The 112,247-nt window shown below is 73.5% G+C and carries 102 protein-coding genes and 2 pseudogenes (2 of these 104 cut by a window edge); 61 read left to right on the forward strand and 43 right to left on the reverse strand.

Annotated features, from left to right (window positions below):
* Positions 1–598 carry the 5' portion of a membrane lipoprotein gene (locus tag ACZ7KF_RS00735; protein ID WP_471067794.1) on the reverse strand. The gene continues 2 nt to the left of window position 1, outside the view, so only the first 598 of its 600 coding nucleotides appear in the window; its start codon is at positions 596–598; the stop codon is cut by the window's left edge — 1 of its three bases falls inside, at position 1.
* Positions 599–657: 59 nt separating this feature from the next.
* On the opposite strand from ACZ7KF_RS00735, the gene ACZ7KF_RS00740 reads away from it, so the two are divergent.
* The 4 genes from ACZ7KF_RS00740 (at position 658) to ACZ7KF_RS00755 (ending at position 3,403) form a co-directional block, all read left to right on the forward strand.
* Positions 658–1,290, forward strand: a complete 633-nt coding sequence (locus ACZ7KF_RS00740; RefSeq protein ID WP_471067797.1) for a VOC family protein — start codon at positions 658–660, stop codon at positions 1,288–1,290.
* Between the two features lie 140 nt (positions 1,291–1,430).
* Entirely contained in the window at positions 1,431–2,285 is an 855-nt protein-coding gene (locus tag ACZ7KF_RS00745; protein WP_471067800.1) for a DUF817 domain-containing protein, read from the forward strand.
* 192 nt (positions 2,286–2,477) lie between these two features.
* Complete coding sequence (locus tag ACZ7KF_RS00750) at positions 2,478–2,840, forward strand: DUF1304 domain-containing protein (RefSeq protein ID WP_471067802.1); 363 nt, start codon at positions 2,478–2,480, stop codon at positions 2,838–2,840.
* Positions 2,837–3,403 (forward strand): TetR/AcrR family transcriptional regulator, encoded by a 567-nt coding sequence (locus ACZ7KF_RS00755; RefSeq protein ID WP_471067805.1) that lies wholly within the window; start codon positions 2,837–2,839, stop codon positions 3,401–3,403. The genes ACZ7KF_RS00750 and ACZ7KF_RS00755 overlap by 4 nt, the downstream gene beginning before the upstream one ends.
* Before the next feature lie 94 nt (positions 3,404–3,497).
* On the opposite strand, the gene ACZ7KF_RS00760 is transcribed toward ACZ7KF_RS00755, so the two are convergent.
* Together ACZ7KF_RS00760 and ACZ7KF_RS00765 are read right to left on the reverse strand one after the other, a co-directional pair.
* Complete coding sequence (locus tag ACZ7KF_RS00760) at positions 3,498–4,382, reverse strand: VC0807 family protein (protein WP_471067807.1); 885 nt, start codon at positions 4,380–4,382, stop codon at positions 3,498–3,500.
* 228 nt (positions 4,383–4,610) lie between these two features.
* Positions 4,611–5,849 (reverse strand): YihY/virulence factor BrkB family protein, encoded by a 1,239-nt coding sequence (locus ACZ7KF_RS00765; RefSeq protein ID WP_471067810.1) that lies wholly within the window; start codon positions 5,847–5,849, stop codon positions 4,611–4,613.
* A gap of 130 nt (positions 5,850–5,979) precedes the next feature.
* Here ACZ7KF_RS00765 and ACZ7KF_RS00770 point away from each other — a divergent pair, with 130 nt between their 5' ends.
* The 25 genes from ACZ7KF_RS00770 (at position 5,980) to ACZ7KF_RS00890 (ending at position 34,140) form a co-directional block, all read left to right on the forward strand.
* Positions 5,980–7,617, forward strand: a complete 1,638-nt coding sequence (locus ACZ7KF_RS00770; protein WP_471067812.1) for an acyl-CoA dehydrogenase family protein — start codon at positions 5,980–5,982, stop codon at positions 7,615–7,617.
* A gap of 430 nt (positions 7,618–8,047) precedes the next feature.
* Positions 8,048–9,313, forward strand: coding sequence for a GAF domain-containing protein (locus tag ACZ7KF_RS00775; protein ID WP_471067815.1), 1,266 nt, complete (start codon positions 8,048–8,050; stop codon positions 9,311–9,313).
* Positions 9,314–9,511: 198 nt separating this feature from the next.
* Positions 9,512–10,843, forward strand: a complete 1,332-nt coding sequence (locus ACZ7KF_RS00780; RefSeq protein ID WP_471067818.1) for a hypothetical protein — start codon at positions 9,512–9,514, stop codon at positions 10,841–10,843.
* Between the two features lie 99 nt (positions 10,844–10,942).
* Positions 10,943–11,515 (forward strand): GNAT family N-acetyltransferase, encoded by a 573-nt coding sequence (locus tag ACZ7KF_RS00785; protein ID WP_471067820.1) that lies wholly within the window; start codon positions 10,943–10,945, stop codon positions 11,513–11,515.
* A gap of 127 nt (positions 11,516–11,642) precedes the next feature.
* Positions 11,643–11,726, forward strand: coding sequence for a putative leader peptide (locus ACZ7KF_RS00790; protein WP_309474722.1), 84 nt, complete (start codon positions 11,643–11,645; stop codon positions 11,724–11,726).
* A 178-nt stretch (positions 11,727–11,904) separates the two neighbouring features.
* On the forward strand, positions 11,905–13,602 hold the full coding sequence (locus tag ACZ7KF_RS00795; RefSeq protein ID WP_471067822.1) for a nitrite/sulfite reductase: 1,698 nt from the start codon (positions 11,905–11,907) through the stop codon (positions 13,600–13,602).
* Positions 13,599–13,781: a hypothetical protein gene (locus ACZ7KF_RS00800; protein ID WP_385840688.1), complete on the forward strand. Its 183-nt coding sequence runs from the start codon at positions 13,599–13,601 to the stop codon at positions 13,779–13,781. The genes ACZ7KF_RS00795 and ACZ7KF_RS00800 overlap by 4 nt, the downstream gene beginning before the upstream one ends.
* A complete protein-coding gene (locus ACZ7KF_RS00805) occupies positions 13,778–14,488 on the forward strand; it encodes a phosphoadenylyl-sulfate reductase (protein ID WP_471067826.1) in 711 nt (236 codons plus the stop codon). The genes ACZ7KF_RS00800 and ACZ7KF_RS00805 overlap by 4 nt, the downstream gene beginning before the upstream one ends.
* Before the next feature lie 26 nt (positions 14,489–14,514).
* Positions 14,515–15,051, forward strand: a complete 537-nt coding sequence (gene cysC / locus ACZ7KF_RS00810) for an adenylyl-sulfate kinase (RefSeq protein ID WP_471067829.1) — start codon at positions 14,515–14,517, stop codon at positions 15,049–15,051.
* Positions 15,048–15,992, forward strand: a complete 945-nt coding sequence (gene cysD / locus ACZ7KF_RS00815; RefSeq protein ID WP_471067833.1) for a sulfate adenylyltransferase subunit CysD — start codon at positions 15,048–15,050, stop codon at positions 15,990–15,992. The genes cysC and cysD overlap by 4 nt, the downstream gene beginning before the upstream one ends.
* 2 nt (positions 15,993–15,994) lie before the next feature.
* Positions 15,995–17,329: a sulfate adenylyltransferase subunit 1 gene (locus ACZ7KF_RS00820; RefSeq protein ID WP_471067836.1), complete on the forward strand. Its 1,335-nt coding sequence runs from the start codon at positions 15,995–15,997 to the stop codon at positions 17,327–17,329.
* 223 nt (positions 17,330–17,552) lie between these two features.
* Complete coding sequence (locus tag ACZ7KF_RS00825; RefSeq protein WP_471067838.1) at positions 17,553–18,656, forward strand: aliphatic sulfonate ABC transporter substrate-binding protein; 1,104 nt, start codon at positions 17,553–17,555, stop codon at positions 18,654–18,656.
* A gap of 11 nt (positions 18,657–18,667) precedes the next feature.
* Positions 18,668–19,471 (forward strand): ABC transporter ATP-binding protein, encoded by an 804-nt coding sequence (locus ACZ7KF_RS00830; RefSeq protein WP_471067841.1) that lies wholly within the window; start codon positions 18,668–18,670, stop codon positions 19,469–19,471.
* Positions 19,458–20,342 (forward strand): ABC transporter permease, encoded by an 885-nt coding sequence (locus ACZ7KF_RS00835; protein ID WP_471067844.1) that lies wholly within the window; start codon positions 19,458–19,460, stop codon positions 20,340–20,342. Before ACZ7KF_RS00830 ends, ACZ7KF_RS00835 begins: the two co-directional genes overlap by 14 nt.
* A 6-nt stretch (positions 20,343–20,348) precedes the next feature.
* Complete coding sequence (locus ACZ7KF_RS00840; protein WP_471067847.1) at positions 20,349–21,089, forward strand: sirohydrochlorin chelatase; 741 nt, start codon at positions 20,349–20,351, stop codon at positions 21,087–21,089.
* 181 nt (positions 21,090–21,270) lie between these two features.
* The gene (locus tag ACZ7KF_RS00845; protein ID WP_401420964.1) at positions 21,271–21,747 is read left to right on the forward strand and encodes a hypothetical protein; all 477 of its coding nucleotides are present in this window, start codon (positions 21,271–21,273) and stop codon (positions 21,745–21,747) included.
* Between the two features lie 70 nt (positions 21,748–21,817).
* Positions 21,818–22,903 carry a hypothetical protein gene (locus ACZ7KF_RS00850; RefSeq protein ID WP_471067850.1) on the forward strand — a complete coding sequence of 362 codons (1,086 nt, stop codon included), beginning with the start codon at positions 21,818–21,820 and terminating at the stop codon, positions 22,901–22,903.
* Between the two features lie 173 nt (positions 22,904–23,076).
* Complete coding sequence (locus ACZ7KF_RS00855) at positions 23,077–25,278, forward strand: hypothetical protein (RefSeq protein WP_471067852.1); 2,202 nt, start codon at positions 23,077–23,079, stop codon at positions 25,276–25,278.
* A gap of 3 nt (positions 25,279–25,281) precedes the next feature.
* On the forward strand, positions 25,282–26,520 hold the full coding sequence (locus tag ACZ7KF_RS00860; protein ID WP_471067854.1) for a TRAFAC clade GTPase domain-containing protein: 1,239 nt from the start codon (positions 25,282–25,284) through the stop codon (positions 26,518–26,520).
* Positions 26,517–29,297: a GTPase-associated protein 1-related protein gene (locus ACZ7KF_RS00865; RefSeq protein WP_471067856.1), complete on the forward strand. Its 2,781-nt coding sequence runs from the start codon at positions 26,517–26,519 to the stop codon at positions 29,295–29,297. The genes ACZ7KF_RS00860 and ACZ7KF_RS00865 overlap by 4 nt, the downstream gene beginning before the upstream one ends.
* A complete protein-coding gene (locus ACZ7KF_RS00870) occupies positions 29,294–30,970 on the forward strand; it encodes a TRAFAC clade GTPase domain-containing protein (RefSeq protein WP_471067859.1) in 1,677 nt (558 codons plus the stop codon). The genes ACZ7KF_RS00865 and ACZ7KF_RS00870 overlap by 4 nt, the downstream gene beginning before the upstream one ends.
* Positions 30,967–31,092 carry a hypothetical protein gene (locus tag ACZ7KF_RS00875; protein WP_471067861.1) on the forward strand — a complete coding sequence of 42 codons (126 nt, stop codon included), beginning with the start codon at positions 30,967–30,969 and terminating at the stop codon, positions 31,090–31,092. Before ACZ7KF_RS00870 ends, ACZ7KF_RS00875 begins: the two co-directional genes overlap by 4 nt.
* 55 nt (positions 31,093–31,147) lie before the next feature.
* Positions 31,148–31,816, forward strand: a complete 669-nt coding sequence (locus tag ACZ7KF_RS00880; protein WP_471069549.1) for a vWA domain-containing protein — start codon at positions 31,148–31,150, stop codon at positions 31,814–31,816.
* Positions 31,810–32,802 carry a protein phosphatase 2C domain-containing protein gene (locus ACZ7KF_RS00885; RefSeq protein WP_471067864.1) on the forward strand — a complete coding sequence of 331 codons (993 nt, stop codon included), beginning with the start codon at positions 31,810–31,812 and terminating at the stop codon, positions 32,800–32,802. Before ACZ7KF_RS00880 ends, ACZ7KF_RS00885 begins: the two co-directional genes overlap by 7 nt.
* Complete coding sequence (locus ACZ7KF_RS00890; RefSeq protein ID WP_471067867.1) at positions 32,803–34,140, forward strand: protein kinase domain-containing protein; 1,338 nt, start codon at positions 32,803–32,805, stop codon at positions 34,138–34,140.
* A gap of 75 nt (positions 34,141–34,215) precedes the next feature.
* On the opposite strand, the gene ACZ7KF_RS00895 is transcribed toward ACZ7KF_RS00890, so the two are convergent.
* The 4 genes from ACZ7KF_RS00895 to ACZ7KF_RS00910 all read right to left on the reverse strand — a co-directional run bounded on the left by ACZ7KF_RS00895 (position 34,216) and on the right by ACZ7KF_RS00910 (position 38,442).
* Positions 34,216–34,539: a hypothetical protein gene (locus tag ACZ7KF_RS00895; RefSeq protein WP_471067869.1), complete on the reverse strand. Its 324-nt coding sequence runs from the start codon at positions 34,537–34,539 to the stop codon at positions 34,216–34,218.
* A 48-nt stretch (positions 34,540–34,587) separates the two neighbouring features.
* Positions 34,588–36,084 carry a hypothetical protein gene (locus ACZ7KF_RS00900; protein ID WP_471067872.1) on the reverse strand — a complete coding sequence of 499 codons (1,497 nt, stop codon included), beginning with the start codon at positions 36,082–36,084 and terminating at the stop codon, positions 34,588–34,590.
* Positions 36,085–36,328: 244 nt separating this feature from the next.
* A complete protein-coding gene (locus ACZ7KF_RS00905; protein WP_471067874.1) occupies positions 36,329–37,309 on the reverse strand; it encodes a sigma-70 family RNA polymerase sigma factor in 981 nt (326 codons plus the stop codon).
* Between the two features lie 116 nt (positions 37,310–37,425).
* Positions 37,426–38,442, reverse strand: coding sequence for a ketopantoate reductase family protein (locus ACZ7KF_RS00910; RefSeq protein WP_471067876.1), 1,017 nt, complete (start codon positions 38,440–38,442; stop codon positions 37,426–37,428).
* A gap of 343 nt (positions 38,443–38,785) precedes the next feature.
* Between ACZ7KF_RS00910 and ACZ7KF_RS00915 the strand changes: the two are divergent.
* Positions 38,786–39,278: pseudogene (locus ACZ7KF_RS00915) on the forward strand (MMPL family transporter); the annotation flags it as partial.
* Between the two features lie 132 nt (positions 39,279–39,410).
* Positions 39,411–40,370 carry a hypothetical protein gene (locus tag ACZ7KF_RS00920; RefSeq protein ID WP_471067878.1) on the forward strand — a complete coding sequence of 320 codons (960 nt, stop codon included), beginning with the start codon at positions 39,411–39,413 and terminating at the stop codon, positions 40,368–40,370.
* A gap of 25 nt (positions 40,371–40,395) precedes the next feature.
* Here ACZ7KF_RS00920 and ACZ7KF_RS00925 read toward each other — a convergent pair.
* The 4 genes and pseudogenes from ACZ7KF_RS00925 to ACZ7KF_RS00940 form a co-directional block, all read right to left on the reverse strand.
* Positions 40,396–41,205, reverse strand: a pseudogene (locus tag ACZ7KF_RS00925) (macrolide family glycosyltransferase); the annotation flags it as partial.
* Positions 41,180–42,454 carry an ABC transporter substrate-binding protein gene (locus ACZ7KF_RS00930; RefSeq protein ID WP_471067880.1) on the reverse strand — a complete coding sequence of 425 codons (1,275 nt, stop codon included), beginning with the start codon at positions 42,452–42,454 and terminating at the stop codon, positions 41,180–41,182. The gene ACZ7KF_RS00930 and the pseudogene ACZ7KF_RS00925, both read right to left, overlap by 26 nt.
* A complete protein-coding gene (locus ACZ7KF_RS00935) occupies positions 42,454–43,287 on the reverse strand; it encodes a carbohydrate ABC transporter permease (protein WP_471067882.1) in 834 nt (277 codons plus the stop codon). The genes ACZ7KF_RS00930 and ACZ7KF_RS00935 overlap by 1 nt, the downstream gene beginning before the upstream one ends.
* A complete protein-coding gene (locus ACZ7KF_RS00940) occupies positions 43,284–44,216 on the reverse strand; it encodes a carbohydrate ABC transporter permease (protein ID WP_471067885.1) in 933 nt (310 codons plus the stop codon). Before ACZ7KF_RS00940 ends, ACZ7KF_RS00935 begins: the two co-directional genes overlap by 4 nt.
* A 180-nt stretch (positions 44,217–44,396) precedes the next feature.
* Here ACZ7KF_RS00940 and ACZ7KF_RS00945 point away from each other — a divergent pair, with 180 nt between their 5' ends.
* On the forward strand, positions 44,397–45,260 hold the full coding sequence (locus ACZ7KF_RS00945; protein ID WP_471067888.1) for a phosphotransferase enzyme family protein: 864 nt from the start codon (positions 44,397–44,399) through the stop codon (positions 45,258–45,260).
* Between the two features lie 52 nt (positions 45,261–45,312).
* On the opposite strand, the gene ACZ7KF_RS00950 is transcribed toward ACZ7KF_RS00945, so the two are convergent.
* The 4 genes from ACZ7KF_RS00950 to ACZ7KF_RS00965 all read right to left on the reverse strand — a co-directional run bounded on the left by ACZ7KF_RS00950 (position 45,313) and on the right by ACZ7KF_RS00965 (position 49,712).
* Positions 45,313–46,038, reverse strand: coding sequence for an exonuclease domain-containing protein (locus ACZ7KF_RS00950; RefSeq protein ID WP_471067891.1), 726 nt, complete (start codon positions 46,036–46,038; stop codon positions 45,313–45,315).
* A 102-nt stretch (positions 46,039–46,140) separates the two neighbouring features.
* Positions 46,141–47,379, reverse strand: a complete 1,239-nt coding sequence (locus tag ACZ7KF_RS00955) for an SAV2148 family HEPN domain-containing protein (RefSeq protein WP_471067893.1) — start codon at positions 47,377–47,379, stop codon at positions 46,141–46,143.
* 116 nt (positions 47,380–47,495) lie between these two features.
* On the reverse strand, positions 47,496–48,845 hold the full coding sequence (locus ACZ7KF_RS00960; protein ID WP_471067895.1) for a copper amine oxidase: 1,350 nt from the start codon (positions 48,843–48,845) through the stop codon (positions 47,496–47,498).
* A gap of 54 nt (positions 48,846–48,899) precedes the next feature.
* A complete protein-coding gene (locus ACZ7KF_RS00965; RefSeq protein WP_471067900.1) occupies positions 48,900–49,712 on the reverse strand; it encodes a Tat pathway signal sequence domain protein in 813 nt (270 codons plus the stop codon).
* A 197-nt stretch (positions 49,713–49,909) separates the two neighbouring features.
* Between ACZ7KF_RS00965 and glgX the strand changes: the two genes are divergently transcribed.
* Positions 49,910–52,021 carry a glycogen debranching protein GlgX gene (gene glgX, locus ACZ7KF_RS00970; RefSeq protein ID WP_471067904.1) on the forward strand — a complete coding sequence of 704 codons (2,112 nt, stop codon included), beginning with the start codon at positions 49,910–49,912 and terminating at the stop codon, positions 52,019–52,021.
* Positions 52,022–52,439: 418 nt separating this feature from the next.
* Positions 52,440–54,809, forward strand: a complete 2,370-nt coding sequence (treY, locus tag ACZ7KF_RS00975) for a malto-oligosyltrehalose synthase (protein ID WP_471067907.1) — start codon at positions 52,440–52,442, stop codon at positions 54,807–54,809.
* A 97-nt stretch (positions 54,810–54,906) separates the two neighbouring features.
* On the opposite strand, the gene ACZ7KF_RS00980 is transcribed toward treY, so the two are convergent.
* Positions 54,907–55,842 carry a LysR family transcriptional regulator gene (locus tag ACZ7KF_RS00980; RefSeq protein ID WP_471067910.1) on the reverse strand — a complete coding sequence of 312 codons (936 nt, stop codon included), beginning with the start codon at positions 55,840–55,842 and terminating at the stop codon, positions 54,907–54,909.
* A 100-nt stretch (positions 55,843–55,942) separates the two neighbouring features.
* Here ACZ7KF_RS00980 and lpdA point away from each other — a divergent pair, with 100 nt between their 5' ends.
* Positions 55,943–57,376: a dihydrolipoyl dehydrogenase gene (gene lpdA / locus ACZ7KF_RS00985; RefSeq protein ID WP_471067912.1), complete on the forward strand. Its 1,434-nt coding sequence runs from the start codon at positions 55,943–55,945 to the stop codon at positions 57,374–57,376.
* 136 nt (positions 57,377–57,512) lie between these two features.
* Positions 57,513–58,763 carry a M14 family zinc carboxypeptidase gene (locus ACZ7KF_RS00990; RefSeq protein ID WP_471067913.1) on the forward strand — a complete coding sequence of 417 codons (1,251 nt, stop codon included), beginning with the start codon at positions 57,513–57,515 and terminating at the stop codon, positions 58,761–58,763.
* A 164-nt stretch (positions 58,764–58,927) separates the two neighbouring features.
* Here ACZ7KF_RS00990 and ACZ7KF_RS00995 read toward each other — a convergent pair whose 3' ends face one another.
* Together ACZ7KF_RS00995 and ACZ7KF_RS01000 are read right to left on the reverse strand one after the other, a co-directional pair.
* The gene (locus ACZ7KF_RS00995; protein ID WP_471067914.1) at positions 58,928–59,341 is read right to left on the reverse strand and encodes an SSI family serine proteinase inhibitor; all 414 of its coding nucleotides are present in this window, start codon (positions 59,339–59,341) and stop codon (positions 58,928–58,930) included.
* 106 nt (positions 59,342–59,447) lie between these two features.
* On the reverse strand, positions 59,448–59,999 hold the full coding sequence (locus ACZ7KF_RS01000) for an FHA domain-containing protein (protein WP_471067915.1): 552 nt from the start codon (positions 59,997–59,999) through the stop codon (positions 59,448–59,450).
* Between the two features lie 177 nt (positions 60,000–60,176).
* On the opposite strand from ACZ7KF_RS01000, the gene treZ reads away from it, so the two are divergent.
* Positions 60,177–61,922 carry a malto-oligosyltrehalose trehalohydrolase gene (gene treZ, locus ACZ7KF_RS01005; protein ID WP_471067917.1) on the forward strand — a complete coding sequence of 582 codons (1,746 nt, stop codon included), beginning with the start codon at positions 60,177–60,179 and terminating at the stop codon, positions 61,920–61,922.
* Between the two features lie 116 nt (positions 61,923–62,038).
* On the opposite strand, the gene ACZ7KF_RS01010 is transcribed toward treZ, so the two are convergent.
* The 4 genes from ACZ7KF_RS01010 to ACZ7KF_RS01025 all read right to left on the reverse strand — a co-directional run bounded on the left by ACZ7KF_RS01010 (position 62,039) and on the right by ACZ7KF_RS01025 (position 65,955).
* Positions 62,039–62,974 (reverse strand): phosphotransferase family protein, encoded by a 936-nt coding sequence (locus ACZ7KF_RS01010; RefSeq protein WP_471067919.1) that lies wholly within the window; start codon positions 62,972–62,974, stop codon positions 62,039–62,041.
* Positions 62,975–63,027: 53 nt separating this feature from the next.
* Positions 63,028–64,155 carry a M24 family metallopeptidase gene (locus tag ACZ7KF_RS01015; RefSeq protein ID WP_471067922.1) on the reverse strand — a complete coding sequence of 376 codons (1,128 nt, stop codon included), beginning with the start codon at positions 64,153–64,155 and terminating at the stop codon, positions 63,028–63,030.
* A 219-nt stretch (positions 64,156–64,374) separates the two neighbouring features.
* The gene (locus tag ACZ7KF_RS01020) at positions 64,375–64,938 is read right to left on the reverse strand and encodes a PDZ domain-containing protein (protein ID WP_471067925.1); all 564 of its coding nucleotides are present in this window, start codon (positions 64,936–64,938) and stop codon (positions 64,375–64,377) included.
* A 138-nt stretch (positions 64,939–65,076) separates the two neighbouring features.
* Complete coding sequence (locus ACZ7KF_RS01025; protein ID WP_471067928.1) at positions 65,077–65,955, reverse strand: LysR family transcriptional regulator; 879 nt, start codon at positions 65,953–65,955, stop codon at positions 65,077–65,079.
* Positions 65,956–66,036: 81 nt separating this feature from the next.
* Here ACZ7KF_RS01025 and ACZ7KF_RS01030 point away from each other — a divergent pair, with 81 nt between their 5' ends.
* Positions 66,037–66,759: a CTP synthase C-terminal region-related (seleno)protein gene (locus ACZ7KF_RS01030; protein WP_471067931.1), complete on the forward strand. Its 723-nt coding sequence runs from the start codon at positions 66,037–66,039 to the stop codon at positions 66,757–66,759.
* 15 nt (positions 66,760–66,774) lie between these two features.
* Here ACZ7KF_RS01030 and phsA read toward each other — a convergent pair whose 3' ends face one another.
* Positions 66,775–68,649, reverse strand: coding sequence for an O-aminophenol oxidase PhsA (gene phsA / locus ACZ7KF_RS01035; RefSeq protein WP_471067934.1), 1,875 nt, complete (start codon positions 68,647–68,649; stop codon positions 66,775–66,777).
* A 134-nt stretch (positions 68,650–68,783) separates the two neighbouring features.
* Entirely contained in the window at positions 68,784–70,943 is a 2,160-nt protein-coding gene (cyc2, locus tag ACZ7KF_RS01040) for a germacradienol/geosmin synthase Cyc2 (RefSeq protein ID WP_471067936.1), read from the reverse strand.
* Between the two features lie 153 nt (positions 70,944–71,096).
* On the opposite strand from cyc2, the gene ACZ7KF_RS01045 reads away from it, so the two are divergent.
* Together ACZ7KF_RS01045 and ACZ7KF_RS01050 are read left to right on the forward strand one after the other, a co-directional pair.
* On the forward strand, positions 71,097–71,978 hold the full coding sequence (locus ACZ7KF_RS01045) for an alpha/beta fold hydrolase (RefSeq protein WP_471067939.1): 882 nt from the start codon (positions 71,097–71,099) through the stop codon (positions 71,976–71,978).
* Positions 71,975–73,279, forward strand: a complete 1,305-nt coding sequence (locus ACZ7KF_RS01050) for a cytochrome P450 (RefSeq protein WP_471067942.1) — start codon at positions 71,975–71,977, stop codon at positions 73,277–73,279. Before ACZ7KF_RS01045 ends, ACZ7KF_RS01050 begins: the two co-directional genes overlap by 4 nt.
* Here ACZ7KF_RS01050 and ACZ7KF_RS01055 read toward each other — a convergent pair.
* Both ACZ7KF_RS01055 and ACZ7KF_RS01060 read right to left on the reverse strand, forming a co-directional pair.
* The gene (locus ACZ7KF_RS01055) at positions 73,256–74,455 is read right to left on the reverse strand and encodes a damage-control phosphatase ARMT1 family protein (protein ID WP_471067944.1); all 1,200 of its coding nucleotides are present in this window, start codon (positions 74,453–74,455) and stop codon (positions 73,256–73,258) included. The genes ACZ7KF_RS01050 and ACZ7KF_RS01055 overlap by 24 nt on opposite strands.
* Before the next feature lie 22 nt (positions 74,456–74,477).
* Positions 74,478–75,125 carry a ScbR family autoregulator-binding transcription factor gene (locus ACZ7KF_RS01060; protein WP_471067947.1) on the reverse strand — a complete coding sequence of 216 codons (648 nt, stop codon included), beginning with the start codon at positions 75,123–75,125 and terminating at the stop codon, positions 74,478–74,480.
* 434 nt (positions 75,126–75,559) lie between these two features.
* Between ACZ7KF_RS01060 and ACZ7KF_RS01065 the strand changes: the two genes are divergently transcribed.
* Positions 75,560–76,486, forward strand: coding sequence for a lytic polysaccharide monooxygenase auxiliary activity family 9 protein (locus ACZ7KF_RS01065; RefSeq protein WP_471067950.1), 927 nt, complete (start codon positions 75,560–75,562; stop codon positions 76,484–76,486).
* An 18-nt stretch (positions 76,487–76,504) separates the two neighbouring features.
* Here ACZ7KF_RS01065 and ACZ7KF_RS01070 read toward each other — a convergent pair whose 3' ends face one another.
* Positions 76,505–77,164 carry a Tat pathway signal sequence domain protein gene (locus ACZ7KF_RS01070; protein ID WP_471067953.1) on the reverse strand — a complete coding sequence of 220 codons (660 nt, stop codon included), beginning with the start codon at positions 77,162–77,164 and terminating at the stop codon, positions 76,505–76,507.
* Positions 77,165–77,805: 641 nt separating this feature from the next.
* Here ACZ7KF_RS01070 and ACZ7KF_RS01075 point away from each other — a divergent pair.
* Positions 77,806–78,504: a DUF6230 family protein gene (locus tag ACZ7KF_RS01075; RefSeq protein WP_471069550.1), complete on the forward strand. Its 699-nt coding sequence runs from the start codon at positions 77,806–77,808 to the stop codon at positions 78,502–78,504.
* 5 nt (positions 78,505–78,509) lie between these two features.
* Positions 78,510–78,980 (forward strand): DUF6114 domain-containing protein, encoded by a 471-nt coding sequence (locus ACZ7KF_RS01080; RefSeq protein WP_471067956.1) that lies wholly within the window; start codon positions 78,510–78,512, stop codon positions 78,978–78,980.
* A 56-nt stretch (positions 78,981–79,036) separates the two neighbouring features.
* Here the strand turns inward: ACZ7KF_RS01080 and ACZ7KF_RS01085 are convergent, their stop codons facing one another.
* Positions 79,037–79,405: an ArsR/SmtB family transcription factor gene (locus tag ACZ7KF_RS01085; RefSeq protein ID WP_471067959.1), complete on the reverse strand. Its 369-nt coding sequence runs from the start codon at positions 79,403–79,405 to the stop codon at positions 79,037–79,039.
* Positions 79,406–79,576: 171 nt separating this feature from the next.
* Between ACZ7KF_RS01085 and ACZ7KF_RS01090 the strand changes: the two genes are divergently transcribed.
* Entirely contained in the window at positions 79,577–80,032 is a 456-nt protein-coding gene (locus tag ACZ7KF_RS01090; RefSeq protein ID WP_471067962.1) for a tellurite resistance TerB family protein, read from the forward strand.
* 336 nt (positions 80,033–80,368) lie between these two features.
* Here ACZ7KF_RS01090 and ACZ7KF_RS01095 read toward each other — a convergent pair whose 3' ends face one another.
* Together ACZ7KF_RS01095 and ACZ7KF_RS01100 are read right to left on the reverse strand one after the other, a co-directional pair.
* A complete protein-coding gene (locus ACZ7KF_RS01095) occupies positions 80,369–81,958 on the reverse strand; it encodes an aromatic amino acid lyase (protein ID WP_471067966.1) in 1,590 nt (529 codons plus the stop codon).
* 22 nt (positions 81,959–81,980) lie between these two features.
* Positions 81,981–82,943: an ABC transporter substrate-binding protein gene (locus tag ACZ7KF_RS01100; protein WP_471067969.1), complete on the reverse strand. Its 963-nt coding sequence runs from the start codon at positions 82,941–82,943 to the stop codon at positions 81,981–81,983.
* Positions 82,944–83,233: 290 nt separating this feature from the next.
* Here ACZ7KF_RS01100 and ACZ7KF_RS01105 point away from each other — a divergent pair, with 290 nt between their 5' ends.
* The 4 genes from ACZ7KF_RS01105 to ACZ7KF_RS01120 are packed head-to-tail and all read left to right on the forward strand — an operon-like array spanning position 83,234 to position 87,536.
* Entirely contained in the window at positions 83,234–86,029 is a 2,796-nt protein-coding gene (locus tag ACZ7KF_RS01105) for a sensor histidine kinase (protein ID WP_471067971.1), read from the forward strand.
* Entirely contained in the window at positions 86,026–86,502 is a 477-nt protein-coding gene (locus ACZ7KF_RS01110) for a roadblock/LC7 domain-containing protein (protein WP_471067973.1), read from the forward strand. The genes ACZ7KF_RS01105 and ACZ7KF_RS01110 overlap by 4 nt, the downstream gene beginning before the upstream one ends.
* Positions 86,503–86,530: 28 nt before the next feature.
* The gene (locus ACZ7KF_RS01115; protein WP_471069551.1) at positions 86,531–86,947 is read left to right on the forward strand and encodes a DUF742 domain-containing protein; all 417 of its coding nucleotides are present in this window, start codon (positions 86,531–86,533) and stop codon (positions 86,945–86,947) included.
* Positions 86,934–87,536: a GTP-binding protein gene (locus ACZ7KF_RS01120; protein WP_471067976.1), complete on the forward strand. Its 603-nt coding sequence runs from the start codon at positions 86,934–86,936 to the stop codon at positions 87,534–87,536. The genes ACZ7KF_RS01115 and ACZ7KF_RS01120 overlap by 14 nt, the downstream gene beginning before the upstream one ends.
* A 3-nt stretch (positions 87,537–87,539) precedes the next feature.
* On the opposite strand, the gene ACZ7KF_RS01125 is transcribed toward ACZ7KF_RS01120, so the two are convergent.
* The 8 genes from ACZ7KF_RS01125 to ACZ7KF_RS01160 all read right to left on the reverse strand — a co-directional run bounded on the left by ACZ7KF_RS01125 (position 87,540) and on the right by ACZ7KF_RS01160 (position 95,419).
* Positions 87,540–88,208 (reverse strand): ABC transporter permease, encoded by a 669-nt coding sequence (locus ACZ7KF_RS01125; protein WP_471067979.1) that lies wholly within the window; start codon positions 88,206–88,208, stop codon positions 87,540–87,542.
* Positions 88,205–88,858 (reverse strand): ABC transporter permease, encoded by a 654-nt coding sequence (locus tag ACZ7KF_RS01130; protein ID WP_471067982.1) that lies wholly within the window; start codon positions 88,856–88,858, stop codon positions 88,205–88,207. Before ACZ7KF_RS01130 ends, ACZ7KF_RS01125 begins: the two co-directional genes overlap by 4 nt.
* Positions 88,855–89,985, reverse strand: coding sequence for an ABC transporter ATP-binding protein (locus ACZ7KF_RS01135; protein ID WP_471067984.1), 1,131 nt, complete (start codon positions 89,983–89,985; stop codon positions 88,855–88,857). The genes ACZ7KF_RS01130 and ACZ7KF_RS01135 overlap by 4 nt, the downstream gene beginning before the upstream one ends.
* 182 nt (positions 89,986–90,167) lie before the next feature.
* Complete coding sequence (locus ACZ7KF_RS01140) at positions 90,168–91,493, reverse strand: PP2C family protein-serine/threonine phosphatase (protein ID WP_471067988.1); 1,326 nt, start codon at positions 91,491–91,493, stop codon at positions 90,168–90,170.
* Positions 91,494–91,909: 416 nt separating this feature from the next.
* Entirely contained in the window at positions 91,910–92,317 is a 408-nt protein-coding gene (gene msrB, locus ACZ7KF_RS01145; RefSeq protein WP_471067991.1) for a peptide-methionine (R)-S-oxide reductase MsrB, read from the reverse strand.
* A 16-nt stretch (positions 92,318–92,333) separates the two neighbouring features.
* Positions 92,334–93,725 (reverse strand): UDP-N-acetylmuramate--L-alanine ligase, encoded by a 1,392-nt coding sequence (murC, locus tag ACZ7KF_RS01150; protein WP_471067994.1) that lies wholly within the window; start codon positions 93,723–93,725, stop codon positions 92,334–92,336.
* A 254-nt stretch (positions 93,726–93,979) separates the two neighbouring features.
* The gene (locus tag ACZ7KF_RS01155; RefSeq protein ID WP_471067997.1) at positions 93,980–94,453 is read right to left on the reverse strand and encodes an indole-3-glycerol phosphate synthase; all 474 of its coding nucleotides are present in this window, start codon (positions 94,451–94,453) and stop codon (positions 93,980–93,982) included.
* A gap of 129 nt (positions 94,454–94,582) precedes the next feature.
* On the reverse strand, positions 94,583–95,419 hold the full coding sequence (locus tag ACZ7KF_RS01160; protein WP_471068000.1) for a pyrimidine reductase family protein: 837 nt from the start codon (positions 95,417–95,419) through the stop codon (positions 94,583–94,585).
* Positions 95,420–95,456: 37 nt separating this feature from the next.
* On the opposite strand from ACZ7KF_RS01160, the gene zapE reads away from it, so the two are divergent.
* The 8 genes from zapE to ACZ7KF_RS01200 all read left to right on the forward strand — a co-directional run bounded on the left by zapE (position 95,457) and on the right by ACZ7KF_RS01200 (position 102,415).
* Positions 95,457–96,560 carry a cell division protein ZapE gene (gene zapE, locus ACZ7KF_RS01165; protein ID WP_471068003.1) on the forward strand — a complete coding sequence of 368 codons (1,104 nt, stop codon included), beginning with the start codon at positions 95,457–95,459 and terminating at the stop codon, positions 96,558–96,560.
* A gap of 207 nt (positions 96,561–96,767) precedes the next feature.
* Positions 96,768–97,163 carry a hypothetical protein gene (locus tag ACZ7KF_RS01170; protein WP_471068006.1) on the forward strand — a complete coding sequence of 132 codons (396 nt, stop codon included), beginning with the start codon at positions 96,768–96,770 and terminating at the stop codon, positions 97,161–97,163.
* A gap of 81 nt (positions 97,164–97,244) precedes the next feature.
* Positions 97,245–97,823, forward strand: a complete 579-nt coding sequence (locus tag ACZ7KF_RS01175; protein ID WP_471068009.1) for a carbonic anhydrase — start codon at positions 97,245–97,247, stop codon at positions 97,821–97,823.
* Between the two features lie 8 nt (positions 97,824–97,831).
* Positions 97,832–99,310: a SulP family inorganic anion transporter gene (locus ACZ7KF_RS01180; protein ID WP_471068012.1), complete on the forward strand. Its 1,479-nt coding sequence runs from the start codon at positions 97,832–97,834 to the stop codon at positions 99,308–99,310.
* Positions 99,311–99,427: 117 nt separating this feature from the next.
* Positions 99,428–100,258 (forward strand): slipin family protein, encoded by an 831-nt coding sequence (locus tag ACZ7KF_RS01185; protein WP_471068015.1) that lies wholly within the window; start codon positions 99,428–99,430, stop codon positions 100,256–100,258.
* 91 nt (positions 100,259–100,349) lie between these two features.
* Positions 100,350–101,264, forward strand: a complete 915-nt coding sequence (locus ACZ7KF_RS01190; RefSeq protein WP_471068018.1) for a PPK2 family polyphosphate kinase — start codon at positions 100,350–100,352, stop codon at positions 101,262–101,264.
* 63 nt (positions 101,265–101,327) lie between these two features.
* Positions 101,328–102,173, forward strand: coding sequence for a polysaccharide deacetylase family protein (locus tag ACZ7KF_RS01195; RefSeq protein ID WP_471068020.1), 846 nt, complete (start codon positions 101,328–101,330; stop codon positions 102,171–102,173).
* 59 nt (positions 102,174–102,232) lie between these two features.
* Positions 102,233–102,415 carry a hypothetical protein gene (locus tag ACZ7KF_RS01200; protein WP_471068022.1) on the forward strand — a complete coding sequence of 61 codons (183 nt, stop codon included), beginning with the start codon at positions 102,233–102,235 and terminating at the stop codon, positions 102,413–102,415.
* Here ACZ7KF_RS01200 and ACZ7KF_RS01205 read toward each other — a convergent pair.
* From ACZ7KF_RS01205 to ACZ7KF_RS01215, 3 genes are read right to left on the reverse strand one after another with little or no spacing between them, the layout of a single operon-like run.
* Positions 102,407–103,078 carry an ABC transporter gene (locus ACZ7KF_RS01205; protein WP_471068025.1) on the reverse strand — a complete coding sequence of 224 codons (672 nt, stop codon included), beginning with the start codon at positions 103,076–103,078 and terminating at the stop codon, positions 102,407–102,409. The genes ACZ7KF_RS01200 and ACZ7KF_RS01205 overlap by 9 nt on opposite strands.
* The gene (locus ACZ7KF_RS01210) at positions 103,075–103,950 is read right to left on the reverse strand and encodes an ABC transporter ATP-binding protein (RefSeq protein ID WP_471068027.1); all 876 of its coding nucleotides are present in this window, start codon (positions 103,948–103,950) and stop codon (positions 103,075–103,077) included. Before ACZ7KF_RS01210 ends, ACZ7KF_RS01205 begins: the two co-directional genes overlap by 4 nt.
* Positions 103,951–104,009: 59 nt before the next feature.
* Positions 104,010–104,447 (reverse strand): DUF6086 family protein, encoded by a 438-nt coding sequence (locus tag ACZ7KF_RS01215; RefSeq protein WP_471068030.1) that lies wholly within the window; start codon positions 104,445–104,447, stop codon positions 104,010–104,012.
* A gap of 193 nt (positions 104,448–104,640) precedes the next feature.
* Here ACZ7KF_RS01215 and ACZ7KF_RS01220 point away from each other — a divergent pair, with 193 nt between their 5' ends.
* The 5 genes from ACZ7KF_RS01220 to ACZ7KF_RS01240 all read left to right on the forward strand — a co-directional run bounded on the left by ACZ7KF_RS01220 (position 104,641) and on the right by ACZ7KF_RS01240 (position 110,903).
* A complete protein-coding gene (locus tag ACZ7KF_RS01220; RefSeq protein WP_471068033.1) occupies positions 104,641–105,366 on the forward strand; it encodes an aminoacyl-tRNA hydrolase in 726 nt (241 codons plus the stop codon).
* Positions 105,367–105,653: 287 nt separating this feature from the next.
* Positions 105,654–107,048, forward strand: a complete 1,395-nt coding sequence (locus ACZ7KF_RS01225; RefSeq protein ID WP_471068035.1) for an MbnB/TglH/ChrH family RiPP precursor modification enzyme — start codon at positions 105,654–105,656, stop codon at positions 107,046–107,048.
* 391 nt (positions 107,049–107,439) lie between these two features.
* Positions 107,440–108,210, forward strand: coding sequence for a DUF4142 domain-containing protein (locus tag ACZ7KF_RS01230; RefSeq protein WP_471068038.1), 771 nt, complete (start codon positions 107,440–107,442; stop codon positions 108,208–108,210).
* A gap of 106 nt (positions 108,211–108,316) precedes the next feature.
* Positions 108,317–109,096 carry a TIGR04222 domain-containing membrane protein gene (locus ACZ7KF_RS01235; RefSeq protein WP_471068040.1) on the forward strand — a complete coding sequence of 260 codons (780 nt, stop codon included), beginning with the start codon at positions 108,317–108,319 and terminating at the stop codon, positions 109,094–109,096.
* 148 nt (positions 109,097–109,244) lie between these two features.
* On the forward strand, positions 109,245–110,903 hold the full coding sequence (locus ACZ7KF_RS01240) for an alpha/beta hydrolase (RefSeq protein WP_471068043.1): 1,659 nt from the start codon (positions 109,245–109,247) through the stop codon (positions 110,901–110,903).
* A gap of 43 nt (positions 110,904–110,946) precedes the next feature.
* Here ACZ7KF_RS01240 and hemQ read toward each other — a convergent pair whose 3' ends face one another.
* Together hemQ and hemG are read right to left on the reverse strand one after the other, a co-directional pair.
* Complete coding sequence (hemQ, locus tag ACZ7KF_RS01245; protein ID WP_471068045.1) at positions 110,947–111,678, reverse strand: hydrogen peroxide-dependent heme synthase; 732 nt, start codon at positions 111,676–111,678, stop codon at positions 110,947–110,949.
* Between the two features lie 5 nt (positions 111,679–111,683).
* On the reverse strand, positions 111,684–112,247 hold the final stretch of the coding sequence (gene hemG / locus ACZ7KF_RS01250; RefSeq protein WP_471068048.1) for a protoporphyrinogen oxidase. 891 nt of this gene lie beyond the right edge of the window; 564 of the gene's 1,455 nt are visible here — the last part of the coding sequence; its start codon lies off the right edge, out of view; it ends in the stop codon at positions 111,684–111,686.

A 112,247-nucleotide genomic window follows, 5' to 3' on the forward strand; every position in this document is an offset into this window, starting at 1 on the left:
AACCGCCCTCGCCCACGCTGTTGTCGGGCGCTCCGTCGCCGTACGACGGGAGGTCACCGCGCTCCACGGGGGCCGTCGCGGTGCGGGCCGGCGGCAGCAGTCCGGTGAGTTCCGCCGGGGCGGGCCGGTGGACGGCGTCCCCGGCCCTGCGGAGCACCCCGGGCGTCACCTTCTCGCCGTAGATCCGCACCACCTGCCCCTTCGCCGGAGCCACGCAGACATAGCCGGCGGGGCAGTCGTCGGGACTGCCCCGCTCGGCGTAGAGGTGGAGTACGGATCCGCTCTTCGCCCAGTACGAGACGGAGAACCCGTCGTCCCCGTTCACCCCGATGGACTGCTGCGCGAGCGTGTAGCCGGGCACGTCGGTGAGGTAGGCGAGTTCCGGAGCGATACCCAACGAGCGCAGCCGCGCGTCGAGTTCGCTCCGGTCCGTGGCCGTGGGCGCGGGCTTCCCGGTGACGGCGGCGTCCGCCGTCGCGGTGGCGGTGGCGGACGCCGGCTCTCGGGCATCGTCGGTATCCGCCTTCTCGGTGCCGCACGCCGTGAGCAGCGCGGGCAGGAGCAGGAGCGGCGGCAGGGCGCGTACGGTACGGATCATGCGCCCATGGTGCCGCAGAGGCGTTCCGCGGGGCGGTGCCGATCCCGTAACCTCTGGCGATGAACGCCATTCCGCCGCTGTTGGACCATCTCGTCCTCGTCACACCCGACTTGGACGCGACGGTCGCGGAGTTCGCGCGCCGGACCGGGGTCGTGCCGGTGCCGGGCGGGGTGCACCCCGGGCTGGGCACCCGCAATCACCTGGTGGGGCTGGGCGGCCGGAGCTATCTGGAGATCCTCGGACCCGATCCGCAGCAGCCCGGACCCGCCGGGCCGCGGCCGTTCGGCGCCGACCGGCCGGCCGGGCCCACCGTGTCGGCCTGGGCGATCAGCCCGCCCGACCTGGACGCGACGGTCGCGCGGGCGCGGGCGCGGGGCCATGACCCGGGACCGGTACGGCCGATGAGCCGCCGCACTCCGGACGGGACCGTGCTGCGGTGGCGGCTGACGGACGCCGGGCCGGGGTCCGCCTCGGAACTGGTGCCGTTCCTCATCGACTGGGGCGACTCCCGGCACCCGGCCGCCTCGGGTCTGCCCGTCGCCCCGCTGCTGGCGGTGTCGGCCTCGGCCCCCGACCCGGACGAGGTCCGCCGCCCGCTGGCAGCCCTGGGCACCTCGCTGGTGCTCACCACCGGACCGGCCGCGCTCTGCTTCACCGTGGACACCCCGAACGGCCCGGTCACCTTCGGCTGACCCCGCGGACGCGCGCCCGCAGCGCCGCACCCCCGGCGGCGCCCCGGCACGGACCGGCGCCAGGAAGCACGCCACACATTTGAACATGTTCAATTGCGCCTCTAGTATCGGGCCCCTCGCCGTCGCGCGGAGGAGGGGGCATGGGCACGGAGGAGAGGACCGGCACGAGCGGAGTCCGGCACGGACTCGGGCAACTGGTGCGGTTCGGGGTGGTCCAGGCCCGCGCCTGCGCCTTCGCCGTGGCGCTGCTGGCCGGGATCGGCGCCTCCCGGCTGCTGCCCCCGCTGCCCGTGGCACGCTACGACCTGGTCCTGGCCTACGGCGTGCTGCTCACGCTCGTCGCCCGCCGGATGGGCTGGGAGACCCGGCGGGACACCGCCGTGATCGCCGCGTGCCACGTGCTGGGCCTGCTGTTCGAGCTGGTCAAGGTGCGTCTGGGGTCGTGGAGCTACCCGGAGGACGCCCTCACCAAGGTCGCCGGGGTCCCGCTGTACGGAGGCTTCATGTACGCGGCGGTCGCCAGTTACGTCTGCCGGGCCCGCCGCCTGATGCGGCTGCGCTACACCCGCTACCGCGCCGCCGCCACGACCGTGGTGGCCGCCGCCGTCTACCTCAACTTCTTCACCCACCACTGGATACCCGACCTGCGCTGGCCACTCGCCCTGGCGATGACCGTCGCGACCGCCGGCACCTGGGTGGGCTTCAGTGTGGGCGCTCACCGCTACCGCATGCCCCTGGCCGTCGCCTTCGTGCTGATCGGCTTCTTCCTGTGGGTCGCCGAGAACGCCGCCACCTACGCGGGCGCCTGGAGCTACCCCCAACAGCTCGGCGGCTGGCAGCCGGTGCCGCTGACCAAGTTCGCCGCCTGGTCCCTGCTGATCAGCGTGACGTTCGTCCTCGCCGAGCACCTGGCGCGCGGCCCGGACCGCCACGCGCGGCGCCCGGAACCCGGGCGGCGCCCGCCGCCGGTGTCCGACCCCTTCAAGACCGGCTGACCGGGCCGCTCCAGGGCGATGCGCAGCGTACGCCGCCACCGTCAGTGGTCGGCTTCGGACGTGTTCCCCGGGGCGCGACGGAAGTCGGGGCGGCGCGGGGCCGGTCCGCACACTCGGCGGCTCCTCGATTTCTTGGACACCTGTCCATGTATTCTGGACACCTGTCCATAAAATTCGAGGAGTGGGACTGCGATGGAGACGACCGCGAAGGTTCTGGTCGGCCTGGTGGCCGCGTTGCACGCATACATCCTGGTGCTGGAGATGTTCCTGTGGGAGAAGAAGCCGGGCCGCGCGCTCTCCGGTTTCGATGCGGCCATGGCCCGTGCGACCGCGCCGCTGGCCGCGAACCAGGGCCTCTACAACGGCTTCCTGGCGGCGGGGCTGGTCTGGGGGCTGATCGCCGGGGATCCGACGGGGTTCCGGGCCCAGGTCTTCTTCCTCGCCTGCGTGCTCGTCGCCGGCCTGTACGGCGGCATCACCGCCAACCGGCGCATCCTCCTCGCCCAGGCGCTGCCCGGGGCGTTGGCACTGGCCGCGGTCCTGGCGGCGCGGTGACCACGCCTCCGGGGGATCCCCGTACGGCCAGGACCCGGGCCAAGCTGCGCGGGGCGCTGTGGGAGGAGTGCGCCCTGCGCCCGCTGGCCGAGGTCAGCGTCGCCGCGGTGGTGCGCCGGGCCGGGGTCGGCCGTGCCACGTTCTACGTCCACTACCCCGACCTGGAAGCGCTGGCCGTCGACGCCTGCGCCGATGTGGTCCGTGACGCCGTGGACGCCCTGCACGCCTGGCGCGGCACCCCCGACCCCGCCGCTCCGCCGCCCGCCCTGCTCGCCTTCTTCGACGGCCTGGCCCCGCACGCCGAGCTCTACCGGGAACTGCTGCGCCCGGGCGGGGGTGGCCCGCTCGGCCTGGTACTCCACCGGGACCTGCGCGCCCGCAGCCACGCCGAACGCACTCTGGCCGGCGCGCCGGAGCCCGAGCTGGTCGCCTCGGCCGTGGCCGCGACCTTCACCGGGGTGCTCGCCGACTGGCTGCACGGCCTCGTCCAGGCCACCCCCGCCGAGATCACGCACCGGGTCTGGCGCCTGCTCGTCACCCTGCACCGCACCCCGCTGCCCTGACGGGCCGCCCCCACGGCTGTCGTCCACGGTGCGTTCCCCCGGTCCTCGCGGCACCCGCGCCGTCCGCGGCGGAGTGCCTGGCCGGACCGGCCGATCAGCTCGGGTGCGAGGTCGGGGGCGTGGTCGGCGGCGTGAACGGGCGCGGGGTCGGCGGCGTGGTCGGGTCGGGCGAGCGCGCCGGGGTGGGTCTGTCGCCGGATGCCGTCGTCGGCGTGGGGGCGCCGAACAGCGGGAGGACGTGGCGTATCCGGAAGCGGCGGGCGTACGCCGCGGTGACCGCGGCGGCCAGGGCGAGAAGCACGAGGGAGAGGACCCGGGCGAGCAGCGGCACGGTGTCGGTCGGCAGGGTGGCGGCGGCGAGTGCGCTCAGTCCGCCGTCCAGCAGCTGTTCGGCACCCCAGACCAGGGTGAGCACCCGCAGTCCCCGGCGGAACGCGGCGCAGTCCCGCCAGATCCTGCTCCGCTCACGGGCCATGCCTCCCCGCTGCAGTCGCTGGCCGAGCTGGAAGGCCAGCGGTCTGCCGGTGCATGCCGTACCGAGGATCCACCCACCGACCACGAGGGACAGCGCGGCGTCCTTGAACAGCAGCAGGCGGGGGCCGCCGCCGATCAGGGACACCAGCCCGGCAGCGGCCGGCAGGACCGTGAAGAACAGGTCCACGCCGTCGATCCCGCGGTGCCGTACCACGCCCGCGAGCAGACGCAGGGCCGGTGGTGCGCCGCTCAGCAGCAGGGCCGGCCCCTGGCCGACGCCGAGTGCGCGGCCCGCGTAGTAGACGAGGAGCGGGAAGACGATGTCGACGGCGAGGGCGAGCAGCGGGCCGCGGACGGCACCGGTCGCACCGCCGCCCTCGGCCGCACGGGCGGGCCTGGTCGCACCGCCGCCGTCGGCCGCGCGGGCGGCCCCGGTCGCACCGCCGCTGCCGGGCGTGCTCTCCCTGGTACCGCGGTGTCGTGCGTGCTCCGTCCGGTCCGCCATGTCCGCCGCCTCCTCGCCCGGTGCCGGTTCGTGCCGCGCGACGCGACGACGGCGGCGCCCGGCGGTACTGCTGCCGACCGGACGGCACCGGCCTGCCCGACCACGCTAGGGGCGGGGCCGGGTCCGGCGGATCGGAGCACGGGTGGAGTGCCGGGTGGAGAGAGGGAGGACTGACGCGGGAGCGTTCTCCACCGACGGGTCCGGACCCAAGGGTGGAGACGGCGCCCCTCACTGATCCGGACGCGCCGTGTCTTCCCCGGTCCCGCCGGAGCCGCCCGTGGTCCCGCCGGACCCACCGGTACCGCCCATCCCATCGGCACCGTTCACCCCGCTCACGCCGTTGCCCTTGTGCGCGTGGTGAGGGTTCTTCGCGTGGGTGCGCAGGCGGGCCGTCACATCCTCCGGGGGCAGGAAGCGGGACCAGCGCTCGGGGAACTCCGAGGGCATGTCGAAGTCGTCGGGATCGGTCTCGCGGGCCGCCGCGGCACGGGCGACGTACTCGGCGACCTGCACCTCGCGCAGCCGCTCGTTGGCCTCGCGGGCCGCCGCCGTGGCCGCGGCCGGCCAGACCCGGTCGATGGCCGCGTTGACCGCCGCGCCGACGAGCACGGCGAAGGCGGACACCCCGATCCACAGCAGGACGGCGACGGCGGCGGCGAGGGAGCCGTAGATCGTGGCGCCCTCGATCGTGTGCGTGAGGTAGATGCGCAGCAGGAAACTGCCCATGACCCACATGGCGAGGGCGACCAGGGCGCCGGGGACGTCCTCGATCCACGGGGAACGCACCGGCACCGAGACGTGGTACAGCGTCGTCAGGAAGACGATGGACAGGACGATCACGACCGGCCAGTACAGGACCTGGACGACCGTCTCCGACCAGGGCACCACCCGGACCACCGCGTCCGGCCCGGCCACCATCAGCGGCAGCGCCACCGAGCCGATCAGCAGGGCCACGATGAACAGCAGGAACGCCATGATCCGGGTCTTGACGATGCCGCGGACGCCGTCCAGGCCGTACATGACGGTGATGGTGTCGATGAAGACGTTCACCGCGCGCGAGCCCGACCAGAGGGCGAACAGGAATCCGATGGAGATGACGTCGGGCCGGCCGCCCTGCATCACGTCGTGCAGGATCGGCTCGGCGATCTCCTTGACGCCCTTGTCGGACAGCACCGTACGGGAGGCCTCGAGGAGGTTGGTCTCCAGGCTGGAGATGGTGTCGGCACCGGTCCAGTCGTCGACGTAGCCGAGCAGTCCGATCAGGCTCAGCAGCAGCGGCGGCACGGACAGCAGCGTGAAGAACGCCGCCTCGGCCGCCAGGCCCAGGATGCGGTACTCCATGCAGGAGTTGACGGTGTCCTTGAGCAACAGCCAGGCGGTCCTGCGCTTGGAGACGTTCCGGTAGAGGGCTCTGGCCCGGTGGAGCCGGCCGGCCGGCCGCTCGGGGGGTTCACTTGCTGGCTGCACGACCCAAAGGTATCCGCAGCACGGGACCGCCCTCACCTTTCGGGGCCGACCAGCGGTTCGGCACATGTCCCGGCTCCGCTGTGCCACTCTGGAGGCCATCACCGCCCCCGTCCCGGGTAGGTTCGCAATCATGGCAGGCATCTCGACCCACACCGTGACGAACCAGCCGCCCCCGCTGGTCGGCTACGACGTCTTCACCGCCGACCGGGCCCTCACCGAGGCCGTGGACCGGCACACCGCACCCGACGTGCTGGACGAGGTCCGCACGGAGCTGTCCGCGCTGGGCCGGGCCGCCGGCTCCGCCCAGTTGCACGAGTGGGCGGATCAGGCGAACGAGCACCCGCCCCGGCTGCGCACCCACGACCGGTACGGCCACCGGATCGACGAGGTCGAGTTCCACCCCGCCTGGCACCGGCTGCTCGGCAAGGGCGTCTCGGCCGGGCTGACCGGCGCCTGGACGCGGCCCGCCGGTCAGGTGCGCCGGGCCGCCGGATTCCTGGTCTGGACGCAGGTCGAGGCGGGCACCTGCTGTCCGCTGTCGATGACGCACGCGGCCGTGCCCGCGCTGCGCGCCGACCCGGAGCTGGCCGCCGAGTGGGAGCCCCGGCTGACGTCCACGGTCTACGACCGCGAGCTGCGGCCCCCCGGGCAGAAGCCCGGCGCGCTGTTCGGAATGGGCATGACCGAGAAGCAGGGCGGCAGCGACGTCCGCGCCAACACGACCGAGGCGCGGCCCCTCGCCGAGGCCGGCACCTATGTGCTGACCGGGCACAAGTGGTTCTGCTCGGCACCCATGTCGGACGCGTTCCTGGTGCTCGCGCAGGCCCCCGACGGGCTCACCTGCTTCCTGGTCCCCCGGATCCTGCCCGACGGCAGCCGCAACGTCCTCCTCCTGCAGCGCCTCAAGGACAAGCTGGGCAACCGCGCGAACGCCTCCGCCGAGGTCGAGTTCGCCGGCACCTGGGCGCGCCGGGTCGGCGAGGAGGGGCAGGGGGTGCGCACGATCATCGGGATGGTCACCGCGACCCGGCTGGACTGCGCGCTGGGTTCGGCGGGCCTGATGCGGCAGGCGGTGGCCCAGGCCGTGCACCACTGCACCCACCGGGAGGCGTTCGGCGGGAAGCTGGTCGACAAACCGTTGATGCGCAACGTCCTCGCCGATCTCGCGCTGGAGTCGGAGGCGGCCACCGCGCTCGCGCTGCGGCTCGCCGCGGCCTGCGACGACGGCGGCGAGCAGGAGCGCGCCTTCCTGCGGCTCGCGGTGCCGGCCGCCAAGTACTGGATCACCAAGCGCTGTGCGCCCGTGGTCGTGGAGGCCGCCGAGTGTCTGGGCGGCAACGGGTACGTCGAGGAGTCCGGCATGCCCCGGCTGGTGCGGGAGTCGCCGCTGAACTCCGTCTGGGAGGGCGCCGGCAACGTCCAGGCGCTGGACGTGCTCCGGGCCCTGCAGCGGGAGCCGGGCGCGCTGGACGCCTGTCTCGTCGAGATCGGCCGGGCACACGGCGCCGACCACCGGCTGGACCGGGCGGTGAAGGACCTGTTCGCCGAACTCGCCGACCTGGACGGCATCGAGGGGCGGGCCCGGCGCCTTGCGGAGCGGCTCGCGCTGGTCCTGCAGGGTTCCCTGCTGGTGCGGCACGCGCCCCCGGAGGTCGCCGACGCCTTCTGCGCCTCGCGGCTGGGCGGCGACCACGGGGCGTCCTTCGGCACCCTGCCGAGGGGCCTGGACCTCGCCTCGGTCGTGGACCGGGCCCGGCCGGCGTTCTGATCCCGGCGGCCATGGCCGGCCTCGGGAGCCACGGGGAACGGCGCGACCGGCGACGAGGAGCCGGCGGACGTCGCGTACGCCCCGGGCCGCCCTCGCTCTCGCGCGTGCGCCCCGGCCGCCCTCGCTCTCGCGCGTGCGCGAGACCCGCGGTGGGGGTGGTGCTGCGCCGACACGGCACCACCCCCGCCATCTGGGCCCTTCGAGCCCGCGGACGCGCAGTGCGTCAGGGTCAAGTCTCAGCCACCCCCGATGGGTTCACCAGGGTTGCAGGGGGTTGCAACTTATGGGGGCACATGCGCGGAGTCTGTGCCTCCGCCAAGCCCGGAACGGCAGTATGAGGGGGACAGTCGGACCGGAAACCGCCGCCCGGACGGCTTGACAAGTGTGTTCGACGCCCTTTTCCGGGAGGACCGCCGTGGGGAACCCGCCGATGAACGTGGCGCGCCTGGCCGTCGTGGACGCGGCGCGGGCGGCGCGCGTGCTGAGCGAGGTGCGCGAGGCCACGCTCGCCGGGCACCGGGCGCGGATCGCGCCCCGTCCGGTGATCGAGCAGTCGTGGGGGCGGATGCTGCGCAGCGGCGTCGATCCCGAACGCGACTGCAGATCCCGTCCGTTGCCCTCCGACGAGGTGCGGCGCCGACGGGAGGAGTCGCCGCTGCGGCACGTCCTGCCGGTGCTGCGCGAGGGGCTGCTTTCGGTCGCGGACGTCGCCCAGCACATCATGGTCGTCGCGGACGCCGACGGGCGTGTGCTGTGGCGGGAGGGGGCGGCTCCGGTCCTGCGCAAGGCCGACGGGCTCGGTTTCGAACTCGGCGCGGACTGGCGCGAAGACGTCGTCGGCACCAACGGGGTGGGCACCCCGGCGGTCGTACGGCGTCCCGTGCAGGTGTTCGCCGGCGAGCACTTCGTACGGTCGCAGACCTCCTGGACGTGTTCGGGCGCCCCGATCACCGATCCGCGGGACGGCCGGCTGATCGGGGTGGTGGACGTCAGCGGCCCGCTGGAGACCATGCATCCGGCCACCCTCGCCTGGGTGGACTCGGTGGCCAAGCTGGCCGAGGCCCGTCTGCGGGAGGTGCACACCGCCTCGCTGGAGCGGCTGCGCGCGGTGGCGGCGCCGGTACTGGCCCGGCTGGGCGGGCGGACGCTGGCGGTGGACCGGAACGGCTGGACGGCCGCCGTGACCGGGATGCCGTACCTGCGGCGGGTGACGCTGCCCAAGTCGCTGGCACCGGGCCACCGCTGGCTGCCCTCGCTCGGCCCGTGCGCGGTGGAGCCGCTGGCCGGGGGCTGGCTGCTGCGGGTGGGGGACGAGCCGCTCGCCACCGCCGCCCGCCGGGTCCTGCTGGACCTCGCCCGGCCGGGCCGCTGCACGGTGACGGTCGCGGCCGCCGCGGGCTCCTGGACGCGGGAGCTGAGTCCGCGCCACGCCGAACTGCTGTTCCTGCTCGCCGAGCACCGCGCCGGACGCGGGGCGGCCGGGCTGGCCGAGGAGGTGTTCGGCGATCCTTCCAGGACCGTGACCGTGCGGGCCGAGATGTCCAGGATCCGGCGGTATCTCGGGGAACTCCTGCAGCATCGGCCGTATCGTTTCTGCGACGACACGGAAGTCGAGGTGATCCTTCCGGACGACCTCCGTGACCTGCTCCCGCAGTCGACGGCGCCGGCGGTGACCCGGAAACGGAATGCCCCGTAGGACAGCCGGGCCGCAACGCCCTGAGCAGGGACGACCGTCCGCCCACCCCCGGCTCCGCACGCACGCCCGCCACCCGTGTACGGGACTTGGCCCTGCCCGGCCCGTTCCTGCCGTAGCATCCCGTACGGGCCTCCCCACCTGTTCCTCGCGTGAACGTACGGACCGTGAGGCGCAGTTGGCCCGCCCTCTGGAGGAGAGATGAAGCATCGCGGCAGACACCGCCGACGCAGACGGGGCGCGGCCCTGCGCGCCGTCCTGGCCGGGACCGCGCTGGCGCTCACCGCCACCGCCACCCTGATCAGCGCGTCCCAGGCCGAGGTCACCGAGGGTCCCGGGGCGCTCAGGCCGCTGACCTCCACGGCGGACACCGGCCGGCTCCGTCTCCAGGAGCACCTGGTCCCCGCCCGCACGCTGGACCGGCTCGCCACCGCGATGGGTGGTCCGGTCGGTGTGGACGCCGTTCTCCAGAGCACCGACCGCGGCCTGCGGGAGGCCGCCGACTGCTCCGCCGGCGACCGCGCGTCCCTGCCCGTCGCCCCGGCCGCCGCCCGCGCCTACTGCTGGGACCCGGCCGACACCGCCACCGACTGGCGGCCCGCCTCCGTGACCACCTCCGGCGACGCCGACGACGACGGCGTCTGGGGCACCCACCGGGTGATCCTCGCCGGTGCGACCCACAGCACCACCACCGGCCGCCCCGCCGAGCGCGGCCTCGCCAAGGTCGCCTTCGTCGACGCCGACGACCCCGGGCACCTCGACTACCGCTGGGCGCTGCTGGTCGTACCGGTCGACGGCGGCCGGGACTACCGGGGTCTGACCTCGGGCGTCTCCGGCATGGTCTGGTACGAGAACAAGCTGTTCGTCACCACCACGGCCGGCAGCGCCGAGGCGCTCTACGTCTACGACCTCGACCGCATCCAGCGCACCTCGGTCGACGGACCCGGGATCGGCCGGGTGCCCGGCGGCTGGTCCGCCGACGGGTACGCCTATGTACTGCCCGCGATCGGCTCCTACCGTTTCACCGCCGGCCGCTGCGCACCCTCCGGGCCGCCCTGCCCCGGCGCGCTCGCCCTCGACCGCGGTACGGCGCCCGACAGTCTGGTCGCCGCGGAGTGGACCGCGCCCGGCGAGGACCGGCCCGCCCGGCTGTGGCGGTACGCGCTCAGCACCGATCCGGCGCGCGCCGGACTGCTCGCCACGGATGCCGCGGGGCGGGCGGACGCGGTGGAGGCGTACCGGACCCGGGCGGACGGGATCCGGGGCGTGCTGTCGTACCGGAAGGCCGGGGCGGACCGGCCGTCCTGGTATGTGGGACGGCTGCCCGATGCGCAGGACGGACACGGTGGGCTGTGGCGGCAGAACGCCGACGGTGCCCGGGCCGTCCGGTGCGGCGCCGACGCCTCGGACCGCTGCTGGGCGCAGGGAGCCGGCTCCCTTTCCTCCTGGCAGGAGACGGGTGAGGTCTGGTCCCTGTCGGACCGCATGCTGTTCGCGCTGCCCCTGGCGGACCTCGCCCGCTCCCTGGACTGACCCCGGCCGGCCGGCCCCGGGACGACGGGTCCGGCCTCCGCCCGCGCCCGCCCCGGACCCGATCGACAGACCGGGCGGCGGGATGATTCCCTGGCCCGCATGAGCAGCGTTCCTGTCACCACCTGGTCCCTGGAGCAGACCTCCCCGGCCGACCTCCTGCCCGCCGCCGCCCCCGAGGGCGACGTCCGGATCGTCCGCGCCGAGGTGCCCTCCCCCGAGTTCAGCCGGTTCCTGTACGCCTCGACCGGCGGCGACATCCGCTGGACCGACCGGCTGGGGTGGACGTACGCGCGGTGGCGGGAGCACCTGGAGCGGCCCGGCGTGGAGACCTGGGTGGCCTACGACCAGGGGACCCCGGCCGGCTATGTCGAGCTGGAGCCGCAGGACGAGGGCGTGGTCGAGATCGTCTACTTCGGGCTGATCCCCGCCTTCCGCGGCCGGCGCATCGGCGGCCACCTGCTGGCGTACGGCACGGCCCGCGCCTGGGACCTGGCCGAGCGGTGGCCGGGACGGACGCCGACGAAGCGGGTATGGCTGCACACGTGCAGCAAGGACGGCGAGTTCGCGATGGCCAACTACCAGCGGCGCGGCTTCCATCTGTTCGACACCAAGGTGGAGCTGGAGCCGGACGTGGCCACCCCCGGGCCCTGGCCCGGGGCATACCCCGCCTGACCTGCCGGGACAAGCCCTCCGGCAGAGCATGTGAGCGAGGACACCCTTGTTCCACATTTCGGGACAAGGATGTCCGCATGATGGACGAAGCTGGACTCTGTCCAGATCGCCGTGACACGCTTCCGTCATGTCTGGAACTGGAATTGCCTTGGTGAGTCGGCGGCACGTCGACCTCGGCCGCATGTCCAGCGCCATCTGTCCGGTGAGCTGACACCCCCAGCACCGCCGCCCTTCCCCGTACCTGATCACGCGTGCGCAATGACGCGCACTCATGCCCGCATGCGCACGTACGCGCAGGTCAGAGCCGCTCGTCGGCACCCGCCCACCGCCTCTCACCGACGGCGCTACGCGCCGGCCCCATCCGTCGCTGTCCCGAAGGACGTACAACCATGGCCGCCACCCCGCAGAACCCAGCCGCTTCCGCGCCCCGCCGCAAGGTGAGTCGTCACCGCGGTGAGGGTCAGTGGGCCGTCGGCCATTTCACGCCGCTCAACGGCAACGAGCAGTTCAAGAAGGACGACGACGGTCTCAATGTGCGGACACGCATTGAGACGGTCTACTCCCAGCGCGGTTTCGACTCGATCGACCCGAACGACCTGCGCGGCCGGATGCGCTGGTGGGGGCTGTACACCCAGCGCAAGCCCGGGATCGACGGCGGCAAGACCGCGATCCTGGAGCCGGAGGAGCTGGACGACAAGTACTTCATGCTGCGGGTCCGCATCGACGGCGGGGCGCTCACCACGCGGCAGCTGCGGGTGATCGGCGAGATCTCGCAGGAGTTCGCGCGCGGCACCGCGGACATCACGGACCGCCAGAACGTCCAGTACCACTGGATCCGGATCGAGGACGTGCCCGAGATCTGGGACCGGCTGGAGGGCGTGGGCCTGTCCACGGTCACCGCCTGCGGCGACACCCCGCGTGTGATGATCGGCTCCCCGGTGGCGGGCATCGCCGAGGACGAGATCATCGACGCCACGCCGGCGCTGGAGGAGATGAAGCGCCGCGTCCTGAACAACAAGGCGTACTCGAACCTCCCCCGGAAGTTCAAGACGGCCATCTCGGGCTCGCCGCTGCTGGACGTGGTGCACGAGATCAACGACGTCGCGTTCGTCGGCGTACGGCACCCCGAGCACGGCCCGGGCTTCGACGTGTGGGTCGGCGGCGGCCTGTCCACCAACCCCAAGCTGGGCGTGCGGCTCGGCGCCTGGGTGCCGATCGACGAGGTCCCGGACGTCTACGAGGGCGTCATCTCGATCTTCCGTGACTACGGCTACCGCCGGCTGCGCAACCGCGCCCGGCTGAAGTTCCTGGTCGCCGACTGGGGCGCGGAGAAGTTCCGGCAGGTGCTGGAGGACGAGTACCTCAAGCGCGAGCTGCTCGACGGGCCCGCCCCGGAGCAGCCGGTGCAGCAGTGGCGCGACCACATCGGTGTGCACCGGCAGAAGGACGGCCGTTTCTACGTCGGTTTCGCGCCGCGGGTCGGCCGGGTCGACGGTGCCACGCTGACGAAGGTGGCCGACCTCGCCGAGGCGCACGGCTCGGGCCGGGTCCGCACCACCGTCGAGCAGAAGATGATCATTCTGGACGTCGAGCAGGACCGGGTCGACTCGCTGGTGGAGGGCCTGGCGGCGCTCGACCTCACCGCCCGGCCGTCCTCCTTCCGGCGCGGCACCATGGCCTGCACCGGCATCGAGTTCTGCAAGCTCGCCATCGTGGAGACCAAGCAGCGCGGCTCGCAGCTGATCGACGAACTGGAGCGCCGCCTGCCGGACTTCGACGAGCCGATCACCATCAACCTCAACGGCTGCCCGAACGCCTGCGCCCGTATCCAGGTCGCGGACATCGGTCTCAAGGGGCAGCTGGTCCTCGACGACCGGGGCGAGCAGGTCGAGGGCTACCAGGTGCATCTCGGCGGCGCGCTCGGCCTGGAGCCGGGCTTCGGCCGCAAGGTGCGCGGCCTGAAGGTGACGTCGGACGAGCTGCCCGACTACATCGAGCGGGTGCTGAAGCGCTTCCAGGCGGAGCGCGCGGACGGCGAGCGGTTCGCCGCCTGGGCCGCCCGCGCTTCCGAGGAGGCACTGTCGTGAGCGAGCGGGCCGCACCTTTCTACTGCCCCTACTGCGGTGACGAGGACCTGCGTCCGGGTGAGCAGGGCCACGGCGCCTGGGAATGCGGCGCGTGCAACCGCGCATTCCAGCTCAAGTTCCTGGGGCTGCTGGCCCGGGGGCTGCAGCGAGCCGACAACGGAGGGGACGACCGGATATGACGACGGCTCAGGAAGAGCGTACGACCGACGAGCTGAAGGCGCTCGCCGAGCAGGCGGGCCGCGAGCTGGAGGACGCCTCCGCGCCGGAGATCCTGCAGTGGGCGGTGGACACCTTCGGCGCCAAGTTCTGCGTCACCTCCTCCATGGAGGACGCCGTCGTCGCCCATCTCGCCTCGCGCGTGCGGAAGGGTGTGGACGTCGTCTTCCTGGACACCGGTTACCACTTCCCGGAGACCATCGGCACCCGGGACGCCGTGGAGGCCGTGATGGACGTCCGCGTCCTCACCCTGACGCCCCGGCAGACGGTCGCCGAGCAGGACGCGGAGTACGGCCCGAAGCTGCACGACCGCGACCCCGACCTGTGCTGCAAGCTGCGCAAGGTGCAGCCGCTGGAGGAGGGCCTGAAGGGCTATCAGGCCTGGGCGACCGGCCTGCGCCGCGACGAGTCCCCGACCCGGGCGAACACCCCCGTCGTCGGCTGGGACGAGAAGCGGCGCAAGGTCAAGATCTCGCCGATCGCCCGCTGGACCCAGGACGACGTGGACGCGTACATCACCGAGCACGGCGTGCTCACCAACCCGCTGCTGATGGACGGCTACACCTCCGTCGGCTGCGCCCCGTGCACCCGCCGGGTCCTGGAGGGCGAGGACGCGCGGGCCGGCCGCTGGGCGGGCCGCGGCAAGACCGAGTGCGGGCTGCACGGATGACGAACGACCAGATTCAGGAGAACCACGTGACGACCGGAGCCACCGTCTGGCTCACGGGTCTGCCGAGCGCCGGCAAGACCACCATCGCGTACGAGCTGGCGGACCGGCTGCGTGCCGAGGGCCACCGTGCCGAGGTGCTCGACGGCGACGAGATCCGCGAGTTCATCTCGGCGGGCCTCGGCTTTTCCCGCGAGGACCGGCACACCAACGTGCAGCGCATCGGCTTCGTGGCCGAGCTGCTGGCCCGGAACGGCGTCAAGGCGCTGGTGCCGGTGATCGCGCCGTACGCCGACAGCCGGGACGCGGTACGCAAGCGGCACGAGGAGAACGGGACGTCGTACCTGGAGATCCATGTGGCGACTCCGGTCGAGGTGTGCAGCGTGCGCGATGTGAAGGGGCTGTACGCCAAGCAGGCCGCCGGTGAGCTGACCGGGCTGACCGGTGTGGACGACCCCTACGAGGAGCCCGAGACGCCCGACCTGCGGATCGAGTCGCAGCACCAGACCGTGCAGGAGTCCGCGGCGTCCGTGCACGCCCTGCTGAGCGAGAGGGGACTGGCATGACGACCGTCGCCAAGGCCACGACGGGCGGCGAGGGGACGGACACCCCCTACGCCCTGTCGCACCTGGACGCCCTGGAGTCCGAGGCGGTGCACATCTTCCGCGAGGTGGCGGGCGAGTTCGAGAACCCGGTGATCCTGTTCTCCGGCGGCAAGGACTCCATCGTCATGCTGCACCTCGCGCTGAAGGCGTTCGCGCCGGCCGCGGTGCCCTTCTCCCTCCTCCATGTGGACACGGGACACAACTTCCCCGAGGTCCTTGAGTACCGCGACCGTGTGGTCGCCGCACATGGGCTGCGCCTCCATGTGGCTTCGGTCCAGGACTACATCGACCGCGGTGTACTCAAGGAACGTCCCGACGGCACCCGTAACCCGCTCCAGACCCTTCCCCTGACGGAGAAGATCCAGAGCGAGAAGTTCGACGCGGTCTTCGGCGGCGGACGCCGCGACGAGGAGAAGGCCCGCGCCAAGGAGCGCGTCTTCTCGCTGCGCGACGAGTTCTCCCAGTGGGACCCGCGCCGTCAGCGCCCCGAACTGTGGAACCTGTACAACGGCCGGCACGCCCCCGGCGAGCACGTCCGCGTCTTCCCGCTGTCCAACTGGACCGAGCTGGACGTCTGGCAGTACATCGACCGCGAGGGCATCGACCTGCCGCAGATCTACTTCGCGCACGAGCGCGAGGTGTTCCGGCGGAGCGGGATGTGGCTGACGGCCGGCGAGTGGGGCGGCCCGAAGGACGGCGAGACCGTCGAGAAGCGGCTGGTGCGCTACCGCACGGTCGGTGACATGTCCTGCACCGGCGCCGTCGACTCGGACGCGACCACGCTGGACGCCGTGATCGCCGAGATCGCCGCCTCCCGGCTGACCGAGCGGGGCGCGACCCGTGCCGACGACAAGCTGTCCGAGGCCGCGATGGAAGACCGCAAGCGCGAGGGGTACTTCTAAGCATGAGCACGACCACGACCGAGGCACTCTCGGCCACCACCCTGCTGCGGTTCGCCACCGCCGGCTCGGTCGACGACGGCAAGTCCACGCTCGTCGGCCGGCTGCTGCACGACTCCAAGTCGGTCCTCACCGACCAGCTGGAGGCCGTCGAGCGCGCCTCCGCGAGCCGGGGCCAGGACGGCCCGGACCTCGCGCTGCTCACCGACGGCCTGCGCGCCGAGCGGGAGCAGGGCATCACCATCGACGTCGCCTACCGCTACTTCGCGACGCCGCGCCGCCGGTTCATCCTCGCCGACACCCCGGGCCATGTGCAGTACACCCGGAACATGGTCACCGGCGCCTCCACCGCCGAGCTGACCGTGATCCTGGTCGACGCCCGCAACGGCGTGGTCGAGCAGACCCGCCGGCACGCGGCCATCGCCGCCCTCCTGCGCGTCCCGCACGTCGTCCTCGCCGTCAACAAGATGGACCTCGTGGGGTACGAGGAGCGGGTCTTCGCCACGATCGCCGAGGAGTTCACGGCGTACGCCACCGAGCTGGGCGTCCCCGAGGTCACCGCGATCCCGATCTCGGCGCTGGCCGGCGACAACGTCGTGGAGCCGTCCGCCACCATGGACTGGTACGGCGGTCCCACCGTGCTGGAGCACCTGGAGACCGTGCCGGTCAGCCACGACCTGGCGCACTGCCACGCGCGGCTGCCGGTGCAGTACGTGATCCGGCCGCAGACCGCCGAGCACCCGGACTACCGGGGCTACGCCGGCCAGATCGCGGCGGGCACCTTCCGGGTGGGCGACCACGTCACCGTCCTGCCGTCCGGCCGCACGACGACGATCTCCGGCATCGACCTGCTCGGCACCCCGGTCGACGTCGCCTGGACGACGCAGTCGGTGACGGTGCTCCTCACGGACGACATCGACGTCTCGCGCGGCGACCTGATCGTGCCGACGAAGGACGCGCCGGCCACCACCCAGGACGTCGAGGCGACCGTCTGCCATGTCGCCGACGCCCCGCTCACCGTGGGCCACCGGGTGCTGCTCAAGCACGGCACGCGCACGGTCAAGGCGATCGTGAAGGACATCCCGTCCCGGCTCACGCTCGACGACCTGTCCCTGCACCCGCACCCCGGACAGCTCGTCGCCAACGACATCGGCCGGGTGAAGATCCGTACCGCCGAGCCGCTGCCGGTCGACTCCTACGCCGACTCGCGCCGCACGGGCTCCTTCATCCTGATCGACCCGGCCGACGGCACCACGCTCACCGCGGGCATGGTCGGCGAGTCGTTCGCGTCCCCCGAGCCGGTCAAGGACGACCCCGACGACGACGGTTGGGACTTCTGACCATGAACTCCACCGATTTCTACTCGACGTTCGCGAAGGAGGGCGGCCGCGTCGGCAGCGGCGCCCTCGGCAGCGGGCAGGGCGGAGTGGCGCGATGTGTGCGCTGACGTACGCGCACCGCTTGCGCGCCCGCACCCCCCACCGCCGTAGACGAAGATCTGCCGACCTCCCGGCCACGACCTGAAAGCCCGTGACCGCCGGGCCTCCGAGAGGAACACCTCCCGTGCCTGCAACAAAAGCCTTCCGTCGCACCTTCGCGGTGATAGCCGCGCTCCCCCTTCTCACCCTCGCCGCCTGCGGTTACGGGTCCGAGGCCAAGGACGACACCTCCGCCAAGGTCGCCGCCGGGGCCAAGAAGATCGACGGGCTCGGCTCCGTCAAGATCGGATACTTCGGCAACCTGACCCACGCCACCGCGCTGGTCGGCAACCAGAAGGGCTTCTTCCAGAAGGAGCTGGGCGCCACCAAGGCCGACTACCAGATCTTCAACGCCGGCCCGTCCGAGATCGAGGCCCTGAACTCGGGCTCCATCGACATCGGCTGGATCGGCCCCTCCCCCTCGATCAACGGCTACACCAAGTCCCAGGGCAAGAACCTGCGGATCATCGGAGGTTCGGCGTCCGGCGGGGTGAAGCTGGTCGTCGACCCGAAGAAGATCAAGTCGCTGAAGGACGTCAAGGGCAAGAAGATCGCCACCCCTCAGCTGGGCAACACGCAGGACGTGGCGTTCCTCAACTGGGTGGCCGAGCAGGGCTGGAAGGTCGACGCGGAGAGCGGCAAGGGTGACGTCTCCGTCATCCGCACGGACAACAAGGTGACCCCGGACGCCTTCAAGTCCGGCTCCATCGACGGCGCCTGGGTGCCGGAGCCGACCGCGTCCAAGCTGGTCGCCGAGGGCGGCAAGGTGCTGCTGGACGAGTCCTCCCTGTGGCCCGACAAGAAGTTCGTGATCACGAACATCATCGTGTCGCAGAAGTTCCTGAAGGAGCACCCGAAGGCCGTCGAGGCGGTTCTGAAGGCGTCGGTCGAGACCAACAAGTGGATCAACGCCAACCCGGACGAGGCGAAGGCCGCCGCGAACAAGCAGCTGGGCAGCGACTCGGGCAAGGAGCTGCCGGCCGAGGTCCTGGACCCGGCGTGGAAGTCCATCCAGATCACCGACGACCCGCTGGCCGCGACCCTCAACACCGAGGCGGAGCACGCCGTCAAGGCCGGTCTGCTGGAGAACCCCAAGCTCGACGGCATCTATGACCTCACCCTCCTGAACAAGGTCCTTGCGGCCGAGGGCAAGGCGACCGTCAGCGACGCCGGACTCGGCGCCAAGTAGATCCCCGGCCGATGAGTTCCCAGGAGGTGACGACCATGGCAACGACCCTGGCGAAGGCCGCCGAGACGGTCGAGCACGCGGCGCGCATCGAGCACGTCTCGAAGTCCTTCGCGACACCGGGCGGGCAGCAGCTCGTCCTGGACGACATCAGCCTCGATGTCGCACCGGGCGAGTTCGTCACCCTCCTGGGGGCCTCGGGCTGCGGAAAGTCGACGCTGCTGAACCTGGTGGCGGGGCTGGACCGGCCCTCCGCCGGCAGCATCGCGACCGAGGGGCGTCCGGCCCTGATGTTCCAGGAGCACGCCCTGTTCCCGTGGCTGACCGCGGGCAAGAACATCGAACTCGCCCTCAAACTCAGGGGCGTTCCGAAGAGCGACCGCCGCGAGCGGGCCGAGCAGCTGCTCGAACTGGTGCGGCTCCAGGGCTCGTACGGCAAGCGGGTGCACGAGCTGTCCGGCGGCATGCGGCAGCGGGTGGCCATGGCCCGGGCGCTCGCGCAGGACAGTCAGCTGCTGCTGATGGACGAGCCGTTCGCGGCGCTGGACGCGATCACCCGTGACCTGCTGCACGACGAGCTGACCCGGATCTGGGCGGAGACGGGCGTGTCCGTCCTGTTCGTCACGCACAACGTGCGCGAGGCGGTACGGCTCGCGCAGCGGGTGGTGCTGCTGTCCTCCCGCCCGGGCCGGGTGGCCCGCGAGTGGCGGGTGGACATTCCGCAGCCGCGGCGCATCGAGGACGCGCCGGTCGCCGAACTGTCCCTCGAGATCACCGAAGTACTGCGTGGGGAGATCCGGCGTCATGGCCAGCACTGAGACGAAGACCGTGGAGGACGCGGGGAGCGTCGAGGCGGGTCTGGACGCCCTGGAGGCATCCGCCGTCGGCCGTACGCCGTTCCGGCAGACCTTCGTCCACAAGATCCTGCCGCCGATCGTCGCCACCGCGGTGGTGCTGGTCGTGTGGCAGGCGCTGATCTCCTTCAAGATCGTCGACGACCCGACGAAGCTGCCGTCGCCCGCCGACGTCGGCAACGAGTTCAAGCGCGCCTGGCTCGAGGGCAAGCTGGTCGGTTACATCTGGACCAGCGTCTCGCGCGGTCTGCTGGGCTTCCTGTTCGCGCTGGCCATCGGCACCCCCCTGGGTCTGCTGGTGGCGCGGGTGAAGTTCGTGCGCGCCGCCATCGGCCCGGTGCTGTCGGGTCTGCAGTCGCTGCCGTCGGTGGCGTGGGTGCCGCCCGCGGTGCTCTGGCTGGGGCTCGACAACAAGATGATGTACGCGGTGATCCTGCTGGGAGCGGTGCCGTCCATCGCCAACGGGCTCGTCTCCGGCATCGACCAGGTGCCGCCGCTGTACCTGCGGGCGGGCCGCACCATGGGCGCGACCGGGGTGAGGGGCGCCCTGCACATCGTCCTGCCGGCCTCGCTGCCGGGCTACCTGGCCGGTCTGAAGCAGGGCTGGGCCTTCTCCTGGCGCTCGCTGATGGCCGCGGAGATCATCGCCTCCTCGCCGGATCTGGGCATCGGGCTGGGCGCCCTGCTGGAGAACGGCCGCAACGCCAGCTCCATGCCCATGATCTTCGAGGCCATCCTGCTCATCCTGTTCGTCGGCATCGCCATCGACCTGCTGATCTTCAGCCCGCTGGAGCGGCGGGTCCTGCGCAGCCGCGGTCTGCTGGTGAAGAGCTGACGCCTCATGCACAGCAAGCCGGTTCTCCTCGTCATCGCCCACGGCAGCCGCGACCCGCGGCACGCGGCGACCGTGCACGCCCTCGTGGAGCGGGTGCGGTCGCTGCGGCCGGGCCTGCGTGTGGAGACCGGCTTTCTGGACTTCAACGTCCCGTCCGTGCACGGGGTGCTGGAGTCGCTGGCGGCGGAGGGGGTACGGGACGTCATCGCCCTGCCGTTGCTGCTGACCCGGGCGTTCCACGCCAAGGCCGACATCCCGGCCGTGTTGCGGGAGGCGCCGGCCCGGCTGCGGATCCGTCAGGCGGATGTGCTCGGCCCGTCCCCGCTGCTGCTGTCGGCGCTGGAACGGCGGCTCCACGAGGCGGGGCTGACATCCGCCGACAAGCCCTCGACCGGGGTCGTGCTGGCCTCGGCGGGGTCCTCCGACCCGGAGGCGATCGCAGTGATCGCCGACATCGCGCGGGAGTGGTGGCACACCGGTTGGTGCGCCGTGCGGCCTGCGTTCGCCTCCGCATCTCTGCCGCGCACCGAGGACGCGGTGCGCGAGCTGCGGCGGCTGGGCTGCGAGCGGGTGGCCGTGGCGCCGTACGTCCTGGCCCCCGGCTTCCTGCCGGACCGCATCGCACGGGGCGCGGCCGGGGCGGACGTACGCGCCGAGGTGCTCGGTCCGGCCCCGGAGGTGGCTCGTCTCCTGCTGGAGCGGTTCGACGAAGCGGCGCTGCGGCATTCGCTCCGGCGCATCGCCTGACATTTCCCCGCGCGACGGTCCGGCCCCTGGTACGACGCCTTCGACTGTCGTGACTTATTCACGCGGACACCGCCTGCATAAATTCGGCGAAAAACGGAACCTCAGAGAACACTCAACTGAGTTGCCGCCCCACTCGTTCACGCGGAAGGATGATCGCACAAGCCGAAGAACGGGGAACACGGTGAACATCAGCAAGAAATGGCTGACCACTTTGGCGGCACCGGTCGCCGCCGGAATTCTTTTGACCGGCATGGCGGCCCCGCAGGCGTCCGCCGCCACGCACAAGGCGGACGCCACCTGTTCCGCCTCGCTCACTCCCACGGCGGACGCCAAGATCAAGGTGCGGACGTACTACACCAAGAAGACGAGCACGACCTGGCAGCACCTGAGCCGGTACTTCTACCCGAGCAGCCACGGCATCAAGAAGTCCCGCTCGGACACGGACGTGGCCAGCTGGCTGCTCGTCGGCTCCAGCCGGAAGGGCTGGGAACACGAGAAGCCCGGTTCGATCCGCTGGGACATGAACTCGTACAGCTACGACTACCCCAAGGGCCAGCGTCCCGTGACCAAGAAGGGCAAGACCCGCCTGGTCGTCCACGGCTGGTACGCGCTCGACACCTGGCCGACCGAGTGCAAGGCCCAGTCCTGGGTGTTCTAGTCCGCCGACCGTCGCGTGGGTGCGCAGCGGCGCTGCGCACCCACGCGGTGTCCCTGACACCGGGAAACGCATGAGCACCCAGAAACGCCTTCTCGTACTGGCTTCGGCATTGAGCGGACTTCTTCTCGCCACCGGATGCACTTCGGCGTCGCCGAGTGGGAAAGCAGAGCCGGCCGGAAACCATTCCATCGCGCTGGCCGACGGGGATTCCAGCGGTTACATCACCTACGACACGAAGCACGAGGTACTGGCCGGATACACGAGCGACGGTACCGAGAAATGGCGGGAGAGCCGCTATTTCCCCACCGACGTGCACTGCGCGGGTTCCTGTCCGAACGCCGTCATATCGGCGACCGCCGACATGAACGAACGGGAATCACGGACGCACACCGTCTGGAAAACCGGTGACGCATCCACGGTCCGCTCGTCTCCCAGCCGGTCCCTCGTCGTCCACTGGGCCAGGGACCGGGACACCTGGGTGGCGACGGACGAGTCCTCGATCACCTGGTCGGACTCCGGGAGACTCCACACCAAGAGGTTCGCCGAAGGCGTCGGCGACGCGCTGGGGCGGGTTTCCGGCGACGGAAGCACCCTGGTGGTCTCCGTCCAGCTCGGTTCCGCCAGGACATGGAGCGCCTACCGCTTCCGGCTCACGGGCGCGCGTCTGTCACCGGTCCTGGTCTCCGACACCCTGCCCGGAAGCATCGGGTGCCTGTCCGCACAGCGGGAATCCATGTGGACGCTCGGCGAGAAGGCCGTCGAGTACGACCTGGCGACCGGCAGGAAGCTCCGTGAGGTCCCGCAGTTCCTCAGCGACTGCGCCAGTTCCCGGAGCACGACCGTGCTGGGGACCTTCTCGGCGGGGACGGGCGAGGCGCGGCAGACGATCTCCCTCGCCTCGGCGGACCGGTCCGCGCCCCTGCGCAGGACCGTGGTGAACGGCGACGGCGAGATCGGTGTCTTCCGTGACTGCGGGGTGCTGCTGTCGGACGGCCGCCTGACGACACTCTCGGCGGACGGGAAGAGGCGACCGACGAAGATCGGCGCCCACAGCGTGCTGACCACACCCGACGGCCTCGTCTACAGCGTCGGCCCGTCGGGGAGGCCGGAGCGGCACCGCGTCACCGCCGGGCAGCGGGAGTGCCGCATCACCTGACGGACCGCTCCGGCGCGTCGCCCCGCCCGCCCGCTCCCGGGCGCCCGGCACCGGCCGGGGGGCCGTGCCGTCCCCGCGGGCCCCGGCCTGCTCGGTCTTCCGAAAACCCTTCCTGGGCACCTCGGGATCTGCTGGGATGGACCCCTGAGCACTATCGGGGGAGAACGGTTCACGTGGCCGGTCGGGAGTTCGGGTATCACCTGGGGCTGCCCAGGGCCCTGTCGGGTCTGCCGCTCAGCCCGCTCGTGCCCGGGTACGGCGCCCTCGCCGCCGCACAGCACGCGGCGGGCTTACGTCACCTCGGCGAGATGCTGGGAACGGGCGCCGGCGGGTTACGGGTGCTGGACGGGCTGTACGTGCCGGCGGGGCAGCGCGGCCGGCGCCGGGTGGACGCAGCGCTGCTGGAAGCGCTGGTCCGGTCCTCCGACACCGCCTTCGTCCCGCTCGCCGAGCGGCTGGCCGCGCTGCACCACACCGACCCGCAGGCGCTGCGCAGGATCGTCCTCTACCAGCTGATCAACCTGCTCCAGGAGCATCCCGAGCCTCAACGCGGCACAACGGTGCGCCAGTTGGGCGTTCACCAGGACGAGGTGGCGGGTCTGCTGGCGGCAGCCCGGCTGCGTCCCGCGCTCGACCGGCGGCAGCGCGACGCCGCCGAGTCGCTGGCCGACGCCCGGGCGCAGGGGCGGGTGCACCGGCTGCGCGCCCTGCTCGACCGGTTACCGCAGGACGGTGCCGACCCGGCACTGGCGGCCGTGCGGGCCGGGGCGGCCGAGCGGCTGCGCGCCGCCGAGGACGCCCTGCGGGCCGGTCGGCGGGCCGAGGAGCGGGGTGACCGGGAGGCGGCGAGCGCCGGGTACCTCTGGGCGCTGCACGCCGCCGCCGACGACCGGCGCGCACTGGGCGGACTGGTCCGCGTGCACGGCCGCCGCTCCACGCTCGGCGCCGAACTCCGCCCCGACCACGTCGAGCTGAGCTGGAAGGACAGCCGGGAGCCGCCCGGCGAGTGGCGGCTGCTGCGGCTGTACCGGGACCGGCGGGGCAGACCGGCCGTCCGCTGCGTCCTCGACTCCGTCACGGCCACCGCCACCGCGGGCACGGTACGGGACGGCGGGGCCGGACCCGGCACCACGGTCCGGTACGCGGCCCTGCCCCTGCGCCACGGGCGGGTGGACGGGCCGCCGCTGGTGTCCCGGCGGCTGCTCGTCGCCCCCGAGGTGGAACGCCCCGTGCTGACGGACGGCCCGGAGCGGATCGACTGCACCTGGCGGCGCCCGGCCGGCGCCGCCGACGTCACGGTCGAGCACATCGGCCCCGACGGCCGCACCGCGCACCTTGCCGCGCACACCGACGGGTTCACCGCCACCGGCCTGCCGGCCGGCAGCCACGCCTTCCGCATCGTGTGCCACTACCGCACGGCCGACGGCCGCACCGTCCCCTCCCCCGGCCTCCGCGCGACCGCCACCGTGCACCCCTGGCCGGAACCCGTGCACACCCTGACCGCCCGGCCCACGGGCGGGACCGTACGGTTCGACTGGACCGGCGCCGGTGACGCCGAGGTACGGCTGGTGGTCTGGCCCGACGGGGCTCCGGAGCCGGGCACCGAACTGCGCACCGACGAGCTGCCGCCCCCGCTCGACTGGCCCGGCCCGGCGGGCGCCCTGTGCCCGCCGCCGGGCGCCTACGCCCGGGTCGGCGCGGTCGCCGTGCGCGGCCCCCGGGCGCTCGCGGGGCCGGCGGTCGGCGTGGAGGCCGTACGGCCGGTGCCCGGACTGGCCGCCCACCGGCTCCCGGACGGGCAGGCACGGATCGTCCTGGACTGGCCGGAGGACGTCCCGCACCTGGTGGTCGGCTGGGCTCCGGTGGGGTCCGCCGGCGGCGGGGAACGCACGGTGACCGCGCACGCCTACCGGCGCGGCGGGCTCCAGCTGCCCGTCGGCCCCGGTGCCGTACGGGTGCGGGCCGCGTCGGCGCCCCGGGTGCCCGGCGCGGTGATCGTGGTGCCCGAGGCGGCCGAGGTCCTGGTACCGCCGGACGCGGCCGTCTCCTACCGGCTGGTGCGGGCCCCGCGGAAGATCCTCGGCCGGGGCCGGACACTGCTGCGCGTCACCCTGACCGCGCCCGGCGGCCTCACCCAGGTCCCGGAGTTCGTGTGCGTCGCCCGCGGCGGCACCCTCCGCCCGCGCAACGCCGCCGACGGGACGACCGTCCTGCGGATCCCCGGACCCGAACTGGCGCGGCACGGGAGCCTCGAACGGGAGCTGCCCACCGCCCCCTGCCCGGCCCCCTACACCCTGCGCGGCTTTCTGCTCGGGGAGCACGCGGCCTCGGTCCGACTCGAAGAACCCTCTCTCGCCAGCCTGGTGGTGCGCTGAGCCATGACGACCGTGATCTGCCCCTACTGCTTCACCCGCGCGTCGGCGGCCAGACTGCCGTACCGCTGTCTGATGACCCCGAGCGGGGTGCGCGGAGCGCCCTGCGGCCCCGCGTCCGACGACATATGGGCCGCGTTCGCGGGGCCCGCCGTGCCCCAGGCGGCCCGGATGCGCGGGCCGGTGTTCGCCCCGGCACGCAGGCTCGGCGGGCTCGGGAGCGGCGGCAGCAGCGTGCCCTGCCCCGAGTGCGGGGTGCCGACGCCGGTACGGGTGTGCGGGTCCTGCCACAGCGATCTGCCCAGCGACTACTGCGACCAGGACAGCCGGATCATCGCCCTGGTCGGCGCCAAGGCCTCCGGCAAGAGCACCTATGTGGCCGTGCTGCGCAACGAGTTGGACCACCGGGTGGGGCAGGCCTATCACGCCTCGCTGGCGGCGATGGGCCAGCACACGCAGGCCCGGGACCGGGAGATGGCCGAGGACCTGTACGAACGGCTGCGGCTGCCCGCCGCCACCCGGCCGGCCGCGCTCGGCTTCAACGACCCGCTGCTGTACCGGCTCAGCCTGCCCAGACGGGGCCTGCTGGGCGGTTCCGGCACCCGGCACACCACGCTCGTGTTCTTCGACGCGGCCGGCGAGGATCTCGCGGACGCCGAGGCCATGGACCGCTACACCCGCTACCTGAGCGCCGCCGACGGCATCATCCTGCTGGTGGACCCGCTGCAACTCGGTTCCGTGCGGGACCGGCTGCCGGTGCACGACGGTCCGCCGCTGCCCGTGGTGGAGACCTCGCCCCGGCAGATCGCCGCCGACCTCGCGGCCCAGCTGCGCGCCCACGGCAAGGGCAGGGCGGGCGGCCGGGTGACCACGCCGATCGCGGTGGCCGTCACCAAGACCGACATGCTCAGGCCGCTGCTCGACCCGCACTCCCCGCTGCTGCGCAACGCCCCGCACCCCGGCGGCGCCCACGACGCCGAGGACCGGCTCGCCGTCCACGAGGAACTCCGCACGCTGCTGACGGACTGGGACTCCGGTGCGCTGCTGCGCCAGCTGGAGCACGACTTCGCCGTGTTGTCGCTGTTCGGGCTGTCCGCGCTGGGCGCGCCGCCGCCCGCGAACGCGCCGGCGGACGTACCGAAGTCGGGGCCGCAGCCGGTGCGGGTGGAGGACCCGCTGCTGTGGCTGCTGTCCCTGCGCGGTCTGCTGCCCGTGCGCACGGCAGGAAAGGAGCGGGTCCGGTGAGCCTCGACCAGCTGCACTACACCTCGGCGCCGCCCGGCCCCGACGGGTCCGGTTTCCGCTTCACCGCGGTCAGTCCCGGTGTACCGGCCACCCTGCTGCGGGAGGCCGAACAGCTCATCGGCTACGAGCCGCCGCGCGACCTGCCGGACCGGCCCGACAGCGAACAGCTGAAGTCCTTCCCGAGGGCCTTCGCCTGCACCGAACTCTCGGACGGCGGACGGCTGCTGAGCCGTGCCGTCTACACCGGCGCCGACTACAGCGGGCGCTGGGGCAACTTCCACGCCCACGCCGTGCGGCTGCCGCCCGGGACCCGGCTGCCGGACGGGGCGCTGCCGATCACCGCGTGGGAATCGCCGCGCTGGGCGGAGGCGACGCCCCCGGACGGGCGGCCGGCGCCGATCGACCGGTTCGAGCCCTCCGAGCTGCTGCGCCGGGACGGGCTGGTGGCGTTCGCCCGGTCCCGTGCCGACCGGCTCGGCCCGTTCTTCGCCGACCTGCGCACGCTGGCCGAGGGCAGCGACGTCCGGCAGCTCGTGGTCGTGGAGCGGGACAGCGCGGACGTGGCCCAGTGGATCGCGCTGGCCTGCACGGTCCTGCCGCGCGAGCAGGCACACCGGCTCACCTTCACGACGTACACCCGGCGACCGCAGCAGGCCCGTCAGCAGATCGTCGGGGCGCTGCCGTCGTCGGACCCGGTGGGGCACGACCACCGGTTCCGGGTGCACGACTGCACCGGGCGGGCAGCCGGGGAGCCCGTGGCGGACGCCTGGGCCGACGTGTGCGCGCGGATCTGGGCGGCCGGGCGGCCGGAGCTGTTCCGGAACACCTTCGGTGACACCGCCGGTGCCGTCGGTCCCCTCGCCGCGACCGCGCTCGCCGAGGGCATCGCCCTGCGCCCGGCCGCCCGCGCGGCGGCGGCCCACTGGGCCGCGGAACACGCCGCCGGCCTGCCGGGGCCGGCCCTGACGGCGCTGGTCGGTGCCCTGGCGGGGGCGGGACAGGATCCGCAGGACCACGCCGGCCAGGACACCGAGGACACCGAACCGGTCGCGCTGGCCGCCCTGCTGGCCCGGCTGGACGGACAGGTGCCCACGGCCGTGTCGGCGCCGCTCGCCGCCCGCGTGCTGACCACGGCGGTACGCGGGCGGGGCCCGGTGCCCGCGCTGGGTGCGGGGTCGCTGACCCCCGAGGTGCGCCACGCGCTGGCCCGGGACCTCACACCGGCCCTGCGGCACGGCATCGCCGACCCGGCCGAACCCGCGACCGGCCGCCCCCTGACGCTGCTGCACATCGCCGACCTGCTCGACGTCGACTGCACGGACCTGCTGCCGGAGTTCGCGGGCCGGACCGCACGGGAACTGGTGAGCGGGACCGGGCCGGCGGGCGGGCGTGAGCCGGTGAGCGGGCCCGACGCTGCGGGCGAGCACGGCCGGACGGTCGGGCACGAGCCGCCGGGCGGGCGGGCCGCGCCGGACGGCACCCGGCCCACCGCGGGCGGCGAGCGAGCCTCGGCGGGCAGCGCACGGCCCACCGCGAGCGGCGAGCGAGCCTCGGCGGGCAGCGCACGGCCCACCGCGGGCGGCGACCGGGCCGCACCGGGCGGCGAGCGGCCCACGGCAGGGGAGCGCGCCGTGGCAGAGGGGTTCGCCGCGGCAGGGGAGCGAGGCGCGGTGGGCGGTGCGTGGCCGGGAGCCGCGCTGCTCGACGCTCTGCACGGTCACCCCGCCCTGCGCACCGCGCTGTTCGGGGCGCTGGACGCCCTCGCGGCGGCGCATCCGGCCGCGGTGGCCGGGCGACTCGCGGGGTCGGGGCTGCCGGTGGCCCTGGACCCGGGCTTCCCGCACCTGCGGATGTGCGTCCTCGGCGACGCGACCGGCCGGCCCGGCGCCGACCGGCGCGGCCGGCTGCGCGCGGTGCTGCACACCGCCGGGGTCTCGCCGCACACCGAGCCCGCCGTCCTGCACACGGCGATCCGGCTGGTGTGGCCCGACGAGCCGCCCACCGGGGAGGAGGCGAGCCTGCTCCTGAACGAGCTGGGCTCGGACGCGCACCGGCTGGCCGGCACCCGGGACCTGCTGGTGACGGCCGCGCTCGCCGCACCGGCCGAGGACGCCGCCGTACCGTCGCTCGCCGCCGATCTGCTGCGCTGCTTCACCACGGAGCTGGCCCCCGCGCACCGGGCCCCCCTCCTCCTGCTGGAGTTCACGGCGCTGCTCGGCACCGCGGGCGAGGGCGAGAACTGGGTGGAGCGCGTACGGACGCTGCGGGACGGCGCGGTGGAGCCCGTGCCCGAGCAGGTGACCCGGCGGGCCCACGAGGCCGTCGCGCGGCGGCTGCTGACCGTGCCGGTACCGGAGTGCGAGCTGTACGCACTGGCCCGCTCCGGCGACACGGCACTGCTGGCGGCCTACGAACGGGCGGCGCGCGGGACCGCGGTGGCCGAGCGGCTGCGGACCGCGCCGTCGTACGTGGCCGCCCGCTTCTGCGAGTGGACCGCCTACCAGGACACCCACCCCGGCTGGGAGGCCACGCGCACGGTGCTGCTCGCCAAGGTGCTGCGGCCGGTGGTGCGGGCGCTGCCCGCCGAGGACCAGGCCGCGGTCGAGGAGGCGCTCCGGCGCACGGGCCGGGGCAGGCTGGACGCGTACCACGCGTGGAACCGGCCGGGCGCCCTGGGCCGGCTGGCGGGCCGGCTGACCGGACGCGGGCGGCGCGAGGACCCGCGGACGACCCGGCCCGGGGACGTCGAGCCGCCCGCCGGCGGGAGTGCCCGGTGAACGGCCGGAGCGATGACTCGACGCTGCACATCGCGCTCCAGGTGCTGCTGACCCTGTTCGCCTGGGCGGCCCTGGTCGCCGTCGCGGTGTGCCTGTTCCGGACGCTGTGGGAGTTCCTCGGGCGGGGTGTGCGGGCGGTGTGGCGGGGGCTCGGGCCGTGGGAGGCGGGCCGGCTGGACCACCGGCTGCCCGGGGCCGGCGGTACGGAGCCCGCCCTGCCCGCCTACTGGTGGCGCCAGTCGTGGGCGGACGCGGCATCCGCCGGCCGGGACGGGATACGGACGCTCTGGCGGGCGTTCCGCGATCCCTGGCTGGACCGGACCGTGCGCAACCTGTTCCGCGGCCGGCGGCCCCGGGGACGCTGGGTGCGGGTGCCGCTCGGCCGGTTCCTGCTGGTCACGCTGGTCGCCCCCGGCACGGCCGCGGGCGCGCTGATCGGCGCGGTGCTCGCCACCCTGCTGCTCGGCTGGGCCCTGCTGGTCCTCGCGCTGCTGCTGGGCGTGGTGTGGATCGGCTGGGCGGTGAGCGTGCCCCTGCTGCGCGGGGTGGAGCGGGCGTGGGCACTGCTGCGCGGCCTGCGCGTCACCTGCCCCCACCCGGGCTGCTACGCACCGGTGCCGCTGGCCCTGCACCCCTGCCCCGGCTGCCCCGCCCGCCATGCCGAGCTGCGGCCTGGACGGTACGGCGCCCTGTGGCACCTGTGCGGCTGCGGGCGCCGGCTGCCCGCCACCCGGCTCACCGGGCGGGGCAGGCTGTCCGCGCTCTGCCCGAACTGCGAGCAGGTCCTGCCGGAGGCGGTGGCCACCACCCGGGTGGTGCACACCCCGCTGGTGGGCGGCACCTCCTCCGGGAAGACGATGCTGATGGCGGCCATGGTGGAGGGCCTGCACGCCTGGGCCCGGGAGGGCGAGCTGCGCGTCGCGTACGCCTCGAGCGCCGACCAGCGCTCCCACACCGGGGTCCACCGGCAGCTCGACCGGTCCGGCTGGGCGCACGCCACGACCGGCGGGCCGCCGCGTGCCCTCATGCTCACCGTCTCCCGGGGGCGACGGCGCCGGCTGCTGTACCTCTACGACCCGATGGGCGAGTCGGTGAGCGAAGCCGAACGCGTCCGGGCGCAGCGGTACCTGGCACACGCGGACGGGGTCGTCCTGGTCGCGGACGTGCTCGCCGATCCCACGGTGCGCGGCCGGCTCGGGCCGGCCGACGCCGAGCGGGCGGAGCGGGCGCGGCCCTCGGCGCAGGGTCCACGGACCACCTACGAGCGGCTCACCGGCGAGCTGGCCGCGCTGACCGGACGCCGGCGTCGGCTGCCGGTGGCGGCGGTCGTCACCAAGCGGGACGTGCTGGACCAGCTGACCACGCTGCCGCGGCCGGGCGCCCGGATCGGCGACTGGCTCGGCGACATCGGCCTGGGCGCGCTGGTGCGGGCCCTCGGGCACGACTTCCGCGCGGCCCGCTACTGGGCGGTCAGCGCCCACGCGGCCACCGGGACCGGGCCGTTGCAGAGCGAGCAGCTGCGGGCCGCCGAACCGGTGCTGTGGCTGCTCGCCGCCTCCGGGCTGCGCACCGGCCCGCTGACCGGACAGGCAGGGGGCGGAACGGGACGCGTGCCCTGGCCGCGGCGGCGGCGGCCGGACGACGGCGGGGAAGGGGGGTACAACCCGGCATGAACCGTGTGACTCCACCCGTCGGCCGGGCCCGGCGGGTGACGGCGGGCCTGTTCGTCTCCGCTCTGCTGCTGGCGCCGGCCGCCCTCGCGTTCGGGCTCTGGCTGCTGCTGAACCGGTCGTGACGATTCTTCTGGATGCGAAAGGAACTACGGCGTGAGTGACATTCCCGGCGGGCCGATGGCCAACCGGCCGGTCCACTTCATCTGGCTGCTCGACTGCTCGTACTCGATGCAGGGCGAGAAGATCGCGAAGCTCAACTACGCGATCAGGGAGGCCGTCCCGGAGATGCGGTCGGTGGCCCACGACAATCCCGCGGCCCAACTGCTGCTGCGTACGGTCACCTTCGCCACGACCGCCCAGTGGCACCACCAGACCCCGGTCCCGGTGGACGATTTCACCTGGCAGGACGTCCAGGTCGACGGCATGACCAACCTCGGTGAGGCGCTGCATCTGGTGGCGCGGGAGCTGCAGACCCCGCCGATGCCGCAGCGGGCGCTGAAGCCGGTGCTGGCACTGGTGTCGGACGGGGTGCCCACCGACGACTGGAAGGCGGGCCTGAAGGCCGTGGACGCCACCCCCTGGGGCCGTAAGGCGGTGCGGGTGGCCATCGCGATCGGCGCGGACGCGGACCGCGGGGTGCTCCAGGAGTTCCTCGGCAACCCGGAGCTGCAGCCGCTGGACGCCAACAGTCCCAAGCAGCTGGCGGCGGCGATCCGGTGGGCGTCGACGGCGGCCGTGAAGGCGGCCTCCCAGCCGGTCGCCGGCGAGGGTTCCGGACCGAACATGGCGAAACAGCAGTACGCGCCGCCGGTGCTGGACGACGACGATGACGACGACGTGTGGTGACGCTCGGGGTGCGACGGTGGGAGACGCTGGCCGACAGCGTCCAGGGCGTCGGCAAGCGCCTCAATCAGGACTGGTACGACTGCCGGGGCACCGGGTCCGGTGCGGACCCCCTGGTCCTGGCGGTGGCCGACGGGCACGGTTCGGCGGTGCACGCGCGCAGCGCGCTGGGCGCGCGGTTCGCCGTGGACCGTTTCCTGGAGCTGGCCACCACGTTCGGGCGGGCGGCGAACGACTGTCACGAGCCGGGGCGGCTGGTCCGGCTCATGACCTACGCCCGGGACGACTTCCCGCGGGCCCTGGTGCACGAGTGGCGGCGGGAGGCCCTCGGCCACTGGGACCGGAACCGGCCGGTGGTGGAGGAGGCCGCCCGGGAACCGCGGCCCGAGGAGAAGCTGGTGCTGTACGGCACCACGCTGATCGGTGCGGTGCTCACGCCGTGGCTGTTCGTGGCCTGGCAGCTCGGCGACGGGGATCTCGCGGTGGTCGAGCACGACGGGGCGCTGAGCCGGCCGCTGGCGCCCGTGGTGGAGGACCTGGGCGACGAGACCGAGTCGCTGTGCGGGCGGAAGGCGTGGCGGGCGATGCGGATGCACTGGGCGCCGCTGTTCGAGGAGACGCGGGCGCCGCGGCTGGTGGTGCTGTCCACGGACGGCCTGTCGAAGAGCTTCGCGTCGGCCGACGGCTATCGCGAGTTCGTCATGGGGCTGGCCGGCCGGCTCGCCGAGGAAGGCGGCGCGGGCGTCCGCAAGGTCCTGCCGGACTGGCTCGCCCAGGCGTCCCGCTACTCCGGCGACGACACGACCCTGGCGGCGGCGCTGCGGCCGGGGGAGGCGCCGGCCGCGGTGGACGCCTCGGCACCGGTGAGCGGCTCGGCGCCGGTGGCGGACGCCTCGGCGGCAGCCGGGGATCCCGGCGCGACGGACGCGCGGACGCCGCCGGGCCCGGCCGGCGGCGACGAGGACATGGAACGGAAGACGGAGACGTAGATGAGCGGCATGCTCGATGGCGGGGTGCGCCTCGCGGCGGAGAACGGTGACGACGTCGAGATCCTCGACTTCCTCGGCGCGGGCGGCCAGGGGGAGGTGTACCGGGTCCGGACGCCGGCCGGGGTGCGGGCCCTGAAGTGGTACTACCCCATCTGCGCGACCCCGGAGCAGGAGGCGATCGTACGGGAGCTGGTGGCCCGGGACTTCGCCGACGACCGGTTCCTGTGGCCGGAGACCTTCGTGCCGGAGCACCACGGCTCCTTCGGCTATCTGATGGGGCTGCGCCCGGACCGCTACAAGGGGCTTCCGGCGCTGTTCCGGCGGCAGTTGCGCACCAGCCCGCGGGCGCTGCTGACGGCCTGTCTGTACACGGTGGAGGCCTACCAGGCGCTGCACTCGCGGGGGATCGCCTACCGGGACATCTCCTGGGGCAACATCTTCTTCGACCCGGACAGCGGTGACGTCCTGGTCTGCGACAACGACAACGCGGTGGTGGAGGGCGACGCCAGCGGCATCTCGGGGACCATGGAGTTCATGGCGCCGGAGCTGGTGCGCGGGGAGCCGGGCGCGCGTCCGGGCACCCAGTCCGACCTGCATTCGCTCGCCGTCCTGTTGTTCATGCTGCTGATGAACCATCATCCCCTGAAGGGGAAAAAGGAGTTGGGCATCCACTGCCTGGACGAGGCGGCGGAGCGCAAGCTGTACGGCAAGAGCCCGCTGTTCGTGTTCGACCCGGCCGACGACGCCAACGCGCCCGACCCCATGGAGCACGCGACGGTGCTGGCCACCTGGGACGCGGCGGCGGAGAGGCTGCGGGAGCTGTTCCGGCGGTCGTTCACGATCGGGCTGCGCGATCCGGCGGCGCGGGTGCGGGAGTCGGAGTGGCGTGACGCCCTGCGGGCGGTGCTGGACGCGGTGGTCGAGTGCGCGTCGTGCGGGCGGCAGAACATGACCGAGCCGGGCGAGAAGCCGCCGCCGCGGGACTGCTGGGGGTGCGGGGCGGGGCTGGTGCTGCCGCCGCGGCTGACGGTGACCACTCCCCCGCCGCGCGCGGAGCACCACATCCGGCTGCGCCGCGCCGCCCGGGTCCAGGCCCACCATCTGCTGCCGGAGCCGGCGCGGCACGACTGCTCGGACGCGGCGCTCGTGGCGGAGCTGGTCGAACACCCCAAGAAACCGGGGCGGTTCGGTCTCGCCAACCGCTCGTCGCGGACCTGGACGGGTACCCGCTCGGACGGCACCGTCCAGCGGATCGAGCCCGGTCAGACGGTGCCGCTGCGCTCGGGGCTCGACCTGGACCTGGGTGACGGCGTACGGGCGGTGGTGCGGGCGCAGTAGCCCTGGGGGCCCCGCGGTGGGGCGGGGCCCCGGCAACTCCTCGGTCGGCCGTGGCCGCTCACCGGCCCGACGCGTCTAGAGTCCGAGCGCGTTCAGGAGGTGCTGGGTGAAGGTGAGGCTGGCGCTGCCGGCCGACGCTCCGATGGCGATCGTCTCCAACGCGGAGCGGATGCGGCCCCGGTTGGGCGGCAGGCCGTCCTCGGCGGACTGTGCCAGCTCGCCCTGGATGACCTCGCCGCTGCGGACGAGTCCCGGGTACTCGGCGTGCAGGGCCTCGGTGAGCCGGTCGGCGACCTGCATCAGGGTCGCCAGGTCCGGGGTGGTGTGGTTGATCTGGATCTGGCCGTGGTCGCCGATGTTGGCGGGGCCGTTGACGTTCTCGAAGTTGTAGGTGCTCATGTCCTGTCCTCGCTCGCGGGCCGGACGAGCCGTCCGATGGCTGGGTGGTTATGGCTTCGGTGCGGGCGGGCCGGACCCCGCGGGTCCGGGCGCGCCCTGGGCTCCCGGGCCGCCGTGGGGTCCGGGTCCCTGCTGTCCGCCCAGGAGGATCGTCCCGTGGGCGCCGAAGTTGCTGGGACCGCTGACGTTACCGATGTTGTAGGTCTGGGTGTTGATGACCTGTACGGCCTTGTCGAAGGAGCTGGTGTCGATGTTGTGGTCGCGCAGGAACCGTTCTGTCGCGGTCAGCACGCCCTGCTGGAGCCGGAACAGGAAGTCCTGCGCGTCCATGCGGTCGGTGTAGCCGGCCTCGTCCCACGCGCCGAGGTCCTCGCGCAGGCTGCCGGTGGCGCCGTAGTCGTGCAGGACGTGCTGCTTGGTGATCGCGCGGCGGGTCCTGACGAGCGCCCTTTCGTGGTCGTGTGCCCAGCGGCGGCGCCGGAGTATGCGGCCGAGGGCGCCGCGCAGTTCGGGGCCGGTGCGGCGGGTGGCGTACCGGACGAGGCTCCACCAGCGTTCGAGGGGGGCCACCGGCAGCCGGTCGACGCGGTAGAAGCGGCCGTCCAGCGGCGGTATCGCGTAGGCGGCCACCTCCCAGGTGAGGCTGGGGGGCTGGAGTATGGCCCGCAGGTACAGGGAGACGATGAGCCGGCCGCCTTCACCGATGCGCTCCAGGCACAGGTGGGTGCGCATGCCGGCGCCCGGTGTGTGCAGGCCGGCCTGCACCAGCCCGCTGGGTATGTGGGCGTGGGGCCGCCGGGTGCGGTCGGGGACCAGTTCGGGAATGAGGTGGGCGTTGCTGCCGAGGACGTAGAGCCGGTTCCTGGTCCGCAGGCCCTGCAGGCCGGAGATGCTCTCCATGTGGCGTGCCACGTAGGTGTGCAGGTCGATGACGTCGAACGGGCGCAGCGGGAGCTTTCCGCCGCCGGGCGCGTCGGCGGGCCGGCTGATGTCGATGGGCTGCCAGACGACCTCCTTGATCTTCTCGCCGCTGCCGACGAACGGCTTGGTGTAGGCGGCCTCGTCCGCGTAGGGCAGGACGTTGGCGCGTTTCAGCTCGTGCAGCGCGGTCTCGGCCGCGGACTCCACGGGGGGCGCCGTCTGTTCGGGTTTCGCCCCGGCGAGGAACACGTCCCGTGCCCTGTCGCGGCTGCGGGCCTCGTCGTGGTGGACCAGGACCCAGGCGAGCACGCAGGTGCCGAGAGGGCCGAAAATCGCCACCCATCCGAGTGACCGGTGTCCGTTGACCAGTCCCCAGAGCCCGACGAGGAGGGTGAGGGGCAGGGCCGCCTGGAGGCAGGCGAGCCGGCGGTCGAGGGCCGCGCGGCGCCGGGTGGCCACGCGCGCGTGGCGGGCGAGGGCGACGAAGTTGATGCCGAGGCTCAGTCCGAGCGCGTTCAGCCGGTCGCCGGTGAGCATCCGGTCGACGTACAGGGCGAAGTCGTCGTCGAGGTGCACGGAGGCGCTCAGACGCCGGGTCACTCCGTCCTTGCGGTACTGCGGCAACGACGGTAATCCTCTGCCCGCCACACTCATCCGTCCCCCTCATGTCCGCGCGGTTCACCCTAGGGACAACTCGGGGGGTTTGTCGCGCGGTTCGGTCGAGCCTGGCCGGCCGGGGCGGGCGTGTGGTATCGGCGGCCGCGGTCCGGCGTTCCCCTGTGACGTCGGACCGCGGCGGCGTCTCGTTCTGCGTCGGCCGCGGCTCCGGTGTCACAGGGGGGAACGCCAACTGCCCTTCGAGGGGCGGTTATCGGCCAATCTCGGGCTCGTGCGACGGCGGTACGTCGATCCCGGGGTCGTGCCACGGCGCTACGTCGGCCCCGGGGTCGTACGGCGGCGGTACGTCGATCTCGGTGGCGCGCAGGCGTTCCGGCTCCGCGATGATGTCGATCCGGGTGATCCGGGCGTCCGCGCCGAACGTGAAGGCGAGCAGCAGGCGCGGCTGTCCGGAGTTCGCCATGACCAGGCCGATCCGGCCGTCGAGCAGGGCGGTTCCGGTGGACCGGGCACGGGCCACGGCGGCCATGGCGCCCCGTGCGATGGACTCGGCCCCCCGCACGGTGACGGGTTCGGGCGTGGGCACGACCAGCGCGTCGGCGTGCAGCACCGCGTCCGGGTCGAGCAGCGCGATCAGTGCCGTGAAGTCGCCACCGCGGGTCGCGGCCAGGAAGGCGTCGACGGCCTGCCGACGGCGGCCGGCATCGGCGGCGGGCGCGGGCGGCCGGCCCTGGACGCGGCGGCGGGCACGGCTGGCCAGTTGCCGGGTGGCGGCCGGGGTCTTCTCGATCAGCGGGGCGATCTCGTCGAAGGGCACCGCGAACATGTCGTGCAGCACGAAGGCGACCCGCTCGGCGGGGCTCAGCGTGTCGAGGACGACCAGCAGGGCGACACCGACCTCGTCGGCGAGCAGCGCCTCCCGGGCGGGGTCGCCGGCCTCGGAGGCGGACGCGTGCCCCGTGTCGTGGGCGTCGAGGAACTCCTCGCGCCGGTTGCGGCGGGACCGCAGCAGGTTCAGGCAGACCCGGGTGACCACGGTGGTCAGCCAGCCGGTGAGGTTGGCGACGGCCTCGGTGTCGGCCTGCCGGGCGCGCAGCCATGCCTCCTGGAGCGCGTCGTCGGCCTCGGCGGCCGAGCCGAGCAGCCGGTACGCCACGGCCGCGAGGTGCGGCCGGTCCTTCTCGAACCGTGCGGCCAGCCGCTGCCCGGCGTCCCCCGTGAAGTCGTCCACCCTGTACCCCCGTCGTCACCTGTGCGTGCCCTGCCGGGCCTTACGAAACGCGAACCGCCGAACCGCCGAACCGGCCGGACCGCCGGACCGGCCGGACCGCCGGACCGGCCGGACGGTCAACCGGCCTGCCGTACGGCCTCGTCGGCCAGCCGGGCGAGTTCGGCCACCGGCAGCGACCCCGCGGCCCGGCCCTCGCGCGCGAACCGGTTCGCCAGGCGCTGGAGCAGTTCGTTGAGCGGGGTCGGTACGCCGTGCAGCCGGCCGAGCAGGACGATCTCGCCGTTGAGGTAGTCGGCCTCGATGGTGCCGGTGCCGCGGACGAGGGACTGCCAGGAGGAGCCGCCGCCGCGCGGGGTGCCGTCCAGGGGGGCCAGGGTGACCTTGTCGCCGCGCGCCGCCTGCTGTTCCGCCGCGCTGACGTGGGCGATCCCGGCGGCGTCGAGCACGGCCTCCCCCTCGGCCCGCACGCGCGCGTACAGGGCCTGGGCCTCGTCGCTCGCCACGGGCCCGCTGACCGCTTCGAGGGCGTTGCCGAGGTTCGCGAGGAGCTTGGCGTACTGCCAGCGGGCCACGTCGGGCACGACGGGTGCCTCGAAGCGCGCGTCGGCGAGGTCGGCGGCGATCCGGCGGGCGGTGTCGTCGGTGCCGTGCGGGACGCGGCCGAGGTGCAGGATGCCGGTGAGCGGGGTACCGGCGGCGGAGACGACGCCGGGCTGCACGAAGGTCGAGGGCAGCCAGACGCAGACGCCGTACACGCGCCGGAAGCGGCGCAGCGCCAGCCGGCCGCTCTCGACGCCGTTCTGGAGACAGACGAGCGGCAGCAGTCCGGCCGCCGTGCCGCCGCCGGCGACGGGCGCGTCGGCCCAGGTCTCCAGGGCGGCCACGGTGTCCTGGGTCTTCACCGCGAGGACGAGGACGTCGTCGGCGCGCAGCTCGCCGAGCGGGCCGGGCCCCTCGGCGGCGGTCAGCCGGTGCGTCAGCTCCCCCTCGGGGACCCGGAGTCGCAGTCCGTGCTCGCGGAGGGCGGCCAGGTGCCGGCCGCGGGCGATCAGGACGACCTCGCGCCCGGTCTGGGCGAGCCGGCCGCCGACCGCGCCGCCGACCGCGCCGGCCCCGATGATGATGTAGCGCATGCCCGAGAGCCTCGCACACGCGTCGGGACGCGCCCCGACCCGGTACCCGAAAGTGCTTGTCCGCAGCGGTGCTTGGGGCAGGCCGAGGGGTGCGGCCGTCGTGCCCCGTGGGGGCGGGCACGACGGCCGCGCCCGCGCCGGGGCGGGCTGCGCGAAACTCTGGCCGATGGGCGGGGGCCGGAGCAACCTCTACACGCACCTGTGACTTGTTCAACAAGGTTTCGTAATCACAAAGCGGATCTCTGTCGGTCGGATCGGACACTCCGGCCCCCCTCCCCGGATCCCGGCCCGTCTACGGCCTCCGTCCCCGAGTCGCGCCCCAGGGAACCGGCGACAGATGCAAGGGGTCGCCGGCCACCACGACTTCGACGACCAGCTGATGGGCTCGGTCCTCCCCCGTGTTCGCGTTCGTGGTCGTCTTCGCCTTCCTGCTGATGCTGCTGTCGTTCCGCTCGCTGACGATCGCGGTCACCTCGATCGTGCTCAACCTGCTGTCGGTGGCCGCCGCCTACGGCATCCTGGTCGCCGTCTTCCAGCACGGCTGGGGCGCCTCGCTGGTGGGGGCGGAGGGGGTCGGCGCGATCGTCACCTGGCTGCCGCTGTTCCTCTTCGTGATCCTGTTCGGGCTGTCGATGGACCACCACGTGTTCGTGGTGTCCCGGATCCGGGAGGCCCGGATGCGCGGCCGTACGACGAAGGAGGCGATCCGGCACGGCGTGGTCACCACGGCCGGGGTCGTCCCCAGTGCCGCGGTGATCATGGTCGCCGTGTTCGCGATCTTCGGCACGCTGTCCAGGCAGTCCATGAAGCAGAGGGGCGTGGGCGGCACCGCTGCCGGAGCGTGGCGAGCGGCTGACTGTCTGATTCCCCCCGTTGACGCGCGGCCCGTCGGTTGCGGGTGGGAACCGACGGGCCCCGCGCGCGCTCTCGTTCTCCGACGGGTACGCCGATGACGGGGGAGGAACCACATGGACAGACGGAGTCTGCTGAAGGGCGCGCTGGCCGTGCCCGCGGCCGGGCTGCCGACCGCGGTACCCGCGAAGGCGGCGGGCGCGGCGGCGCCCCCGGCGTTCGACGTGCTGATCGGGGACGTGAACTCCGGGAAGATCTTCCTCTTCGACCGCAACAAGCCGTTCACCGACGCGCACATCAAGTGGCAGCTGAATCCGGTGGGTTCGGGCCACCCGATGGAGCACCGCTTCCGTGACACGAGCGGCGACGGCCAGGTCCTGCTCGCCGTGACCGGCACCCCGGACAGCGGGACGGCGAGCGTCTACCAGCGCCGGGACAGGAAACTGCTGTGGTCCGCGAACGTCCCCAACTACCCGCACGCCATCGAGCGGGCCCGCGGCACCGGCGTGGTCGTGGTCGCCGGCCGCAGCAAGGGGCCGGGCGGCGGCAACGCCAAGGGCGGCAGCCTGCATGTCTTCCGGCCCACGAACAGCCACAGCGGTTCACTGGTCCGCGCGGGCTCGCCGGTCCCCTTCCATCAGGCGCACGGGCTGCTGTGGGACCCGCGGCTGGAGCGGATGTGGGCGGCGGGCGGCTCGGTGCTGACGGCGTACCGGATCGTGACGACGGCCGGCTCGGCCAAACTGGTGGAGGACACCGACCGCCGGCTCACCGGCTTCCACCACCCGCACGACCTGCAGCCGGACCACCAGCACCCCGGCCGCCTGCTGGTCACCGACACCAACGGCGTCTACGCGGTCGACACGTCGACGATGAAGCGGACGACCCTGCACACCCGCAAGCTGGTCAAGTCGTACGTGCGCCACGCCTCCGGCGAGCAGATGTGGACCGGCGCGGTGCCGGACGGCAACGCCTTCGGGACGAAGTACGTCCACTTCAACGTGAGCGGGGTGGCCCGGGCCCGGGAGGGGGCCGTCGTCTACAAGGCCCGGATCGACACCACGTCGTATCTCTGACGGTCCCCTGCCGGACCCACCTCGGGCGGCGGCCCGGCAGTTCGGCCTCGATGAGGTCGGCCGCCCGAGGGGTGCCGCCCTCGCGGGCCATCTCCGCCCGCACCTCCTTGAGCCGGCGCGCGACCTCCGGGTCGTCCACCAGGGCGAGGGCGGCCTCGCGGAGGCGGTCGGCGGTGGCCTCCTCGGCGGGCAGGTGCCGGGCGACACCGAACCCCTGGAGCATGTCGGCGTTGCCGAACTGGTCGACGGCCTGCGGTACGGCGATCATCGGTGTCGCGGTGGCCAGCCCCTCCTGGCTGCCGCCGGCACCGGCGTGCGTGACGAACAGATCGGCCTGGCGCAGGATCGCCAGCTGCGGGACCCGGTCGCGCACTTCGACGCCGGGCGGTACGTCGCCCAGCTCGGCGCGGGTCGCATGCCGGCCGATCTGGAGGACGAGGTGCCGGCCGGGCAGATCACCGAAGGCGCGCACGCACTCCCGGTAGAACCCGGGCTGTCGGGTGAAGGCCGAGCCGAGCGACACCAGCACGACCTTCTCCGCTCCGGCGGGCCGCTGCCGGCCGCCCTGGCCGGCGCGGTCGCCCTGGCAGGCGCCGACGAAGGTGTGGACGCGTTCGTCCACCCGGTCGGCGTGCGGCTGGAGCGCCTTGGGGATGAGCACCAGGGAGCGCGGAGGCCGGCCGGCGAAGGGGGCGGGGTGCTGGGTGATCCCGTTCTCCGCCAGCCACGCCGCGAACCGGGCGTAGCAGGCCTGTCCGCGCTCGGTCTTCCTCGGCTCGGCCCACATCGGCTCGGGAAGGATTCGTGGGTCAGCGCTGATAGCGGGCGAGCACCAGATTGCCGTCCCGCTCCAGGCGGCGACGGAGTTCGGCCAGGCCGATCGCGCCGCTGTAGTACTCCTGGTACGCCGGGGTGGCCACCTTGTCCTTCCATTCCGGGTAGCCGCGCACGGACTGCGCGGGGGCCGGGCGGAGCCGGGCCGCGAGAGCGGTGCCGGTGGCCCAGCCGTTCTCGGTGGTGTGCAGGGCCGGGTCGGTCAGGGCCTGGGTACCGGTGGGCAGCATCCAGTCGCCGAGGGCGAGGCGGACCATGTTCTTCGGCCGCAGCAGGAAGTCGATGAACGCGACCGCCTCCTTCTTGTGCGGGCAGTCGGCGGCGACGGACAGGGTCTGCGGGCTGACGCCCTGGATGAGCCCCTCGGCGCCCGCCGGCGCCGGCAGCACCTCCCAGTGGAAGCCCTCGGGGGCCTGCTGCACGATCTGCTGGCGGTAGGAGAAGCCCAGCGGAACCATCGCGTACCGGCCGCCGAAGAAGCCGGGCAGGGTGTCCGAGCCCCCGCTGCCGAGCGTCGAGGCGGGGGCGCTGTGGTCGACGGCGACCTGGTCGTGGACGGTGCGGGGCACGACCGCGTCGCCGTCGGTGAAACGCACGGTGACCCGGCCGTCCGCGCCGCGGTGGAAGAGCCGGCCGCCCGCCGAGAGGGACAGGTTGAGCGTGGCGGAGACGGGCTCCTTCAGCGGCCAGGCCACGCCGTACTTCCCGGGCCCGCTGAGCTTCTTGGCGACCTGCCGGAACTCCGCCCAGGTCCAGGGGTGCGCGGGCGTCGGTACGCGCACCTTCGCCGCGCGCAGCCGGTCGGCGTCGGCGATCAGCACCCGGGGCTCCTGGAGGAACGGCACGCCGTAGACCCCGCCCGCGAAGGTGGCCGTCTCCCAGCTGCTGCGCGGGATGTCGGACCTGAGCCGGGCCGGCAGCAGCCCGGTGAGATCGGCGAGGTACCCGCCGTAGGCGAAGTCGGCGAGGTCGTCGGAGGCGTCGTGGATGACGTCCGGGGCCTCACCGCCCTCGAAGGAGGTGAGCAACTGGTCGTGCACGCTGTCCCAGCTGCCCTGGACGTACTCGACCCTGACGTCCGGATGGGTGGCGTTCCACTCCTTCACCAGTTCCTTGTTGGCGGCGACGGACTCCTGCTGCCAGGCCAGGGACTGGAAGCGCAGGGTGACCGGGCCGCCGTCGCGGTGCCCGGGCGAGGAGCAGCCCGCGAGCAGCAGCAGTACCGCGAGCACCTTGGCGAGGGTACGCATCAGGTCTTCACCGCCCCGGCGAGCAGGCCGCCCGCGATCCGCCGCTGGACCAGCGCGAAGACGGCCACGGAGGGCAGAGTGGCGAGGAACGCGGCCGCGGCCAGCGGGCCGAGGTCGGCCACGCCCTCGGCGCCGATGAAGTGGGTGAGGACGACCGGCAGGGTCTGTCTCCCCGGGCTCTTGAGCAGCACCAGCGCGAAGAAGAACTCGTTCCAGGCGGTGACGAACGCGAACAGGGCCGTCGCCGCGATGCCGGGCGCGAGCAGCGGCGCCGTCACCGACACCAGCGTTCTGAGCCGGCCGGCGCCGTCGACGGCCGCCGCCTCCTCCAGTTCGGTGGGCACCGCCCGGACGTGGCCGACGAGCATCCACAGCGCGAACGGCAGCGCCCACACCACGTACACCAGCACCAGCCCGATCAGGGAGTCGATCAGCCGCAGGTGCTTGAGCACCAGGAACAGCGGGATGATCACCAGCACGAAGGGGAACGCCTGGCTGACCACCACCCAGCCCGTGGCGGCCCGCGCCGCCCGGGTGCGGTGCCGGGCCATGACGTAGGCCATCGGCGTGGCGATCAGTACGGCGACGACGGCGGTGCCGAGCGCCACCAGCAGGGAGTTGAGCGCCGCGTGCGCCAGCGGCTGTTCGGCGAAGGCCTGCCGGACGTTGTCCAGGGTGGGATGGCGCGGTATCCACCTCGGGTGCAGGCTGCCCAGTTCGCGCGGGGACTTGAGCGCGGTGGACAGCAGCCACAGGAACGGGAAGACGAGGAAGAGCAGATAGGCCAGCAGAGCGGCGTACCGGCCGGCGCGGGCCGCGCGGCGGGTCCTCATGCCTCGTCACCGCCTCGGAGCCGGCCGGCCAGGAACACCGCGAGCAGGATCGAGACCACCGCGACGAGTACGCAGCCCATCGCCGCCGCATAGCCGAACTGGCCGTACCGGAAGGCCTCCTCGTAGGCGAAGAGCATAGGCAGCCGCGTCTTCCCGCCGGGTCCGCCGTTCGTGAGCACGTAGACCAGGGCGAAGGAGTTGAGGTTCCAGATGAGGTTGAGCGCGGTGATGGCGAGGGCCACCGGCCGGAGCGCGGGCCAGGTGACCGCGCGGAAGCGGCGCCAGGCGCCGGCGCCGTCGACCGCCGCCGCCTCGTGGAGTTCGCGCGGGACGTTCTGGAGTCCGGCGAGGAGGGCGACGGTGGTCTGCGGCAGGCCCGCCCAGACGCCGACGACGATCACCGCGGGCAGCGCGGTGGCCAGGCCGCTCAGCCAGTCCCGGCCGCCGCCGAGGCCGAGGTCGCGCAGGGTCTCGTTGAGGACGCCCGCGTCCGGGTTGTAGACGAGCCGCCACATGATGCCGACGACGACCTCGGGCATCGCCCAGGGGATGATCGCGAGGGCGCGGGCGAGGCCGCGCAGGCGTAAGTCCGAGTCGAGCAGCAGGGCCAGGCCGAGTGCCAGCAGGAACTGGGGCACGGTCACGCCGATCGCCCAGACCAGTCCGATCCGGAACGACTCCCAGAAGAGGGTGTCGTGCAGCAGGTCCTGGAAGTTGAGGGTGCCGATCCACCGGGTGGCGGCCGTCCGGCCGGACTGGGCGTCGGTGAAGGACAGCAGGACGCCGTAGAGCAGCGGGCCGACGCTGAGCACGAGGATGGGGACGAGGGCGGGCAGGACCAGGAACCAGGCACCGCGATCGGCGATCCGGCGGCCGGGCGGCCGCCGCGCTCCCGTCGCCGGTGTCCGCGCTTCGGCCACTGATGTCACGAATCAGCCCCTTTGCCTGCTGCGGTTGGCGTGTTCATGGTCGTGAAGGCCCGGTGCCTCGTCAAGGGCCCGCGCGCGGTGGCCCGCCGGCGCCGATGCGAGACTGGCCGGACGCGGCCCGCACCCCGCAGCCGCGGTGGGCCCACGCACGGCACGGGAAGACGGCACGGAGGCACGAGGATGGACGAGGCACGCGCGCGGGACGTACTGGCCGCGGCGGGAGTACTGGCGGACCCGGCCGGCGACGCGCGGCTCCTGGCCCTCGGCGAGAACGCCGTGTTCGCGGCCGGCGACCTGGTGGTGAAGGTGGGCCGGGACGCCGAGCTGCTGCCGCGGGCCGAGCGCGAGCTGGCCGTCGCCGGCTGGCTGGCCCAGGCGGACGTGCCGGCGGTGCGGGCGGCCGAGCCGAAGCCGCTGCTGGTGGACGGCCACCCGGTGACCCTCTGGCACCGGCTGCCGGAGCCCGTGCGGCCCGCCGAACCGCGGGACCTGGCCGGACTGCTGCGCATCGTGCACGCCCTCCCCTCTCCTGTGTTCGCGCTGCCGCCCCGCGATCTGCTGGGCGGTGTGGAGCGCTGGCTCCGGCTGGCGGGCGACGCGATCGCCCCGGAGGACGCGGCCTACCTGCGTGCGCGCCGCGACGGCTTCGCGGCGGAGGCCGCCGCGCTGACCCCGCGTCTGACGCCGGGTCCGATCCACGGCGACGCGCTGCCCCGCAATGTGCACATCGGGCCGGACGGGCCGGTGCTGGTCGACCTGGAGACCTTCTCCGCCGATCTGCGTGAGCACGACCTCGTGGTCATGGCCCTCTCCCGGGACCGGTACGGGATGCCCGCCGAGGCGTACGACTCCTTCACCGAGGTCTACGGCTGGGACGTACGCGAGTGGGAGGGCTGCGCGGTGCTGCGGGGTGCCCGGGAGACGGCCAGCTGCGCATGGGTGGCCCAGCACGCGCCGAGCAATCCGAAGGCACGGGACGAGTTCCGCCGACGGGTGGCGTCGCTGCGGGACGGGGACCCGAACGTGCGGTGGTATCCGTTCTGAGAACGCCGGACGCCGGGCGCCCACCCGCCCGCGGCCGGCAACGGCCCGCAGCCTAGGCGGGCCGGCTCTCGGTCGGCTCCCGCAGGGGCCAGGTGCCGTCGATCACCGCGTCGGCCTCCCCCTTGCGCCGCAGGAACGCCTGGAAGTCCGCCGCCCACTCCGCGTACCACTCGATCTGCCGGCGGTGGAGCTCCGCGGCGCCGAGCGCGGCGATCTTCGGGTGGCGGTCGGCTATCGCGGGCGCGAGACGCGCCGCCGCCAGGGCGTCGGCCGTGGCGTCGTGGGCCGCGTCGAGGACTATGCCGTACTCGGCGCAGACCGCTTCCAGATTCCGTTTGCCGCGGCGGTACCGGTCGACCCAGCGGTCGATGGTGTACGGGTCGATGACCGGGGCGGGCCGGGCTCCGCCCAGCCGGTCGGTCAGGGACGGCAGGCCGTGGCGGCGCAGTTCGGCGGCGAGCAGGGTGAGGTCGAAGGCCGCGTTGTAGGCGACGACCGGGACGCCCGCCGCCCAGTAGGAGACCAGGGCGTCCGCGATGGCGTCGGCCACCCGGTCGGCCGGGCGGCCCTCGGCCGCCGCGCGTTCGTTGCTGATCCCGTGCACCGCGACGGCGTCGGCCGGGATCTCCACGCCCGGATCGGCCAGCCACTCCCGGCGCCCCATGGGCTCACCGGCCTTGACCTCGATCACGGCACCCGTGACGATGCGCGCCTCGCGCGGATCGGTCCCGGTGGTCTCCAGGTCGAAGCCGATCAGCAGCTCCCGGTGCCAGCCCATGGGCGGCCCCCCTTCTTGGTGGTGCTTTCCCCCAGTGGCCTCCACCCTCGCACTCGGCACTGACAATCCGAGGACGGCATTCCGCTTCCCGGCACGGACGCGTCAGGACACCGGGCGGGAATCCGCCCACGTAAGCTCGAATTCCTCGCGGTATGTCGGAAAGAGTCCGGATTCCCCCACATCATCCGACGTGACCAGTCGGCTGCCGTTGCGCAGCACCAGGACCGGCGACTCCATCCCGCGCGCCCCGCGCAGATAGGACTGCACCACGGCGATGCCGTCGGCGCCGTCGCCGTCGACCAGATAGGCGGTGAAGCGGGGCGTCTCGTCGTACACCTGGATCTGGAAGGCGCCGGGGTCGCGCAGCCGGGACCGCACCCGGCGCATGTGCAGGATGTTCATCTCGACCGAGCGGCTCAGCTCGCCCCGCTTCATCCCCAGCTCGCGTTCGCGGCGCTTGACCGAGCTGGAGGCCGGGTTGAGGAAGAGCAGCCGCACCCGGCAGCCGGACTCGGCGAGCCGGACCAGGCGCCGCCCGGAGAAGTTCTGCACCAGCAGGTTCAGGCCGATGCCGATGGCGTCGAGCCGGCGGGCACCGCCGAAGATGTCCTCGGCCGGGAACTGCCGCATCAGCCGCACCCGGTCGGAGTGGACGGCGACGACGTCGGCGTACCGGTCGCCGACCAGGTCCTCGACGGCGTCGATGGGCAGCCGCCGCGCGGAGGGCACGTCGCCGCCGGCGCCGAGCATCTCCAGCAGCCGGGCGGAGGCCCGCTCCGCCTGGCCGAGCACCGCCTCGGACAGGGCCCGGTTGCGGGAGACGACGTTGCGGGTCACCTCCAGCTCGTCCAGGGCGAGTTCCAGGTCCCGGCGCTCGTCGAAGTACGGCTCGAAGCACGGCCAGTGCTGCACCACCAGCTCGCGCAGCTGGGGCAGCGTGAGGAAGCTCAGCACGTTGTCGTCGGCCGGGTCGAGCAGATAGCCCTTGCGTCGGCTGACCTCACGGACGGCCACCGCCCGCTGCACCCACTCCTGTCCGGCCGGGCCGGCCGCGGCGACCACCCACTCGTCGCCGTGCACCGGCTCGTAGATGGGCCGCAGCACGGCGGCCACGACCGCGCGCAGCCGCTGTTCGACGAGGTTCAGCCAGATGTAGGCCCGGCCGGCCCGCTGTGCGCGGGTGCGCACCTCGCGCCAGGCGTCGGCGTCCCAGTCCAGCTCCGGCCCGATGGAACCCGCGTCCATCGGCCGGGCCAGGGACACCGCGCCGGGCGGGACGTCTGTGGAGTTCCCCTCGTGACCCTCGTCACCAGGAGGCAGCTCCAGCCCTCCCGAGCCCACCCGTGCACCGCCTTCCGCTCCCCCGGGCCTTTCCCGTCTCAACGATCAAGGAAGGGTACTCCGCAAGCGGTCGGCGGTGCAGCCGGATGGACAGGTCGGTTTCCCGGCCGCTCAGCTCAACTACGAGGTTCCCAGTGCCCGTTCTGCCATGCCAGGTCCTTGGGAGTGAGCGGATTCATAGCCGTGACGTCCCGCGGGGCGATGGCGAAGCCCTGCCAGTGCACGGGCATGGGCTGCTGGTCCTCGTCCCGGGCGATGTGGTGGAAGCCCACGTTCATCCAGACCACGGGGTGGGTGAGAGCCTGGCCGTTGACCCACTTGTCGACGGACTTCGGCGAACCGGTCGCACAGGCGGGATTGTTGCTGGCGAACAGCTCGCACTTGTTGTACTCGGTCACGTACACGTCGTGCTTGGTGAAGCTGCGGCCCGGGTACCTGGTGGTGGGCCCGGGGACCAGCTCGTACGAACGGGCGTGCCCGTCCTTGTTCTTGCCGGTCGCGCTGACCACCCGCCACCAGCGGTAGGTCTTGTAGTCACCCGCGAGTTCCCTGGTGACCTTGGTGCGGGTGGTCTTGGCGGTCGGGCCCTCCTGGTGCCCGGTGGGAGCGCTGACGGTCGAGTCGTACTGCTCGACCTTGGTCCCGGACGAGCCGTCGAGGCCGAAGTCGAGCCGCCAGAAGACGTTGTGGCTGTGGCTGGTGGAGTAGTCCTTGGCGCCCTTGCCGATGGGCCAGCCGCGGCCGTCCTGGGCGTTGTAGTCCTCCCAGGAGAGGCTGCCGGTCGCGCCCACGTTCATGTTGATCGTGCCGTCGTCCTGGAAGCGCCACTCGGTGATGTACTCGTACCAGCCGACCTGGTTGACCGTGTAGACCAGGAGGTCCTTGCCCTGCTGCTGGTAGGTCTTCTCCGTCTGCCGCAGGACGTCGTGCATGCGGTAGGCGTGACCGCGCGAACGGGTGGTCGTGCACAGGCCCTTGACGTTCGGGTGGCGCGGGTCCCCGTCCGGGACCTTGACGGTCCTGATGGTGCCGCCGGGGCACTCGCCGGGCGCCAGTTCCTGCAGCTCGGCGGCGAAGTCCTGGCCCGTCAGGTCGTAGTACTCGTGCTTGCCGTCGTCGTACGGGACGTGGATCTGGCCGAGTCTGGCGCTGTTGAGGACCTTGATCGGCCTGGCCTCGCCCTTGGGCTGGTAGGAGACGTTCTCCAGGACGAGTCCGGCCTTGCTGTCGTAGCGCCAGCACATCCGCCAGGTCGTGCCGGTGGAGAGCTTCTGCTCGATGGTGTAGGCCGCGCTGCAGCCGGGGGCCGCCGCGGGGGCGGTCTGCGGGCGGGCCGCGGCCGGGGCGGCGACCGTCGTCGCGCCGGCGGCCAGCGCGGCCAGGGACAGGCCGAGGGCCGCGGTCGTGCGGGCGGCGCGGCCGGCGGCGCGCGTCCGGGCGCCGCCGGGCAGGTGCTGGTCAGGCATGAAGGGGTGACTCCCTTGCCGGAGGTACGGGTGTGCGGGACGGACCGCGGCGCGTCAGCCGCGGTCGAGGGCTGCGGCCTTGCGGGTGCTCAGGTCGATCACCAGGTCCCTGGTGTCGATCCAGGGCCCGTTCAGGACCTTGGAGAACAGCCGCACGCACCGGTGCGTGCCGCACGTGTCGAGCACGGCGGGCTGGGCGCCCGGGGCGGCCTCGTAGATGCCGCCGCTCAGCTCCAGCTGGTCCGGCGAGGTGAGTTCCCTGCCGGTGGCGTCCTTGTAGTCCGCCTTGAGGCCCGCGCCCAGTGGGTCGGCGATCAGGATCCGGGCCGCCTCGGCGTTCTCGGCGCGGCTCGGCGGCGGCTGGACGCCGCGCCGGGTTCCGGTGTGCTCGACCTTGCCGGTCTCCAGGTTGACGGTCTTGGTGACGAGTGTGTCGTTCTTGTAGTCGTAGAAGGTCACGTCGGCCCGCCGCGGCGCGTCCGGGTCGTCGACCTCGCCGGCCTCGGGCTCCGCGAGGTCGACGCTCAGCCGCTGTGCTCCGCGGCCGCCGTCGACGTTCCGGCCCGTGGCCGACAGCCGGCCGGCCGCGGCGATCTTCTCGACCCGCCGCGTCTCGTCGCCGGTCAGCGGGTCACGGCCGGTGCCCCGTCGCCCCTCGGCGGGCGCCTGCTGGACGACGCCGGGCGGTGCGGCGTCCGGTTCCTGCCCGGCCTGCCGCCCGGCCCGGGTGCCGCCGGCGGCCCCTCCGGAGTCGTCCGCGCCCGCCGTGCCCGGCAGAGTGACCGCGACCATGGCGGCGGTCCCCGCCGCCGCGAGTGCCGCACCGGTCAGTACTTTGCCCAGATGGCGGTGGACTGTCTCACGCACATCTTCCCCCTGCTCCCCCTGGTCCCCGGGAGTACGTCCTGCCCCGCTGGTTCGGCGCACGGCGGGTACCAGAACCGCCGTGCGCACTGGTCGACGGGTAAGAGGCACGTGATTCAAGGGAGGTTGCGTCACTTTCGGACAAGACTCGGGGGCCAACGCGGCCCCAGGCGGACGGCACACCTGGGAGAGTCGTATCCATGCAGGTCTGGCCTGGAGAGGCGTATCCGCTCGGCGCCACCTATGACGGCGCCGGAACCAACTTCGCGGTCTTCACGGAGGCCGCGGACCGAGTAGAGCTGTGTCTGCTGCACGACGACGGCTCGGAGACGGCGGTGGAACTGCGCGAGAGCGACGCGTTCGTGCGGCACGCGTACCTGCCCGGGGTGATGCCCGGGCAGCGCTACGGATTCCGGGTGCACGGCCCGTACGATCCCGGCCGGGGGCAGCGCTGCAACTCGGCGAAGCTGCTGCTCGACCCGTACGCGAAGGCGGTCAGCGGGGCGGTCCGGTGGGGCGAGGAGGTGTACGGCTACCACTTCGGCGCGCCCGAGGAGCGCAACGACCTGGACTCGGCGCCGCACACCATGACCTCGGTGGTGATCAACCCCTACTTCGACTGGGGCGACGACCGTCCGCCCCGCACCGAGTACCACCACACGGTGATCTACGAGGCCCACGTCAAGGGCCTGACCATGCGCCACCCGGGGCTCCCGGAGGAACTGCGGGGCACCTACGCGGCGCTCGCGCACCCCGCGGTCATCGAACACCTGACCAAGCTCGGGGTGACGGCGCTCGAACTGATGCCCGTGCACCAGTTCGTGAACGACCACCGGCTGGCCGACATGGGCCTGAGCAACTACTGGGGCTACAACACCATCGGCTTCTTCGCCCCGCACAACGCGTACGCCTCCTGGGGCGACCGCGGCCAGCAGGTGCTGGAGTTCAAGTCGGCGGTCCGGGCGCTGCACGAGGCCGGGATCGAGGTGATCCTGGACGTGGTCTACAACCACACCGCCGAGGGCAACCACCTGGGTCCGACGCTGTCCTTCAAGGGCATCGACAACGCGTCGTACTACCGGCTGGCCGACGACCCCCGCTACTACATGGACACCACCGGCACCGGGAACTCGCTGCTCATGCGGTCCCCGCACGTGCTCCAGCTGATCATGGACTCGTTGCGGTACTGGGTCACCGAGATGCATGTCGACGGCTTCCGCTTCGACCTCGCGGCCACCCTGGCCCGGCAGTTCCACGAGGTGGACCGGCTGTCGTCGTTCTTCGACCTGGTGCAGCAGGACCCGGTGGTCTCCCAGGTGAAGCTGATCGCCGAGCCGTGGGACGTGGGCGAGGGCGGCTACCAGGTGGGGAACTTCCCGCCGCTGTGGACCGAGTGGAACGGCAAGTACCGCGACACGGTCCGGGACCTGTGGCGGGGCGAGCCGCGCGCGCTGGCCGAGTTCGCCTCCCGGCTGACCGGCTCCTCCGACCTCTACCAGGACGACGGCCGCCGGCCGCTGGCCTCGATCAACTTCGTCACCTGCCACGACGGTTTCACCCTGCACGACCTCGTCTCGTACAACGAGAAGCACAACGAGGCCAACGGCGAGGACAACCGGGACGGCGAGAGTCACAACCGGTCGTGGAACTGCGGGACGGAGGGCGACACCGACGATCCCGAGGTACTGCGGCTGCGCGCCCGGCAGATGCGGAACTTCGTCGCCACGCTGATGCTGTCCCAGGGCGTGCCGATGATCAGTCACGGTGACGAGTTCGCCCGCACCCAGGGCGGCAACAACAACGCCTACTGCCAGGACGGCGAGCTCTCGTGGATCCGGTGGCCGGAGCCCCCGGAGAGCGATCTGCTGGAGTTCACGCGCGCGATGGTGTGGCTGCGCCGCGACCATCCCGTCCTGCGCCGGCGCCGCTTCTTCCACGGCCGGCCGGTGGAGGGCACGCACGACGAGCTGTCCGACATCGCCTGGTTCACTCCGGAGGGCGGCGAGATGACGCAGCGGGACTGGAACTCGGCGCCGGCGTCCGCGCTGACGGTGTTCCTGAACGGCAACGCCATCTCCGAGCCCGGCCCGCGCGGGGAGCGCATCTCCGACGACTCCTTCCTGCTGATGTTCAACGCCTCGCCGGACCCCCTGGACTTCGTCGTGCCCGTCGACCACGGACGGCAGTGGCAGGTGGTCGTCGACACGGCCCGCCCGGAGGGGGTGCCGCCGGGGGCCGGCGCGAAGGTCGGCGCGGGCGACCGGCTCACCCTGCCGGACCGCAGCCTGACCGTGCTGCAGCGCCCGGCGTGACGCGGTGACGGCAGCCGCCGCCGGGACCCGCCCGTCCCGACGGCGGCTGCCCCCCCGGCCGCGGCGACCGGCGGTCGCGGTGCGTCAGGACGCTTCGGTGGGGTCCCGGTACGTCGTACGCACCCGGGCCCGGCCGGGGTGCACGCGTGCGGGGCCACCGCGCGGGCCGCCGGGTGCCGGGCGAAGCCCGTGCCGCAGACCGCCACCAGCACCGCCGCGCCGTCCGGGCCGTAGGCCGGGTGGGCGAACACCCCGGCCGGGCCGACGAGCGCCGGACCGAGGACGAACGACAGCTGGTCCCGCGTGCGGCGCCGCCCCCGTGTTCCCGTCGTCCCCATCGCTCGAATCCGGACACGCATGCGTGATCCGGGCAGAGGTGGATGACACGAAAGGCGGCGAGCGGGGTACGTAGGTTCCCATGACTTCTGCGCGACCCGGACCGGGGGTGCCCACGGCCACCTACCGGCTTCAGCTCCAGCCCGCGTTCCCGTTCGCCGCCGCCGAAGCGGCCGTCCCGTACCTGGCCTCGCTCGGCGTCTCGCACCTTCACCTGTCCCCCGTCCTGGAGGCCGTCCCGGGCTCCCCGCACGGCTACGACGTCGTGGACCCCACGCGCGTGCGCGCGGAACTGGGCGGCGAGGAGGGGCTGCGCGCGCTGGCGCGCACCGCCCGGGAACACGGCCTCGGCCTGGTGGTGGACATCGTGCCGAACCACATGGCGCTGGCCCCCCGGTACAACCCCGCGCTGTGGGAGGTGCTGCGGGAAGGGCCCGGGTCGCCGTACGCGCGCTGGTTCGACATCGACTGGGAGGCGCAGGGCGGCCGGGTGCTGCTGCCGGTGCTCGGCGGCCCGGTGGGTGCGGAGTCGGCGCACCTGGTGGCCGACGGCGACGTGCTGCGCTACCACGACCACGTCTTCCCGCTGCGCCCGGGCACCGGGCACCTGCCGCTGCCGGAGCTGCTGGACGCCCAGTGGTACCGCCCGGTGTGGTGGCGGCTGGCCCGCACCGAGCTGAACTACCGGCGGTTCTTCAGCATCTCGGAACTGATCGGGGTGCGGGTGGAGGATCCCGCGGTGTTCGACGCCACGCACGGCACGATCCTGCGGCTGCTGGCGGAGGGCGTGATCGACGGGTTGCGGGTCGATCATCCCGACGGGCTCGCGGACCCGGACGGCTACCTCGCGCGGCTGCACGAGGCGACCGGCGGCCGCTGGACGGTCGTGGAGAAGATCCTCGCCGACGGCGAGCGGCTGCCGGCCTCCTGGCCCGTCGCGGGCACCACGGGCTACGACGCCCTGCGGCACGTCGACGGCCTGTTCACGGACCGTACCGGGGCGTTCGAACTACTGGGGCGCTACCGGGCCTTCGCGGCGCCGCAGACGGACCGGGGCGGCAACTGGGAGGCCACGGTCCGGCGGGCCGCCTACAAGGTGCTCACGCACGAACTGGCGGCCGAGACCGAACGGCTCACCCGGGTGGCCGCCCGGCTGTGCGCCGCCTCGCCCGACCTGTCGCTGCGCGACCGGGCCCCCTGGGCGCTGCGTACGGCCGTGGAGGAGCTGCTGGTGCGGATGCGGGTCTACCGGCCGTACGCGTCCGGCGACGCCTCCGCCGTGATCACGGAGGAGGCCGCCGAGGAGGCCCGGCTGGCCTTCGTGGTGCCGGAGGAGGCCGAGGCCGTCGGCATCGTGCGCCGGCTGCTGGTCGAGCCGCCCGGCGACGCGTCGGCGCCGGACCACGCCGACCGGGTGGAGTTCCGCACCCGGTTCGCGCAGACCGCGTCGGCGCTGCGCGCCAAGTCGGTGGAGGACACGGCCTTCTACCGCTATGTGCCGCTGCTGTCGGCGACCGAGGTGGGCGGCGACCCGGGCGGTCCGGGCGTGTCGGTGGAGGACTTCCACGCCTACTGCGCGCGCGTGCAGCGCGACTGGCCGCTCACCGGCACGGTCGTCACCACGCACGACACCAAGCGCAGCGCCGACGTGCGGGCGGCGCTGGCCGTGCTGACCGAATGCCCGGACCGCTGGACGGAGTTGGTCGCCGAGCTGACCCGGGCCGAGGAGGGCGTGCCGGACGGGCAGCTGGCCTGGGCGGCCTGGCAGACGGTGTTCGGGCTGGGGCCGGCCGAGGAGGACCGGGTACGGCAGGCGCTGCTGAAGCATGTGCGCGAGGCCGGCATGTACACCAGTTGGACGGAGCAGGAGCCGCCGTACGAGGAGGCGGTGGCGGCCTTCGTCGCCGCGGGGCCGTGCGGGCCGCCCGGCGAGCGCGTGGCGGCCTTCCGGAAGGCTCTGGATCCGCACGTCCGGGCCAACGTCCTCGGCACGGCGCTGGTCCATCTGACGATGCCGGGCGTGCCGGACGTGTACCAGGGCACGGAGGGCGAGTACCGGGCGCTGGTGGACCCGGACAACCGGCGGCCGGTGGCGTTCCCGCCGGAGGCGCCCGGCGAGAAGGACGCGCTGACGGCGGCGGTGCTGCGGCTGCGGGCCCGGCGGCCGGACGTCTTCGGCGCGGGCGCGTCGTACGAGCCGCTGCACGCCGAGGGCCCGGCGGCCGAGCACTGTCTGGCGTTCACGCGCTCCGGTGCGGTGGTCACGGCGGTGACCCGGCTGTCGCTGCGGCTCGCGGAGGCGGGCGGCTGGGGGGAGACCCGGCTGCCGCTGCCGCCCGGCCGGTGGGCGGACGTGCTCGCCCCCGGACGGGAGTTCACCGGCCACGCGCGCGTGACGGACCTGCTGGACGGGTCGCCGGTGGCGCTGCTGGAACGGGTCCCGGAGGACTGACGGCGCGGGAGGGGCTCGGCGGGCCCCGGCGTGGCCGCGCACGGCACGGCTCCGCCCGGCCGGGCCCGGTACCGCCCGGCTCGGTCGGCCGGGCGGGTCAAGGGGCCGGGGCGGCGGGGGCCTCGCAGGTCTCGTGCGGCCCGGGGGTCCGCAGGGGAGGCCAGCCGGCGCGCAGGAGGTCCACGAAGGCCGCGGCGGCCCCGGTGGGCGGCACCCGCGCGTAGACGGCCAGGGTGCGCTTCCAGGCCGGGTCGGGGGTGAGGACCACACAGTCCTCGCCCACGGCACCGCGCACGATGTGGGCGGGCGCGGCGCACACACCCACGCCGGCGGCGGCCATGCGCACGGCCGTCGAGGTGTGCTCGGTCCACACTGCGGTCCGGGGCCGGAACCCGGCCTGTTCGCAGGCCCGGTCGAGGAAGCGCTCACCGTGCACGACGGGTTCCATGGCACAGCGGATCCACGCGCGGTCGGCGAGTTCCGGGAGCGTGATCGTCGTACGGCCCGCGAACCGGTCGTCGAAGGGCACGACGAGGACGATCTCCTCCTCGCCGACGGGGACGGCGGTGCCGGGCCGGCCGGTGGGCTCGGGCCCCACGGCGAGGTCGGCGGTGCCGCGCTGCACCGCCTCCTCCAGGGCCTCGGCGGTGGCGTACTCGTGCAGGCGCAGCAGGACCCTCGGGTGGGCCGCGCGCCAGCGGGCGAAGACGTCGGGCAGGGCGCCGACCGCGATCGAGTGCAGGGCCGCGACATGCAGTTCCCCGCCCTCCGCGCCGACGGTGGCGCGAGCCGCGCGGCGGGCCTGTGCGGCGCTGCGGACGGCGAGTTCGGCGTGCGGCAGGTACGCGCGGCCCATGGGGGTGAGGCGCACCCCCCGGGGCAGGCGCTCCAGCAGGGCGCCGCCGACCGACCTCTCCAGCGCCTTGACCTGGTGCGAGAGCGCGGGCTGGGTGACGTGCAGGACCTCCGCCGCGCGGGTGAACGACGCCTCCTGGACGACCGTCACGAAGTATTCCATCTGGCGCAGGCTCAACTCCGTGTCCTCTCCGGCGTCCGCCCATGAAGATCGTGCATGGATTCCACAACAACATTGCCTTGGACTCATGACAAGGGGTGGACGGAGGGTGGATGCCATGACCATCAACACATCCGACGTGATCGTCATCGGCGGCGGCACGGGCGGCTACAGCACCGCCCTGCGCGCCGCCGCCCTCGGGCTGGACGTCACCCTCGTCGAACGCGACAAGATCGGCGGAACCTGCCTCCACCGGGGCTGCATCCCGAGCAAGGCGATGCTGCACGCCGCCGAACTGGTCGACGGAATCGCCGAGGCCCGCGAACGCTGGGGCGTGAAGGCGACCGTGGACTGCGTCGACTGGGGTGCGCTGGTGGCCACGCGGGACGACATCGTGGCCCGCAACCACAAGGGGGTGGAGGCGCATCTCGGGCACGCGGGCGTGCGTGTCGTGCGGGGCAGCGCGCGGCTCACGGGGACGCGCACGGTGCGCGTGGAGGGTGTGCAGGACGGTTCCGCGCCAGGCGTACGGGATCTCACCGCGCGCCGTGCGATCGTCCTGGCGACCGGCTCCCGCCCGCGCACGCTCCCGGGGCTCGCGCCGGACGGCCGGCGCGTGGTGACGAGCGACGACGCGCTGTTCGCGCCGGGACTCCCGGCGTCCGTCCTGGTGCTGGGCGGCGGCGCGATCGGCGTGGAGTACGCCTCCTTCCACCGGTCCATGGGCGCCGAGGTGACTCTCGTGGAGGCCGCCGACCGGATCGTGCCGCTGGAGGACGCCGACGTGAGCCGGCACCTGACGCGGGGGCTGAGGAAGCGCGGGATCGAGGTGCAGCCCGGCACGCGGCTGCTGGACGCGGAACTGCTGGAGCACGGCGTGCACGCGCGCGTGCGGACCGCACGGGGAGAGACCCGGACGGTGGCGGCGGAGCGGCTGCTGGTGGCCGTCGGGCGGGTCCCGGTCACCGAGGGTCTGGGGCTGGACGCGGCCGGGCTGACGCCGGACGAGCGGGGGTTCGTCGTACCGGCGGACTGGAGCCGGCTGGAGACGGCCGTGCCGGGCATCCACGTCGTCGGCGACCTGCTGCCGCCGCCCTCGCTCGGCCTCGCCCACGCCTCGTTCGCGGAGGGCCTGCTCGTGGGCGAGACGCTGGCGGGCCTGGCGCCGGCGCCCGTCGACTACGCGGCCGTGCCCCGGGTGACGTACTCCTCGCCGCAGACGGCCTCGGTGGGGCTCGGTGAGGCGGAGGCACGCGCGCGCGGGCACGACGTCGACGTCGACACGATGCCGCTGACCGCGGTCGCCAAGGGCATGGTGCACGGTCGGGGCGGCATGGTGAAGGTGGTGACGGAGGCCGGTGGCGGGCAGGTGCTCGGCGTCCACCTGGTCGGGCCGCACGTGTCGGAGATGATCGCGGAGAGCCAGCTGATCGTCGGCTGGGACGCCGAGCCCTCGGACGTGGCCCGGCACGTGCACCCGCACCCCACGCTGTCGGAGGCGGTGGGCGAGGTGTTCCTGACGCTCGCGGGACGCGGCCTGCACCAGCAGTGAGCCCGTGACACGCAGGGGCCCGGGTACCGGCGGGCCCCTGCGTCCGGGCGCCCCCGGAGCCTCCCCGCCGACCGCTTGACAGTTCCCCCGTGCCGTGCGGGACTGGGAGGGCGAAGCCGGGCGGACAAGTCGGGGGGTGAGTCCTCTGCCGGAGCTGCGCTATCCCAGCGTTCCCGAACTGATCGCCTCCGCACGGGCGTTGGCAGCTCAGGAACCAGGGCTGTGCGCACTGCGCCAGGTGGGCGTCTCGCGCGGGGGAAGACCTCTGCACCTGCTGTCGGTGGGACACGCGCGCCGGGCGGTGCTGGTCGTCGCCGGCGCCCACGCCAATGAGCCGACGGGCGGTTCCACCCTGCGGGTGCTGGCCGAAAGAGTGGCGGCGGAGCGGGAGTTGCGGACGGGCACCTCCTGGCACTTCCTGCTGTGCGCGGACCCGGACGGCGCGAGCCTGCACGTCACCCCGGCGCCGCGCAGCCTGCTCGACTACCACCTCGGCTTCTACCGGCCGACGGGTGCGGAGCAGCCGGAGTGGTCGCCGTCGGTGCTCCCGCCGGACCGGCTGCCGCCCGAGACCCGGGCGCTGACCGGAGTGATCGACGAAGTGCGCCCTTACCTCCAGGTGACCCTGCACGGCACCGATCTGGGCGGCAGCTGGGTGCAGCTGACCAAGGACGTGCCGGGGCTCGCCGAGCCGTTCGCCAAGTCCGCGGCGGAGCTGCACATTCCGGTGGAGACGGGGGCGTCGGACGCGGCGGGCTGGCCGGCCGCCGGGCCCGGCGTGCACGTGATGCCCGGCCCGGAGACGGGCGTGGCCTATCCGAGCATGCCGGACGACGCCCGGCACAGCACCTGGTACCACGCGCACCGGTACGGCGGCCTGACGGCCGTGGTGGAGGTGCCGATGTGGGCCAGCGACCTGGTGGACGACCCGGCCCCGCACCCGGCGCCGGCGGCGGCCATGCGGCGCCTGGCCGCGCGGCTGCTGCGGGACGCCCGGGAGGTGGAGCGGGTCCTCGCCGACGCGCTGCCCCGGCTGGACGGTGTGGACGGGCCGCTGCTGCGGGCCGCCCGGTGGGCACTGGAGCTGATCCCTGGCCTGGCCGAGGACTGGATCCACACCTCTCCGGCGGGCACGACGATGGCGTACGTCGGCAGCGTGGACGCCTTCGGGCGGCGGCTGCCGCTGCGGGCCGCGGCGATGCTGCTCCGGGTGCTGCGGGAGGCGGACGACCGGGCGGCGCCGCGTCTGGAACGGCTCGTGGCCACCTGGTGCGACGCCTTCGCGGACCGGTTCCGGGCGCGCTGGGTGCCGTTGGAGAACCAGGTGGAGCACCAGTCCCGGACGGTGCTCGTGGCGGCACAGCAGGCACGTGAGCGGGATGCGTGAGCAGGCACGTGAGCGGGATGCGTGAGCAGGCACGTGAGCGGGATGCGTGAGCAGGCACGTGAGCGGGATGCGTGAGCAGGCACGTGAGCGGGTGGCGTGAGCAGGCACGTGAGCGGGTGGCGTGAGCCGTCGTGGCCCACGCCACCCGGGCCCGGACCGGCCGGTCAGCCGTCCATGGCGAAGACGTGTCGCGTCCGCGCCTTCATCACGCACGCGCTGGTGTACGTCTCCTGGAAGTCGACCGCCCGGCCGTTCCACCGCCCGCGCGCGTGGACGGTCACCGGGGCGTAGATCATCGTGCAGAAGACCTTCTCGGCCGGGATGCGGTCGATGGCACCGCCGGCGGCGGCCAGCTCGGCGCAGGCCTCGGCCGCGTGCCGGTGCCCTTGGGGCGGGTCGCACAGCAGCAGCGCGCCGGGGCCCTCCCCGGACTTGGCGTCGCCCTTGGCGACCGTCAGGTAGAGCCAGTTGCCCGAGAGGGTGTCGCGGGAGGCCGCCTGGGCCGGGCCCGCGGCGAGGAGACCGGCGGCGGCCAGCAGGGCGCCGGCCGCCGCTGCCGCTCTGGTGATGTATGTCATGCCCGATGCATCGGCACGGCCGGGCGTCTTCCGCAGTGCGGCTCACCCGAACGGGACGGCGCACGCGCGGGGCTGAGCGCCCGTTCGCACCGGACCGGCCGGGGGATCAGCCCGCGGCGAGCCGGAACGCCATGCGGCCGAAGGAGACCTGATCGCCCTCCCGGACGACGACCGAGCCGATCACCCGGCGGCCGTTGACAGTGGTGCCGTTGGTGGAGCCGAGGTCCTTGAGCACCCACATGCCGCCCTGGCGCCTCAGCTCGGCGTGCACCCGGGAGACGGTCTCGTGGTTCAGCCGCAGCCCGTTCGCGGGGTCGCGGCCGATGCGCAGCGGATGGGTGTGCGCCGGGTGCGGCAGCAGCAGCTTGGGCAGCCGCTCGGCCTGCCAGGCCCGGCGCAGCCGTACGGTGAACCCCGAAACGGCCTCGACGGTGCCGAAGACCGCGCGGGAGAACCGGTTCTCCTGGGGCAGGTCGGCGACGAGGGCGGCGAGTTCGTCGGAGCGGCGCGCGGCGAGCGCCAGCTCCATGCGGCGCACGAACGTGTCGTGCGAGAGCCGGCCCAGGGCGACGCCGTCGCGCAGCACCTGCAGCGCCTTGTCCCGCTCCGCGTCGGACAGACGCGCGGGGTAGGTGGAGAACTCGAAGGACGACGTCACGCTGGTGATTGTCGGGCAGTGAACCCCGGGTGTCCAGAAATCACGGAATCGGTGCCGAAACAGGGGCACTTCCGCGACACCTGCCGCGGAACGGCGCATTCGAAAGCGCTTTGATCGTCCGGGACGGCACGATGGACACGCGGGACATCACGGTGAGCAGACGAAGGGGAACCGTCCGTGCAGTTCGAGGTGTGGGCACCGCAGGCAGACCGAGTGACACTCCATTGCGAGGGCGCCACGCGCCCGTTGGCGCGCGATCCCGCGCGCGCGGGCTGGTGGACGGGCGAGGCGGAGGCGGAGGACGGCGCGCGGTACGGGTTCGCGCTGGACGACGGCCCCGTGCTGCCCGATCCGCGTGCCCGCCGCCAGCCGGACGGCCCGGACGGGCTGAGCGCGGTCGTGGACCACGGGCGCCACGAGTGGCGTGCGCCGTGGACGGGGCGGGGGCTGCCGGGTGCGGTGCTGTACGAGCTGCACGTGGGCACGTACACGCGCGAGGGCACGCTGGACGCTGCCGCGGCCCGGCTGGAGCACCTGGTGGAACTGGGCGTCACCCATGTCGAGTTGATGCCGCTCTGTCCTTTCCCGGGCCGGCACGGCTGGGGGTACGAGGGCGTGTCGCTGTGGGCGGTGCACGAGCCGTACGGCGGCCCGGAGGCACTGAAGCGCTTCGTCGACCGGGCGCACGGACTCGGGCTGGGCGTCGTCCTGGACGTCGTGCACAACCACCTGGGCCCGTCGGGCAACTATCTGCCCGCGTTCGGACCGTACTTCACGGACACCCACCACACGCCCTGGGGCGCGGCGGTGAACCTGGACGCGCCCGGCTCGGACGAGGTGCGCGCGTTCCTCCTGGGCAGCGCGCTGGCGTGGCTGCGGGACTACCGGATCGACGGGCTGCGGCTGGACGCGGTGCACGCGCTGCACGACACGCGCGCCTGCCACTTCCTGGAGGACCTGTCGGCGGCCGTGGACGGCCTGGCCGAGGAGGTGGGCAGGCCGCTGTTCCTGATCGCCGAGTCGGATCTGAACGACCCGCGGTTCATCACCGCGCGCGCGGAGGGCGGCCTCGGGCTGCACGCGCAGTGGAACGACGACTTCCACCATGCGCTGCACACCGCGCTGACCGGTGAGTCGCAGGGCTACTACGCCGACTTCGCGCGAGAGCCCTTCGCGGCGCTCGCCAAGACGCTGACCGGCGGTTTCTTCCACGACGGCACGTACTCCAGTTTCCGGGGCCGCCGGCACGGCCGGCCGCTGGACCGCGCGCGCGTGGCCGGGCACCGGCTGCTCGGCTACAGCCAGACCCACGACCAGATCGGCAACCGGGCGCAGGGCGACCGGCTCTCCGCCCGGCTGTCCCCGGGCCTGCTGGCCTGCGCGGCCACGCTGACGCTGACCGCGCCGTTCACGCCGATGCTGTTCATGGGCGAGGAGTGGGCGGCGGGCACGCCCTGGCAGTTCTTCACCGACCACACCGACCCCGAGCTGGCCGAGGCGGTACGGCGGGGCAGGCGGCGGGAGTTCACGGCGCACGGCTGGGCCGAGGAGGACGTGCCCGATCCGCAGGACCCGGCGACCCGGGAGCGGTCCTGCCTGGACTGGTCGGAGCCGGAGGACGAGCCCCACGCGCGCGTGCTGGCCTGGTACCGGGAGCTGATCGCGCTGCGCCACGCCCAGCCCGACCTCACCGACCCGGACCTCGCCGACACGAAGGTGGCCTTCGACGCGGACGCCCGCTGGCTGGCCTTCCGGCGCGGGGACGTACGGGTCGCGGTGAACCTGGGCAAGGAGCCGGCGGCGATCCCCCTGGGCACCGGCCGGGTGGAGGTCCTCGCGGCCTGGGACCCGGTCGAGGCACCGGGCCCGGACGGGCTGCTCCAGGTGCCCGGGGAGTCGTGCGTGGTGCTGACCCATCCCTGAGCGGGCCGGCGGGTCCCGCACGGCTGCCGTGAGCGGGTGCGGGGCCCTTGGAGGCGGCCTTCGGCGGTTCCGCGGATCGTTCCCCGGGGCCGCCCCGAGCGGGTCCCGGGGCTCCCTCAGGGCTCCGGCTCGTCCTCCTGGAAGTCCGTCACCCGCTCCAGCAGGATCGGCTCCCAGGCCCGCCCCAGCTGGGTGCGCAACAGGGGCAGGGAGCCGGTCGTGCGGCCTTCCAGGTGGTCGGTGAGGCGGATGACCGTGTCGCAGCGGGCGAGCCACAGGCCGCGCAGGCAGGGACGGGCGCCGTAGCCGGCGAGGGTGGCGGCCCGGACGGCCGCCGGGGAGCCGACGGCGACGGCGAGCCCGGCGATGTCCTCGGCGGGGTCGCCCAGCGCCGCCGCCGTCCAGTCCAGGATGCCGCGCACCCGGCCGTCGGCGCTGACCACCACGTGGGCGCCGGTCAGCCCGTGGTGGGTGAGGACGGCCGTGCCGGACTGCGCGGCGAGCTGCGCCGCGCCGGGCGGGGTGAGCTGGTGCAGCCGGGCAGCGTCGAACTCGTCGGCGGCGGCCAGCCGTTCCGCCGCGTGCACGGCCATCCGGCGCAGCGCCTCCAGCGAGCGCGGTGCGGTGCGCGGCACGCCGAGCGTCTCCGCCTGGCGAGCGGGGACCGCGCGCAGCCCGCCGAGCAGCCCGGCGAGGTCGGCCTCGCCGACGGCGGAGACGTCGTGCTCGTCGGCCGTGCCCCCGGGGACCCGGGTGTCGAGGGTGTAGGCGAGGCCGGGCGCCCAGTCGCCGTGCGCGACGCTGGTCGGCACGGCGACGGGGACGTGCGGGCGGACCAGGTCGCGCAGGCGCAGTTCCCGGCGGCGGCGGACGGACGCCTCCCGGTCGGGCGCGAGGCGGAGCACATGGCGGCCGCCGATCCACCAGGTGTGCTCACGGTCCTCCGTCACGGGCCGCACTTCGGGTCCCCCCGTGCCGTCGCCGCCCTCCTTGAGCAGCGAGCGGACCAGTCTGCGGACGGTGTCCGCGGTGGGTGTCGGTGCCTGGGTCATGGGTCGCGCCGTAGCCGTTCCGGGATGTCGTCGAGGGTGTGTCTCCTGGTCGTTCAGTCCACTATGACCATCTCACGGGTGGTGTTGTTCAGGCGCCGGCCACCGTCCTCGGTGACCGTGACGATGTCCTCGATGCGCACCCCGAAGCGGCCGGGCAGATAGATGCCGGGCTCCACGGAGAAGCACATGCCGGGCACGAGCGGCTGCTCCTCCCCCTCGATCATGTACGGCGGCTCGTGCGTGGTCACCCCGATCCCGTGCCCGGTGCGGTGGATGAAGTACTCGCCGTACCCGGCGTCGGTGATCACCGCGCGGGCGGCGCGGTCGACCTCCTGGCAGGCCACGCCGGGCCGTACGGCCCCGAAGCCGGCCTCCTGGGCGGCGCGCACGATGTCGTGGACGCGGCGCTCCTCCTCGGTGGGCTCGCCGACGTGGACCGTGCGGGTGGTGTCGGAGCCGTAGCCGTCCTTCAGGCCGCCGAAGTCGAGGACGACCATGTCACCGGGGCGGATGACGCGGTCGCCGACCTCGTGGTGCGGGTTGGCGCCGTTGGGGCCGGAGCCGACGATGGTGAAGTCGACCTGGGAGTGGCCGAAACGGCGCAGCAGGCCGGCGAGATCGTGGCCGACGTCGGACTCGCGGCGGCCGGCGAAGGGAACCTTCCGGATCTCCTCGAACGCCAGGTCGGCAGCCGCTCCCGCGGCGGCCAGGAGGTCCAGCTCGGCCGGGTCCTTCACGGCGCGCAGCATGGGCAGACCCTCGGTGAGGGCGGTGTAGGAGCTGTCGGGCAGGGCCCGCTGGAAGCCCAGCAGGTGCATCGCCCAGGTGTTGTCGCTGATGCCGAACCGGCCGCGGTCGTCGAGGAGGTCGGCGGTGACGGCGTAGGGGTCCTTGCCGTCGGTCCAGTCGCGCAGGGTCAGCGCGGTGGCGCCGGCGGCGTGCTCGGCGTCGGGGGCCTCCAGGGCGGGCACGACGAGCACGGGGTCCCGGCCGGGCGCGAGGACCAGCACCGTCAGCCGTTCCGTGACCGCGGTGGGCGTGTAGCCCGTGAGCCACACCATGTCCGGTCCCGGAGCCACGAGCAGTCCGGCGAGACCGGCGGCGGCGGCGGAGCGCGCGGCACGCTCCATGCGGGCCGTGTAGTCGGCGGCGGTGAAGGGCGCGGGCGTACTACCGGTCATCCGGGCCTCCGGGCGCGGCGGGGGGGAACGGGCGAGGGCGTCTCGGGCAGCATCCTGCCCGCCCGGACGGGGCGACGCGAGCCGGTCTCCGGGACCGGCGTCCCGCACTTCGGGGGGAAGGGACTCGGCACGGGCCCATGATGACGCGCGGGACGGACGGGGACCAGCGGGTTTCCCGGGGCGCACGCGGTGGAGCGCGAGGGACGGGTCCCGGATCGGTCAGGTGACCACCCCGGGCGTCACCGTCAGCTGCTGATAGCCGCCGCCGCTGTGCCGCACGGTGAGGAGCACCGGCCTTCCGGAGCGCGCCTCGGCGACGGCTCGGGCAAGGTCGGCGGCGGAGTCGACGCGGGTGGCGCCGAACTGCAGTACGACGTCTCCGCGGATCAGGCCCGCGGAGTAGCCGGGGCCGGGCACGTGCACGCCCACCACCAGCGCGCCCGCCTTCTCGCCGTCGACGGCCTCCAGGCCCAGGGTCGCGCCGTGCCGGGCGGGGGCGGGGGCCGGGGCGGTGCCGGGGGCGGTCCTGGCGGAGGGAGCGGGCGGCGGGGCCTGGCGGTGCAGCTCGGCGAGTCTGCTCATCCCGATCACGGTGGCGCCGACCGTGCCGATGCCGACGCCGGAGAGCACCAGCACCATGCCGGCGCACATGCCGAACAGCACGGTCCGCAGCCGCCGTCCGCGCCGGCGCGCGGCGTGCGGGTGATGGACGGGTTCCGGGGTGCCCTCCGGCCGCCGGTCCTGACCGGGCATCGGCTTGGGACGCAACGCAGTCTGTTCCATGGTTCGCTCGCCTCCGGCTGGAGCTCTACCCGGGGCGGCGGCCCGCGACGAGACACGAAAGGGTGAGACTGGCCGGAGCGTGCCGGAGGGTGGTCATGGCCGTCGAGGCACCACCGCCCCGCTCCCCGCCCGGCGTCCTCACCCGGTGCCCGACAGCCTGCGCACCAGTTCCGCCGCCGCTCCCCCCGGGCCGCCGCCGTGGAGGAGTTCCGTGCGGTGGACGACGCGGGGGGCGGTGAGCGGGACCGCGGTCGTGCCCGGTACACCGGTGGCCGCCCAGGCGGGCAGCAGGGTGAGGCCGTGTCCGGCCGCCGCGAGGGCGGTGAGGGTGCGGACGTCGGTGCCCTCGTAGCGCAGGGCGGGCCGGAAGGTGCCGCCGGCGGCCGCGGCGCGCAGGTCCGCGAGCGGGAGGGCCGCGTCGGGTGCGTCGAGCCAGCGGGCGTCGCCCAGGTCGCCGAGGCGCAGCCCTGGGCGCCCGGCGAGCGGGTGGCCGGCGGGGAGCAGGACGCTGACGGGCTCCTCGGCGACGCCGTGCGCGGTCAGCGGCGCCACGTCGGGCACCCGCAGCGGATCGCTGGGCGCGGCCAGCCCGTCCACGAGGCCGAGGTCGGCGGTGCCGGTGGCGACGGCCGCGGGGATCTCCGCGCGGGTGAGCACGCGCAGGGTGACGCCGGCCGGGGGGAGCGCGCCGAGGACGGCGGGGCCGAGCGCGGTCGGCGTGGTGGCGAGGGTCAGGCCGTGCTGGGGGGCGGCGGCGATGCGCACGACGTCGGCGCGGGCCGCGTCGAGACGCAGCAGCAGCGGACCCGCGTGTTCCAGCAGCCGTTCGCCGGCCACGGTCGGCGCGACCGGCCGGCGGGTCAGCAGGGGCGCGCCCAGGTCCTGTTCGAGGGCGGCGATGTGCTGGGAGACGGCGGACTGGGTGTAGCCCAGCTCGCGCGCGGCCTCCGAGAAGGAGGCGAGACGCGCCACGGTGACGTAGGTGCGGAGCAGATGCGGGTCCATGCCGCTCAGCATCGCACTCCATCAGCAATGCTTATCGATGATGCAGAAACCATCGTTGGACGTGAACGGGGCGTCGTACGGAGGATGGTGGCCATGACGAACACCGCCACTCTCGCCCTCGTCGGCGACCGCTCTCCCCACGTCGTCTCGCACACGCGCGTACCGTTCCTGCTGGACGCCCTGGCCGCACGCGACCGGCTGGTCCTGGACGCGTACTGGATCTCCTCGCAGGACGCGGAGGCCGCGGGCGCGGTACGCGGGTTCGACGCCGTGTGGGTGCTGCCGGGCAGCCCGTACCGCAGCGAGGCGGGCGTCCTCGCGGCGGTGCGCACCGCGCGCGAGGAGGGCATCCCGTTCCTGGGCACGTGCGGCGGCTTCCAGCACGCGCTGCTGGAGTACGCGCGGAACGTGTGCGGGCTGACGGGGGTCGCGCACGCCGAGAACGACCCGGACGCCGAGGATCCGCTCATCGAGCCGCTGGCCTGCTCGCTGGTGGGCCACGAGGCCGCGGTGACGATCGCGCCGGACTCGCTGGCCGCGTCCGTGATCGGCGCGGCGCGCACGGTCGAGCGGTACTTCTGCGCGTACGGCCCCTCCCGTCACCTGGACACGCTCCGCGCCCACGGGCTGCGGTTCTCCGGGCACGACGAGGACGGCCGGGTCCGGATGGCCGAGCTGCCCGGCCATCCCTTCTTCCTGGCGTCGCTGTTCCAGCCGGAGCTGGCCGGCGACGGCTCGCACCCGCACCCGGTGGTCCGGGCGCTGGCGCGGGCCGCCGTCGAGCACGCGGCGGCCCGGAGCGCCCGGCCGGCGTGAACCGCCCGCCGCCGCTCAGCCCGTGTGGCCCTCGCCGTGGCCGCCGTGCGCGCCGCCGTGGTCGAACTTCAGGGCCTCGGGCGGCATGACGACGAAGGGCCGCATCATGCCCATGTCCTCGTGCTCCAGCAGGTGGCAGTGGTACATGAACCGGCCGTACGCGCCGTCGAAGCGGCCCATGACCCGGAGCATCTGGTTCCCCGGCACCCGGAAGACGTCCTTGTGGCCGCGCTCGTTGGGGGCGAGCGGGATCGCCGTCCCCGCGTCGTACCGGATCGGGGTGCGGGTGCCGCCGACCGCCGGGTCGAAGCCGGAGACGTCGTAGGCGTCCCGGCCCAGCAGCTGGAAGTCGGCCAGGTGGATGTGCATGGGGTGCACGATGGGCGCCAGGTTGAGGAAGCTCCACTGCTCGTGGCTGCCCTCGCCGATGGTGAAGCCCAGCCCGTCGTTGAAGGTCCGCGCGGTGCGCCGGTACGTCTTCGTGGTGCCGTCGGGCCCGGTGATCTGGACGACGCCCTCGGCCGGGAGCCGCAGCCCCTCCGGGTTCGCGACCTCGGTCATCTCCCATATCTCGGGGTGGCCCCCGGCGCCCTTGGTGGTGGGCGGGGTGAGCAGGACGAGGCGGTGGCCGTGCGGGATGTCGTGGGTGAGGCGGCGGAAGGACCCGGAGAGCACCTCGGGCAGCTCGAAGGGGTCCTCCTCGCAGGTCTCCCGGACCCGGAACTCCAGCACGTCCGGGTACGGCACGTCACCGGCCGGGTCGGCCACCCCGGCGGGCTCGCCCGGCCCCTTGTTCACCAGCCGGAGGGTGCGGCCGGCCAGTGCGCGGAAGTCGACCAGCAGGTCGAAGCGCTCGGCCGGCGCGGCGGTCAGGGCGGGCAGGTCCGCGTCGAAGTCGATCGGCACCGGGCGCGGCAGGAGGCCGCCGTCGCTGCCGATCTGGTGGACGATCCCGGGCACCGGCGCGCCGTCCTCGTCGATCAGGACGAGGTCGAAGATGCGCGCGTTGGAGGCGTTGACCAGCCGGAAGCGGTACCAGGCCGGGTCCACGTCGGCGTACGGCCAGATGCGCCCGTTGACCGTGGTGTACGGGCCGGTGAACGGGACGGTGACCGGCTTGCCCGTCTCCGGGTTGCTCTGCTGGACGATCAACGTCTTGTGCAGCAGCCGGCCGTTGAGGCGGCCGTCCTCGTCGGTGTCGAGGTTGCGGTCGGCGATGAGGAGCGGGATCTCCCGCTCGCCGGAGGGCAGGTGGAGGGCGTCCTCCTCGTCGTCCCGGACGAGGTAGGTGCCGTACAGGCCCGACATCACGTTCCACCGGGTGATGTTCATGGCGTGGTCGTGGTACCACCACTGCACCGCCTGGTGGTCGTTCGGGTACTCCGACAGCTGGGCGTCGCCGGGGCCGACGGCGTTGTCCGCCCAGCCGTCGTTGCCGCCGCCGGTCTGGGCGCCGTGCAGATGCGTCACGGACCAGGCGGGCAGGGCGGCGACGTCCTTGTTCGGCTCGACGCCCTCACGGCCGGGCTCGGTGGTGGCCTGCGGGCGGCCGTCGGTGCGCAGCGGCACCTCCACCGACGTGACCGGGTACTCGCTGTCCCTCGGGATGCGGTTGGTCCAGGCGATACGGACACGCTGTCCGCGCCGCACCTCGATGGTCGGGCCCGGTACCTGCCCGTCGTACCCCCACATCAGGGTGGGCGGCAGCTGCGGGTGCAGGCGCACCCAGGTCGGGCGCAGGGCGATCTCGGTCTCGCGCAGGACGTCGTCCGCGGCGGGCCGCAGGACGGGCGGCACGGGTAACGAGGCGGCGTACGGTTTCAGTTCGGCAGGTACCGGCGCCTTGTCGCCCGCGGTCTCTCCGGTGAGCCTCTCGATGATCTCGGTCAAGATCGAACACCCCCGTGTATGTCCGGTGTCTGTTGTTCCCCTTGCACCGGAAGACCCCCCAGGGCTCACCGAAGTTCCCTGAACTCACCCTTCCGTACGTGAAGTTTGCGAAACCGTCAGCGAGGGCGAAACGGTCAGCCGAACGACAGGACCGGCACGGCGGGCGGGCGGTCCGGTGCGAAGCCGTGGGCGCGGCGGCCGAGCCACTCGGCCTTGTAGCGGTCGACCTCCCGGTGCCAGTTGAGGATCCCCGCGAGCCAGTTGCGCAGGTCGAGCACATAGGCGTCGATGGCCCGGCGGCCCTCGGCAGACAGTGCGAAGTCGTCGTACAGCACGGGCAGTTCATGTGCGACGACATGCTCGAACTGCTGCATGCGCTGGTTCATCAGGTCCTGGACGACACGGAGGGCCGCCGGGTAGTCCACGCCGAAGAAGTTCTGCACGACCAGGACGGCGTTGTGGATCTCGCCCTCGTACTCGATCTCCTTCTGGTACGAGAAGACGTCGTTGACGAGGCAGGCGTAGTCGATGGCGGCGTTCTCCAGGGAGCGCACCGGGCCGCTGGCGTACACCTCGGCGGGGACGGCGGGGCCGTGGCCCATCCGGCACAGGCTCAGGGTGAGGTCCGAGCCGAAGGTGGAGCGGCGCATCTCCAGGTAGTCCACCGGGTCGGGGACGCGGTTCTGGAGCTGGTTGGAGAGTTCCCAGACCCAGCTCTCGGTCATCTTGTCCACGGCGGTCTTCAGGGTGCGTCGCTGGTCTGCGGTCATCCCGGCGGTGGTGCGTGTCCACAGGTCGATCAGGCCGCGTTCCATGGCGTTGCCGGGGACGACGGTGGGCCCGCCCTCGACCGGCATGCACTCCGACAGCCGGGCCGTGGTCAGCCGTGCGGCGGCCAGGTCCCGGCGGTGGCCGTACACCAAGGGGTAGTAGTCGTCGCCGTACGTTCCCCAGGCGAGCCACTGGGCGCTGAGGTCGAGGGCGTCCGGGGTGGCGTCCGGGTCCAGGCCGGCGGAGCACAGGGCGAGGTCGGCGGCGGCGAGCTTGTCCTCGTCCCAGACGCCCTCCTGGAGGATGCCCGTGCTGCGGCACCAGCCGACGAGCCGGCTGCGGGCCTGGTCCAGGTGAGGGCTGAGCTGGACCTCGAAGGGCATGTACAGGTCGGGGATGCGGGACGGTCCGACCTTCTGATGAGGCAGGTGGGAGTAGGCGCGCAGGCGCTCCTGGGCCGCCGCGGCGAGCAGCGCGCCGACGTCGGCGGCGGCGGTGCCGGGGCCCGTGAGCCGCCAGGCGGACTCGGACCGCGCGCCCTTGTTCATGTAGCGGCTGGAGCGCATGTGCCACTCGTGGCCGCCGGACTGCCAGTCCTGGAGTCCCTTGGTGTAGGCGGCCACCGCGGCGGCCTCGTCGGGCCTGAGCCCCTTCTCCAGGGCGACGGCCGGTACTTCGGTGAGCGCGGTGTGCTCGAACTGGTGCAGCCGGGAGGTGAGGACGTCGTTGACGGTCTCGGCGGCCTCCTGCGTGGTGCAGCCGAAGAACGTCTCCAGGACCAGCACGCCGTTGCTGTTCTCGCCCTCCTCCTCGACCTCGCGCTGGTAGGAGAACAGGTCGTTGCGCAGGTGGACGGCGTCGGAGAAGGTCTCCATGAGGACGCGCAGCGGCCGGGTGCCGGACACGGCGGCGGGCACCTCGGCGGTCGCGTACTCGACGAGCCCGGCGGACCAGGGGGCGCCGCCCACCTTGCGGCGCATCTCGATGTACTCGACGGGGTTGGCGATCCGCCCCTCGTTGATGTTGGACAGCTCCCACATCGACTCGTTGAGCAGATGCTCGGTCGCGACGGAGAAGCGGCGCCGCCAGTCCACGGACATCGACGGCACGGTCCGCGCCCACAGGTCCTTCAGCCCCGCCTCCACCGGGTTCTCCGGCTCGGGCACCGGTGTCCCGGGGGCGAGCGGCATGAACAGGGGCAGACGGTCCAGGTGCGCCTTTCCGGCGGCCCGGTCCTGGGTGCGCTTGAACATGTCGAGGAAGTGGTCGTCGAAGAAGAACACCCACACGTACCAGTCGGTGATCAGCGAGAGAGCGGGTCCGTCGCAGTCGGGGTGGGTGTAGGAGCACAGGAGACCGTAGTCGTGCGCCTCCAGATCGGCCTGCTCCCAGACCCCGGAGCCCTCCAGCATGCCCATCTCGCGTGCCCAGCGGGTCGAGTGGGCGCGGGCCTCCTCCAGGTGCGGATTGAGGCGCGCGGGATACGGCATGTAGAAGTGCGGGAGTTCGAACGGCTGCGTCATGGCCGGGGCACTACCCGTGGCCCCGGACGCCCATCCGCCCGGGGACACATGATCACACCATCGCGTGAACCGTCCGCGAAACGTGGAACTCCGGCGGGGCATTGTGGCGTTGGTGCTCTTGCCGGGCCCCCGCGCGGGGGTCACGGTAGGCGCATGACCTCCTTCGTACTGCCCCATGAGGTGCACGGCGACGGCGCCCACAAGGTGTTCGCCGTGCACGGCTGGTTCGCCGACCGGTCCGCCTACGCGGCCGTCCTGCCGGACCTGGACCGGGCCTCCTTCAGCTACGCGCTGGTCGACCTGCGCGGCTACGGCGAGGCGCGGGACGCCGCGGGCTCGTTCACGACGGCCGAGGCGGCCGGGGACCTGGTGGAGCTGGCCGACCGGCTCGGCTGGGAGCGGTTCTCGGTGATCGGGCACTCCATGGGCGGCGCGGTGGCACAGCGCCTGCTCTCCGTCGCCCCGCACCGGCTGCGCCGGATCGCGGGCGTCTCGCCCGTGCCCGCCTCGGGCATGCCGATGGCCGGGGAGCAGGGGGAGCTGTTCCGGGACGCGGCGCACCGGGCGGAGAACCGGCGCACGATCATCGACGTCACCACCGGTGGCCGCCGGCCCGCCGCCTGGCTGGACCGGATGGTCGCCCGTTCGCTGGAGCGCAGCGACGCCAAGGCGTTCCGGGCCTGGCTCGACTCGTGGGCGGGCGCCGACTTCAGCACGGCCGTCGAGGGCAGCGAGGTGCCGGCGCTCGCCGTGGCCGGTGCGCTCGATCCGGCGCTGTCGCCGGAGGTCATGCGGCAGACCTGGATGTCCTGGTATCCGCGCGCCCGGCTGGCGGTGCTGTCCGGTGCCGGCCACTACGCGATGGACGAGACGCCGCTGGAACTGATCCGTACCGTCGAGGACTTCCTGCGGGCGGACGACGCGGACGCGGCGAGCGGAACCGGCGGGGCGGACGCGACGCGCGGGACCGACGGGACTGGCGGGGCGGACGGGGCCGGGACGTCCGGCGTCGCGGGCAGGGGCGGGCCGGCGTGAGTGCGCCCGAGGCGCCCGCGGTGCCGGACGTCTTCGATCCGCGCCGGTACGCCACCGGGATCCCCTACGCCGACTACCGCGTGCTGCGCGACCGTCATCCGGTGGCCTGGCAGCGGGAGCCGGAGGTACTGGGCTGGCCCGCCGGGCCCGGGTTCTGGGCGGTGACCCGGCACGCGGACGTCGTGCACGTGCTGAAGGACGCGGGGACGTACTCCTCGTACGCCGGTGCGACCCAGATCCGGGACCCCGACCCGGAGGACCTGCCGTTCATCCGGCGGATGATGCTCAATCAGGATCCGCCCGGTCACCGGCGGCTGCGCCGGCTGGTGAGCCGGGCCTTCACTCCGGGACGGGTCGACCGGTTCGCGGCGGTCGCCCGGGAGCGGGCCCGCACGCTGCTCGCGGGCGCCCTGGAGAAGGCGCGGGAGGGGGACGGCACGGTCGACCTGGTGGCCTCCGTCACCGACGACTACGCCCTGCTGAATCTGGCGGATCTGCTGGGCGTCCCGGAGAGCGACCGGCATCTGCTGCTGCACTGGACGCAGCGGGTCATCGGCTACCAGGATCCGGACGAGGCCGGTCCGCGAGTGCTGGACGGCGCGGGCAAGCCGGTGAATCCGCGGTCCCCGGCGATGCTGCGGGACATGTTCGCGTACGCCGGACAGCTGGCCGCGTACAAGAGACGGCACCCCGCCGACGACGTGATGACGGCGCTCGTCCTCCCCCGGACGCCCGGCGGCGCTCGCACGGAGGGGACGGTCGGCGAGGAACTCGCCGACGCGGAGCTGGAGATGTTCTTCTTCCTGCTCACCGTGGCCGGCAACGACACCGTGCGCAGCGCGGCCCCGGGCGGGCTGCTGGCGCTGGCGGAGCATCCGGAGGCGTACGAGCTGCTGCGCACCGGCCGGGCCGGCGTACCGTCCGCCGTCGACGAGCTGCTGCGCTGGCACCCGCCCGTGCTCACCTTCCGCCGGACGGCGGTACGGGACACCGAGCTGGCGGGCCGGGCGATCCGGGCGGGCGACAAGGTCGTGGTGTTCCACGCCTCGGCCAACCGGGACGAGCGCGTCTTCACCGCACCGGACCGGCTCGACCTCACCCGCTCGCCCAATCCGCACGTGTCGTTCGGGGACGGCCCGCACGTCTGCCTGGGCGCTCACCTCGCCCGGCTGCAGCTGCGGGTGCTCCACGAGGAGGTGCTGCGCGTCCTGCCGGGGCCGCCGTGCCTCGCCGGGCCGGCGGGGCGGCTGGTGTCGAACTTCATCAACGGCGTCAAGTCACTGCCGGTGCGGCTGGTCTGACGGGTCCGTCTGGATCAGCGCATGGGTGCCGCTCGTCCGCCAGCGCTGCCCCTCGGCCGCCACCAGCGCGGCCTCGGTCGCGGCGGTCAGGCCGGTGATCACGTCGGACTTGAGGGTGCGCAGCGCGGCGACCGGGCCGGGGAAGTACCGGGTCGTCTCCTCGAAGGGCGTGGTGGGCGGCCAGTACCGGTCGCCCACCAGGCGCCGGTAGTTGAGGTCGCCCTTGACGACGGTCAGCGTGGCCGCCGCGAACTCGGCGCGCAGATCGTCCGGCATCGCGGAGTACGGCAGCGGGGCGCAGGAGAAGGGGTGGGCGCGCACGGTGAGCCGGCCGTCGGCCATCGCCGACCAGAGCACGCGCCCGTACTCGCCGGCCGTGCCGGAGGCCGCGCGCAGCCGGTGCAGGGCGTCGACCACGTCGGCGGTGGTGGCGTCGGAGACGTAGTAGGGGTACGGCTTGACGTGCAGCACCGCCCGCGCGGTCCGGCCCGCGGCGAGCAGGTGGGCGATCAGGAGGAGGTCGGGGACGAGTTCGCGGCCCGCGTTGTCGGCGACGAGGACGAGGGTGCCGGTCCCGTCGGGCGGCAGCAGCGACCAGAGGGTCTCGCTGTCGTCGGCGACCAGTGCGGGGGCCGGTTCCCGGGCCTCGGCGCCCGCGGCGGAGAGCCGGAAGCCGAGGTCCGCGCGGTTGCCCCACAACGAGCCGTGCAGCAGGGCGGGTGCCCGCTCCTCCTCCGGCAGGTCGCGCAGGCCGTCCAGGGCGGCCAGTTCCTCGTCGGTCTCCGGGGCGTCGAGTTCGGCGCGCTTGAAGGGACGGAAGGGATCGACGCCCTGCCAGGCGCCCGGACCGAACCAGCCGACGGCGTCCAGCAGCCGGCGGTAGAAATAGCTCTCGGACCACAGCCAGGGCACGTCGTACCAGGACCGCCCGGTGTGGCCGGCCAGGCCCCAGTCGTGCCACCGGCCCCGGTCCGGGGCGTCGGCGGGCAGCGGCTCGATCGCCCCCTGGGTGCAGCTCTTCAGCAGCTCGTCCAGCGCCGTGTGCTGCCCGGGACCGTACGGGAAGGCGTCCCGTACCTGCCGGATGATCGCGGGGTGCCGCTCGGCCAGCACGCTGTGCGGGAACGAGCCGGGGTCGTTGCCGAGGATCACGGGTGCGAACGGGATGTCGGGCATGCCCGTCACCGTATCGCGGGTGTCAGGCGGTGCGGATCTCCCGCTCCAGCTGCGTGGCGAGGGTGACGTAGCGGGGGCGGCGGTGCACCGGGACGAGTCCGCGGATCACGAGGTGCCACATCTCGGCGGTTCTGCGCGGCAGCCGGCCGACGGGTTCGAGCGAGCGGCCGGCGACCCGGGTGCCGATGAAGAAGCAGACGAGGGAGTGGGCGACGGCCCCGATGTCGAGATCGCCGTGCAGGTCGGCCTCCTTGACGGCACCGGTGAACTTGCGGGTGGCGAAGTCCAGCCATTCGGTGAACGGGTGGCGCAGGGGCGGCCGTACGGCGATGTCCGCGGTGGCGAGACGGAGTCCGGCGCGCGGCACCGGGTCCTCCACGGCGAGCCGGGCGATCCCGAACGTGGTGCGCATCAGGGCCTCCAGCGAGGAGCAGCCGCGGCTCTCGACGTCGGCCACGAGCTGCTGCGCGGCTTTGGCCTGCAGTTCCAGGATGGCGTGGGCCAGATCCTCCTTGGCGGCGAAGTGGAAGTACAGGGCGCCCTTGGTGACCTTCGCGTGTGCGACGATGTCGCTCAGACTCGTGGATTCGTAGCCGTGCCGGTCGAACAGGTCGGCGGCGGCCGTGATGATCGTTGACCGGGTCTGTTCAGCGCGTAACTGCCTCGCCATCCTGGGACCCCTCCTCGCACTCAACCGAACAGGACATGCGGTTTGTTTTTAACCCCTTGCATACGATAACTCACCGAGGGGCAGCAGGAGTCCGGCGTACCGGGCATGCGGTACGACACGTGTCAGCGGCGCGACCGACGGCGGCCGGGTCCGGGGTGCTTCGTGAACGGGCGAGACCACGCCGGTTCCCCCTTCAGGTGCGGCCGGTTCCCGGCAGCCACGGGGCGACGGGCGCCGCACCCATGATCGCCACGATACGAGGCGGACACCCGGCTCCTCAATGGTGCGTGGAAGCAGGCGCAAAACAGCCGAACCGGTCTGTCCTTTCACGCCCCCTGCACCCGGGTGCGCCGGTCGGGCTGAACGGGGCGGACACCGCCGCCGTACTGGACGCCGCAGATCCCGTTCCCGCGCCTGTCGAGGAGACGTCCCGGATGACTCGGATGACCGCCCGCCTGAGCGTCAGGATGGCCGCCGCGACGGCACCGCTCCTGCTTCTGCCGTGGGCGGCGGGGTCCGCCCAGGCGCACGGAGCGCCCACGGATCCCGTCAGCCGGGTCTACGCCTGCTCGCCCGAGGGCGGCGCCGCCGGATCGGCCGCCTGCCGGGCCGCGATCGCGGCGAACGGCGCTCCGTTCACGGCGTGGGACAACCTGCGCGTGGCGGGGGTGGGGGGCCGGGACCGGCAGGTGATTCCGGACGGCAGGTTGTGCAGCGGGAACCTGCCGGCGTACCGGGGCCTGGACCTGGCGCGGCGGGACTGGCCGGCGACGCGGCTGGCCCCGGGCGGCCGGCTGACACTGACCTATGCGTCGACCATCGCGCACACGGGCACGTTCCGGCTGTATCTGACCGAGCGGGGTTACGACCCGTCGAGGCCGCTGGCCTGGTCCGATCTGCCGGAACGGCCCTTCGCCGAGATCACTGACCCGCCGCTGCGAGGCGGGGCGTACCACCTGAGCGCGACCCTGCCGAAGGACCGGACGGGGCGTCAGGTGCTGTACACGATCTGGCAGAACAGCAGCACGCCGGACACGTACTACTCGTGCTCCGACGTGGTCTTCCCCGAGCACAAGGAGGCCGCCGGGGCGGCGGGGTCCACGCGGCCGGCGACGGAGACGCCGGCCACACCGCGTCCACGGCCGGCACGGACGCGGAGTGCACCGGCGGAGCGTGCGACTCCCGAGTCGAAGCGGCAGGGTGGCGGCCCTTCCGAAGGAGCCTCGGCCGAGGGGGCCCCGGTGGCGGAGACCACGCACGGCGGCTCGGGGCCCTCGGCCCCCCTGCTGGCGGGCGGCGCCACCGCGGTGCTGCTGCTCACCGGGGGCGCCGCCCTCTTTCTGCGGCTGCGACGACGCTGAACCGCAGGGTGCGGCGCGTCAGTTCACGTAGACCCGGACTCCGCCGTCGGTGACGGGCGCGTACTTGGCCGTGAAGTAGCCGTTGGCGAAGCACAGCGAAGAACCGGACGTCTTGGTGAACTGCTGGTTGGTGAAGGTGATGCTGCTGTCGGCGTTGTCGGCCTTGCCGGTCAGGCTGGGTGCCTGGTACACGCAGGTCACCGTGCCCAGCAGGGTGCGCAGCTGGACCGTGGCCTGGATGGTGGAGCCGCTCGGGGGCGAGACGGTGAGGGTGCCCGCCGAGGTGATCGACGCCGAGTAGGGCAGGTTGTTGATGGTGATGCCGTTGACCCCGAGGACACCGGTGACGTTGCTGGTGCAGGTGCTGCTGTCGAAGGTGTGCCCGGTGACGGACTCGGTGGCCGTGCCGGGCGCGGCCGGGTTGCCGGTGACCTTGGCGGTGAACTGGGAGCCCGTGCACTTCACGCCGCTGGTGCCGGTCGCGCTGGAGTAGAAGGTGGCGGCGGTGCCGGTGGACAGGGGCGCGGTGAGGGTGTCGCCGACGGCGGCCGCGGCGCCGCCGTTGGCGCCGGTGTTGCCGACGGTGAGGACCGCGCCGGCCGCGGAGGCCGGGGTGGCCCATGCGAGAGCGAGCGCGGCGGCGGTGCCACCGAGAGCGAGGAGGGAGCGCGTACGCATGCGGGTGCCTCTCTTCGAAGTGGGGCGAGATGAGGTGAGGTGGGGGGTGGCGGGTGGTGCTTGCGATGCCGCCGGCGCAGGACCGTGACGCCTTCTCCGTACGCTGCGGACCCGCGACGGCGGCACACCGGGCACCGGCCGAAGGCCTCGGGGGAAGACCTCCGGCCGAGCCGGACAAGGGGGCGGCCGGGCACGGGACAAGTGTGGAGACGACCGTGCCGGTGCCGCGCTCGTGAGGTGGAGCGATTGCCGTGCCAGGGCCGGGAACGCGGTCGCTGCCGCGTCGCGGGATGCGACGGGTGCCGCGCTTGGGGGGCGACTGCCGCCGCCCGCCGGATCCGGCGCCACGGATCCGGGAAACAGGGGAATTTCTAGACCTGATTAACCGTCAACGTCAAGGCGTGAGCAGCGAGTTGTCGCACGCGGACCCGGCCCGCGCACATCCGACACCCTTTTTCCACAACTCCCTTGACCCTTCAAAGTAACCGGCGGTAACTTCCTCGAAGGCTACTGCCGCGTAACGTGAAAGCCCTTGCACCCGCCGGGAGTTGCGAGGAGGCGTACGCGGCGTCCACTGTCCGCGCCAGGACACCGCGCCACGGAAGCCCAACCCGCATTGATCCATGCCCATGGGAGCAGACATGGCCTCGTCCCCGGACGTCTCGTCCGCCGGCAACACCCCCGAGAACTCGGGAAGCGGCACCCCGCCCGAAACCCCGAACGACGCCGGGACCACCACCGGTGTCCAGAGACGAGGACGGGTCCGGGCCCGCCGGGCCGCGGTGATGGCGGTGCCCGCCACCCTCGTCGCCGCCACCCTCGCGGTCCTCACCGCCCAGGGTGCGCTGGGTGTGCAGTTCGCGATCTCCGGCATGCCGTTCACGGTCACCGCGACCGAGCTGAACGGCACCGGTTTCGAGCAGTTCGGCGGGCTCGACAACATGGCCGAGGGCAGCCCGAACGCCGGGGACACCGGCGGTCAGGTGCTCGTCGTCACCTCCGCCATCAAGAACGCCACGCTCACCAAGTTGTGCCAGAGCGTCGACCTCGGCGGCACCAACCTGCTGATCACCGCGGGCAGCGGCGCGAACAAGGTCACCGCGACCGACCTGACCACCGACTCCACCGAGCTGTCGGGCGACGCGGCGTTCAACAACATCGAGATCGGCAACGACGCCAGCACGCTGAACAAGGCGAACGCGAAGGGTCCGATCGGAGTCTTCAGCCAGCAGGCCGACACCGTGCGCATCGCCCATCTCCGGCAGACCAACTACGCCACCACGGCAGGCGTGTTCAAGCTGCCCGGCCTCAAGCTCCGCTTCAGCGATTCGGGCTGCTGATCGCCGTGCCGGACCCGCACACCGTTCCGGACCGTCCGCGTCGGGGACCGAGGCTCGCCTTCCGCGGATGGCGGGCCCGCCGGCCGTTCTGGGGCGGACTGCTGCTCGCCCTCGGCGGCGGCGAGATCCTGCTCACCGAGAAGGCCTCGCTGAAGGTCGTGCTGCACATCGGCATGCAGGGCCTGGCCGGCTATCTGCTGCCGACCCTCATGGCGCTGCTGGGGCTGCTGATCCTCTTCAACCCGTCCCAGCGGCTCTTCTACTCCCTCACCGGCGTCCTGCTCTCCCTGGGCACCTGGCTCACCTCCAACCTGGGCGGCTTCTTCCTCGGCCTGCTCCTCGGCGTCACCGGCAGCTGCCTCGCCTTCGGCTGGCTCCCGGACCAGGAACCGCGCGTCAGCCGCCGCAAACGCCGCCGGCAGGCGAGGGCCGAGGCTCGCGCGCCGGCGTCGGAGGCGGCGGAGGGGACGGCCTGACGGGACACGCGCCCGGGCCACGCCGGGCCCGGCCCATGCATGCGCCGGTCACGGGGTCACAGGCCACGGAGCCGGCGGGCCGGGACGGCGGCGGACGCCTCCCGCTCGGCGAGCCGGCCGACGAGGAGGCGTACGACGTCGAGCACGGCGGCCCCTTCGGCGGGGTCGACGAAGTACACCTGGCGGCGGCCCTCGCGGCGGGACCGGACGAGTCCGGCGAGTTTGAGCTTGGTCAGGTGCTGGCTGACGGCGGGCAGCGCACCGCCGACGCGCTCGGCGAGCCCGGTCACGTCGCTCTCGCCCTGGGCCAGCGCCCACACGAGGTGCAGCCGGGCCGGTGCGGCGAGCAGCCCGAAGGCGGCGGCCGCCTCGGCGAGCACCTCGGCGGAGGGGTCCTGGTGGCCGGTGCCGGGCGCTGTCGCCACTGTCGCCGTCCTCCCGCCGCGTCGCCGCTGTGTTCCGTCTGTGTCCGCCGTGGTCGGCGGATCCAGTCTAGATCTCCGGAACTTCCCGGCCGCCCCGTTAGTTTCTACGGTGCTGTAGAAGTAACTGTCGGGTGCCGAGAGCGCACCGGGCGGCCGATACGAGGAGTGGACATGGCCCTGTGGGACCGCATCAAGGAGTCGGCGTCGCAGATGCAGACCCAGTTGGTGGCGAAGAAGAACGACCTGAAGAGCGGCGCGTTCCGCGATGCGAGCATGGCGATGTGCGCGCTCGTGGCCGCCGCCGACGGGACCGTGGATCCGTCGGAGCGACAGCGGGTGGCCCAGCTCATCGGTACGAACGAGGTGCTGCAGAACTTCCCGGCGGACGACCTGCGCCGCCGTTTCGAGGAGAACCTGAACAAGCTGACGGCCGACTTCGCCTTCGGCAAGGTGAGCGTGCTTCAGGAGATCGCCAAGGCCAAGAAGAAGCCCGCCGAGGCGCGTGCGGTCGTCCAGATCGGCATCGTCATCGGCGGCGCGGACGGCGACTTCGACAAGGACGAGCAGGCCGTGGTGCGTGAGGCGTGCTACGCGCTGGACCTGCCGCCGCACGAGTTCGACCTCTGAGCACGGTGAAGAGCGCGAGGGCATGCTCGACGACCGCGACCGTGCCCTCGTCCACGCCCCGCACCCGGACGGCCGGTCACCGTTCGGCAGGATCGCCGCGGTCCTCGGGGTCTCGGCGCAGACCGTCGTCGGAGGGGCATGGGGTGCCCCTCGCGCTACGGCGACCGGGGACCGCGTACCGGGCGTGTCTGCGCCGCTCCGGCTGACCGGCTCCGGACCCCGTGCGACTCCGCCGGGAGCGGGGTGCGCGCGGACTTCTTCCGTCACCCCGGCCGGGCGTGCGGCGGTCTCACGCGATGGCCGAGGCGGCCGGGTCGTCGGGCGGTGCGTGCGTCGTCACAGTTCGGCGAGTCGGGGCAGCAGTTCGGTGGCGGTCGCGATGTCCCCGGTCAGCGGCCGGTCCTCCAGCGCGGCGGGCAGCGCGGCCGCGGCGACGGCGAAGGCGGGGACCGCGGGCGGTACGGGACGCAGGCGCAACGCGCGTACGGCGGCCACCAGTTCGCAGGCGAGGAGGGTGGCGTAGGCGGCGCCGGCCCGTTCCGTCTGGCGGGCCGCCTGTCCGGCGAAGCCGGCGGCCTCCTCCAGGCCGTGGGAGAGGACCGCGTGCCCGGCCGAGGCGGGTGCGGCGGCATTCGCACGCAGCTCGGCGAGCGCGGAGTTGGCGGTGTACTCCAGGATCATCGTGCCCGAGCTGCCGACCGGGCCGTCGGCGAGGAAGGCGGGCAGGCCCGTGAGGTCGGGGCGGCTCAGCGCGGACAGGCGGGCGGCGGAGAGCTGCGCGGTCTTCAGCAGGGCGAGGTCGAGGCCGTCCAGCGCCAGGGCGAGGGGGGCGGCGAAGAAGCCGCCGTGGTGGTAGAGGTGGCCGTCCGGGGTGAGGACGGGGTTCTCGGACGGGCAGTTGATCTCGACCTCGACGATCCGGCGCAGCGCGGCGGAGGCGTCCAGGGCGGCGCCGTGCACCTGCGGGAACGCGCGGAAGCCGTACGGGTCCTGGATCCGGCCGCCCGCGGGGCCGGGACCGTCCGGCCGGGGCGCCGTCGGGTGGTCGGGCAGGCCGAGCAGGCGCCGTACCTCGGCGGCGGCGCGAGCCGGGCCGGGGTAGGGGCGCAGCGCGTGCACCGGCCCGGCGTACGCCTCCGGTGAGCCCGAGACCGCGGCGAGGGACAGTGCCGCGACCGCGTGCGTGGCCCGCAGCAGCAGCTCGGTCTCGTGCCCGGCGAGCGCGGCCTGCGCGAGCGCGAGGGCGTTGCTGCTGAGCAGTGCGAGCGCGTCGCCGGCCCGGAGCACGACCGGGGCGGGCAGCTCGCTCCCGGAACACTCTGCCGCGCCGGGGGTACGGGGCGGCGGCACGGTGCCGGCCGCCGGTGCGCCGGTGGCGGGGGGCGCCACGGTGTTCGCCGTCGTCAGCCAGGGGCGTTCACCGAGGAGGGTCAGGGCCGTCTGGGCCAGGGCCGTCAGGTCGCCGGTGCCCACGCTGCCGTACTGGTTGACCGCCGGGTGCACGCCCAGACGGAGGGCGTCGGTGAGGGCGGTGACGAAGGACGGGTGGATGCCGGAGCCGGCGGCGAGGAGCTGGTTGGCGCGGACGGCGAGCATCGCGCGGACCTGGCGGGGCGGGAGGAGCGGGCCGGCACCGGCCGCGTGGCTGCGCAGGAGCCGTAGGCCGTGGGCGGTCTCGTCGGCCGGGTCGACGGCGACGGAGCGGTGTGCGCCGACACCGGTGCCGCGGCCGTACCAGCGGCCCGTCGCGGCGAGCCGGTCGGCCGTCTCGCGGGCGCGGCCGACCCGGTCCAGCGCGCCGGGGTCCACGGCGGGCACGGCCGTGGCGTCGGCGAGCCGGACCAGGGCGGGCAGGGTGAGGCCGCCGCCGTCGAGCAGGACGCGGGTGTCCCCCTGTGTCGGGGGCACCCGCGTCGGTACGTCCACGGTCGTTCCGTGCGGTCGTGCGTCAGGCGAGACCGGCGGACTTCAGCCAGGCCTTGGCGACGTCCAGCGGGTCCTTGTTCCCGGCCTGCACCTGGGTGTCCAGGTCCAGCAGGGTGGCGGTGTCGAGCTTCGCGGAGACCGCGTTGAGCGCGTCGGCGCCCTCCTTGGACAGTGCGCCCTTGTAGACGAGCGGCTGGACGTTCTCGAAGCCGAAGAGGTTCTTCGGGTCCTTCAGGACGACGAACTTCTCCTTGGAGATGTTCGAGTCCGTGGTGAACAGGTCCGCGACCTGGACGGCGTCCTTCTTCAGCGCCGCCAGCGTGAGCGGGCCGCCCGCGTCCAGCGCCTTGAAGGACTTGAACTCCAGGCCGTAGACGGACTTCAGGCCCACCAGGCCCTGCTGCCGGGTCTGGAACTCCGGCGAGGCGCCGATGACCAGGTCCTCGGCGACGTCCTTCAGGTCGGCGATGGAGGACTTCCCGGTGAGGTCGTACTTCTTCGCGGTGGCCGCGTTGACCGTGACCGAGTCCTTGTTCTGCGCCGACGCCGGGTTCAGCAGCGTGAGCTTGGAGTCCAGCTTGGCGTTGATGGCGTCCGTGGTCTCGGCCAGGGACTTCGGGGCGGCCTTCTGGTCGAGGTAGGCCAGCAGCGCGCCGTTGTACTCGGGCAGTACCGATATCGAGCCGTTCTTGATCAGCCCGTAGGTGGTCTCGCGGCTGCCGATGTTCGGCTTGTAGGTGACCTTGATCCCCTTGGCCTTGAGCGCCTCGCCGTAGATGTCGGCCAGCAGGGTGCTCTCGGGGAAGTTGTTGGATCCGACGACCACGCTGTCGCCGCTCGCCTTGCCCCCGTCGGTGAGGGGGTTGCTCTTGTCGTCGTCCTTGGAGGAACAGCCCGCCAGCAGAGCCGTCGCCGCCACGAGGGCGACCGCCGCCGCGCCTCGGTTCTTCCGGATGGACCTGCTGATGTGGGTCGTGTAAGTCACGTGACCGATCCAATCCAGCCGGTTCTCGGTCAGTCAAGTGCATCAGATCACCGATTGGCCTCGATCTGCGACCAGTTGTGCACGCAGCGCGGTCCCTTTGTAACGGATTCTTGATGAAAGCAGAGCTGATCGGCGCCTCGAGCGGGCTGTAGTCTCGGCCGAGTTGGTACCGACCACAGCGGTGCGCGGGGCCCGTTCCGGTGGTGTGACACAGGCTGTTCGAGGGCGACGGGGCCCTCATGTCCGGGAGTGACGGCTCCCCCTGACAAGACACCCACGAAGGAGGCCCGGTGTCCACGAACCAGGTGGACGCGCCCGCCCGGCACGCCCCCGCCCGGGGCGGAGCACGGGGTTTCGCCGACCGCTGGCCCTTCCGGCGCAAGCTCAACCTGCTCGTCGGCATCCCCCTCGCGGTCATCACGGTTCTGCTGGCGTACCTCTTCACCGACTTGGCGCGGCAGTCGTCCAGCGCGGCCTCCGCGGCCCGGCTGGTGCGGGACAGCGCCCAGCTGGCCCGGCTGGTGGACCGGGTGGAGGCCGAGCACCAGCAGGCCATCCTGCTCTCCACCCGCTACGAGTCCGGGTACGACAAGCCCTCGACGGCCGCCTACCGCGGGGCGCAGAAGGCGGTCGACGCCCAGCTGGCGCGGGTGCGCGCGGCCTTCGGCGACCGGCTGCCGCGGAGCGCGGCGCAGGCCCTGCGCGGGGTCGAGGGCCTCACCAGCCTGCGCACCTCGGTGGAGCAGTCCTATCTGCCCGCCGACAACATCGACCCGGCCTACGCCGGAGCCGCGCAGAGCCTGATCGACGGTCTCGGGCTCGACCGCAACGCGGACCTCGCCGACACCTTCACCGGAAACCTGCTGGACTCCCTGCTGCGCGCGGACGCCGCCCACGGTGCCTTCGAGACCGACGTGTTCGCCGCCACCACCGGCGACACCAACGCGCTGATCGAGTTCACCAACGCGGTCGGCGCCTACGACCTCTACACCCACCAGGCCGAGCGCTTCGGCCGGTTCGCCACCGAGGCGCAGGCCGAGCGGCTCGCCGGCATGGAGCACACGGAGGCGCAGCGGGAGATCTCCGAGGCGTACGCCGAGCTCCAGGTCGGCGCGGACCGGTGGCAGACGGGTGATCAGGAGGCGATCCGGCGGGCGGTGCAGGACGCGCTGACCGACTATCCGGCCTACCCCGATCAGGCCGCCGCCCGGCTGAAGATCACCACCGCGCTGATCGGCGAGATCGCCGACCGGGCCGACGACGCGGCCGTCTCCGCCCGCTGGCGGGCCGGCCTGCTGCTGAGCGGCGCGCTGATCGCCTTCGCGCTGTGGATCGCCTTCGCGGTGCTGGTGCGCCGCTCGGTGATCCGGCCCGTGCAGGCGCTCACCGGAGCCGCGCGGGAGGTCGCCGAGGTGGCGGGGCGCGAGCTGGCCCGGGTGGCCGACGACGACGCCGAGGACGACGGGCCGCCGCGGCTGCGGGACGTGCCGGTCACGGCCCGCGACGAGATCGGCGACCTGGCCTCGGCGTTCAACCGGGTGCAGACCACCGCGGCGGCGCTGCTGGAACGCCAGGTGCTCAGCCGGCGCAACACCGCCGAGATGTTCGGCAACGTGGGCCGCCGGGTGAGCAACCTGACCACCCGCCAGCTGGCGTTGATCGACGCGGTGGAGCGCGGGGAGACCGACCCGGCGCTGCTGGAGCGGCTGTACTCCATCGACCACATCGCGGTACGCCTGCGCCGCAACGCCGACAGCCTGATGCTGCTGGCCGGCATCCACGAGACCGTGCTGGACGCGGGGCCGACGGCGCTGTCCAACGTCGTACGGGCCGCGCTGGGGCAGATCGAGGGCTATAGGCGGGTACGGCTGTACACCGCGTCGGACGCCATGGTCGTACCGGACATCGTGGGCGACCTCACGCTGATGACGGCCGAGCTGGTGGAGAACGCCGTCTCGTTCTCGCCCGAGGGCAGTCCCGTCGAGGTCACCGTCCGATCCGGCGCCGAGGGCGCGCACGTGGTGGTCACCGACCACGGCCTGGGCATGAGCGCCGAGCGGCTCGCCGAGGAGAACGCCCGGCTGATCCGCCGGGAACGCCTGGACCTGGTGCCGACCAAGGTGCTGGGCCTGTTCGTGGTGGGGGCGCTGGCGCGTCGCTGGGAGATCGGGGTCGAGCTGACCCGGACGCCGGGCGGCGGGGTGACGGCCGAGGTGACGCTGCCGGCCTCGCTGCTGCTCACGCTCGGCACGGCGGCCGCGGCTCCGGCCACTGCGGTCACCGCGGCGTCCGCGTCCGCGGCCGGGGGGTCGGGGCAGGGGCCGGCGCGGGGTGCGCTGCCGTCGGCCTCGGCGCCGGACGCCGCCCACGAGAAGGCGGCGGACGTCGACACCGTCCCCGACGAGCCCGCCCGAGCGGAACACGGCAGCCCCCTCCCCCGCCGGGTCCCCCGCCACACGCCAGGACCCACCGCACCCACCGCGAGCGACGACGGGCACGGCGAACGGCACGGCGAACACAGCGCGAGCGACAGCGGGCACGGCCAACGGCACGGCGAACACGGTGTGCGGGAAGGCGAGCCCGGCGAACGGGACGGCGAGCGCAGCGTGGTCGCCCCCGCTGTCCCCGCTCCCCCCACTGCCCCCGCTGCCCCCGCTTCCCTCGCTGCCCCCGCTTCCTTCGCTGCGCCCGCCGAGTCCCCCTCCGCCGAGTCCTCCCGCTCCTCCGGGACCGGGCGCCCGCTGCGCCGCCGGGTTCGCGGGGCCACGCTGCGGAGCACCGCCGGGGCCGCGCCGACGGTGCCGCAGACCGTTCGGCCGCTGGACGCGGAGGCCGTCCGCAGCGAGCTGGAGGAGTTCGAGCAGGCGGTGGAACGCGCCCGGCGCGACAGCGCCCCCGGCGGCCTCGCCCGCCCGGACACCGCTCCCGCCCCCGGGCCCCCCGCACCGTCCCCCGCGCCCCCGCCCGCCCCCGCACACGGTCACCCCACCGACCTGCGCCCTCCGCATGGCCATCTCCCGCACACCGCGTCCCCGAGCACCGGGCCGCACGACCCGGACCACCTTCCGGAAGGAGCCGAGCAGTGAGCACGTCGACAGGTGACACCCCTACGAGCGGCACCACGCCGGACGATCTGCGGGCAGCCGCGGCCGACTTCACCTGGCTGCTGAACCGCTTCGCCACCGAGACCGCGGGGGTCGTCGACGCGATCGCCGTGTCCTCCGACGGGCTGCTGATCGCGGTGTCGCAGCTGCGTGAGCACGCCGACTCCGAGCGGCTCGCGGCGATCGTGTCCGGCATCACCAGTCTCGCCGCGGGTGCCTCCGGCAATTACGGCCTGGGCGGACTGAACAAGGTCATCATCGACCTGGAGGGCGGACACGTCATCGTCTCCGCGATCGGCAGCGGCGCCGTGCTCGGCGTCGTCACCGGCAAGGAGGCGAAACTCGGCAACATCGCCTACGAGATGACGGTGTTCGCCAACCGGGCCGGGGCCGCCCTCAGCCCACAGCTCGTGCTGGAGCTGAAGAACAGCGTGGGCGCCTCGGCGACCGGCTGAGGAGGAGACGGTTCCGATGGCGGACGGCATGGCGGACGGCATCCCGCCCCCGGGCCCGGCCCCGGTGGGCCCCGCCCCCGCCGTACGGCCGTACCTGGTCACCGCCGGCCGGGTCGCGGACGCCGCCTCCGGCCGGGCGCTGCCCCTGGAGACCCAGGTGGTGGCCACCGCCGAGGGGCTGGACGCGCTCGGCCGGCTCTCCTTCGAGCAGCACGACATCGTCGCCGCCTGCCGGCTGCCGCAGTCCCTCGCGGAACTCGCGGCCCGGCTGCGGCTGCATCTGAACGTGGTCCGCGTCCTGGCCGAGGACCTGCGCGAGGAGGGGCGGCTGGCGGTGTACGTGCCCGACGCCGCGGCCACCCACGACGCGTCCGTCCTGCGCAGGGTTATCGATGGCCTGCGGGCCATCCCCGACTCCCGAGGGGTACCGAGTGACACCGACTGAACCGCCCCTGGCCCGGGGCCCGGCCGCGCCGGCGGCCGTACGGCCGCCGCTGCCGGTGAAGATGGTGATCGCGGGCGGCTTCGGCGTGGGCAAGACCACGGCCGTCGGCGCGATCTCGGAGATCGAGCCGCTGACCACGGAGGCGTCGATCACCGAGGTCGCGGCCGGTGTGGACGACCTCACGCACACCCCGCGCAAGACCACCACGACCGTCGCGATGGACTTCGGCTGCATCACCGTCGACCCGACGCTGAAGCTGTACCTCTTCGGCACGCCCGGACAGGAGCGGTTCGGGTTCATGTGGGACGACATCGTGGAGGGCGCGGTCGGCGGTCTGGTCATCGTGGACACCCGCCGGCTGGACGACTGCTACGCGGCCGTCGACTACTTCGAGCACAAGGGCATCCCGTTCGCGGTGGCGGTGAACGCCTTCGACGGGAAGGTGGAGCACTCGCTGGAGGAGGTCCGCTGGGCGCTGGACGTCTCCGCCGGGGTGCCGGTCGTGGTGTTCGACGCCCGGGAGCGGGGCTCGGTGCGGGACGCGCTGCTCGTCGTGCTCGAACTGGCGCTGGCCCGCACCGGGGGATAGCCCTCAGCCGCTCCGGCGTACTCCCGGCGACACCGTGAGCCGGGACGCCGCCCAGAAGAGGGCGAGGGTCACCAGGGCCAGGCCGGCGACCAGGCCGGCGCCGCCGACGACCTTCTCGTAGTCCTTCTGGTACAGGCCGTCGATGATGTACCGGCCGAGGCCGCCGAGGCTGACGTAGGCGGCGATCGTGGCGGTGGAGACGATCTGGATGGCGGCCGTGCGCAGGCCGCTGAAGATCAGCGGCAGCGCGACCGGCACCTCCACCTGGAGCAGCACCCGCGCCTCGGTCATCCCCATGCCCCGCGCCGCGTCCACCGGGGAGGGGTCGACGGAGCGGACCGCCTCGTAGGTGGTGACCAGGATCGGCGGGACGGCGAGCACGACCAGCGGGATCATCACCGGCAGCAGGCCGAAGCCGATCCAGATGAACATCAGCACCAGCAGGCCGAAGCTGGGCAGCGCCCGGCCGGCGGTGGCGATGAGCGCGAGGGCGTTGCCGCCGCGGCCGTAGTGGCCGGTGAGCAGGCCGACGGGCAGCCCGATCGCGGCGGCGATCAACAGGGCTTCCAGCGAGTACGTGACGTGCTCGGCGAACCGGGTGGGGATGCCGTCGTACCCGTGCCAGTGGGCGTTGTCGCTGAAGAAGGCGTGCGCGAAGTTCAGGACGTTCACCGGGCGGCCCCCTTCCGCGGCATCCAGGGGGTGAGGAGGAGCCGGACCACGACCAGGACGGCGTCGGCGAGGATGCCCAGCACCGCGATGGTCAGGACCGAGTTCACGGCCAGGGCGGGCCGGTGATAGGTCTGGGCGTCGTACAGCATGTTGCCGAGGGCGCCCTGGTTGCCGATGAGCATGCCGACGCTGACCAGGGAGATGCTGGACACGGTCGCCACCCGCAGGCCGGCGATGATGGCGGGTACGGCGATGGGCAACTGGACCTGGAAATAACGGCGTACGGCGCCGAAGCCCATGGCCTGGGCGGCGGCCAGGGTCTCCGGCGGCACCGAGCGGACGCCGTCCACGATCGCCGGGACCAGCACCACGAGGCTGTACAGCGCCAGCGGGATCATCACGGTCGTCTCGCTCTGGCCGAAGTAGTCGATGAGGACGACGAAGAAGGCCAGCGACGGGATGGCGTAGAGGACGGTGGTGATACCGAGGACGGGCGGGTAGATCCAGCGGAACCGCACGCACAGCTGGGCCACGGGCAGGGAGATGATCAGTCCGGCCAGGACCGGCAGCAGGGCCTCGCGCAGATGCAGCCCGATGAGGCCGAGGTAGCTGTGCTGGAGATCGCTCGGGAGGTCGAAGAAGCCGCTCATCGCCCGGCCTTCGCTTCGGCGTGCTCCGCCACGCGGCTGTGGGCGGCCCGGATCGCCTCGCCGATGACCTGCTGGGAGACGACGCCCACCGCGCGCCCCTCGCCGTCCACCGCGACCGCCCAGCCGGTCGGCGAGAGCACGGCACCGTCGAGCGCGGTGCGCAGCGAGTCGCTGCCGGGCACGAACGGTCGCCCGAAGTCCAGGAGTCGGTCCCGGTCGACGGCGCCGGCGGTGAGCCGGTCCGGTTCGCTCCAGCCGAGCGGCCTGCCGTCGGGGTCGGTGACGAGGAGGTAGGGGGCCTCGGCGCGGGAGGCGAGCCCCGCGGCGTCGGTGTCGATCGGGACGACCGGCGCGGTCTGCAACTCCAGGTCGGTGGAGGGGAAGAAGGAGAGCCGGCGGATACCGCGGTCGGCGCCGAGGAAGTCCTCCACGAAGGAGTCGGCGGGCGCGCTGAGCAGTTCGGCGGGCGGGGCGAACTGGGCGAGCCGGCCGCCGGTGCGCAGCACGGCGACCTTCGTGCCCAGTTTGATCGCCTCGTCGATGTCGTGCGTGACGAAGACGATGGTCTTGCCCAGCTCGTCCTGGATGCGCAGGAGTTCGTCCTGGAGGCCCTTGCGGACGATCGGGTCGACGGCGGAGAACGGCTCGTCCATCAGCAGCACCGGCGGGTCGGCGGCGAGTGCGCGGGCCACGCCGACGCGCTGCTGCTGGCCGCCGGAGAGCTGGTACGGGTATCGCTTGGCGAGCGCGGAGTCGAGGCCGACCCGCTCCATCAACTCGGCGGCCCGCGCCCGGGCCTGCTGCTTGGACCGGCCCAGCAGGCGGGGCACGGTGGCGATGTTGTCGAGGATGGTGCGGTGCTGGAAGAGACCGGCGTTCTGGATGACGTAACCCATGGACCGGCGCAGGGTGTTGACCGGCTGCTGCCGGATGTCCCGGCCGTCGAGGAGGATGCTGCCCTCGCTGGGCTCCACCATCCGGTTGATCATCCGCAGGGTCGTCGTCTTGCCGCAGCCGGAGGGCCCGACGAGGACGGTGATCGCGCGGTCCGGTATGTCCAGCGACAGCCGGTCGACCGCGACCGTGCCGTCCGGGTACCGCTTCGTGACTGCATCTATCCGTATCAAAACGCCGCGTACCCTCCGGGTCCGACCGATCCTGGGCTGGTGCGGGGAGAGTCTAGACCGCAAGTGTTTCAGTACTTTGGCCGGACAGCGTTCGTCCCTCGACGGCCGGCGGTCGAGGCGAACCGCTGGGGCCGACCGCGCGGCCGCCCCGGGGACGGGCCGCGGCTCCGCGCGCCGCGCGCTCAACGGGCCCCCGGTTCCCACGCGTCCGCGCCCGCCGGGGGTGTCTGCCGGGTGTGCGGTCGGGCCGCGAGGACGGCGACGTCGTCCTCCGCGTGCCGGACGTCCAGTCGGCCGAGGATGGTTTCCAGGACGGCCTCGACACCGCCGCCGGGAGTGAAGCGCAGGGCGGCCAGCCGGGCCAGGGAGCGGTCGATGTCCTCGCCGCGGCGCTCCACCAGCCCGTCGGTGAACAGGACGAGGATCTCGTCCGGCGCCAGCCGGTGGTCGGCCGACTCGTACCCGCCGAGCCCGGTGGCCAGCGGTGGTCCGACCGGCACCGGCAGCAGCCTCGCCGTGCCGTCCCCGCCGATCAGCACGGGCGGCAGATGACCGGCGCTGGCCAGCGTGACCTGCCCCCGGCCGGGGTCGACGCGGGCGAGCAGGCAGGTGGCGGGTCTGCGCTCGTCCTCCCTGGAGGCGACGTCGTCCATCTGCCGCAGCACCCGGTGCGGAGGGAGGTCGGCGGAGGCGATGTAGCGCAGGAAGGATCGGTAGGCGCTCATGTCGACGGCGGATTCCAGACCGTGCCCCATGACGTCACCGACGACCAGCAGGGTCCGGCCGAAGTGCAGCCGGACGGTCTCGCACCAGTCGCCGCCGACCAGGGCCTGCCGGCCGGCGGGCAGATAGCGGACGGCGACGTCCAGGTTGGGGTGCGGCCGGCCGGGCTCGGCGAGCAGCGCCCGCTGCAGATCGCCGGCGGTGCGGCTGACCTGCTCGTAGGCCAGGGCGAGCCGGAGGTGGGAGGCGGCGCGCTCGGCGAGCAGGGCGAGCAGCTCGGCCTCCACCCGGCGCAAGGGATCTCCGGACCGCGCCCACACCAGGACGCCGTAGCCGTCGTCCCCGCTGGTCAGCGAGGCGCAGAGGGCGGCTCCGGTACGGCCGCGGGCGGCGCGCTCCAGCCAGGGGTCCGGCCCCGCGTCGACGGCCGGCACGCCCAGGTCGTGGGCCGACGCGGTGGCCCACCGGGCGTCGGGGAGCAGATCGGCGTCCCCGGTGATCGCGTCGTACCCGGAGAGGGTGTCCCCCGTGCGGCGGATCACCGCGGCGGCGCCGCCGGCCAGGCGTACCGCGGCCCGGGTCAGCTCGGCGCAGGTCGTGGCCGCGTCGAGGGTCGTACCGATGCCGGCCAGGGTTTCCCGCAGGGCGCTCAGCCGCGCGGGGGCTCCCGCGGCCTCCTCGGGGCCGTACTCGTCCGCGCCGGGACCGCTGCCGCTCCGGCGGCGGTCCCCGTGCACGGGCAGGGGCCTGCGACGGGACCGGATCCACCGCGCCACAACCATCACCCTCACAGAAAGCCTCGAACGAGGGCAACCTGGGCACCGGTCCCGGTCCTGCCACCGATCCGCGCGCCGGCCTCCCACCGATCCGCGCGCCGGCCTCCCACCGGGCCGCCGCCGGACGGCCGCCAAGCCGGCGCCGGGTCGCCGCCGGCCGGTTCGGCCCGCTCGCCACGCCGGTTCGGCAGGCGGCACGAGCAGGCCGGGGGAAAACGCACAGCGCCGCGCCAGGAAGCCCGCCGGCACAGGTCCGGGCGGGCGCGCCCGCGCGGCGCTGTGGCGGCCTTTCCGCGGCAGCCCTGCGGCCCTGCCGCGGCCCGTCCGCAGTCCCGCCGCAGCCCTACCGCCGTCCTGGCGAGGGCTTTCTACGGCCCTGCCGCGACCCTCCTACGGCTTGCCGTGCTCGTGCAGCGGCTTCCCGCTCAGCCCTCCTCGGGGGCCAGGCGCAGGGAGATGGAGTTGATGCAGTACCGCTGGTCGGTCGGGGTCGGGTAGCCCTCGCCCGCGAAGACGTGCCCGAGGTGGGAGCCGCAGCGGGCGCACCGCACCTCGGTGCGGACCATCCCGTGCGAGCGGTCCTCGATCAGCTCCACCGCGTCGGTGTCCTTCGGGTCGTAGAAGGACGGCCAGCCGCAGTGCGACTCGAACTTCGTGTCGGAGGTGAACAGATCGGCACCGCAGGCGCGGCAGGAATAGACACCCTTGGTCTTGGTGTCCGTGTACTCACCGGTGAAGGCCGGCTCGGTGCCGGCCTGGCGCAGCACGGCGTACTCGGCCGGGTTCAGCTCCGCGCGCCACTGCTCGTCCGGCTTGTCGACGTCGTACGCCATCAGCACTCAGCCCCTTTTACTGCGACAGGCGGTCCAGGATCAGCGGGCCCAGGTCGGTCACATCGCCCGCGCCCATGGTGAGAACGAGATCACCGGGCCTCGCCATTCCCGCGACCACCGCGGGAATCTCCGCCTTGTCGTGCACGGCGGTCACGTCGGCGCCGGCCGCGCGCGCGGCCTCGATGATCAGCTCGCTGGTCACGCCGGGGATCGGGTCCTCGCGTGCCGGGTAGATGTCCAGGACCACCGAGGCGTCGGCGAGGGCCAGTGCCTGCCCCATCTCCTTGCCCAGCTCCTGGGTGCGGGAGAACAGGTGCGGCTGGAAGACGACGAGGATGCGGGCGTCACCGGCGGCGGCGCGCATGGCCTCCAGGTCGGCGGTCATCTCGGTCGGGTGGTGCGCGTACGAGTCGATCACCTGGACGCCGGCCGCCTCGCCCTTGAGCTGGAGGCGCCGCTTGACGCCGGTGTAGGCGGCGAGCGCGGGCGCCAGCTCGGCGGCCGGGATGCCGAGGGCGGCACCGGCGGCGAGCGCGGCGACGGCGTTGAGGGCGTAGTGCCGGCCGGGCACGGACACCCCGAAGGTCAGCTCCTGCCCGTCGATGACCGCGGTGACCTGGCTCTTCAACCCCTGCGGGACGATCGACAGCACGCGCACGTCGGCGTCCTCGGCCTCGCCGTACGTCACCACGTGCGCCGTGCCCGCGCGCACGCGCCGGGTCAGCTCCCGGGCGCCCTCGTGGTCGGCGGAGACGACCAGGGTGCCGCCCTCGGTGATCCGGTCCACGAACGTCTCGAAGGACTCGTAGATCTCGTCCATCGAGGCATAGTTGGCGTGATGGTCCAGCTCGACGTTGAGGACGATGGCGACCTCGGGCGCGTACTTGTGGAAGCTGCGGTCCGATTCGTCCGCCTCGGCGACGAAGATGTCGCCCGCGCCGTGCAGCGCGTTGGAGCCGGGCGCGTCCAGGTCGCCGCCGATGGCGTACGACGGCTCGCGGCCCAGCTCGGCCAGGGAGACCGCCAGCATGGAGGTGGTGGTGGTCTTGCCGTGGGTGCCGGCCACGGCGATCGGGCGCAGGCCCTCCATCAGCGCGGCCAGCGCGTCGGAGCGGTGCACCACCGGGATCCCCAGCTCGGCGGCGCGGGCCAGCTCGGGGTTGTCCTGGCGGATCGCCGAGGACACGACGACACAGCTCGCGTCGTCGGCGAGGTGCTCGGCGGCGTGCCCGATGTGCACGGTCGCGCCCAGCGCCCGCAGCGCCTGCGCGGTCGCCGACTCCTTGGCGTCGCTGCCGGCCACCTTGGCCCCGCGCTGCGCGAGGATCTTGGCGATGCCCGACATTCCGGCGCCGCCGATGCCGATGAAGTGCGGTCGGTCCATGGCGGTAGGAAGGCCGGGTGCCATGCGTTTCTCCCCAGAGACGGTACGAGCTGAAGCAGGCCTAGCCTATGTGCTGAGACACCGGGCCTCCCGCAAGGAGGGGCCCGGTCCGGTCCGAGGGGCGCGGGGGGCCGCGCGAGAAGCGACGGGGCACGGGTGTCCGCGGACGACGGCGGGCACGTCGTCGGCGACGAGACGGCGGGCGCGTCTCCGCGGACGACGGCGGGGACGGATCCGCAGCAGGCACCTCTCCGCGCGCGCCCCGTCCCCGACGGCGGCTACGCCTTGCTGTGCGAGAAGAGCTTCAGCACCGGTACGCCGACCTTGTGCCGGGCCCGCGAGGCCCAGTCCCGGTGGAAGAACTCCTCCACATAGTGCGGGTCGGTCAGCACGATCACCTCGTCGGCGCCCACTTCGGCCACCAGGGCCTTCAGCGCGTCCAGCGGATGGTCCTCGACCAGCCGCCCCTCCGCCGCGCTCCCCGCGGAGCGCAGCGCCTGGAGCGACACGTCGAGGGCCTGCTGTCCCACGCTCCGCGCCTCCTGGCCCTCCGGGGTCTCGCGCTCGCGAACCGCCTCGTCGAGTTCGCCGAGCGCGATGTCGTCGATGGCCCGCAGCAGCCGGTCCGCCTGGTCGCCGCGCGGCTGGAGCAGCACGTGGAAGGAGACGGGCTCGTCTCCGTGCAAGGTGGTGACGAACTCCACGTCGGCGGACGTCAGGGCCTTCTCGATCATCAGAACGCTTGTGAACACCAGGCGCCTCTTCTCCTTAGAGGGCCCGGAAGGGCCCCTGCGGAAACCATCCTTCCCCGTGATCGCACGGGTACTGCCGCACTAAGTCTGCCCGTCGGAAGCTAAACGGAGCAGTAGATTCCGCTGATGTCAGGGCCGACGGTAGCGACCGAACAGAAATCCGTCCTCTTCCAGCAGGGACACCAGCTCGAACCGGCGGGGCACGGCGATCGACGGCCCGCCGGCGATGCGCTGCGCGTGCCCCGCGGTGAGGGTCGGCGAGAGGGTCAGGCACAGCTCGTCCAGTACTCCGGCGGTGATCAGCTGGCCGAGCAGCCGGGGGCCGCCCTCGGTGAGCAGCCTCGTGTGGCCGAGGTCGGCGAGCGCCGGCACCACGCGCGCGGGCTCCACGCCGACGCCCTCGCCGGCGATCACCACCCGCGCGCCGGCCTGCTCGGCGGCGGCGATCCGGTCGGGGGCGGCCGCGGCCCCGGTCAGGATCAGCGTCGGCACCAGGGGCGAGGTGAACAGCGGCAGCGTGAAGTCCAGCTCCAGGCTCGCGCTGACGATCGCGATCGCCGGGGCCGGGGCCTGTCCGGCGGCCTCGCGGGCCTCGGCGAACTCCGCACGCGCGCGGGCGGGCCGGTATCCCTCCTGCCGCACCGTTTCCGCGCCGACCACGACGACGTCCGCGAGCGCCCGCAGCGTGCCGAAGACGCGCATGTCGGTGGCGCTGGAGATGGGCTGCGAACGGCCCTCGTGCTGGGCGGCGCCGTCGAGGGAGGACACCATGTTGGCCCGCAGCCAGGTCCGGGAGGCACCCGGGACGGGTTCCGGGTAGGCGTAGGCGGCGGCCAGCTCGGCGAGCCCCCACTCCCGGTCCACGGCCGCGGCGCCCGCGCCCGTCGCGCGCGCCTCCTCCCCCTCCGCGCCCCCGCCGAGGGTCCGGGCTGCTGTCTCTTCGGTCACAGGGAACAGGCGTCGCATGCCGTGCAGTGTGACACGGCGCTTAGCATGGATGACTGTGTCGTTCTCCACCGCCGCCCCCGGACCCAGCCCGCTGCCGGACGCAGGCCCCCTGTCTCTGTGCGAGCGCGAGCCGCATGTCCCCGCGGACCGGCTGGTCGCCGAGATGGTGCCGCCTCCGCGCTTCGACTCGGTCCGCTTCGCCACGTACCTCCCGGACCCCGAGCAGCCCAGCCAGACCGAGGCCGTCCGGGTGCTGGAAGGCTTCGCGGCCGGGCTCGGCGGGGCGCACGCCGTCGGCGGCGGCAAGCGCGGCTTCTTCGGGTTCGGCAAGGCCAGAGCCCCCAAGACCCCGCCCGGCCCCCGAGGCGTCTACCTCGACGGCGGCTACGGCGTCGGCAAGACCCACCTGCTCGCCTCCCTGTGGCACGCCACCCCGGCGGCGCCCGAGCTGAAGGCGTTCGGCACCTTCGTGGAGCTGACCAACCTGGTCGGCGCGCTCGGCTTCCAGCAGACCGTGCGGACACTGGGCGACCACCGCCTGCTGTGCATCGACGAGTTCGAGCTGGACGACCCCGGCGACACGGTCCTCGTGTCGACGCTGCTCGGCAAGCTGGTCGAGGCGGGCGTGGCGCTCGCCGCCACCTCCAACACGCTGCCCGGCAAGCTGGGCGAGGGGCGCTTCGCCGCCGCCGACTTCCTGCGGGAGATACAGGGCCTGTCGGCCCACTTCCGCGCCCTGCGCATCGACGGCGAGGACTACCGTCACCGCGGCCTGCCCGAGGCCCCGGCGCCCTTCTCGGACGAGGAGGTCATGAAGACCGCCTACGCCACCGAGGGCGCCTCGCTGGACGACTTCCCGCATCTGCTGGAGCACCTGGCCAAGGTGCACCCCAGCCGGTACGGAGCGCTGACCGACGGCGTGCGGGCGGTCTGCCTGACCGGCGTACGGCCGGTGCCGGACCAGTCGACCGCACTGCGACTGGTGGTCCTCGCGGACCGGCTCTACGACCGCGAGGTCCCGGTGCTGGCGTCGGGGCTGCCCTTCGACAAGCTGTTCAGCGAGGAGATGCTGAACGGCGGCTACCGCAAGAAGTACTTCCGCGCCATATCCCGGCTCACCGCCCTGGCCCGGGACGCGAAGGGACTGATCGGCGCCTAGCGGCCACCGTCGGGCGTCCAATATTCCATCGAGCCACGCGGGTCAAGAGCGGCTTCACGCCACGCCACCCGCACTTTTCACGCTCTCTTGTGCGCGTAACGCGCAGTTAACCCTGCAAAAGACTTTGCAGGGTTAACGTGTTTCTTGACCATCCATTGACCAGTACTTGGTCTGGACAAGAAACGTGAACACAGCAGAGGGGGGCTCATGTTCCGTGGTACGACGGCCCGGAGCCTGCTCACCCTCCTGTGCGTGACGCTGGTCGCGCTCCTGCTCTTCTCCACCGCGCGACCCTTCGCATCCGCGCACACTTTCGGTCAGGCGCCGGCCAAGGCCGAGACCGGAACCGTCTCCTCCGTGCTCGTGGCGCGCGAGGGAACGGACACGGTCCGTGTCCCCGGCCGGCCGGGCGAGCCCGTGGGCCTCCCGCAGGTGCGGGACCGGCATCGCGGCCCGGCGTCCGCCTGGCCCCAGGAACACCCCCTCATATCCGGCCGGGCGACCGGCGCGGGCCCGTCGGAGGACGCCCCCGCCCCGCACGGCCACACCCCCGGAGCCTCCAGAGCCCACTCCCCGGCAGCACTCCAGGTCTTCCGCTGCTGAGAGCCGCGTCGCTCCCGCTCCCCCACAACCATCGTTCAAGTCCGACGCGCCGGGCAGGCGCGCCAGGAGGAACCCACAGACATGCAGCCCCTCATCGACAACGCCCGTACCTTCGGACAGCGCCCTGAGGAGTTCGCCAAACTCGCCGAAGGCCAGTCCCCGCAGGTGCTGTTCATCACCTGCTCCGACTCCCGGGTCGTCCCGGCCCTGATCACGGGCGCCCGCCCCGGCGAGCTGTTCGAGCTGCGCACCGCGGGCAACATCGTCCCGCCCCACGCCTCCGAGCACCCCACCAGCGAGGCCGCCACCATCGAGTACGCCGTGGAGGTGCTCGGTGTCCGCGACATCGTGGTCTGCGGCCACTCGCACTGCGGCGCCGTCGGCGCCCTGGTGCGCGGTGACGACCTGACCGCCGTACCGGCCGTGCGCGACTGGCTGGCACACGCCACCCCGCGTCCGGCCGGCGCGGCCGAGGACCCGGAGGTCGCCGAGGGCGTGCAGAGCCATGTCCTGACCCAGCTGCTGCGGCTGCGCTCGTACCCCTGCGTCGAGCGCAGGCTGGCGGAGGGCCGGCTGGACCTGCACGCCTGGTACTACGAGGTGCACACCGGCGCCGTACGGACGCACCGCCCGCAGACCGACACCTTCGAGTCCCTGTGAGCGCGCCGATGACCAGCAACCGCAACCTCATATCCCGTTTCCCGCACCTGAGGCAGGACTTCGCGGCCTCGCTCGTCGTCTTCCTGGTCGCGCTGCCGCTGTGCGTGGGCGTGGCCGTCGCCTCCGGAGTACCGGCCGAACTCGGCCTGGTCACCGGCATCGTGGGCGGCCTCGTCACCGGGCTGATGCGCGGCAGCAGCCTTCAGGTGTCGGGGCCGGCGGCCGGCCTGACCGTGCTCGTCTTCGAGGCGGTCAAGGAGTTCGGGCTGCCCGTGCTCGGCGTGATCGTCCTGCTCACCGGGCTGCTCCAGGTGGCCATGGGCCTGCTGCGGCTCGGCCGGTACTTCCGGGCCATCTCGGTCTCCGTCGTGGAGGGCATGCTGGCCGGAATCGGCCTGGTGCTCATCGCCGGTCAGCTGTACCCGGCGCTGGCGGCGAAGGCCCCCGACTCCGGCCTGGACAAGATCACCGGGCTGCCCGGCGCGTTCCTGGACGCCTTCGGCGACAGCGACGCCCTGGCCTCGCTCGCGGTGTGCGCGGGCACGATCGCGGTGCTGCTGCTGTGGAAGCACACCCCGGCGAAGGTGCGGGCGGTACCCGGTCCGCTCGCCGCGGTCGGGCTCGCCACGCTGGCCACGCTCGTGCTGAGCCTGCCGGTGGCCACGGTGGAGGTGCAGGGCCTGCTCGGCTCCGTCCAGCCGCCGCCGCTCGGCGCCTTCGGCGAGCTGGCCGAGTGGGGACTGCTGGGCACGGTCGTCGCGTTCACGCTGATCGCGTCCGCCGAGTCGCTGTTCAGCGCGGCGGCCGTGGACCGGCTGCACTCCGGGCCGCGCACCCAGTACAACCGGGAACTGATCGCCCAGGGCGCCGGGAACACGGTGTGCGGGCTGCTCGGCGCGCTGCCCATGACCGCGGTGATCGTGCGCAGCGCGGCCAACGTCCAGGCCGGCGCCCGAACGAAGGCCTCCCGGGTGCTGCACGGTCTCTGGCTGCTGCTGTTCGCGGCGCTGCTGCCCGACGTGCTCGCCTACATCCCGATCCCGGCCCTCGCGGGCATCCTGGTGTACGCGGGCGCCAAGCTGGTCCCGGTCCGGGCGCTGGCCGCGCTCTGGCGCGAGCATCGCGGAGAGGCGCTGGTGCTCGCCGTCACGGCCGTCTCCATCGTGGCGGTCAGCATGTTCGAGGGCGTGCTCATCGGTCTCGCGCTGGCGGTGGTGAAGACCGCCTGGGATGCCTCGCACGTCAAGCTGGACGTCATGGACAAGGGCGCGGGCCCGGTGGAGGCGCATCTGTCGGGCAACGCGACCTTCCTTCGCCTGCCGAAGATCCTGGACAGCCTGGAGTCGCTGCCCCAGGACCGCCCCGTCCGGCTCGACCTGTCCGGGCTGCACCACCTGGACCACGCCTGCCGTACGGCCCTGGACAACTGGGCCGCCCGGCACAGCGCGGCCGGCACGGAGCCGGTGAAGCTGGTCACGGCGGCGTGAGAGCCGTGTGAGAGCCCGCCCGGGGGGGCCGGGTCGCCGAGAACTCTCGGCAACCCGGCCCCTCGGGCCTATCGTGGCAACAGCAGACATAACCGACCTCTGTGCGAGGAGGTCACCATGGTCGAGGACCTTCTGGTGACCCTGGCGGCGGTGGGCTCCGCCGGTGTGGTCTACCTGGCGGCGGCGGCACGGGTGGTCAAGCAGTACGAGCGCGGTGTGCTGTTCCGGCTCGGCCGCGTGGCGGGGGAGGTGCGACCGCCGGGCCTGACCCTGATCATCCCCTTCGTGGACCGGCTGCAGAAGGTCAACCTGCAGATCGTGACGCTGCCGATCCCGGCCCAGGAGGGCATCACCCGCGACAACGTCACGGTCCGGGTGGACGCGGTGGTCTACTTCCGCGTGGTCGACGCGACGAGCGCACTGATCAAGGTCGAGGACTACAAGTTCGCGGTGTCGCAGATGGCGCAGACGTCCCTGCGGTCGATCATCGGCAAGAGCGATCTGGACGATCTGCTCTCCAACCGCGAGAAGCTCAACCAGGGCCTGGAGCTGATGCTCGACAGCCCGGCGGTGGGCTGGGGCATCCAGGTCGACCGGGTCGAGATCAAGGACGTGTCCCTGCCGGACACGATGAAGCGGTCGATGGCCCGCCAGGCCGAGGCGGACCGTGAGCGCCGGGCCCGGATCATCAACGCCGACGCCGAACTCCAGGCGTCCAGGAAGCTCGCCGAGGCCGCCCAGCAGATGTCCGGCACCCCGGCCGCGCTCCAGCTGCGGCTGCTCCAGACGGTGATGGCGGTGGCGGCCGAGAAGAACTCCACCCTGGTCCTGCCCATCCCGGTGGAACTGCTGCACTTCCTGGAGCGGGGCGGGCAGCAACAGCTCCCGGAGGCGGGCGCGCCGCCCCACCCCGAACCCCACACCGACGGCGGACCGCAGCCCGGCTAGGGTCTTTCGTTTGGATCAGGCGAGCCCGGCATGATCCAAACGAGAGGCCCTAGGGCTGTCGTCCGGAGCGGACCGGCGAAAAGGAGTGCCCGTGGCGAAGAACCCGGCCGGGAAGGAGAGCGAGGCACTGCGGGAGCTGTTGCGGCTCCCGCAGGGCGAGCGGATCGATCTGGCCGGGTACGACACCCGGGCCACGCCCGGCGCCCCGGACGGCAAGCAGGCCACGCTGACGGACGCGCAGCACACCGGCCGACTGCTCGCCGGACTCCAGGAGCGGCTCTGGGCGGCGGGCACCGCGGGCGACACCCGCCGGGTGCTGCTCGTGCTGCAGGGCATGGACACCAGCGGCAAGGGCGGCACGGTCAAGCACGTCATCGGCCATCTGAACCCCTCCGGCTGCCGTATCGAGGCGTTCAAGGCGCCCACCGAGGAGGAACGCGCGCACGACTTCCTCTGGCGGGTCAGGCGCGCCCTGCCCGGGCCCGGCCAGATCGGCATCTTCGACCGCTCGCACTACGAGGACGTCCTCATCGGCCGGGTCCGGCAACTCGCCCCGCCCGCCGTGATCGGCAGCCGCTACGGCCTGATCAACGACTTCGAGCGGGAGCTGGCCGAGGACGGCGTGCTGCTGGTCAAGTGTTTCCTGCACCTCTCCTTCGAGGAGCAGAAGCGCAGGCTGCTGCGCCGGCTGGACCGTCCGGACAAACGCTGGAAGTTCGCCCCCGGGGACATCGACGAGCGCTCCCTGTGGCCCGCCTACCAGGAGGCCTACGAGCTGGCCCTGGAACGCTGCGCCGCCCCGCACGCGCCCTGGTACCTGGTGCCGGCGGACCGCAAGTGGTACCGCAACTGGGCGATCGGCCGACTGCTGCTGGAGCAGCTGCGGGAACTCGATCCGCGGTACCCCGAGGCCGACTTCGACATCGCGGAATGCCGGGAGCGGCTGCTGAAGCAGACCTGTCCGGCGGACGCGGCGGGGAACGGCCGACGCCCGCCGCGCGGGTGACCGTCCCGCGACATCACGTGTCATAAATGCAGATAAGCAGACATTCAGTCCTAGGTTCGTACGGTGATCCCAGTAGCACGCCGTACCGTCGCCGTCTGCGCCCTGGGCGCCGCGCTCGCCGCCTGCGGAACCGCGGGGCCCACCCGCCCGGCCCCGGCCACGTCCCCCACCGCCGCCTCCCCGTCCGCCACGCGTCCGCCCCTGCTCGCGCCCGGCCCCGGCGGCCTGACCCCGGTCTTCGAGCACGGCCCGCGGGACCGGGGCAAGACGGTCGCGCTCACCTTCGACGCCGACATGACCGCCGATCAGGGGCCGCGCGCGGTCTCCGGCGAGCACTTCGACAACCCGGGGCTGATCGCCGCCCTGCGCGCGCTGAAGGTGCCGGCGACCGTGTTCATGACCGGCCGCTGGGCCGACCAGTACCCGGCCGAGGCCCGCGACCTCGGCCACGACCCGCGGTTCGAGGTCGCCAACCACTCCTGGAGCCACTACGCCTTCACCGCCGACTGTTACGGCCTGCCGACCGTGGACACCGACCGGATGCGGTCGGACGTCGAGCGGGCGTTCACCTCCCTGCGCACCGCGGGCGTGCCGCACGCGATGCCGTACTTCCGCTTCCCCGGAGGCTGTTACGACCAGCAGGCGCTGCGGGCGCTCAGCGGGCTCGGGGTGACCGCCGTGCAGTGGGACGTGGTGAGCGGTGACGCGTTCGCCACGGACGCCGACGCGGTGGTCCGGCAGGTGCTCGACGGGGTGAAGCCGGGCTCGGTGGTCGTCATGCACTGCACCCGCAGCGCCGCCCCGACCACCGAGCGGGTCGTCCGGGCGGTCGTACCGGAACTGCGCAGCCGCGGCTACCGGTTCGTGAAGGTCTCGGAACTGATCGGCCAGACCGGCGGACACCGCTAGCGGGCGGCCGGCCGCCGCCCGGCCGCCCGGTCCTGCCCCGGCCGTTCTACGCTGAACACATGAGCGACGAGGACTACTGCACGATCGTCGACGCCGTGAAGCCGGCGAAGGCCGACGGTCCCCCGTACGCGGAGTGTGTGCTGTGCCGGGAGCCCACGGAGTACCCGGAGTCGTACAAGGGCGTCACGCTGTGCCCGGTGTGCGAGTGGCAGGAGGCGCAGCGCACCGCCTGCTCAGGGTGACCGGCGGGCGGCCAGTCCGGCCGCGGCGGCGAACGCGGCGGCCGTGAGCAGGGCGGCGCCGGCCAGCGGCAGCAGCGGCAGGGGTGCCCGGCCGGTCTGCGAGCCGGTGACCAGACCGCTCACGGCGGCCTGCGCCGGGGAGCCGGCCAGCACCATCGCGAGCAGCGCGCCGAGCAGCATGGCGGGCACCGCGCGGCCGGTGGAGCGCAGCACGGGACGATGGGTGAGCGCGCCCACGGCGGTGCCGAGCAGCGCGCAGGAGAGAGCGGCCGGCAGCCCGGCCGCGGCGGCCCGCAGCGGGGACACGTGGACCCGGTGGCCGTTGCTCACCGGATCGCTGATCAGCGTCACCACCACGGTGGCCGCGACCCCGAGCAGCACGGCCGCGCACAGGGCGGTGAGCAGGCAGGCGAGATGCGCCCGGGCGGGGCCGCGCGCGGCGGCGACGCAGGCGCGGGCCGCGGCCGGTTCGCCGGTGGCGCAGATGCGTACCAGCCAGGCGGCCACCGGCAGCAGGAAGGCGGCCGTGTAGCCGAGCGAGTCCAGGACCGGTTCGCCGCCGCGCACCCCGATCCCGAGGAACGCGGCGTACAGGATCACCGGTGGCAGCCAGCGCTGGGAACGCAGCAGCAGGTCGGCCTGGTAGCGCAGGAGTGCGGTCATGGATGGCTTCCGGGGTCGGGGGGCGGCGCCCCGGCGGGTTCGACGCGCACCACGTGCCAGGGCGGCCGGGCCGTGAGCAGCGCGCGCAGCAGGACGTCGGAGTGGGAGGCGGGAACGGCGAGGCGGTAACTGCCGGGGGCGGTCTCCTCGGCGGAGGCGTGCGCCCGTACCGCCTCGGGCGGCAGCCCGCCGCCCGGCGGCCCCTGCGCGGTCACCAGAGTGACCGGCCCCGCGGCGGGGCTCGCGTCGTCCGTACGGGTTCTCACGCCGCCGTCGAGCACGGTGTAGGTGACGTCCGGCGCCCCGGCGAGCCGCCGCGGGTCGTGGTCCACGAACACCACGGCGCCTCCGGCGGCCGTCCGCTCGGCCACCGCCCGCTCCAGCTCGGCCCGCGCCGCCGCGTCGAGGCCGGTCCACGCCTCGTCCAGCACCAGCAGCTCGGGGTCGCCGAGCAGGGCCTGGACGACGGCGACCTTCTGGCTGCTGCCCTTGGAGAGCCGCGCCATCGGCGTACCGGCGTACGCGCCGGCGCCGAACCGCTCCAGCCAGGTGGCGGCGAGACGGGCGGCGGAGGCGCGGGAGAGGCCGTGGACGGTGCCGAGGTGGGTCAGATAGCCGGCGGCGGTGAAGGGCAGGGCGGCCGGGAACCGCTCCGGTACGTACGCCGTGCGCGGACGGCCGGTGATCCGGCCCTCGGTGGGCGCGTCGAGGCGGGCGAGCAGCCGGAGCAGGGTGGACTTACCGGTGCCGTTCGCCCCTTCTATTCGGGTGAGGGTGCCGGGGGCGACGGTGAGGTCGACGCCTCGTAACACCCAGGGGCCGCGGATGCCGTAGCGGCGGCCTACGGCGGTCAGGCGCAGGTCACGGTGCATGGGGGCCATTCTGGTGCAGAGGGGGTGGGGCTCCGGCGGGTCGGCGGACGGGCTCCGGCTCAGCGGGCCATGCCCCGGCTCAGCCCGGCCGCGCGGGCACGCATCGCCGCGGCCCAGGGTCCGCCGTCCGGCGGTCCGGACATTCCGGCGGCCGAGACCTGTACGTCCGTCACGGGGCCGTCCGGGAAGGCTTCGAGCCGGGCCCAGTCGATGTCGATCCCGGCGCGCTGGGCGAGGACGACGACGGTGCCGACGAAGCCTTCGGAGAGGGCCAGGACGATGCTGTGGGCGGTGCGCCGGTGCCGGGCGAGCAGGGCGTGCACGAAGACCGCGAACACGGCCGGTTCGATCGTGCACTCGTCGTTCCGCATCGGCCCGAGGCCCGACGGAAGCTCCAGCTCGGCCTCGAAGACCTCCACCTGGCGCAGGAACAGCCGCGCGGCCCCGTTGGACGGATTCCACAGCGTCTCGTCACCGATCTCGAAATACTGGCTCATCGCCGCTCCCCCCTTCGGCCGGGATCCGGCCGGTCCTCGGCCGATCCGCAGTCGGTCCTCGGTCGGTCCTCGATCGGTCCTCGGTGGATCAAGACGAGTCAGCGTAGCCAGCGGGTTCATCGGCGGTCGTGACAATTTCCCGCGCGACCCGCGCGTTGATCGGGCCGCCCGCGGCTTCGTAGGGTGGGCTCCCGTGAGCCAGCTTCCCGCACCCTCCGGTGACAGTCCCTTCCAGACCGAGCGCACTCCCCGCGACGAGGCCCCGCAGTTCGTGCTGCCGCTCGTCGTACGGATCGAGCGGAACGCCCCGCCCGCCCGCACCGACGCGCTGGAGACGGCGGCCCGAGCCGTCCTCCTCCTGCTCGGCGACGAGCGCGCGCACGGCGAAGGGGAGTGGGCCGAGGCGGTACGGGACTGGGAGGACGCACGGATCCGGAAGGTCGTCCGGCGGGCCCGGGGCGCCGAGTGGCGGCGGGCCGAGGCGCTGCCCGGCATCACGGTGACCGGCAAGTCCGCGGAGGTCCGCGTCTTCCCGCCGATCCCGCTGGACGGCTGGCCCAAGGAACTGGCGAAGCTCCAGGTGTCGGGCACCGAGCTGGACGACCCGGAACCGCCGGTCGCCGCCGACCCGGCACAGCCGGTGCTCTGGCTGAACCCGGATCTGGAGATGTCGGCCGGCAAGGCGATGGCCCAGGCCGGTCACGGCGCCCAGCTGGCCTGGTGGGCGCTGTCCGACGGGGAGCGCGCCGCGTGGCGGGACGCCGGCTACGCGCTGACGGTCCGCAGGGCCGACCCCGCCGACTGGCCGCGGCTGACCGGCGGCGGCCTGCCGGTGGTCCGGGACGCCGGGTTCACGGAGATCGCGCCGGGATCCTGCACGGTCGTCGCCGACCACCCCGCGCTGCGCCGGGGGCGCTGACGCGGCCCCGCCGCCGGAGAGGATGCGGCGACTGCTCGGCCGCGCACCGTGGGGAGAGCGGCGTCTGCTCGGCCGCGCGCGGGACCGGTGGGCCGTCCGGCCCGGAATCCCCTGAGCCCGGCCGGGTCCGAACCCCGATTCCCGGCCGGGTCCGAACCCCGGATTCCGGCCGGACCCGAACCTCAAATATTGCTCTGAACGCCTCGGGGTGGGGATTCGAGGACGTCCGCCGGGGCCATATCCCCGTCACTCGACGCACGAGCGCGGGCCGAGGAGGGGGAAGCACCATGCGGCGACTGGGGACGGGGATCGGCTGGCGGCCGGAGATCGCGGACGCCGTGGAGCGGATGCCGGGGATCGACTGGGTGGAGGTCGTGGCGGAGAACGTCTGCCCCGGGCACCTCCCGGAGTCGCTGCTGCGGCTGCGTGAGCGCGGGGTGACGGTGGTCCCGCACGGCGTCTCCCTCGGCCTCGGCGGCGCGGACCGCCCCGACGAGGGCCGGCTGACGGCGCTCGCCGAGCGGGCGGAGGCCCTCGGCTCCCCGCTGGTCACCGAGCACATCGCCTTCGTCCGGGCGGGCGGCGCCCTCACCGCCTCCCCGAGGCTGGAGGCCGGCCATCTGCTGCCCGTGCCGCGCACCCGGGACGCCCTGGACGTGCTCTGCGAGAACGTCCGGATCGCCCAGGAGGCGCTGCCGGTGCCGCTGGCCCTGGAGAACATCGCCGCCCTGTTCTCCTGGCCGGGCGAGGAGCTGACCGAGGGGCAGTTCCTGTCCGAGCTGGTGGAGCGGACCGGCGTCCGCCTGCTGATCGACGTGGCCAACCTGCACACCAACCACGTCAACCGGGGCGAGGACCCGGCCGAGGCGCTGGCCGCGCTGCCCGTGGAGGCGATCGCCTACGTCCATGTCGCGGGCGGCTTCGAGCGCGACGGCGTCTGGCACGACAGCCACGCGCACCCCGTGCCCCGCCCGGTGCTCGACATCCTGACCGGCCTCGCCGCCCGGGTCGCGCCGCCGGGGGTGCTCCTGGAACGGGACGAGAACTTCCCCGACCCGGCCGAGCTGGCAGGGGAGCTGGACGCGATCCGCGAGGCGGTGACGGCCGGGCGCGGACGCGCGCCGAAGGACACGGCGGCCGGGGGGACGGCGCCGGGGGGCGCCGCCGCCGGTACGGGGGCCGCGGGTACGGCGCCGGGGGGCGCCGCCGATGCGGGGGCCGGGGGTGGCGGCGTCGGGGGTGGCGGCGTCGGGGTACTGGCGAGGCCGGTGACCGGGGTGCGCGAGCGGCTCGGCGTCGCCCAGGCCGCCGTGCTGTCGTCGCTGGTGGCGGGGACGCCGGTGCCGGAGGGGTTCGACCGGGTGCGGATGGGGGTGCAGGCGCGGGCGCTCGCGGCGAAGCGGGCGGGCGTGGTGGCGCAGGTGGCGCCCGAGCTGCCGGAGATCCTCGGGGCGGGATACCGGGAGGCGTTCCTGGAGTACGCCCGGCAGCGTCCGATGAGCGGCGGCTACCGCCGGGATGCGCTGGACTTCGCCGGGCACCTGCTGAAGCTCGGGCGGCCGGGGGACGCCGCGGCCCGGCGGCTGCTGCGGGAGTGGTGGCTGGACCGCGCGGGCCCGGCTCCGCGAAAGCGGGGGGCGGCGGCGCGAGCGGTACGGGGTCTGCTGGGACGCCGGGCGTGAACGGGTCGCCCCGAGCCGAGGGCGGGCGGGAACGGGTCGCCCTGTACTCCCTGAACTGAGGGCGGGCGCGAACAGGCACCCCCGATCCGAGACCGGCCGCGAACAGGCGACCCCTGAGCCGACACCGGCCGCGAACAGGCACCCCCGAGCCGACACCGGCCGCGAACAGGCACCCCCGAGCCGAGTCCGGGCGGGACCCGCGCCCGGGCTTCGGCACCCCCTGCGAACGGCCACGCCCCTCGCCCCGCGCCGGCCCACCCGGGTCCGCCCCGAACGGCGCCGCGACCGGTCGCCCGGCCCACCGCACACGAGAGCCCGTCCTCGGGCCCCAGTAATATGCCAACCCCGCACCCACCCCAAGCACCCCCTGGCGTGCGGTGCAGGAGGCTCCATGCGACCGCGTCCCCCCGTCAACGGCCGAGGCATGTTCAGCGGCACAGGTCTGGTCATCGCCGCGCTGGCGGCGACGGCCGTCGCCCTTCTCGTCCCGCTCTGGTCCTATGCCGACCGGCAGGACCCGGCGAGCGCGAACGTGCTGAGCGCGCAGACGGTGACGACCCCCTACGGACCGCTGTCCGTCCAGGACCGGGACTTCATCACCAAGGTCCGGCTGGCCGGTCTGTGGGAGCTGCCCGCCGGAGAGCTGGCGCAGCGCAAGGGGACCACGCCGGCCGTCCGCACCGCGGGCCTGCACCTCGTCGACGGCCACACGTCCCTGGACGCGCACGTCCGGACCGTCGCCACCCAGCTCGGCGTGTCCCTGCCCAACGAGCCGAACGCGCAGCAGAGGGAGTGGCTCGCCACTCTGAACGGGGCCGAGGGCCAGGACTTCGACCGTCGGTTCGCCGGCCTCCTGCGGCTCGCGCACGGCCGGGTGTTCTCCCTGGTCGCCCAGGTCCGGGCCGGCACCCAGAACTCCCTGGTCCGCGATCTCGCCGACGACGCCAACGCGACCGTCCTGGACCACATCAAGGTCCTGGAGGCGACCGGGTACGTCGACTTCTCCGCGCTGGCCCAGGACCTGGCGTCCTCCGCCTCCTCCGTGCCGACGCCGCCGGAGGTCGACCCGGGCGCCGCGGTGCCCGTCGCGCCGTCGCCGGGCGAGACGTCCGCCCTGCCGCCCGCCACCGCCGGCGCGCCACCGGCGACGAGCAGCCCCTGACGGTTCTGACCAGCCGGAAAAGCGGAACGTAACGTACCGCCAACACTCCGTCCGGATCGTGAACAGGGCATGGCGCCGGCCCAGTCCCCTGGCATACAAACTTGTCATGTTCTGGGTCCTTCTGCTGCTCCTGGCCTGGGCTTTCGCCGGCACCGCCTGCACCCGACTGTGCCTGGCGGCCGTCCGCGCGGCCGCCGTGGACGCGCCGGCCGCGCCGGCGGACCGGGCGCACGAGCTGACGCTGTACGAGGCGGCCTTCCTCTCCGGGGGTCCCGCGCGCGTCGCCGATGTGACCCTGGTCTCCATGGCGCGTCAGCGGCGACTGCTGCTGGCGCACACCGGCTGGGCCACGGTCGTGGACCCCCGGGGGCGCGACGAGATGGAGCGGTCGGTCATAGGAGCCATAGGCCCCGAGGGCCAGTCGCGGATCGCGCCGGTGCGGGCGCGGGCGGCCGGTGCGGAGGCCGTGCGCCGGCTGGCCGACGGCCTGGTGCGCGCGGGGCTCGCGGTGCCCGAGGGCGCGGGGACGAGCGTGGGGACCGCCGTCCGCCGGGTGCGGGCGGCCACGGCGGCCGTGGTCGCGCTGGGCGTGACAGCCCTGCTGCTGCCCGTCCAGGCCGGGACGCCACGGCTGCTGGTGGCCCTGTGGTTCGCCCTGCCCCTCATCCTCGCGCTGAGCTGTCTGGCCATCGCCCGGTTCGAGGTGCATCCGTACGCGCGCTGGGCCTCGCCGGAAGGGCAGCGGCTGCTGAGCACGCTGCCCGGGAGGCCGGCCGGTGACGAGCGGTCGTTCCTCACCTCCGTCGCCGTGCGCGGCATCCGCGCGATCGGCGAGCCGGAGCTGCGCGCGGCCTTCGCCCACCGCGACCAGCCCTGGCGGGAGTGAGGGCGGCTTCGGGGGGCGCATAGGGGGCATTGGCACCGACACTGGCCAGGTGGTGCTTGCCTTCCCCCAAAGTCGTACGAATTATCCCTTTTGTTGTCGCCGGGCCGTGGCAGCCGTGCCATCGCCGCCGCGCACGAAGGGATACCCGATGAAAGCTGCCGCCCTGTACTCGGCCGCAGGGTCCTTGCTCCTGACCACCCTGGCCGCGGCTCCGGCGGGCGGCACGACCGGCACCCCGGCCGCACCGGGTGCCCCCGGCACGGCCGAGCTGCGCGGCACGGCGGTGGCCGTGGCCCGCGCCCGGGCGACCGGCATCGACTTCGGCCCCTGCTCCGCGGCCGACGTCCCGCACGCACCGGCCGGCGTGCGGTGCGGCACGGTGTCCGTCCCGCTGGACTACGCGCACCCCGGCAGCAGGCAGATCAAGCTCACCGTCAGCCGCGGCCAGGCCACCCGGAGGGATCCGCACAACAGCAAGCGGAAGGTCCCCCGGCAGGGCGCCCTCGTCTACAACCCGGGCGGTCCCGGCGCCTCCGGCATGTACTTCCCGCTGGTCGGCAAGGTCCCGGCGTGGCAGCGGATCGCCGCCGCCTACGACCTGGTCGGCTACGCCCCGCGCGGGGTGGGCCGGTCGGCGCCGCTGTCCTGCGTGGATCCGAAGCACTACTTCAAGGCGCCCACCGCGTCCCCCACGCACCCGTCGGAGGCGTACAAGCAGCAGCGCGTCGGCCAGGCCAAGGCGTACGCACGCGGCTGCGCCCAGCGCTCGGGGAGCAGGCTGCGGTTCTACAACTCGCTCAACAACGCCCGGGACCTGGACGTCCTGCGGGCGGCGCTGGGCGAGAACCGGCTGACCTTCGTGGGGGCGTCGTACGGCACCTACTTCGGCTCCCTGTACGCGGCCATGTTCCCCTCGCACGTGCGGCGCATGGTGCTGGACTCGGCGGTCGACCCGGACCCGCAGAAGATCTGGTACCGCAGCAACCTGGACCAGTCGGCCGCCTTCGAGGAGCGCTGGGCGGACTTCCGGGACTGGATCGCCCGGCACGACGACGTGTACCGGCTCGGTGCCACGCCCGCGAAGGTGCAGCGCGGCTACGACACCGCGCGCGACCGGCTGGCCCGGAAGCCCGCGGGCGGGAAGGTCGGTCCCGGCCAGTTGCAGAACGTGTTCCTGACGGCGGGGTACTACGACGACTTCTGGCCGAGCCGGGCCGCCGCCCTCTCCTCCTATCTGCACGGCGACCCCAAGCCGCTGGTGCGGCTGGCCGCGCCGAGCCCGGGGACGGCCGCCGAGGCGGAGAACGGCAGCGCGGTGTACACCGCCGTCGAGTGCAACGACGCGTCCTGGCCGACGGACTGGAAGGTCTGGGACCGGGACAACACACGGCTCGCCCGGGTGGCGCCCTTCGAGACCTGGGACAACGCGTGGCTGAACCTGCCGTGCGCCTACTGGCCCGCGCCCCGGCAGCGGCCGCTGGACGTGCGGACCGGACCGGGTGAACTGCCGCCGGTGCTGATCCTGGCGGCCGAGCGGGACGCCGCCGCGCCGTACGAAGGGGCCCTGGAGATGAACCGGCGGCTGGCCGGCTCGGTGCTGGTGACCGAGCGGGACGCGGGCACGCACGGCATCGGGGGCGGCGCCAACAAGTGCGTGAACGGGCACCTGTTCGCGTATCTGCTGGAGGGCCGCCTCCCGGCGCGGCACGCTTCGTGCGCGCCGCACCCGGAACCGGTCGCCTCCGGCGCCGGGACCGACAAGGAGTCCCGGCGGGACGCCCTCAAGGGCAAGGCCGACCGGCGCTAGGCCGCCGCACCCCGCTACGGCCCCGCGCCCCGCACGGGTCGCCTCAGGCCAGGCCGGCCACCAGCTCGGCGACGTCCTTGCGGCGGCCCGTGAAGAACGGCACCTCCTCGCGGACGTGCATACGGGCCTCGGAGGCACGCAGGTGGCGCATGAGGTCGACGATGCGGTACAGCTCGTCGGCCTCGAAGGCCAGGACCCACTCGTAGTCCCCGAGCGAGAACGAGGCGACCGTGTTGGCGCGCACGTCCGGGTAGCCGCGGGCCATCTTGCCGTGGTCGGCGAGCATCCGGCGGCGGTCCTCGTCGGGCAGCAGGTACCAGTCGTAGGAGCGCACGAACGGGTAGACGCTCACGTAGTTGCGGGGCGTCTCGTCGGCGAGGAACGCCGGGATGTGCGAGCGGTTGAACTCGGCGGGGCGGTGCAGCGCCATGTTCGACCACACGGGCGTGAGCGCGCGGCCCAGCTTCGTGCGGCGGAAGAGGTTGTACGCCTCCTGGAGCTGGTCGCTGGTCTCGGCGTGCCACCAGATCATCAGGTCGGCGTCGGCGCGCAGGCCCGAGACGTCGTAGGTGCCGCGGACCGTCACGTCCTTGGCGGCGAGCTGGTCGAACAGCTCCTGGACCTCGTCGGCGTAACCGGAGCGGTCCTCCGGCAGCGCGTCCTTCAGCCTGAAGACCGACCAGAGGGTGTAGCGGATGACCTCGTTGAGGTCCTTGGCCAGCTTGCCCTTGTTCGGGATCCTGCCGGACTCGGTGATGGGGGCGTCGTCACTCATGGTCCCTATTCTCCCGCTCCCCCGTGCAGGCTCTGCACCGGGTTGGCCGTCAGCTCCCGGACCCCGGCCGGGTCGCCGTCCAGCTGGTCCACCGCCGCGTACGCGCTCGCGATGCACGCCGGGACGCCCACGCCGTCGTACTGCGCGCCGCACACCGCGAGTCCCGGGAGCTCGGCCACCCGCTCGCGGACGCGGGCCACACGGGCGTGGTGCCCGACCGGATACTGGGGCAGACCGTCGGTCCAGCGGGTGACCCGGGTCGCCAGCGGTACGGCGTCCAGACCGGTCGCCTCGCGCAGGTCCCGCCGGGAGACCGCCACCAGGTCGGCGTCGTCCCGGCCGAGCACCTCCGTCTCGCCGTACCGGCCCACGGACGTGCGCAGCACCACCACGTCGGGGTCCTCCTCGGCGATCCAGCCCCACTTCTGGGAGGCGAAGGTGGACGCCTTGATGGTGCGGCCGTCGACGGGCGGCACGAGGAAGCCGCTGCCCTCGGGCAGGCCGAGGCCGGTGCGCCGGTAGGCGAGGGTGATCAGGGCCATCGAGGCGTACTCGACGGCGGCCAGCTC

The organism is Streptomyces sp. NPDC038200 (assembly GCF_055600785.1).

What these genes read in the sequence shown, in the direction of transcription:
- ACZ7KF_RS01210 (WP_471068027.1), bottom strand. Translation starts at nt 103,950, where the DNA reads ATGCACCGTGACCTGCGCCTGACCGCCGTAGGCCGCCGCTACGGCATC.
- ACZ7KF_RS00895 (WP_471067869.1), bottom strand. Translation starts at nt 34,539, where the DNA reads ATGAGCACCTACAACTTCGAGAACGTCAACGGCCCCGCCAACATCGGC.
- ACZ7KF_RS00830 (WP_471067841.1), top strand. Translation starts at nt 18,668, where the DNA reads ATGAGTTCCCAGGAGGTGACGACCATGGCAACGACCCTGGCGAAGGCC.
- ACZ7KF_RS00890 (WP_471067867.1), top strand. Translation starts at nt 32,803, where the DNA reads ATGAGCGGCATGCTCGATGGCGGGGTGCGCCTCGCGGCGGAGAACGGT.
- ACZ7KF_RS01180 (WP_471068012.1), top strand. Translation starts at nt 97,832, where the DNA reads ATGACCAGCAACCGCAACCTCATATCCCGTTTCCCGCACCTGAGGCAG.
- ACZ7KF_RS00930 (WP_471067880.1), bottom strand. Translation starts at nt 42,454, where the DNA reads ATGCGTACCCTCGCCAAGGTGCTCGCGGTACTGCTGCTGCTCGCGGGC.
- ACZ7KF_RS01025 (WP_471067928.1), bottom strand. Translation starts at nt 65,955, where the DNA reads ATGCTGAGCGGCATGGACCCGCATCTGCTCCGCACCTACGTCACCGTG.
- ACZ7KF_RS00835 (WP_471067844.1), top strand. Translation starts at nt 19,458, where the DNA reads ATGGCCAGCACTGAGACGAAGACCGTGGAGGACGCGGGGAGCGTCGAG.
- msrB (WP_471067991.1), bottom strand. Translation starts at nt 92,317, where the DNA reads ATGGCGTACGACGTCGACAAGCCGGACGAGCAGTGGCGCGCGGAGCTG.
- ACZ7KF_RS00775 (WP_471067815.1), top strand. Translation starts at nt 8,048, where the DNA reads ATGAACGTGGCGCGCCTGGCCGTCGTGGACGCGGCGCGGGCGGCGCGC.
- ACZ7KF_RS01115 (WP_471069551.1), top strand. Translation starts at nt 86,531, where the DNA reads ATGGCGGACGGCATCCCGCCCCCGGGCCCGGCCCCGGTGGGCCCCGCC.
- ACZ7KF_RS01055 (WP_471067944.1), bottom strand. Translation starts at nt 74,455, where the DNA reads ATGCCCGACATCCCGTTCGCACCCGTGATCCTCGGCAACGACCCCGGC.
- ACZ7KF_RS01175 (WP_471068009.1), top strand. Translation starts at nt 97,245, where the DNA reads ATGCAGCCCCTCATCGACAACGCCCGTACCTTCGGACAGCGCCCTGAG.
- ACZ7KF_RS00740 (WP_471067797.1), top strand. Translation starts at nt 658, where the DNA reads ATGAACGCCATTCCGCCGCTGTTGGACCATCTCGTCCTCGTCACACCC.
- ACZ7KF_RS01020 (WP_471067925.1), bottom strand. Translation starts at nt 64,938, where the DNA reads ATGGAACAGACTGCGTTGCGTCCCAAGCCGATGCCCGGTCAGGACCGG.
- ACZ7KF_RS01070 (WP_471067953.1), bottom strand. Translation starts at nt 77,164, where the DNA reads ATGCGTACGCGCTCCCTCCTCGCTCTCGGTGGCACCGCCGCCGCGCTC.
- ACZ7KF_RS00995 (WP_471067914.1), bottom strand. Translation starts at nt 59,341, where the DNA reads ATGACATACATCACCAGAGCGGCAGCGGCGGCCGGCGCCCTGCTGGCC.
- ACZ7KF_RS00840 (WP_471067847.1), top strand. Translation starts at nt 20,349, where the DNA reads ATGCACAGCAAGCCGGTTCTCCTCGTCATCGCCCACGGCAGCCGCGAC.
- ACZ7KF_RS01170 (WP_471068006.1), top strand. Translation starts at nt 96,768, where the DNA reads ATGTTCCGTGGTACGACGGCCCGGAGCCTGCTCACCCTCCTGTGCGTG.
- ACZ7KF_RS00820 (WP_471067836.1), top strand. Translation starts at nt 15,995, where the DNA reads ATGAGCACGACCACGACCGAGGCACTCTCGGCCACCACCCTGCTGCGG.
- ACZ7KF_RS00920 (WP_471067878.1), top strand. Translation starts at nt 39,411, where the DNA reads ATGGACAGACGGAGTCTGCTGAAGGGCGCGCTGGCCGTGCCCGCGGCC.
- ACZ7KF_RS01130 (WP_471067982.1), bottom strand. Translation starts at nt 88,858, where the DNA reads ATGAGCGGCTTCTTCGACCTCCCGAGCGATCTCCAGCACAGCTACCTC.
- glgX (WP_471067904.1), top strand. Translation starts at nt 49,910, where the DNA reads ATGCAGGTCTGGCCTGGAGAGGCGTATCCGCTCGGCGCCACCTATGAC.
- ACZ7KF_RS01235 (WP_471068040.1), top strand. Translation starts at nt 108,317, where the DNA reads ATGTTCTGGGTCCTTCTGCTGCTCCTGGCCTGGGCTTTCGCCGGCACC.
- ACZ7KF_RS01200 (WP_471068022.1), top strand. Translation starts at nt 102,233, where the DNA reads ATGAGCGACGAGGACTACTGCACGATCGTCGACGCCGTGAAGCCGGCG.
- ACZ7KF_RS01060 (WP_471067947.1), bottom strand. Translation starts at nt 75,125, where the DNA reads ATGGCGAGGCAGTTACGCGCTGAACAGACCCGGTCAACGATCATCACG.
- ACZ7KF_RS00790 (WP_309474722.1), top strand. Translation starts at nt 11,643, where the DNA reads ATGTCTGGAACTGGAATTGCCTTGGTGAGTCGGCGGCACGTCGACCTC.
- ACZ7KF_RS01215 (WP_471068030.1), bottom strand. Translation starts at nt 104,447, where the DNA reads ATGAGCCAGTATTTCGAGATCGGTGACGAGACGCTGTGGAATCCGTCC.
- ACZ7KF_RS01010 (WP_471067919.1), bottom strand. Translation starts at nt 62,974, where the DNA reads ATGACCCAGGCACCGACACCCACCGCGGACACCGTCCGCAGACTGGTC.
- ACZ7KF_RS00750 (WP_471067802.1), top strand. Translation starts at nt 2,478, where the DNA reads ATGGAGACGACCGCGAAGGTTCTGGTCGGCCTGGTGGCCGCGTTGCAC.
- ACZ7KF_RS00745 (WP_471067800.1), top strand. Translation starts at nt 1,431, where the DNA reads ATGGGCACGGAGGAGAGGACCGGCACGAGCGGAGTCCGGCACGGACTC.
- ACZ7KF_RS00805 (WP_471067826.1), top strand. Translation starts at nt 13,778, where the DNA reads ATGACGACGGCTCAGGAAGAGCGTACGACCGACGAGCTGAAGGCGCTC.
- ACZ7KF_RS01205 (WP_471068025.1), bottom strand. Translation starts at nt 103,078, where the DNA reads ATGACCGCACTCCTGCGCTACCAGGCCGACCTGCTGCTGCGTTCCCAG.
- ACZ7KF_RS00860 (WP_471067854.1), top strand. Translation starts at nt 25,282, where the DNA reads ATGACGACCGTGATCTGCCCCTACTGCTTCACCCGCGCGTCGGCGGCC.
- ACZ7KF_RS01030 (WP_471067931.1), top strand. Translation starts at nt 66,037, where the DNA reads ATGACGAACACCGCCACTCTCGCCCTCGTCGGCGACCGCTCTCCCCAC.
- lpdA (WP_471067912.1), top strand. Translation starts at nt 55,943, where the DNA reads ATGACCATCAACACATCCGACGTGATCGTCATCGGCGGCGGCACGGGC.
- ACZ7KF_RS00875 (WP_471067861.1), top strand. Translation starts at nt 30,967, where the DNA reads ATGAACCGTGTGACTCCACCCGTCGGCCGGGCCCGGCGGGTGACGGCG.
- ACZ7KF_RS01240 (WP_471068043.1), top strand. Translation starts at nt 109,245, where the DNA reads ATGAAAGCTGCCGCCCTGTACTCGGCCGCAGGGTCCTTGCTCCTGACC.
- ACZ7KF_RS00935 (WP_471067882.1), bottom strand. Translation starts at nt 43,287, where the DNA reads ATGAGGACCCGCCGCGCGGCCCGCGCCGGCCGGTACGCCGCTCTGCTG.
- ACZ7KF_RS01160 (WP_471068000.1), bottom strand. Translation starts at nt 95,419, where the DNA reads ATGCGACGCCTGTTCCCTGTGACCGAAGAGACAGCAGCCCGGACCCTC.
- ACZ7KF_RS01065 (WP_471067950.1), top strand. Translation starts at nt 75,560, where the DNA reads ATGACTCGGATGACCGCCCGCCTGAGCGTCAGGATGGCCGCCGCGACG.
- ACZ7KF_RS00850 (WP_471067850.1), top strand. Translation starts at nt 21,818, where the DNA reads ATGAGCACCCAGAAACGCCTTCTCGTACTGGCTTCGGCATTGAGCGGA.
- ACZ7KF_RS01185 (WP_471068015.1), top strand. Translation starts at nt 99,428, where the DNA reads ATGGTCGAGGACCTTCTGGTGACCCTGGCGGCGGTGGGCTCCGCCGGT.
- ACZ7KF_RS00950 (WP_471067891.1), bottom strand. Translation starts at nt 46,038, where the DNA reads ATGGGCTGGCACCGGGAGCTGCTGATCGGCTTCGACCTGGAGACCACC.
- ACZ7KF_RS00795 (WP_471067822.1), top strand. Translation starts at nt 11,905, where the DNA reads ATGGCCGCCACCCCGCAGAACCCAGCCGCTTCCGCGCCCCGCCGCAAG.
- ACZ7KF_RS00785 (WP_471067820.1), top strand. Translation starts at nt 10,943, where the DNA reads ATGAGCAGCGTTCCTGTCACCACCTGGTCCCTGGAGCAGACCTCCCCG.
- cysD (WP_471067833.1), top strand. Translation starts at nt 15,048, where the DNA reads ATGACGACCGTCGCCAAGGCCACGACGGGCGGCGAGGGGACGGACACC.
- ACZ7KF_RS00945 (WP_471067888.1), top strand. Translation starts at nt 44,397, where the DNA reads ATGGACGAGGCACGCGCGCGGGACGTACTGGCCGCGGCGGGAGTACTG.
- hemQ (WP_471068045.1), bottom strand. Translation starts at nt 111,678, where the DNA reads ATGAGTGACGACGCCCCCATCACCGAGTCCGGCAGGATCCCGAACAAG.
- ACZ7KF_RS00760 (WP_471067807.1), bottom strand. Translation starts at nt 4,382, where the DNA reads ATGGCGGACCGGACGGAGCACGCACGACACCGCGGTACCAGGGAGAGC.
- ACZ7KF_RS00880 (WP_471069549.1), top strand. Translation starts at nt 31,148, where the DNA reads ATGGCCAACCGGCCGGTCCACTTCATCTGGCTGCTCGACTGCTCGTAC.
- treY (WP_471067907.1), top strand. Translation starts at nt 52,440, where the DNA reads ATGACTTCTGCGCGACCCGGACCGGGGGTGCCCACGGCCACCTACCGG.
- ACZ7KF_RS01230 (WP_471068038.1), top strand. Translation starts at nt 107,440, where the DNA reads ATGCGACCGCGTCCCCCCGTCAACGGCCGAGGCATGTTCAGCGGCACA.
- ACZ7KF_RS01045 (WP_471067939.1), top strand. Translation starts at nt 71,097, where the DNA reads ATGACCTCCTTCGTACTGCCCCATGAGGTGCACGGCGACGGCGCCCAC.
- ACZ7KF_RS00780 (WP_471067818.1), top strand. Translation starts at nt 9,512, where the DNA reads ATGAAGCATCGCGGCAGACACCGCCGACGCAGACGGGGCGCGGCCCTG.
- ACZ7KF_RS01075 (WP_471069550.1), top strand. Translation starts at nt 77,806, where the DNA reads ATGGCCTCGTCCCCGGACGTCTCGTCCGCCGGCAACACCCCCGAGAAC.
- ACZ7KF_RS01090 (WP_471067962.1), top strand. Translation starts at nt 79,577, where the DNA reads ATGGCCCTGTGGGACCGCATCAAGGAGTCGGCGTCGCAGATGCAGACC.
- ACZ7KF_RS00960 (WP_471067895.1), bottom strand. Translation starts at nt 48,845, where the DNA reads ATGCCTGACCAGCACCTGCCCGGCGGCGCCCGGACGCGCGCCGCCGGC.
- cyc2 (WP_471067936.1), bottom strand. Translation starts at nt 70,943, where the DNA reads ATGACGCAGCCGTTCGAACTCCCGCACTTCTACATGCCGTATCCCGCG.
- ACZ7KF_RS01225 (WP_471068035.1), top strand. Translation starts at nt 105,654, where the DNA reads ATGCGGCGACTGGGGACGGGGATCGGCTGGCGGCCGGAGATCGCGGAC.
- ACZ7KF_RS01015 (WP_471067922.1), bottom strand. Translation starts at nt 64,155, where the DNA reads ATGACCGGTAGTACGCCCGCGCCCTTCACCGCCGCCGACTACACGGCC.
- ACZ7KF_RS00910 (WP_471067876.1), bottom strand. Translation starts at nt 38,442, where the DNA reads ATGCGCTACATCATCATCGGGGCCGGCGCGGTCGGCGGCGCGGTCGGC.
- ACZ7KF_RS00770 (WP_471067812.1), top strand. Translation starts at nt 5,980, where the DNA reads ATGGCAGGCATCTCGACCCACACCGTGACGAACCAGCCGCCCCCGCTG.
- murC (WP_471067994.1), bottom strand. Translation starts at nt 93,725, where the DNA reads ATGGCACCCGGCCTTCCTACCGCCATGGACCGACCGCACTTCATCGGC.